We start from the raw sequence: 101,336 nt of genomic DNA on the forward strand, positions 1-101,336 counted from the left end.
TTTGGATACCTTTTTACAGCTGGCCAATATTTTAACTATTTTACTGTGCGGGATTGCCATTGCGTTAACCAGTCAGCGCTATGTACAGCAAAATCAAGATCAAGGATGAGTATTGTTTGGCCGCTCATCGGTGAGTATTGCGATTGCAGTATCCATGGGCATCTTTTCAATCGCTTCAAAAGGAATGCCCACAGTTAAAAGAGCGCGGATTAACCGCGCTCCCTTATTTACTCTGCGGCTGCTTCCTTTGCTTTCAGCTCAGCCAGCTTAGTTCAAGCGATGACTGAAAACAAAGAGTTCTTTATCGATCATCAGCCTGAGCTGATTCTTAGAACCCGCATTCAGCGCCTTGTAACAATCAATGGTGTTTTGAAGCGCTCAGCTGTGCGCATTGATATTGAAGACAATGGGCCCGGTGTTCCAGAAGAAATCATAGAATCCGTCTTCTATCCTTTAGTAACCGGCCGCGCAAAAGGCACTGGCTTAGGGCTCAGCATTGCACAAAACATTATGCATCAACATAACGGAATGATTGAATGTCAGTCAGTTCCTGGAAAAACAGTATTTAGCTTATATTTACCTTGGGAGTCCGACCATGTCGCGAAATAAAATATGGGTAATTGATGATGACCGCGCCATGCGTTGGGTGCTGGAAAAAACATTTAAAGAAGAAGGTTTTGACGTCACCAGTTTTGAAGAAGCCCAATCTGCGCTTGATCAGCTCAGCATCGATGCGCCGGATGTCATTTTAACCGACATCCGCATGCCCGGTATTGACGGCCTAACCTTCTTAGGCAAAGTCAAAGGCAACTATCCGGATTTACCGGTCATTATTATGACAGCGCATTCTGATCTTGAATCTGCCGTGTCGAGCTACCAAACCGGTGCGTTTGAATACCTGCCTAAACCGTTTGACATTGACGAAGCTTTAGCTTTAGTTAATCGCGCTATTTTGCATATCGCAAAACTGCAGCAGCAGGAATCTGCAAAAACCGCACCGCCAATTCAATCTACAGAAATTATTGGTGAATCTCCGGCTATGCAGGAAGTTTTCCGTGCGATTGGCCGCCTTTCTCAATCACATATTACCGTGCTGATTAATGGTGAATCAGGCACAGGAAAAGAGCTGGTTGCGCATGCATTGCACCGCCATTCCCCGCGCAGCAGCAAGCCTTTTATTGCACTCAATATGGCCGCCATTCCCAAAGACTTGATCGAAACTGAATTATTCGGTCACGAAAAAGGCGCATTCACCGGAGCCAACTCTCAGCGCCAAGGCCGCTTTGAACAGGCCAATGGCGGCACACTGTTTTTAGATGAAATTGGCGACATGCCCTTTGAAACCCAAACACGCTTGCTGCGCGTCTTGGCAGATGGTGAATTTTACCGTGTGGGCGGCCATATTCCAGTAAAAGTGGATGTGCGTATTGTAGCTGCAACGCATCAAGATTTAGAAAAGCTAGTGCATGAAGGCCGCTTCCGTGAAGACTTATATCACCGTTTGAATGTTATCCGCATTCATATTCCGAAACTGGCGCACCGCAGCGAAGATATTCCAATGCTGGCGCAGCACTTCCTGGCGCGCGCAGGCAAAGAACTAGGGGTCAGCCCTAAAATTCTGCGCCTAGAAACACAGGAATACATGAAAAAACTGCCTTGGCAAGGCAATGTGCGCCAACTGGAAAATACCTGCCGCTGGCTGACCGTCATGATTACCGGCCGCGAAGTATATCCTGAAGACTTACCTTCTGAATTAAAGCAGATTCCAATCCATCAAAGCGGTGAAGACGCGCAAGCCCCGCTGACTATTGACCGTGTTTCAATCCACCACTGGGATGAGATGCTGGGTCAATGGGCAATTCAGAAGCTGAAAAACGGTGAAATGAAAATTCTGGACATTGCTACGCCAATGTTTGAACGCACCCTCATCAACGCTGCGCTTCAGCAAACCCGTGGCCGCAAGCGCCATGCAGCCGAACTTTTAGGATGGGGCCGCAATACACTGACCCGCAAGCTCAAAGAACTCGGTATGGACAGCACAGAGGATGATATTGAAGAAGAAGTAGAAAGCAACCTTCAATAGCCTGAACATAAAAAAGCTCCGATATCGGAGCTTTTTTATGTCTTGAGCTAAACTTACAGGAAGATCATCGCCAGACTATTACTTTACAGCGCAAATGCTTATGCCATAAAACCGATATAGCGCGAATAGCCCTCAATACCCAAATCAGACTGATAAATTTTAAATTCCGGATATTGCGCTGCCTTCAACTCTGCAATTACACTGACTTGATCATCATTTGCATGCAAGTCATCTACGGTACGGCGCATGGTTTGCTCAAACTCATCAGTAATGTATTCAAAGCCAATATCCATGGCAATAAACAAGGTATGCTCGCAAGGCTGTACATATTGTTCTTCAGCCCAATTAATAACATGCTGCTGACAATGCGGACACTGAATATTATCTGTTGCCTGAATAGAAAGCTGAATCAGTTGATACGCCATAGATTCTCAATCCCAATTACAAATCTGAATGCACCCGCACAGTTTAACAAAATCTTTAAAATTATCTCAGCAGCCAAAGCCAAATTTCACTAAATATCGAATATATAAAAGGAGGCATTTGCCTCCTTTTATATATTCACCTGCACTTTTACCGCTTGCTCATTATCATGACTTACTTTTACTTGCCTTATATGCAGACAGCGAAGCAACAGCCAAAGCAGATAGAGCAATGCCCGGCGCACTTGTCACCAAAATACCTGCGGTACCAAAACCTAAAGCCAAAATCTTACCTGTCAGCAATGGCCCAGTCATTGCACCCAAGCGGCCCAATGAAATTGCACTGCCTACACCAGTCACTTTACCGGCATTTGAGTAGAAAATCGGGGAAATGCCATACAGGATTGATTGGCCGCCGGTAGAAAAAATGCCGCCCAACACACCTGCCGCAACCAATACTGGAATAGAAGTCGTTGTAAACAACGTAAAGACAGCAATAAATAAACCTGTGTAAATCAACGCCGCCATCTGCCACAATTTCAAACGGTCAAGCAGATAGCCAAAACCAAGCGTACCAATTACCGCGCCCACCTGGAACACCAGCATGATCATGAATGCCTGCTGCTTTTCCAAACCTTGTTCCATCAGCAAGTTCGGCAGCCAGCTGATCAAAATATAATTCACCATCAAGGTAAAGAAAAAGCTGCCCCACAGCGGCAGCGTCTGCTTATATTTCTGTTCAGCGAACAGTATTTGCGCCATAGGCGGAACAGTTTCTGCAGTTTGAACCTTTTCTTTGCGCTTATCTTTTAAAATAATAGCCATGAAAGGAATCAACAGCAAAGGCGTCAAGCCGCCAACCAAAAAAAGCGTATGCCAAGAAATATCTTTAAAGAAGATACCCAATCCAGCCACAAAGATAGCCCCAACCGGCAATCCGCAATACATTAAGCTGTTCAGCTTACCGCGGTTCACCTCGGTCGCTTCATCCCCAACCACTGAAATCATGGTTGGCATTGCAGCCCCTAAGCCCAGCCCTGTAAAAAAGCGGGCCGCATATAAAACCTCAATGCTTGGCGCAATTGCCGTTAACGACATAAACACGCCAAAAATTGCAATTGACAGCATTAAGACTTTTTTCTGTCCCAAATAGTCCGCCACCCGGCCGCCAAAAAAAGCGCCAAACAGCATGCCAAAAACCCCCAGACTAAAGACATAGCCCATCTGAATTTGGTCTAACGAAAATGTCGCTGCGATTCCTTTTGCGGAGATTCCAGGGGCCTGAAGGTCAAAACCCTCAAAAAAAGCCACCCAGAAACACAAAAATACCGTCAAAAATTTTTGCATTTTTTCAGTTTGTACTTGTGCCATGATCCAACTCCATCCTTAGTACACAGGCAGCCATGCGCGGCCTGCCTGTGTATTTTCTGTCGGATCATTCACAATAAATACCACTACAATGGTCGGATTAACCCATTTAAAACACTGTAAAAATATAGAAACTTATAGGTAAAAGGTTGCATATCAATACTTTCTGGCTATTAAAAAAATAATTAATAATTGGTTTACAATAACTTACATAAAGCAAAGCTTTAAACAATCATGCCATCATTATTTTTGATCATTAAAAATTTTACGATAAAAAAGCCCGCATTAAGCGGGCTTTTTACTTTTAACACTTAAGCAGATTTTTTCGCTTGCGCATTCTTACGGATTGTAATCATCACCAGTTGCACCGCTGCTGGCGTTACACCCGGAATACGGCTGGCTTGAGCCAAAGTTTCAGGACGTATATCTTTTAATTTCAGCGTAATTTCTCGCGACAATCCAGACACGACGTCATAATCAAAATCAGCAGGAATACGCGTATCTTCCAAACGCTTCATTTGCGCAACGTCTTCTTGCTGACGGTTGATATAACCTGCATATTTCACTGCAATTTCGATTTGCTCGCCCACAAAAGGTGTTACTTCTGAACCAGTGAGTTCAGCAATTTGCGAGAAATTGATGTTCGGACGTTTCAACAAATCAATTGCATTGGTTTCTTTTGACAGATCATCACCTGTCATTTCAACGAATTTTTTGCCTAGCGGATTGTTCGGCGCTGCCCAAAGGTGCTGTAAACGGCCTTTTTCAGTTTCAACCGCTTCCATTTTCTGGCAGAACGAATCCCAACGCGCATCATCCACAAGGCCCATTTCACGGCCAATTGCTGTTAAGCGCTGATCTGCATTGTCTTCGCGCAGCATCAAACGGTATTCGGCGCGAGATGTAAACATGCGGTACGGTTCTTTGGTACCGAGTGTAATCAAGTCATCCACAAGCACGCCCATATACGCTTCATCACGCTTAGGCGTCCATTGCTCTTGATCCCATGCACGGCGCGCAGCATTCAAGCCAGCAAGCAAGCCTTGCGCACCCGCTTCTTCATACCCCGTTGTGCCGTTAATTTGACCGGCAAAATACAGGTTATTAATTGATTTGGTTTCTAATGAAAACTTCAGCGATTGCGGGTTGAAATAATCATATTCAATTGCATAGCCCGGACGGAGAATGTGCGCATTTTCCATACCGCGGATTGAACGCACCAATTCAAACTGCACATCAAAAGGCAATGATGTTGAAATACCGTTTGGATAAAGCTCATGTGTATCCAAGCCTTCTGGCTCAAGGAATACCTGATGCGAGTCTTTATCGGCAAATTTATGAATTTTATCTTCAATTGATGGGCAATAGCGCGGACCAACACCCTCAATTACACCCGTATACATCGGTGAACGGTCTAACCCGCCACGGATAATGTCGTGCGTACGTTCATTGGTATGCGTGATATAGCAGTTAATTTGCTCAGGGTGCATAGATGCATCACCCATGAACGACATCGTCGGAGAGGGAAAATCACCCGGCTGCGGTGTCATTACGGAAAAATCAACTGAACGCGCATCAATACGCGGCGGTGTACCGGTTTTTAAACGACCTACAGGTAAATTCAACTCACGCAAACGCGCTGCCAGTGAAATTGAAGGAGGATCGCCTGCACGGCCGCCTGATGAATTATTCAAGCCAACGTGGATCACGCCGCCAAGGAATGTACCTGTAGTCAAAACTACAGTTTTCGCATCAAAGCGGATACCCATCTGCGTCACGACGCCTTTAACGGTATCGCCTTCAACAATCAAATCATCTGCCGCCTGCTGGAAGATATCCAAGTTTGCTTGGTTTTCCAGAGTTTCACGGATCGCCGCCTTATAGCGGATACGGTCGGCTTGAGCGCGTGTTGCACGCACTGCCGCACCTTTACGCGAGTTCAAAATACGGAATTGAATACCGCCCTTATCGGCGGCCAGCGCCATAGCGCCGCCTAAAGCATCAATTTCACGTACAAGATGTGATTTGCCAATACCACCGATGGCTGGATTGCAGCTCATCTGGCCCAAAGTCTCAATATTATGAGTTAAAAGCAGAGTCTGTCGCCCCATACGTGCCGCAGCCAGCGCCGCTTCTGTACCTGCGTGACCGCCGCCGATAACAATGACATCGTAAACTTTAGGATAATGCATAGTGGTATTGAGAGAATTAAAAAAATAATGACCAGAGATTATAGCAAAATTTCATTCATAAGTTGACAGAATCAGTCGATTTTCTTGTTATTTGCATGCACAGCAATTCTGGATTGCTCAGCAATTGTTATTTTTATTTGCATAACTCATCAAAATGAAACAATTTTACCTTAAAAATTACCTGATCAATGTTGTTTTATTCTGCCTATTTTTTATCCTATTACTTGATCTTGTAAAAACCATAAGGACAACAATCATGAATAAGAATGTTATTTTATCATCGATTCTCTGCGGTTTGTGTTTGGCGCCATTTGCTGCTTCGGCAAATGATAAAGTCGAAACGGTTTATAATGCTCAAAAATACCAGCAAGTCTGTAAAGGCAAATCCCAAGGCGCGCAAGTTAGTTTTGCTTATCGGGGTATTATCTGGAACGGTACTTGCGAACCTCAGTTCTTTGCTTCAGGAAAAAATACCGCAATTAAAGGCGACGAAGCTGAACTCTACACCGCCTGCTCAAGCGCTTCCGGTGCATCAGCTGTTACCATTAACGGTGCAGAAGTAAAAGGTAAATGCGCCCTAGGCTTCACTCCTCCACGTCCTAAATAACCGTTTATCCTTTACTGACAAACAAACGTTAACTGCTTCAAAAAGCGGGTGAAAATGTTTAATTTCCACCCGCTTTTACTTATTGCTAATTTAGAAAACTTGTTTACACTCAAAATATAACCATAAAGGACAAAAACAAAAAAGGATATTCCATGGATTCGGGGTTATTTGCTTTTTTCCTGCCAGTTACTTTAGCCCTGATGATGATGGGGCTTGGCTTAGAACTTTCCATTAAAGATTTCATGCGCGTGGGGCGCTATCCCAAAGCTATATTCTTAGCGCTTTTTACACAGCAGGTTATTTTAGTCAGCATTGCATTTTTAATCTGCAAAGCAATGAACTTAGCGCCGCTGCTGTCTGTTGGGCTCATGCTGCTGGCGGCATCCCCAGGCGGCCCGACAGCCAACCTATTCAGCTATATATATAAAGGTGATGTTGCGCTGAATATTACATTAACAGCCATCAACTCTGTTATTTGCACCTTTACATTGCCCTTTATTGTCAATTTATCTATTTTGTATTTTTTAGGCGATAACCAAACTATAGGCATGCCGATAGAAAAGTTTGCGCAAGTTTTTCTGATTATCTTCATCCCTGTATGTATAGGCATGATATTGCGCTACGCCGCCCCCGGCATTTCCTATCAGCTCACCCGGCCAATGCGGCTGATATCCATCTTCTTTCTATTTTTCATTTTTCTTTATGCACTTTTCCGGGAAAAATCTAATTTGGTGCTTTATTTTGCCGATGCAGGATGGGCAACCGGCTTATTCTGCTTTACCAGTTTATTCCTAGGTTATTTAATTCCGCATGTAACCGATATTCCTGAACCGCAGGCGCGCGCCTGCACTTTTGAAATAGGCATACACAATACCGCCATTTCCCTCACCATTGCATTGTCTGTACTGTCTAACACCACCATTGCCATTCCTGCAGGCGTGTACACAATTTTCATGTATGTTTTTGTGGTGTTTTTTGGATTCATACTGACACGTAAAAATAATAATTTGATGACAAACTCTAATACAACAAAAGTTTAAATTTCACTTTGAGCATTAAATACATGACTTAACTGCCAAATCATATAAAAAGGAGTGAACAGATGGATTCTGGAATCATCACCATTATGCTGCCCTTAGCCTTAGCCATCATTATGATTGGCTTAGGTTTAGAGCTGACCCCTAAAGATTTCGCCAGAGTAACCAAACACCCGAAAGCTGTGCTGATCGCTTTATTTTGCCAGCTGGTCTTGCTGGTTGGCATTGCATTTTTACTTTGTAAATTATTTACTTTAGAACCGCTGCTGGCCGTTGGGCTGATGCTGCTGGCAGCCTCTCCCGGAGGCAGTACCGCAAATCTATTCAGCTACTTATTTAAAGGTGATCTGGCGCTGAATATCACTTTAACCGCAATCAACTCTGTTATCGCTGCGCTTACATTGCCTTTAATTGTCAATTTCTCCATTATGCATTTTATGCAGGAAGGTCAGCAAATCAGCCTGCATTTTTCAAAAATCCTGCAGGTATTCGGCATTATCATTATTCCTGTGTGCGTTGGCATGCTGATCCGCCATTACGCGCCAGCGCTCACCGAGAAACTGAACAAACCTCTGCGGTTTTTTGCAGTCATTTTGCTGCTCTTAATCATTGCCGGCGCAATCTTCAGTGAACGTCAAAATATTGCAAGCTATCTCGGCCAAGTCGGTGCGGCTACAGCTATTTTCTGTATTTGCAGCCTGACTATCGGTTATTTCATTCCACGGCTACTCGGCATCAACAGCGCTCAAGCTCGAGCTTGCGCCTTTGAAATCGGCATTCACAACAGCACACTGGCCATGACCATTGCGCTCACAGTTATGGCCAGCGCTACAATTGCCATGCCAGCCGCCGTATATTCTATTTTCATGTATATCTTTGCTGCTCTATTCGGAACACTGATCAGCAAATTTGCACTTTTAACGACTAAACCCGCAATAGATCAAGATTTAGAATTTGATAATACAAAGCATTGACTGGCGCAACCAGCCTCTCTTCATGCTGCCAAACAGCTATGCATAATAAAGGATACCAAAGCCTCCTTTATTATGCAGGAATGAAATAAGTTATAGGCGCTTCCCAATGAGTTCCGCTACAATAGCTTTTTTACATAACAAATTTAGGTTTTTACTGTGAAGTGGCTACAAATTCATATTACTGTTGATCAAGCGCAAGTCGATTTCACCGAAACCCTGCTCAGCTCTTTAGGCGCAGTGAGTGTAACGCTTGACGATGCTGAGAATCAGGAACTGCTTGAACCGCTTCCGGGTGAAACTCCACTGTGGAATAAAGTCATTGTCACAGGCATCTATGCGCAAGAAGATGATGAAGAAATTGATGTTGCCGCTTTAGAAACATTTATTACAGCTCAATTGCCAGATGCGCCTATGCGCAGCGAATTCATTGAAGATCAGGAATGGGAACGCACATGGATGGATGCTTACGAGCCAATCCAAATCGGTGAAAAATATTGGATCGTGCCTGAATGGATGCAAGCGCCAGAACCAGATGCTGTAAACATCAAACTCGATCCGGGCTTGGCATTCGGCACAGGCAACCATGCATCCACCTTCCTTTGCTTGCAATGGCTGGGCCAAACAGATGTTAAAGATAAAATTGTGATTGATTATGGCTGCGGCTCAGGCATTTTAGGTGTTGCTGCACTGCTGTTAGGCGCTAAAAAAGTCTATGCAACTGACATCGATCCTCAGGCAGTTCACGCAACAAAGCAAAATGCTGAATTGAATGGCGTACTGGATCAGCTGTATGTCGGCTTGCCGGAAGAGTTCAATGCTGAGTTCAAAGGACAGCAAGCTGACGTTCTGCTTGCAAATATTTTGGCAGGCCCGCTGATGTCACTTGCGCCTGAATTCTCAACTTTAATTAAATCTGAGGGTGAGTTCGCACTTGCAGGTGTAATTAAAGAGCAAGTTGATGATGTTTCTAGTGTTTATTCTGAATTTTTTGATATATTAGATGTTCAGGAACGTGAAGAACACTGGTGCCGAATTTCAGGTAAGCGCCAATAGCATTAACCGATTTACTTAAACACTTATGAGCAATAAACAGACCTTCTGCCCGACTTGCGCTACTACATATAAAGTAACAGTTGCACAGCTGACTATGGCTCAAGGCATGGTGTGCTGCCCAAAGTGTTCGACTTCCTTTAATGCATTAAGCTATTTAGTTGCAGCCAGGGCCGCCATGCCTCATGCTGCAGCTGAATCCGATATTCAAAATAATTCAACGCCTTTTGAATCTCAAGCCATCGATATTTCTGAAATCAACTTTCAAAGCGAACCGCAAAACCAGACAGAACAGCCGCGCAAGCTGCTGGATATTTTTGACGACAAAGTCGAAAATTCCAATATCGACCTAAAAACCTATTTAAATAACTTAAACTATTTCAGTACAGAGCCTATAGGCAACTTCCCTGCACTGAACTGGTCTGAAAAAACTGAGAATGAAACTAAACGCGGCGCTTTATATTACGCCATGTGGACTATCGTCAATATTGCATTAATCAGTACCCTTCTATTTCAATTTTTTTGGTTTAACCCGCAATATTTAAAAAACAGCCCCGTGATGGCTTTCGCGTTTAACACCGCATGTGAAGTAGTCAACTGCTCTAAACTTGAAGAGCACTACAACCTGATTACCACTAAAAAAGTAAAAGTCCGCACTATTTCTAAAAAAGAAGTCGAATTTTCCGGTCAGCTGATAAATTATCATGACCGCAGCCTAGCGCTGCCTATCATTAAAGTAGAGTTAAAAGATAAAGGACAGGTTATTGCCACCTATTCTTTACAGCCGCAAGAATATTTAACAGAAAGTTTAGCTGGAATTCAGCGCATCCCCTCAAACAGCCCTTTCAAATTCAATTTTAAGCTGCCGGCTGACCGCAAAAGCTTCGATAATTACAATTTAGAAATAATTCGGCCATAAGATTGAAAAAAACTATTAAAAAATGCAAAAAAATATAAAAAAAATGCAGTTTTCTTGCTCACTTTTTCTTAGACAATGGTATGATACGCGCCACGAAAGCTTTGCACTGCAAACTCCTCACTGATTTTTCAAAACAAATATGATCCAGCAAAATACGCTTTATCCCATAATGCGTATAGAGCAGATTTTTTTGTTTGATTTTTAGCTGTAACAAATATTAATCTATTGTTACGCTTAAATTTCGATCAATTCCCTGAGTTGTGGCAAGCTAAAGCTAAATTGCAATGCACGTGTTTTAGAGCTTCTGTTTTAAGATCTAAAACAGGGTTCATTGAATTTATAGACCATTTTTTTTATATCACTTTACCCAAGTGATACCTGATTTTTTCGGATTAATTCGCATGAATAGCAAATCTCCTATTTTTACTGCACAATCTGATGTTGCTCTTCGTATTCACGTAGATCGCGCAGTTCGTCATTACTTTGCTCAGCTGCAAGGCGAACAGCCTTCTCAAGTATATGACATGGTGCTGGCAGAAATGGAGAAACCTCTTTTATCTGTAGTTCTAGAATATACTCGCGGCAACCAGACACGCGCTGCCGAGATCCTCGGACTGAACCGCGGAACTTTACGTAAAAAGTTGAAAGCTCACGGTTTAATGAGTGAATAAATGATAAAATGCTTGCGGCTTCCGCGGGCATTTTTTTTAACCTGTAATTTTGCCTTTTTGTTTTAATCTGTTCCTTGAAAACTGTGACGAAGATCATGACTATTAAACGCGCTTTAATCTCTGTTTCCGACAAGACTGGTATTGTTGAATTTGCACAAGACCTTGCTGCTCTTGGGGTAGAAATTTTATCTACTGGCGGTACTTACAAATTATTGAAAGATAATAATGTAGCTGTAGTTGAAGTTTCAGAGCACACTGGTTTCCCAGAGATGATGGACGGCCGTGTAAAAACACTGCACCCGAAAATTCATGGCGGTATCTTAGCTCGTCGCGGTCTAGACGAAGCTGTGATGGCTGAGCATGACATTGACGCGATTGACCTTGTTGTTGTCAACCTTTATCCGTTTGCCGCAACTGTTGCCAAACCGAACTGCTCTCTTGCAGATGCGATTGAAAACATTGACATCGGTGGCCCTACCATGGTCCGCGCGGCTGCGAAAAACCATGCATCAGTGGGTATCGTCGTAAATGCATCTGACTATTCAGCTGTCATTGCTGAACTTAAAGCGGATGGCGCTCTATCTCATGCAACGCGTTTTGACTTAGCAGTGAAAGCATTTGAGCATACTGCACAGTATGACGGCATGATCGCTTCTTACCTTGGCGCACGCGTAGGTAAAGAAGAAGGTACTGCTGACAAGTTTGCACGTACATTCAATACGCAATTAAATAAAGTCCAAGATCTTCGTTACGGTGAAAACCCGCATCAATCCGCTGCATTCTATGTAGAAAGCACAGCTTCTGAAGCATCGGTTTCTACAGCGAAACAGCTTCAAGGCAAAGAATTATCCTATAACAATATCGCAGATACAGATGCAGCCCTTGAATGCGTAAAATCATTCGCCAAGCCTGCTTGTGTAATTGTAAAACACGCGAATCCATGCGGCGTTGCAGTGTCTTTAGACGGCATTAACACAGCTTATGACTTAGCTTATGCAACTGATCCTGAATCTGCATTCGGCGGTATCATTGCATTCAACCGTGAATTAGACGTTGCAACTGCACAAGCAATTGTAGACCGTCAATTCGTTGAAGTGATTATTGCGCCAAGTATTGCTGAAGGTGTGCTTGAAGTGACTGGCGCGAAGAAAAACGTTCGTGTACTGGTATGCGGCGAACTGCCAGCCATTACTGAGCGTAAATCACAGCTTGACTATAAACGCGTGAATGGCGGTCTATTGGTTCAAGACCAAGACTTAGGCATGATCACGAAAGATGATCTTAAAGTTGTGACTAAACGCGCCCCAACTGAAGCAGAAATTGATGACTTAATCTTTGCTTGGAAAGTTGCGAAATACGTTAAATCTAACGCGATTGTTTATGCCAAAGGCCGTCAAACCATTGGTGTAGGCGCAGGTCAAATGAGCCGTGTGAACTCTGCCCGTATTGCAGCCATTAAAGCTGAACACGCAGGCCTAGTTGTTGAAGGTGCTGTAATGGCATCTGACGCATTCTTCCCATTCCGTGACGGTATTGATAATGCAGCGAAAGCCGGCATTAAATGCATTATCCAACCGGGCGGTTCTATGCGTGATGAAGAAACAATTGCAGCAGCGGATGAAGCTGGCATTGCGATGGTCTTGACTGGCATGCGTCACTTCCGTCATTAATAGATGGATTTTAATGTAATGACATTGTCATGCATACTGAATAAATCAGATTTCTAATCTTGCATAAAGTCCTCTCCTGCTTTCAGGCTGAGGACTTTATGTCATTTTCGATTCATGGAGTGTGAACCGATGAATATTTTAGTTTTGGGTAATGGCGGACGTGAACATGCACTTGCGTGGAAAATCGCGCAAGACGACAAAGTTGCTAAAGTGTTTGTTGCACCGGGTAACGCAGGCACAGCAACAGAAGCTAAATGTGAAAACGTAAATCTAAGCATTTTAGATAATGCCGCGATTATTGATTTTGCAAAAAACAATGCTGTTGAACTAGTGATTGTTGGCCCAGAAGCGCCATTGGTAAATGGTGTCGTGGATGCCTGCCGCGCTGCTGGTGTAAAAGTTTGGGGTCCAACCCAATTTGCTGCACAGCTTGAAGGCTCTAAAGCATTCGCAAAACACTTCTTAAAACGCCACAACATTCCAACTGCATTCTATGACGTGTTCACAGAAGTAGATGCGGCAAAAGCATTTGTTGAAAAAAATGGTGCGCCAATCGTGATCAAGGCTGACGGTCTTGCTGCGGGTAAAGGCGTGATTGTCGCAATGACCAATCAAGAAGCATTTGATGCCATTGATGATATGCTTGCCGGCAACAAGTTTGGCGATGCAGGCTCACGTGTAGTCATCGAAGAGTTCCTTGCAGGCGAAGAAGCGTCTTTCATTTGCATGATTGATGGCGACAACATTCTGCCGATGGCAACTTCTCAAGATCACAAACGCATTTTTGAAGGCGATCAAGGCCCGAACACTGGCGGCATGGGGGCTTACTCTCCTGCGCCTGTTGTGACTGCCGAGGTTTTCGAAAAAGCCATGAATGAAGTGATGCGTCCTACCGTTGAAGGCATGAAAAAAGACGGTCATGTGTACACCGGCTTCTTATACGCAGGTTTGATGATTGATGAACAAGGTCAGCCTAAAGTGATCGAGTTCAACTGCCGTTTTGGTGACCCTGAAACTCAACCAATTATGATGCGTTTAAAATCATCATTGGTGGATTTAGTTGAGGCAGGCATTGCAGGCAACTTGCCTGCTGAAGCCGAATGGGATGAGCGTAAGACTGTAGGTATCGTGCTTGCATCAAAAGGCTACCCTGAAACGTCGAGCAATGGTGATGTGATTTCAGGCTTAAACACTGAAATGGCTGATGCGAAAGTCTTCCATGCAGGCACTAAAGCCAATGAAAATGGCGACATTGTGACTGCTGGCGGCCGTGTGCTTTGCGTAACAGCATTGGGCAACACCATTGGCGAAGCGCAGGCAAAAGCATTAGAACTTTGCCAAAAAGTAACCTTTGACGGTGTTCAATACCGTAAAGATATTGGTTACCGCGCTATAGCCCGTGAAAATGCTTAATTCATAACAGCCTTAATAAAAAACCCGCTAAATGCGGGTTTTCTCAACTTTAAATTCCTCATTAGAAATTGTCCTTTAACACAACTTTTTGAATTTTAAATGCAACAGCGGATAAGGCTTTCCCTGATGATCCAACTCAGATCTTGAAAGCACTTCAAAGCCAAGTTTTTGATAGAACCCAACCGCTTGAGTATTCTGCTCATTCACATCGACTTGATCAATTTTCAGCTCATTTAATGCAAATTCGATGAATGCTTTTCCAATCCCCTTTCCCCTAAATTCAGGTTCGATAAACAGCATTTCAATATTGTCATTACTTGTCCCAATAAAACCTAAAATCCGTCCATCCTGAACAAATTTATGAATCAAGACCTGATGAAAGTATTCATTTAAAATCAATGACTTTAAAATGATAATTTCTTGTTCAGCTAAAAAATCATGTGTTGCTCTTACCGAACGCTCCCAAATTTCTATCAAAATTGGAAAGTCCTGACTCGAAGCTTTTAGCAGCATAAAACAGACCCCATAAAACGTCAAAATTGACCGGAACATCTTAACATGAGTCATTAAACACTGACTTCCCCTAAAGTTTTCACGCATGACAAAAACAAGGAAAGCATCTGATTTAATACAAAAAGATTAAAGGTTTGTGAAAAAAATTAAATTAGAGACTGAATTTTCGAGTAAAGGGCATTTGTTATTTAGAGATTTTTCAATAAAACACCTGATCACTAAACTTATCGCTACATCAATTTTGATCCATGCACTTCATTTTATCGACCTAAACTCAGCAAACCGCCCATTAAAAAAACACACCACAATAAATTTTCATTAAAAATAAATGATTTGCATTTTTTCAACTCCCAGCCCGCATCCATATTCAATAAACAGATAAGCAATCCTAAATTATTTATATATTATGAATAAGTATAAAATATCTGCGTTCATTCCAAATAATTAAATAAAAGCTTTTGTTTTCAATATATTTTTATAGAAAACTTAATTTTTAAAAGCCGTTTCATGCTGCTGATGCTTTATAACTCCCAACACTTTGTATAACAAACATTTATTGCTATGATAAAAGAATCTTTGATGAGAAATTTAAACAATTAAAACTCATTTAAATTTCTCATCATTTCTATGCAGCAATACATAAGCAACCCGGTCTCACTGGAATGCAGGCCAGGAACCTTATGTTCAAAGATTTTAGAAATTTGATCTAAACCAAAGAACATGCACATACATTTCGCATTTCCGTCATTAGGACTTATCCATGAAAAAGCTATTTAGCGTTTTACTGAGCGCATCTGTGCTTACTCTCTCAGCTTGCGGTAAACAAGAAGCGCCTAAAACTGAGCAAGCTGCAGCGCCTGCTGGCGAGTTAACAACGGTTACTATGGCCTCTACCGGTTCTGATGCTGATATCTGGCGCTATATTGCGTCTCTTCCTGAGACCAAGGATGCAGGCATCAAGCTTGAAGTAAAAAATTTCACAGACTACGTGTCTATGAATACCGCTGTTGCCAATAAAGAAATTGATGTCAATGCCTTCCAATCTTATGCCTACATGGTGGCATTCAACGACAGCAACAAAGAAAAAATTGCGCCGCTGTCTACAACGTATTTAGAACCTATGGGCATCTACTCAAGCAAAATCAAAAAGCTTGACGGATTCAAAACTGGCGCAACAATCGCAATCCCGAACGACGGCGCCAATGAATCACGCGCATTGCTTCTGCTTCAGTCTGCTGGCTTAGTTAAGTTAAAAGCTGATTTTGACAATGTGAAAGGCACCCCTGCTGACATTACAGAAAATGCGAAAAAAATTGTGATCAAGCCCATTCAAATGGCGACTGCTGTACGGGTTAAAGACGAAGTGGATGCCATTGTTTTAGGCAACACCTTGGCTATGGAAGGCGGTTTGAACGTGCTTAAAGACGCGGTTTATTATGAGCCAGTCGATCAAAGCACCAAAATGAACGTGAACGTTTTAGCTGTGGCTGCTGACCGTCAAAATGACCCTGTACTGAAAAAAGTGGGCGAGCTTTACCACACTGCAGCAGTAGGCAAATATGTCCAAGAGCACTTCGGCGGGACAAAAGTTGATGTGAATAAGCCGGTAAGCTATCTTACAGACGCAAAATAGTAATATACTTTGCACATCTAAACAGGCAAATTTACTTTGCCTGTTTTTCTTTTATCTATAGCTTCTGACGATATGATTCAATTTAAAAATATTTCAAAGCATTTCGAGCTGAAAGGCCAAACTGTTAGGGCGCTGGATCAAATCAATCTAGAGATCCCGGCCAGCTGCATATTTGGCATCATCGGCTACAGCGGTGCGGGAAAAAGCACCCTTATCCGCCTGATCAATCTGCTTGAACGCCCGAGCGAAGGTCAAATCATTATCAATGATAAAGATTTCACGGCGTTGAATGCTGCTGAATTGCGTCAGGAGCGTACAAATATCGGGATGATTTTCCAGCATTTTAATTTGCTGCAAACCAAAACGGTTGCAGAGAACATTGAAATGCCGTTAAAGCTGCTGGGTGTTTCCAAAGCCGAACGTTCAAAGCGTTTAGATGAACTTTTAGAATTTATTGATTTAAAGCATAAAAAAGATGCGTTTCCAGATGAACTGTCTGGCGGTCAAAAGCAGCGTGTCGGCATTGCCCGCGCATTGGCAAACCATCCTAAAATTTTGCTGTGCGATGAAGCAACTTCGGCGCTTGATCCGCAAACCACCAAGTCTGTTTTGACTTTATTAAAGAAAATTAATGAAGAACAAGGGATTACCATTGTCATGGTAACGCATGAAATGGATGTCATTGAATCCGTTTGCGATTATGTGACTGTGATGGAACAAGGCAAAGTGATTGAAACCGGCTCTACACTGGACATTTTCAGTCAGCCGCAGCATTCAACCACCAAAACCTTTATTCAAACGGTACTTCAGCAGCAGCTGCCTGTAAACATTTTGAATAATTTGGAAAATCAAAATCATAACAGCATTTACTGCTTAAAATTCCTAGGCAGTTCCGCTCAGGAAACGGTCATTCAAGCGGTGATTAAAACCTTTGATATCAGCCTGAATATTTTATTTGCCAATATGACTGAAATTAATGGCTCGGTGATTGGGCAAATGTTCATTCAGCTGCTGGGTGATGCAGAAGCAATTCAGCAGGCAGTCGCATTCCTGGAAAATAGCGGTGTAGAAGTGAGTCAGTCAGGAGTTCAAGCATGAGAGAATGGATTGTCCAATGGCTGACTAAAGTCACTGCCCCATTTTGGAAAAGCTCACTGTCTATAGATCAGTTTGTGACCGCGCTGCAGGAAACCTTTCACATGGTGTTTTTTGCCATGCTGTTTGGCTGCATCTGGGGCTTTATTCAGGCCATCATTCTGTTTGTCAGCCGTCCTGCAGGAATTTTACCCAACCGTGTGATTTATCATGGCCTAAACCCCATCGTGAATGCGCTGCGCTCTCTGCCATTTATTATTTTGCTGATTGCAGTTATTCCTTTAACCAAAGTCCTTGTCGGCACTTCAATTGGCACTTGGGCAGCGATTGTACCGCTGACCATTTATGTAGGCCCTTATATTGGCCGTTTGATTGAAACTTCATTGCTGGAAGTCAACGAAGGCATCATTGAATCGGCCCAAGCGATGGGCGCTTCGCCTTGGCAAATCATTTTCAAATTTGTTTTGCCTGAATCACGCAGCTCACTGATTTTAAACTTAACTACAGCCACCATCAGCCTGATTGGCGCAACTGCAATGGCCGGCGCTGTCGGTGCTGGCGGTATTGGTGATTTGGCGATTTCTTACGGCTATCAGCGTTTTGACACCAGCGTAGTGATTTTAACCGTTATTGTGCTGCTGATTTTAGTTCAGCTGGTGCAAAGCTTGGGGGACTGGCTGTCCAAAATTCGTTAACAGCCGTTTCTTTCATACCTGTAAGCACTGTAAAACCCTCAAATCGAGGGTTTTTTATTGTTCAAGTTTTAAGGCTTTTTAAATGGGTCAGTCCATATAAATAAAGTGATTCATCCCGTGTATTTAACAGACATAAACTTAAAGTAAATTGCTTGAATGTTTTTGTCAGGCAAGCCCTTTCGTAAGAACCGCTTTAGACAATACAATATGCCGCCACAGACCCATTCATGGGCATTTATAATTCCAGCAATTCATAGATAACAACAGGTTCATATAATGAAATATTCTTGGGTTTTTATCCCTTTAATTCTAATCTGCAATAGCACCCAAGCATCCATCGCTCCGTACGACTACATCAGCAGCATAAAAGTCAACGGTATTGAACTCGCATCGCCTGTTCCCGCTTCGCAAGCAAATGGCCTGCTGAATAAAAACCCAACTAAATTAAAATATGAATATTCAGAATGTACCGGCAACACTGAATTTTCCATCAAAACAAAAGAAAAATATTTAAAATTTGAAATTTTTTCTGAGGATAATCCTCAAGTCAAAAATGACCAGTTCTATAAAAATAAATATGCATTCTCCCAACTAGGCCAGACCAAAGGAAATATTTGGCTAGAATGGGATCAAGCAGATAAAATCACAGACAACATTCAAATCGGTCAAAAAACCATAACCGCACAATATAGCTTTCAGCAATTTAAAAAAGATTTTCCGAAGAGTGCGAAATTAGCAGAAGACAGTCTTCCCGCTCATGTCATTCTGCTCCCGCCATCAGTTGTTAAATCCGCTTTAAAAACACCAGAAGCATATGATTTACCCTACATTGGAAACTTAGAATTCACATTCAAAAATGGAAAACTGGTGAAATTCTTAATTAACCAAGGTATTGCTTGCTAAACACCGGTCAGTACAGCGCATTTATTGAAGCGGCAGCGAACAGACAAAACTTCGCCAATCCTTTTCAATAAACGCAAGTTTAATCTCAGAGCATGCTAAAATAATCAGCTGTTTTCGCAGGGACTCATCTATGCACTTTGTACATCTTGGTATTTATACAGAATTTTCGATCACTGAATCTATTGTACGCATACCTGATCTTGTAAAAGCTGCAGCTGCAGATGACATGCCTGCTTTAGCAATTACCGACTTATCCAACCTGCATGCTGCGGTTAAATTCTATAAAAAGTGCTTAGATAAAGGCATTAAGCCGATCTTTGGCTCAACCATTCGCCTGAATGACGCAGAGCATCGCGTGACCTTGCTGGCAATGACCAAAAAAGGCTGGCGCAGCTTAACCGAGATTGTTTCTGAAGGCTATATCAGCGGCCAGCAGCTGGACATTCCATGCGTCAAGAAAGAATGGATTTTAAATCAGCATGAAGATTTAATTGTTCTGCTCGGCCAGCACAGCGATGTCGGTAAAATGCTACTGACCTCGAACCCGCAAAAAGCTGAACCACTGCTGCAGGAATGGGTCGAAAAATTCGGCAATCGCGTTTATATCGCACTGACCCGAACCAACCGCCCCGGCGAAGATGAGTTCATTCAAGAAGCCGTTAAACTGGCTAAAAAATATAATATTGGCGTGGTCGCGCACAATGACGTGCACTTTGTCACCGCTGAAGACTATGAAGCGCATGAAGCCCGTGTCTGCATTGCGGACGGTTATGTCCTAGGTGACAGCCGCCGTCCAAAAAATTACAGCACAGAACAGTACTTCAAATCTGCAGAAGAAATGACCGAACTCTTTTCGGACATTCCTAGCGCCATTGAAAATACTTATTATATCGCGCAGCGCTGCAACGTATCATTGCGCCTCGGTTTTAACGATTTACCCGATTACCCAATTCCTGATGGTCACACCATTGACACCTACTTTGAACATTTGTGTCAAGTGGGCCTGGAAGAACGCCTCGATTTTCTATATCCAATCAGTCAACGCGGCGACGATTGGCCAGATGTCCGTAAGCCTTATGACGAACGCCTTGATTTCGAAATTAAAATTATTTTGCAAATGGGCTTCCCAGGCTACTTCCTCATCGTTATGGACTTCATTCAGTGGTCTAAAGGCAACGGCGTTCCCGTTGGTCCCGGCCGCGGTTCAGGTGCAGGCTCGCTGGTTGCGTACAGTTTAAAAATTACCGATTTGGATCCGCTGCGTTACGATCTGCTCTTCGAACGTTTCTTGAACCCAGAACGGGTCTCCATGCCCGATTTTGACGTCGATTTCTGTATTGCCGGCCGTGACCGTGTTATTGACTATGTGGCGCGCACCTATGGCCGTGAAGCTGTATCGCAAATTGCAACTTTTGGTACGATGGCCGCAAAAGGCGCCATCCGTGACGTTGCGCGGGTTTTGGGCAAATCGTACGGTCTAGCTGACCGTATTTCTAAAATGATTCCGACGAAACCTTTGGGCCTCACGCTGGAAGAGTCACTGGAAGCGGAGCCGCAGCTCAAAGACATTGTGACCAACCCGTCCAATCCGGATAATGATGATGCTGCCGAAATTTGGGAAATGGCGCTGAAGCTGGAAGGCATTACCCGAAATACCGGTAAGCATGCCGGCGGCGTAGTCATTGCACCGACAAAACTGACCGATTATTCTGCAGTCATGTGCGAAGCTGACGGTACCAGCCGTGTAGCTCAATTTGACAAAGATGACGTAGAATCAGCCGGCTTAGTTAAATTCGACTTCTTGGGCCTGCGTAACTTAACCGTTATTGAAGATGCAATTAAGCATATTAATGCGCGCCCAGACATTACAGAAGCTGTCGATATTTCCTACATTCCATTGGATGACCCTAAGGCCTACGCGGTCTTCGCCACTGCAAATACCACTGCGGTATTCCAGTTTGAATCCGTCGGCATGAAAAAAATGCTGAAGGACGCGCGTCCAAGCAAATTTGAAGAAATTATCGCCTTCGTGTCCTTGTACCGTCCAGGCCCAATGGATCTGATTCCTGACTTCATTTTCCGTATGCATGGCGGTGAGTTTGAATACCTGCATCCTTTGCTTGAAAAAGTTTTAGAACCGACTTACGGCATTATGGTGTATCAGGAACAGGTTATGCAGGCCGCTCAGTTCTGTGCCGGCTATACTTTGGGCGGCGCCGATTTGCTGCGCCGCGCGATGGGTAAAAAGAAAGTTGAAGAGATGGTGAAACACCGTCAGATCTTCATTGAAGGCGCCGCGAAAAAAGATATTGATACTGATACTGCGAACCATATCTTCGATTATATGGAAAAATTCGCAGGTTATGGCTTCAACAAATCACATGCGGCGGCGTATGCCTTAGTCGCCTATCAAACTGCTTGGCTGAAAGCGCATTTCCCTGCAGAGTTCATGTCTGCCGTAATGACATCGGAAATGCAAAACACCGATAACGTCGTCTTCATTATTGATGACTGCCGCAGCAACGGTTTAGAAGTGCTGCCGCCATCTGTCAATATGTCTTTGTATAACTTCCACGCCAGCGACCCAAAAACCATTGTATATGGCTTAGGCGCAATTAAAGGCGTCGGTGAAGCAGCAATGCAGTCAGTAATTGACTCCCGCATTCAGGAAGGCCCTTACCGCGATTTATTTGACTTCTGCCACCGTATCGATTTAAAGAAAATCAATAAGCGTACATTGGAAGCCTTAATCCGCGCAGGCGCATTAGACTGTTTAGGTATAGAACGCTCGAGCTTAATGGCCCAGCTGCCAGAGGCTGTACAGGCAGCAGACCAAGCGCGCCACAACCGTGAAACAGGCATCATGGATTTGTTTGGCGAAGTTGAAGAAGTTCAGCGCAAACCCGCAAAACCAGTTAAGCCTTGGTCAGATGAAGTCCGCCTGAAAGGTGAAAAAGATACGCTAGGCTTGTATTTAACAGGCCATCCAATTGACGTTTACCGCCCCGAACTAAAATCATTCGTTTCACAGCGTATTAATGAATTGACACCGACGCGGCGCGGTGTGACAACAGTTTTTGCAGGTTTAGTGGTGGATGTCGCCAACTTCCCGAACCGTATGATGATCACTTTGGATGATGGTACTGCCCGTATTGAAGTCTCTGCAAATCATGAGCGGTTTCAGCGTTTTAAAGAAATTATTCAGCCTGAAAAAGTTGTCGTGATTGAAGGCGAGATTTATGAACGGGAAGGTTTTGACCGCCCCATGGGACGGTTAAGCAAAGCGTTCAATCTGAATGAAATCCGGCAGAAAAGAGCCAACAGCATTCAAATCACGCTGGATGCTGAGCACATCAGCAAAACATTAACACAAGATATTCAGCATATTATTGCGCCGTATTGCAATGTGGACATGTGCAGCCACATCCCGCTTCAGCTTAAGCTGGACTTCGCTTATGCATCAGTTGAACTGCATTGCGGCGCCAATTGGAACATTGCCCCGCTGGATGAAGCACTCAGTAAGCTGCGCGAATACTTTGGCAAAGAAGCGCTCTATATTGAATATCATGTCAAGTCTAAAGCAGCTAAGGCCGTCAGCTATGAACAGGCTCAGCCAGCCAATATCGCTCCGCCGCCGCCAGATATGAGCATGGATGATGCAATGGATTTATATCAAGCAGAAGCTGTAAATCAATATTCATGATGTATAGCGCTTGAGCCAGCTGTTAACTTTTAAATATTTAAATTTGGAACAAGAATGAGTCAAATTGACAATGCCGCTGTTTCAGCGCATCTCTCCCATGTCCGTATTGTCATGGTCAATACCACGTTACCCGCGAATATCGGCAGCGCGCTTCGCGCCATGAAAACCATGGGCCTGTCCAAGCTGGTTCTGGTGGCGCCAAAAACCTATCCGCACCCTGACATTGACGCACTGGCAGCAGGTGCGTCCGATTTAATCGAACAAATTGAAATCGTTGAAACATTAGAAGAAGCCATTAAAGACTGCCATATTGTTTTTGGCACCAGTGCCCGCAGCCGCACTATTCCATGGCCTTTGCTGGACGCGCGTCCAGCTGCAGAAATGTCGCTGAAAGCGGTGTCTGAAAATCAGCAGGAAATTGCCGTTGTCTTTGGCCGTGAAGACCGGGGCCTTACCAATGAAGAATTGGCAATGGCCAATTATCATGTGACTATTCCTGTCAACAGCGAATACGGCGTATTGAATGTCGCTCAAGCCATTCAAGTCATTTGCTATGAAATGCGTATGGCAGCGATGGCGTATATTGAACAAGGCGTTAATCCTGAAGCGCAAATGCACGTGACAGACGATATTGACATGCAATGGGATGAGCCGCTAGTCACGCACGAGCAAATGGAACAGTTTTACCCGCATTTAGAAAAAATGCTGGCTGAAATTGAATTTATGGACCCTAAAAATCCAAGATTATTACCTTTACGCTTGCGTCGCCTTTTTGGACGTATACAATTAGATCGTATGGAATATCATTTACTTCGCGGTATATTTACCCGAGTACAGGCATTAAATAACGGTACATGGAAAAAATCTAAGGATAAAGAGGATCAATCTAATGCTTAAACAGCTCAAAGAAGATATCCAAGCTGTATTCGCGCGCGATCCTGCGGCTCGGAACACGCTTGAAGTTTTAACCACTTATCCGGGCATTCATGCCCTGCTCATGCACCGTGTTGCGCATGAACTGTGGACTAAAGACTGTAAAGGCTCTGCACGCCTTTTATCTTCTTTTAGCCGTTTTGCCACGGGCATTGAGATTCATCCGGGCGCGAAAATCGGACGCCGCTTTTTTATCGACCATGGCATGGGCGTAGTCATTGGTGAAACAGCTGAAATTGGCGATGACGTGACCTTGTATCACGGTGTAACTCTAGGCGGAACAACCTGGAATAAAGGCAAACGCCACCCAACGCTTGAAGATGGCGTCGTTGTAGGCGCTGGCGCCAAAATTCTTGGGCCTTTCACGGTCGGGAAGAATGCCAAAGTCGGTTCGAATGCCGTGGTGACCAAAGAAGTGCCGCCTGAAACGACTGCCGTTGGCAATCCTGCGCGCTTTATTACTAAAAACAAACCGAAAGATAACGAAGAAAGTAGCCGCCGCGATTATGCCGAAAGCATTGGTTTTCAGGCTTATGCCGCAACGCAGGAGCAGTCTGATCCTATCTTGGACGGCATGCGTGTTTTGCTGGACCGTATTCAGCTGAACGAAAAGCGCATGAATACCTTGTGCCAGCGCTTGTCGCTGCTTGATCCGACATTTAAAAAGCAGCAATTAAATGAACAGCCATTCAGTGATGAAGAACTGCAAATTATTGAAGATGCCAAACGTGAATGCGAAGCGCAAAGCAGTCAATCCAAAGCATAACACTAACCGTGAATAACGCTTAAGTGCTCAGTAACTGACTTGCATGTTTGCTTGAGTTTTTTTAGACTGCAAACATGCCTTTTTTAAGTTTTAAAATAAATCAAATGGAAGATCACTATGACGCTTAAGCCCTTGGCCGTTGCCTTAGTTGCTTTAACTCTTGCCGCTTGCGGAAGCGCCCCGACTAAAAATAAAAATCCTGAAGGCGCAATGATTTTTGCTGAGCCTGAACTGACACCGCCGTTCTATGCATTAAACCCATTTAATTATGATGCGCCGCCTCCATTTGAAATTGACCTGCAAAAAGCAGCGTCTCAGCCTGTAACAAAAATGGAAGTCAATTTAGCCAGCGACCCGTCTAAAAAAATGACTTTAGATGTTAACCGCCTGATCATTCCAACGGTGAACAGCAAAGTCCGTTCTATGAAATATGCAGCGCTTGCTGGCGACAATGAAATTGATATCACTGAAATTGATGACTTTTTGCAATTAGTCGAAGGCAAAGCGCGTCACTATCCGCCACGCTTTGTACAGCGTCAAGAACGTAAAGGTTTCGAAGCAAAACTTAAAGAAGTTACACAGCAGCTGGACACGCTAGCATCTAAAGACAATGCTTCTTTTGATGTTTTAATCCGTGCTTTCAAAGCCAGCGTTATGGCGCGTAATCTGGACTTAGGTTCAGTCTACACCACGAAATCTTTAACTTATGCGCAGCGCATTCTAAAAATCAACCAAGATGATGCTGAAGCAAACTTCTGGTTCGGTTTTGGCTTGTCTGAAGGCGGCGGTCAGCGTGAAGCGATCCCTTATCTGGACAAAGCGATGAAAGCGGGCGTGCAAGAAGCTTATCTATCTGCCGCCAACAACTACATTGCGATGGAACAAAAGAAAAGCGCGATCAATGTACTGAAAAACTACAAAGTCAAATATCCGCAAGAAGGTGAAATTGCTGACCGCTTAATTCAAGAAATTGAAAAGCAAGGCCGCTGGAATGTATGGCAAGTTTTAAACCCGCCTAAAGCGTCTTAATGCTTGAATAAAAAAAAGGCCATTTTATTGGCCTTTTTTTTATTTAGGCGAATTGAAAAAGCTGAGGATTGCCGTATGATTTAATCATTGAAAATTCGAATCATTGTGAACACAGTATGCAGCATAAAATCAATAAATTACTGCTTACGGGATTACTGAGCACACTGATGCTTAGCGGTTGCCAAGTAGTCAGCGTAAAAAATCAGGCTTTAAACGTCACCATTGCCAACGAGCGCGACAGTATTCTGTCACGCAACAAACTCAGTGAAGCCAGCTTGAATGTGCTTTCAATGACTGGACGCGAAGCAAAAATCTGCACTGAATCGCCAGAAAGCTGTGTGAATGAAATTAAGCAAATTCCCCAGATTTTAGATGAACAGCTGCTGTCGACCGCCAGTGAACTCTATCTCGCAAAAGCCATAGAACTCGAAAACTCAGCGGAATGCAAAATCAGCCCGTTAACCAAGCATACATCTCAGGAAAATCAGCAAATACAGCAGGTTTCTTATGATAAATGTTTAGACCAGCAGCTGAATATGCTTGATAAAAGTATCCGCTACAGCTACGCCTACATGTTTAAAACCAAACGCGGGCCGCAAGACCGTATTTTTGACAACAGACAGGTACAGATTCGAGATTTCTACAATCAGAGCATTGCGAAACTCGTCAATACTTACGCATTGCGCTATAAGCCGACTGAAGTCACCAGCCAAATTAAAATTGGGCAAAGCACGTATAACATTGACTTTGACAATTACCCTGAGCTCAAAAAACGTAAAATCGAACAGCTGATGTCTACGTACAATCTGAACTTTTCAGGTTTACGTTCAATCACCCGAAGAGACGGTTTCGGTTCTGAATTTTTAGTTGTTCTGCCCGATGATGCCCCAAAAACGACAGGCAAAGCCAAATACATTATTGACCCGAACAGCTATAAATACACAAATGGCATGAACCCGAACATTCATCAGGCGCGCTATTTAGCGGCAACACTGACGGCAGAGCCTGCTTCTGCAGCTTCAGTTGATGAAATTTTAAAAAATTCAAATTTTCAAATTAAAGCGTATGATCCTTATAAATATGAAGATCTGACCATTGGCGCTAAGCAATATCCGCTGGCAGCAAACTTTTCTGCCCCTTACGGCCTTTGGCTTGCGCAAAACAATTTAGGGAAATCTGCATTTTTGTCCTTGATAGACCGTGATGAGCAGCTGACCATGCCTCACCTGTTTATGCTGGAGCCATACAACCCAAATAAAAAAATCATTGTTCTGGTGCACGGTCTGGCCAGCAGCCCCGAAGCTTGGATACGCCTGACCAATGATATGATGGGCGACCCTGTACTGCGGGAACACTACCAGGTCTGGCAGGTATTCTATTCAACCAATATGCCGATTGTTGAGAGCCGCTTTCAAATTTATTCCATTTTAACGCAGGCTTTTGCACAAGTCGGCAGTCAGGCGCCTGCCAAGAAAGACGCCGTCTTAATTGGCCATAGCATGGGCGGCATTATCGCCCGTTTGCTGGTAAGCGATGCTGATGTTACACAAGATGCGCTTAAAATGATGAACTCGCGCCAAATTAACCAATATAAAAATATCAATGTGGTCAAAGACCGCTTGGTCATGAAAGACATTCCTAATTTCAGCCGCGCCATTTTCCTGTCGTCCCCCCACCGCGGGACAGAGTTTGCTGACCGCTGGTTCACCAAAGCCGCTCGTAAAATAATTAAGCTGCCTGGCGCATTCCTTTCTGCCATGGCCGATGTATTAACTCAAGAAGAAGACCTTAGAGACCTGTTCAAAGAGATTGATCATGGCCTGATTCAAAATGGACCCAGCGATTTAAGCTATAAATCAAAATTTATCGCCTTAACTGAAAACATCATGCCCAAACCAGGCATGAAATATCATTCTATTATTGGCAATGCGACAAAAAGCGATGATCTGAATCTCATTACAGATGATGTCGTTCCTTATAAAAGCGCGCATTTAGATGGCGCTCTTTCTGAAAAAATCCTAAAGGGTGGACATTCTATTCAAGAAACCCCTGAAGCCGTGCTGGAACTGCGCCGAATTCTGCGCCTACATTTGACTGAACTGGGCTTATATAAGCCATAAGCACTGCAGCTCAGCTGCTTGAGCAGTAACTATTATTAAAATTAAAAAAACCAGCCGCTAGGCTGGTTTTTTTAATTGCCAGCCGATGCATAAAAAATAGATAAGTATTCAACTCATCAATCAAATCCACATTGAAATGGCCAATCTACTTATGATCCTGAACATATATACGGTTTGCTAAACCTGCCATTTCGGCCTAATTATTTTAAGTATTTTTCAATTCATTTTTTGCATAATTAATCACAAATCCTTCAGGAATTTATTTTTTTAAATACTTGTTAAACCTTAAATTCTTAGGAATACTCAAGGCATAGCGCGTAAAACCATAAAAGCGCCACCCTTTAATTAAAATTTGGTCGCTGCGTATGAAACTGCAAGGTTCCAAGCATTTAAAACGTGAAGCAATTCAGACCTTAATTCATAAGGGGCTAAACTATGTCTATTTTTCTAAATCCCTTGAACCTGCTTATAAACAGGAATACCAAAATGAAGCCGCAATGGAGTACCGATTCAGGGCGCCTATTGTACTTCTGCTGTATGCATTTTTAAGTTTCGGGATTTATCAAACTATTCCAACGCAAGAAAAAGTTTATGAATGGATTGTTGCCTATGGATGGGTCGGGGTCGTCATCATTTCGACTTGGCTGCTGTCTTTCTTCAAAAAGTTCAATCAATATTTCGACGTATATACCTGCATCGGCTCTACCCTTTCTACAGCCATTTCTTTTTTGATTGTTACCGTTTTTGCCAATGCGAACGATGTGCTCAGTCATGCAGCGCTGATGTATGCGGTCATTATTATTTACAGTTTTGTAGGCATGCGTTTCTATCCCGCAATGATTGCTGTTTGGTCTGGCGGCTTAATTGCGACGGCTATTACACTGTTCATGGGGTACCAGATTGACTGGGCGATCCTCAACCGAACTTATACTTTCAGCAGTATTTTAGGCATGGCGCTGTGTTATGCCATTGACCGTCAGCATCGGGAAAATTATCTGCAAAACTGCATTATTGAGCTGAATAAACAAGAAATGGATCAGCAAGCCGAACAGCTGGCAGTGTTGTCTCAAATAGATTCATTAACGGGCCTTGCCAACCGCAGGCATTTATCAGCAGTACTTGAACAGCAATGGCAAACGGCTGTGCGCTACCAGCTGCCGCTGAGCATCTTAATGGTCGATTTAGACTACTTTAAAGATTACAACGATCATTTAGGGCATCTTGCTGGGGACCAATGCCTGCAGGAAATTGCAATAGAGTTGAAAAATACCGCGGCGCGCAGCAGTGATTTAGCGGCGCGCTACGGCGGTGAAGAATTCTTGCTTATGTTTCCGGTACAGGATGAAAGACAGATTGAAGCCATTGCGGCCAAATTGCTGGAACGGATTGCCGCATTAGCCATTCCGCATCCTGCCAGCCCAATCTCCCCCTATGTCACTGTCAGTATTGGCGCCGCCACGATTTCACCTCACGAACGGGATCATCTTTCTGATTTTATTCAGCGCGCAGACCAAGCCTTGTATCTGGCAAAATCAAATGGGCGCAATCAGTATTTCATTGCTAAAAAAGCGGCTTAATGATGATTCCCAGCCGTTTACAGCTGAAGTTCTTACTGTATTAAGCTATTAACACCAACGGTATGAAAAAATAACTGCGTCTTTTCCCGCACGGTCATTCTCACCTATATTGTCAGCCAATTGTTCTTTTTACATTCATCCAGCTTTTGAGGCATTTTTGCCTGCGGTATTTTTGCTAGAATCTCATGTCATTACTCCAAACGGCAGCCTGCACATCTAGACTTTTATAATGCAATTTCAGCTTATAAAATACAGGACTTGATTTTAGCCCTGAGCTTGCAGGCTGCCGAGTCAGCCAGACTGTAAACACACGATCAATATGAATGAATCTATTTAATTTAAAAGGTATTTTTATCAAATGACTGCAGAAAAATCGAACATTGATCTAAGTTCACTTACACCAATGATGCAGCAATACATGTCGGTAAAAATGCAGCACCCGCATTCGCTGATGTTTTACCGCATGGGTGACTTTTACGAATTATTTTTTGAAGATGCGCATAAGGCAGCAAAACTGCTGGGCATTACATTGACACATCGCGGCAAAGCATACGGTGAACCGATCCCAATGGCGGGCGTTCCCTACCATGCTGCAGAAGGTTACTTGGCCCGTTTGGTCAAAAAAGGCGAAACCGTTGTCATCTGTGAGCAAATTGGTGAAGTGACAGGTAAAGCGCCTGTAGAACGCGGTGTAGTGCGGATTATTACCCCGGGAACATTGACGGATGATGCTCTTTTAACGGCTCATCAATCTTCAAATTTGGTGGCGCTGTGCATGCAGCAGAATTCAATTGGCATAGCCCTGCTGGATCTGAGCGCTGGCCTTTTTAAAGTTCAGCAGCAAGAGTTTAAAATTGAACAGCTGGCGATTGAACTGTCCCGTTTAATGCCCAGCGAAATCATTATTGATGAAGATATTATTGACCCGAATATCATTGAACACATCAAACAGCAATTAGACTGTCCAATCACCAAACGACCAAATGTAGACTTCAACCAAAATAACGCCCAGAAAACGCTCTGTGATCAATTTTCAGTCTCAACATTATCAGGCTTTGGCATTGACCATTTACCTTTGGCCAAAGCAGCCGCGGCAGCATTGATTCACTATGGTAAAGAAACACAAAAAACAGCTTTGCCGCATATCCGCACCATCCAGCTGGAACAAAGTTCTGACTTTATCGCATTAGACCCTGTTACGCGCCGCAATTTAGAACTGGTTGACCCGCTGTTTGATCACGGCACTTCACTGTTTCAGCTGGTGAATGACTGCCAAACAGCAATGGGCGGCCGACTGCTCCGCAGAACCTTAATGCAGCCATTGCGTGACACCGCTGTTCTGGATGGCCGGCTTGATGCAGCTCAGGCTTTGCTCAAAGGCTATCATGAGGCGCCCGTACGTTTAGTGCTGAAAGAAATCAGCGATATTGAACGTGTACTCAGCCGTGTTGCATTGGGCAGCGCCCGCCCGCGCGATCTGGTGCAGCTGCGCCAAGCCTGCGCGCAGATTCCATATTTACGCCATGCCTTACAGCCGATTATTGAAATGCAGCAATCCAAGCTGCTGGCAGACTTAAACCATGAACTCGGTGATTTTCATGGACTGCATGAACGCCTGATGAATGCGATTGTTGAACACCCGCCAGTGCTGCTGCGCGACGGCAATGTCATTGCAGAAGGTTTTGATGCCGAACTGGATGAACTTCGTAAAATTCGGGATCATGCAGGCCAATTCCTGATTGATTTAGAAATTCAGGAACGTGAAGCGACCGGCATCAATACGCTTAAAATCGGCTATAACCGGGTTAGCGGCTATTATATAGAACTCACCCGCGGTCAAGCAGATCAAGCGCCTGAACGCTATATTCGGCGCCAAACCCTGAAAAATGCAGAGCGCTATATCACACCTGAATTAAAATCATTTGAAGATAAAGTCCTGTCCAGTGAGTCCCGCGCTTTAGCGCGTGAAAAAATGCTGTTTGAACTGCTGCTGGAAGAATTGCGGCAAGATATAGGCAACCTGCAAATGATGAGCAGCGCCATTGCTCATATTGATATGATGGCTAACTTTGCCCATCAAGCCCGTTTGAATCATTGGGCCCGCCCTGAATTCAGCCCAGAAACAGGTGTGAAGATTAAAGCAGGCCGGCATCCAGTTGTCGAGTCGCTGAGTAAGACGGCCTTCACGCCAAACGATACACTGCTGGACTTTAACCGCCGGATGGCGATTATCACTGGCCCCAATATGGGCGGTAAATCGACCTTCATGCGCCAAACGGCATTGATTGCCCTGCTGGCTTACTGCGGCAGTTTTGTACCGGCAGAGTCAGCAGTACTGGGCCCAATCGACCGTATCTTTACCCGTATTGGATCGGCAGATGACTTATCGACAGGCAAATCGACTTTTATGGTCGAAATGACAGAAACATCTCAAATCTTGCATCATGCCACCAGCCAGTCACTGGTGCTGATGGATGAAGTCGGGCGCGGTACCAGCACCTATGACGGCTTGTCTTTAGCATGGGCGTGCGTGCTCGACCTCAGCAAGCGTATAAAGTGCTTATGCTTATTCGCCACGCATTATTTTGAGCTGACCGAACTGGGCAAAGAATCGGGCATTGACAACTATCATGTGACTGCAAAAGAGCTGAACGGCAATTTAATTCTTTTGCATAAAGTGCAGCATGGCCCAGCCAGCCAAAGCCATGGCCTGCAAGTTGCAAAATTGGCAGGCATTCCCGCCAATGTCATTAAAGAAGCGCAAAACCGCCTGCGCATTTTAGAAAAACAGCAGCAGCTGCATTTGAATCATGCGGTGCAAAATGATTTATTTGCAGAAAGTACTGTGCCCGAAGTCGTAGAGCGCATCATCGAGATTGAAAAAACATCGCCTGCTTTAGATTTGCTGAAAGAAATGGATATCGACAGTTTAAGCCCGCGTGAAGCGCTACAGCAGCTGTATATGCTGAAAGATAATCTTTAATGATTTAAGCTCCCGTTCAGGCATAAATTCAGCTATTCCGCATGCGTTAAACTAACGTAAAAAAGGCTCTCAATTGAGAGTCTTTTTCATTTATAAGTATTTTTGATGAATATTGATGTTTTTTATCAAATTTAACAGCCCTATCTATATCAAATATCAATAAAAGGAATTGTTAGTTGCCTCGGTTTTTGCCTAAAATACAGCATTAGTTATTAGAACCATATTTTTAGGTAGCTGTCGCCATGACCTTTGTTGTCACTGAAAACTGTATTAAATGTAAATATCAAGACTGCGTTGAAGTTTGCCCAGTAGATTGTTTCTATGAAGGTCCGAACTTTCTTGTTATTAACCCTGATGAATGCATCGACTGCGCGCTTTGCGAACCGGAATGCCCTGCAAATGCAATCTTCTCTGAAGATGAGCTGCCAGAAGGTCAGGAAGTTTTCATTGAGCTGAATACTGAACTTTCACAAAAATGGCCTAACATTACGCAGATTGGCGACCAGCCTGCTGACCGTGAAGAATGGAACGGTAAAACAGATAAACTGCAATATTTAGAAAAATAATTCTTTAAATTGCGAAATAAAAAAAGATCAGTACATGCTGATCTTTTTTTATACCGAAAGCACACATTTCATTGCAATATTTTCAAAATTTCTCATTCATTTTGGATTAAAATATAGCGATTGTGTAAATAATTGATTTTTATAATGAAGCATTTAATAAAGGCATTGCTTGCAGTAACAGCAATACCTCTAGTCTTTTTGGCAGGCTGCAGCACTTCGCCCCAAAAAGGTCAAACAATAACAACGCCAGATGGCAAACGTATTTTTATCCCGCAGGAACGCATCAGTTTTGACCGCCAAGTTCCGCCCAAAGTTGTGCCCTATGCATATAACTCTTGGGTTGCTGCTGCGGACAATTTACGCCGTGTCCGTGAATATGAAGTATTTTTAGAAAAAAATGATGTCGGCAATATTATTCCAAGCTTTGAACTGATGCGTACAGCCCGTGACTGGCAGAAATGCGGCCGTTCACAATATATGGTGCCAAACCGTGAACTTTGGGCCAATCAGATTCCAACCTTGCGTGTATTTAAATACTTAGTTGCCGCAAAAGTTCTTACAGATTTTGAAGTGACGTCGGTCTACCGCGATTTACCGCTGAATCAATGCGCGGGCGGCGCCAGCTCTTCCCGCCACCTATATAACTCAGCCATCGATTTCCGTATTGGGCCAGAATACCCGCAACCGGAAGACTATGCTTATATTGAAAATACCAAATTCAGGCTTTGCCAATTCTGGACACAGCATGGGCCGAGCTTAAATATGGGGCTAGGCTTATACGCATCAGGTCAAATCCATATTGATACTCAAGGTTTCCGTACATGGGGGCCGGATTTATCCCGAAATTCTTCAATGTGTAATTACTAAGTCATGACATTAACATCTAAGGGCCTCTTTTGAGGCCCTTTTTACAGATAAATCCTGCAAATATGATGCAAAAAATTGCGCTTCATGATGAAAGGTTTAAAATGCATGCATCAAAACTGAGGCGCGAATACTATGCAGCAAATGTGGACAGAAATTGATGCTTATATTGATTCACATTTAATTCCTGAAGATCCAATCTTAATTCAAACACTGAAACATACCGAAGAACGCGGCTATCCAGACCATCTGGCTGTCGCGCCGAATCAAGGTATGCTGCTGCAGATGCTGATTCAAATGAACAGCTGCAAACGTGTGCTTGAACTGGGGACTTTTGCAGCATACAGCACAATGTGGCTGGCACGCGCATTGCCGGAAGATGGCTATATTTTAACGATAGAGGGCCGTGACGTTCACGCTGCTTTAGCTCAGGAAAATATCGACAATGCCAAATTACCGCAAACAATTGATCTGAAATGCGGCCGCGCGGCAGATGTATTGCGTGCATTGCCTGATGATACTGAAGCTTTTGACTTTATATTCATTGATGCAGATAAACAAAGCTATCCAGAATATTTGGAGCTGAGCTTAAATTTATCTCATTCGGGCAGTATTATTGTGTTAGATAATGTGGTCCGTGCAGGCGATATTATCAAGGCTGAAAATCATAAACCAAGCATTGAAGGTATCCGTGATATGTTCAAGGCGATGCAAAACCACCCGCGCATTCTATCCTGCACAGCTTTGCAGACGGTCGGCAGCAAAGGCCATGACGGTTTTGCTATTGCGATTGTCAAATAAGCGCAATAGAGCAAAAAATATTCATATGAATATTTTTAAATAAAAACAAAAGCTTATAAATACTTACCACAGAGTTATCCACAATTTATGAGGATAACTCTGTAATATAATATTTCGTATTCTTTTGCCTATTTATACACCCTGCAACGCTTACTTAACCACCAGCAAAGGCACAACAGAATTCCTGAATATGGTTGTTGCAATGCTGCCTAAGAAAAATTGATGAATCTTACTGTGGCTGAACGCACCCAGCACAATCAATTGAATGCCCTGCTCTTGCTGATAGAGAAGAATATTTTCAGCAACATCCCCATAGCGGTATTCAGTTACGACATCCAAGCCCTGATCTTTTAGATACTGCATAGGTTCATTGAGTATCTCAGGGTGATCCCCCACATACAGCAAATGGCATTGCAATAGCTTTAACAGGTCGCTTTGCCCAACCCGTTTCATCAGGCTGACACAAGTCGGCGAATATTCATAAGCGAAGATAAAACGTGTAGGCGGCTTGAATGTTGCGCCGACGGTCATGACTGTGCATTTTGCACCGCGGATAAAGTTTTCAACATTGCTGCCGATTGGCTTATTGCGTTCAGCAGAACGCTCGCCTACCCGGCCAATGACCACAATATCGTCCGACTGCAGCACATTAAAGCTTTGCTCTAGAAAGTCACCTTTTTCCTGAATATGCGACGCGGTAATACCGTATTTTTCTTGAATCATTTCACTGATATGCTTGAGCAGATTATTACTGTAATCCAAAGCAAGATCGCTTTGCTTTTGCTCTAATTCGGCTAATTCTTTCAGCAGCATTGCATTGCTTTCAAAACCGATCACGCCGCTGATTTCACCCAAATGATAACTGGCTGGGTAATAGTCCAATACTTGAAGCAATACCAGTTCTCGCTGTGTTTCTTTTGCAATCCACACAGCAGCTTCTGCCAATGCATTAATGCACGGTGACGAGTCAATACACGCAATTACACGTTTCATAATTAGCCTCTCTTTCTTGAATAGCTGGGCTATAAGTTGTTTCTTATTTTTAACTTAGCACAACTTTTATCATCTTGGCAGGCTTTTATGTAAGTTCGTTTACATGCTTTATTTTTATATGCTGTTATTTTTTATTTACAATCTGTGCTTTTACAGCAAAGCTTGATTAATCCCGATAGCGTATCAATTTGGCTGGATTTCCGCCTACCACTGCCCGCTTATCAATATTCTTAGTCACCATACTGTTCATTCCAATTACAGCATGTTCATCAATAAAAATACCGTCTTTCACCCCAGCATGCGCACCCAGCCATACATCCCGTCCAATTTCAATGCCGCGGGAACGCACTGGCTGCTGGTAAATCGGCTGATCTAAATCCATACCGTGATCAAATGCATACAAATGGCAATAGGCAGCAATCCGCACCTGATCATGCAGCTTAATGCCTGCACGCCCGCCATCTAAAATACAATGATGGTTAATGGCCACTTCATTGCCGATCTCCAGTGGCCCATGAAGCGTGCAATCAGCAGCAATGAAGGTGTTGTCTCCTATGCTGATTTTTCGCCCTGGTTCTGCAAATATATGTGCCAATGGAGAAATAAAGCAATTTTTACCGATTTCAACGGTTTCCATCGCCATCAAATACTCTTGATATTCTCGCTGCCATTCTTCTGCCCAACCCCGGTTTTTGGGCTTTAAGCTCCAGTATAGCCATGGCATGTAATTCAAGCGGTGCTTATGCTGTTCGCGGTATTTCAGCAATGGATCCAATTCAGTCATTTTCTGGCTCTTCGATTATTTTCAGCTGTTCTCTGCCTCGTGTCACATCTTGGAGTTTAAGCGCCAAAGGCTGTATTTGATGCACTTGCAGCAATGCCATGACCGTCACGCCTTCTGCTGTGTATTCTTCTGAATATTCAATCTGATGCAGATTAAGCTCATACTGAAAAATAGCCCATTCATTAAATTGGCATTTAAAACTGATTTTCTTTTTCTCAATTAATTCAATCTTTTCAGCCAGCAGCAAGCACTGACCGGCCGCTCCGCCATAAGCCCGCGCAAGCCCTCCAGTGCCCAGCTTAATGCCGCCATACCAGCGGTTGACCAGCACCAGCACATTGGTCAAGTCATTTCCTTCAATGGTGGCTAGAATAGGCCGCCCCGCTGTTCCTGAGGGTTCACCGTCATCATTAAAACGGACATTGTGGCCAATTTTCCATGCCCAGCACTGATGCGTTGTGCTCAAATCCTTGCTGTGTTCCAAAAAGTCTTTCACCGCCTGTTCATTCTCTACAGGAACCGCAATTGCTTGAAAACGGCTTTTCTTGATGTCTTCTTCAAAACTGACAGAACTGGCAATGGTAAACGGCATTTGGCTTCAAAATGTCAAAAATCGATATAATTATAACGTTTTATTGCTTTAAAGTTTTAAAATCGCAAAGAAAAGCCTCCGATATTTGGAGGCTAAACTTTAAGAGTGAATCACCTGAGCGATCACATATAAGCAATTGCACTTTATTCTTAAATGGCTTCTGGCTGTTTTTCCGCCAGTATGAATATCAACTGCCACAGCCATGTTTTAAGCGGCGATAAAATATAGATCTGAATAAAAACACACAGAGACTGAACCGTATAGCGAAAACTCATTTACCCAATTCTATTAGGTCAATTTGTGCAACAGAGCACTTCCGCTTTAGCGCAAGCAGCGCCTTTAAATTAAAGCCCCTCACAGCCATTATATATCTTGCATTATGAGAGGGCTGTTCCGCCTAGACAGTGAAGTCATCGCCTAAGTAAACTTTGCGTACTGTTTCATTTTCTAAAATTTCTTGCGGAGAACCTTCTGCAATTACAGATCCTTCACTAACAATATATGCATGTTCACAAATCGCCAAAGTTTCCCGAACATTATGATCTGTGATCAACACTCCAATTCCACGGTCTTTTAAGTTCCGGATAATGTCTTTAATATCACCCACAGAAATAGGATCCACCCCGGCAAAAGGCTCATCCAGCAGCATAAATTTTGGATCTGCGGCCAATGCTCGCGCAATTTCAGCACGGCGGCGTTCACCGCCAGACACGCTCATTCCCAGTGAATCTTTAATATGGGTAATTTTAAAATCCGCCAATAATTCTGATAAACGCTGCTGGCGCTGCTGTTTATTCAGGTCTTTTCGAGTTTCCAAAATAGACATGATATTTTCAGAAATTGTCAGCTTCCTAAAAATCGAAGCTTCTTGCGGCAAATAACCAATGCCTTTGCGCGCACGCTCATGCATGGCCAAATCGGACATATCCAAATCATCAAGGTGAATTTCACCTTTATCCATACGCACAAGGCCAACCACCATATAAAAGCTGGTGGTTTTTCCTGCCCCGTTTGGACCGAGCAAACCTACAATTTGCCCGCTTTGCATGCTGAATGAAACATCTTTGACCACCCAGCGCTTGCTGTAATTTTTGGCCAAATGCTTAATGCATAAAGTTTGAGGCTGATTCGATGAATTCTCCATTAATCACGCGCTCCAGGGAATGACTTCGAGCTTGATGGCGGAATGACAATTTGTACGCGGCCTGATGATGAACCCGTACTATTTGGTGTGCCTTCTGCAACAATATCACCCTTGTTCATGCTGTATTTTAAGGTGTTACCCTTAATACTGGCGCCATCTTGCTCCAGCACAGCACTGCCTGACATTGTAATAATGCCTGTTTCAGCATTATAGACAATCTTTTGCGCCTGACCTTTAGCTAGCCCTTTAGCTGGATCAACTTTCTGCTGGAATCGTGCAGGCCCGCCTGTTGCTGTGATCGTGCTGATTTCTTTGCGGCTGTTTAAATTCGCCACAATTGAATTCGCCTGCAGCTTCATGGTGCCTTGTTCAATAATGACATTGCCCGTATATGTTGTAATGCCAGTTTTCTCATTAAATGTTGCACGGTCAGCCACCAAAGAAATAGGCTGATTGCGATCTGACGGCAATGCAAAAGCGCCTGCAGAACACAATGCAAGCGAACCCATCAGCACTGCCTGTTTGAGCAAAGCTTTAGACAATAGTGGTTTATGATTAAGGTTCATACTTTCCTCGAATATTAAAAAATTCGTACTGACCGTCATTTAAGTTGGCTTTCAGACCGTTACTGACAAAATCGGCCTGCGGAGATTCCACAGTCACCTGCTTATCAGTTTCAATTTCACGTGTTTTAGGAAAAGCGGTCAATTCTTCTGTACGAAAGACCATTTGTCCTGATTGCATTAATTTTGTCGCTTCGACCTGATGTCTAAGCACAACTTTCTCATTGTCATTATATCCATTGGCGACTTTGGCATAAAAAGTAGCATCGACTCGCCCATCTTTATACATTGAGGCTCTAAGGTTATCCAACTGAGAGGTTTTCTGCTGTAAATCCTGTTCCAGCCGATCGACCTGTGCACGAATATACAGCTTACCCTTTTCATCAGTCTGAGTCAGATTGATATTCTTTGCAGAATAATTCATGCTGCGTGCAGAATCAGCTTGGAGCTTATTGCCTTTTCCACTGTAATAGTAATAACCGCCGCTTACAGCCGCAATTGCGATTGCAGTAACGTATAAAACTTTTGTATCCATAAGCGGTTTTTTAATCCAAATTCAATGAATTATTAGGTTATTAATGCGGTGCGCTGGCAAATTTTTCAAGCATCTCTTGGTAAACGCCTTTTGCCATCAACAGCATATCGCAAATTTCACGTACGGCACCGCGCCCGCCATAAGCTTGCGTGACTAAGTCAGAACGGCGGCGTACTTCTACATGGCCATTCGGCACGGTAATTTTCATGCCCGCTATGGCAAATGCGGATAAATCAGGCCAGTCATCACCCATGTACAGGCAATCTTCTGGATCTATATTCAACTGCGCACAAGCTTCACGAAGTGCCGTACCTTTGTCTTCACGGCCTTGATAAACCAAGTCCACACCCAAATCCGACATACGCTTTTCAACAATATTACTCTTGCGTCCAGTAATAATGATGACTTTAATACCCGCTTTTTGTACGAGTTTCATACCTAATCCGTCACGGATATCGAAAGACTTAATTTCATCTCCCGAATTGGTCAACGTGACAAAACCGTCACTCAGGATTCCGTCCACATCCAGCACTAAAGCTTGAATATGGCGGGCCTGTTCTAATAATACGTAAGATGCCATTTCTTAATTTACCCCAGCCTGAATTAAGTCATGCATGCTGATGACACCAATTACTCTATTGGCTTCGTCAACAACAACAAACTGATTGATCTTTTTAGCATTCATTTGTTCGAGCGCTTCGACAGCACGCGCTTCTTTAGAAATAGTGGATGGATGCTGAATCATGACTTCTGATACGGGTAAATTGACATCAAAACCCTGCTGCTTATCAATCAAACGGCGTAAATCGCCATCAGTAAAGATACCGAGCAGCTTATCGTCGGCATCGACAATGGTGGTTAAGCCCAGACGCTTGTTCGAAATTTCATACAGCACTTTATTCATAGGCGTGTCTGGAGAAACTTTTGGCAATGCTTCTGCGGTATGCATCAAATGCTTAACATGCAGCAACAAGCGCTTGCCTAAAGCTCCGGCAGGATGAGAACGCGCAAAATCATCTGAAGTAAAACCGCGCGCTTCCAGCAATGCCACAGCCAGAGCATCACCCAAAGCTAAAGTCGCTGTGGTGCTTGATGTCGGCGCTAAACCCAATGGGCAAGCTTCCTGAATATCGCCTAAAGTTAAAGCCACATCAGCATTTTGCGGCATTGGCCCTTTATCATGCCCCGACATGGTGATCAGCGGCACACCGACATGCTTGATGAGCGGCATCAGCATCATGATTTCATCACTTTTGCCTGAATATGAAATCGCAATCAGCACATCGCCTTTCACCAGCATGCCCAAGTCGCCATGACCCGCTTCACCAGGATGCATGAAAAATGACGGCGTGCCTGTAGATGCAAAAGTAGCAGCCATTTTTCGGCCAATATGACCTGACTTTCCCATACCTGTGACCACTACACGGCCTTTGCATTGCAAGATAATTTCGCAAGCCTTGGTAAAACGTTCATCTATTTCGGCAGCCAGCACTTCTAAAGCATTGCGTTCAATGCTGAGTGTTTCTAAGGCGACCTTCTGAAAATCAATTTGATTGGGCATGTTTGGTGGATTCAAAGCCGTTTTACCTTTATTAAAGCTGCATACGCAGCACTTCAATCACGAAGAATAATTTTGCTTATTTTAGCATATCTCTAGAAATGCAACGTTTATAAATGTTCAATTTATAATACCTTACAGCCGTTTTTAACAATTTGAAGCAAAAAAAAACCTTAGCCCGAAGACTAAGGTTTTTTTCAAATTCTGGAGCGGGAAAGGAGACTCGAACTCCCGACCCCAACCTTGGCAAGGTTATGCTCTACCAACTGAGCTATTCCCGCAATATGGGAATGCATTATAAAGAGTTTCACAAAACTGTCAACTCTCCACGCATTCAATTGATTAATTAATCAGCACGGCGCCAAATTGTGCCTTGACGCGTATCTTCCAGCACCACACCTTGATCCAGCAAAGCCTGGCGGATTTCATCGGCTTTGGCAAATTCTTTAGCTTTTTTGGCATCTTTACGCTGCTGAATCAAATCTTCAATTTGCTCTTCAGTTAAGCCTAAAGCTTCTTGGCCGATATCAGATTTCAAGAAGTCTTCTACATTGTACTGAACCAAGCCTAAAATATTGGTCAAATGACGAAGTGTAGAATAATACACTGCCGCTTGGTCCGCCTGCTCTTCTTTCACCGCGCGGTTCAGTTCTTTATTCACTTCAAACAGCACAGCAATGGCTTCTGCAGTATTAAAGTCATCACGCATGGCCGCATTAAAACGCTCAACCAATGCATCATCTAAAGTTTCAACCGTTCTTTCGCCATACGCCCGCTGATAGGCCTTAAATGAATGATAGAAACGTGAAAGCACGTTTTTAGATTCTTTGAGCGCGACATCAGAGAAGTTTACTGGGCTGCGGTAGTGTGAAGATACAATAAAGAAGCGAATCACTTCAGGATGGAATTTTTCCATCACGTCACGAATGGTAAAGAAATTGCCTAATGATTTAGACATCTTCTCGCCATCAACATTAATGAAGCCGACATGCATCCAGTAATTCACATACTGTTCGCCTGTTGATGCTTCAGATTGCGCAATTTCGTTTTCATGATGCGGAAAAGTTAAGTCTGAGCCGCCGCCATGAATATCAAAATGGTTACCAAGGCAGCAGGTCGACATTGCTGAACATTCGATATGCCAGCCCGGACGGCCATTGCCCCATGGAGAAGCCCAAGACGGTTCGTTCTCTTTGGCATGTTTCCACAGCACAAAATCAAATGGATGTTTCTTTTCCACTTCAACATCAACACGTTCAGATGCCCCTGCCTGCATATCTCCTAATTTACGGCCAGATAAACGGCCGTACTTGACAAATTTTTCAACTTGGAAATATACATCGCCATTTGATGACGGATAGGCCGTACCTTTGCTGACCAAATTACCGATCATATTCTGCATTTGGTCGATGTAATCTGTTGCGCGCGGCGCTTCATCCGGATGCAGGCAGCCCAGATTTTCTGCGTCTTCATTCATCGCATGAATGAAGCGGTCCGTCAGTGCTGCAATGCTTTCGCCATTTTCATTGGCGCGCTTAATAATTTTATCGTCAATATCGGTAATATTGCGCACATACTTCACATTCCATCCCTGACTGCGCAGAAAACGGATAATGTAGTCAAATGCAACCATCACTCGAGCGTGGCCTATATGACAGTAGTCATATACCGTCATACCGCACACATACATGTCGATATGGCCTTCTTTACGCGGTACAAATTCTACTTTTTTACGCTGCTCTGAGTTATATAGAACAAAAGGTTGCATAGGTCTTTAAATTGTTTCTACTAAAAGATGGTTCATCTTAACCTAAGCATTATTTTTCATAAAGTTTTTCACAAAACATTTTATGAGAAATCTTTTTCTTTTAGCGTCTAGCCTTTTTTAATGCTGAAGGGCTTTTAATCTTTCCCCTAGATTTATACCAGTCTTTGCACCATGCCGACAAAACATCCAACCAGCCTTTTTAGACGCAGCTATCTATTCAGTTTTCATTAAACCCAGCAAATATATTTACATAAAGCTACGTTGTACGCGTAGGCTCTTTATTGTTTCTTTAACCAGTTCATTCAACCTTCAGCGCAATATTAAAATTCCGCCCACTTCAATCACTCCCTTATTTTATGCATGGAAATCAGCTAATTAAATCGCTTAAGCGACTGCATATATTTTCTCAATAAAATTTATATTTTTTTGATCATCGGCTGATTTTCCACAAATTTTCTCCACACTTTTAGACTAATCTTACGCAAAATTACATTTCAGCATGTTTAAAAATGAAAAGCATATCCTCTACATTCAAACTGAGCGCTTTAACGCTTGCTGTACTTACGCTTTCTGTATCCGCATGGGCCGAAAGCAGCACAAATGCAGCTGATGCCGCCATTCCTGCCGCGGCAACTCAAACCCTGCCCACCATGACATTTCAAGTAGAGCAAGCACCTATAACAGAAAAAGATCCGGATATCAGTGCCGTCGCAAAAACGGTGATTACCCGTGATGAAATGGAAAAGTTTGGGGATCAGAGTGTAAATGATGCATTGCGCCGCGCTGCAGGCTTTCAAATGCCATCGCCCGGACAAGGCCCGCGCGGCGGCAATGGCAGCATGCGTTTTCGCGGCGGCGGCGCGTCGGTTTTCTTAATCAATGGTGAACCTGTCCAAGGCGGCCCGCGCGGCGGCATGTCTGTTGTCGACAGCATCACACCGGATATGATTGAGCGCATTGAAATTGTGAAGCAGCCCAGTGTCGCGCAAGCCTCTGTGGCATCGTCTGCTGTGATTAATATCATTTTAAAAGAACCGCTGGATGGCACCCGTATCAGCGGCACGGTTCGCGGGGGCTATGGCATAGCCAAATCCAGCCAAAAAGAGGAAGAACGCAAGAACATTTCTTTGCAAATGGACGGCAGAACCGATCCATGGATGTACAGCCTATCCGCCAACCAAATGTGGAATGATTCAAATTCAATTACCAAGACAGAGAACGCATCCGGTCAAATTTCGTCGCAAAAGCGCATTACCAACAGAACATCGCAAATGCTGAGCCCGCGTGCAGAATATGCGATTGATAACCAGCAAAAATTAGTTGCAGAACTGTTCTACCGCAATAATGAAAGCGAAGGCAGCATGCGGGATCAAATTCAAGAAGATAAAAACGACAGCATCCGCCTGAATACCCTCTATGAACGTAAAGATAAAGGCAATTCAGATAAGATCCGCTTGGGTATTGAACAGCAGAATGAAACTGAACTGACCCGCTCTAGCCAGCGCCAAAGCTATACCGATGAACAAATTAACGAATACAGCCTAGCTTACGATGGTGTCCGGAAATTTGGTGAAACCAAGCAAATTAAATTCGGCACAGATCTGCGTTCAAATGAATTGGAAAGCAATATTTCTGAAACATTAGATGAACAGAACTATGCCTTGTATCTTGAAGGCAGCTGGCGGTTCACTCCGCGTCAAACTTTGACTTTAGGCGCCCGTCAGCAATGGATTAACCGCTCAGGCTTAATGGATTACAGCGATCAGCACTTAAGCCCAGTCTTAGCGCACCGTTTTGACTTTACCGACCGCTGGTCATTGCAAACCAATATCAGTCAGGCCTTCCGAAGCCCCAAAGCCGACCAGCTGCTGCCTGCCGTTTCAGTTTCTACGGATACCGATGCGGGCTCATTAAATAATCCTGACCGCGGCGGCAATCCATATCTGGTTCCTGAAAAAATCAATGCCTATGAAACAACCTTAGGCTATAACACCGCTGCTGGCGGTGTAAATATTACGGCGTATTACCGTGAAATTAATGACTACATTGAAAAATCCATCCGCAGTGAAGACGCAGAGGGCCAAGTCTGTACGGTAGCCAATGACCCAAGCTGCCGATTTGTAGAGCGCCCATTCAATCAGGACAATGCAACGACATACGGCATTGAAGTTGCAGGACGCTATGCATTGAAGCAAACAGAGGCAGGCCATTCATTTATGCTGAATGCGCAACTGTCTACAGTGCGGGCGAAAATTGAAGAAGATAATGGCACAGATCGTTTAGCCAGTGATGTAGCGCCTTATACTGCAAGCGCTGGCCTGTCATATAATTTTCAACCTTGGCGTCTGTCCAGCAGCTTAAATGTCAGCTATACGCCAGAATATACCCGTGAGCTGAACAGCCAGCAGTACAATGGTGAATTGTATAACCGCACCAGCAACGAGCGCGTAAATGTTGATTTAAGCATTACAAAACGCTTTGACAACAACTGGGCTGCATCGATTAATGCGCGCAATCTCTTCAGTACAGATTATGAAGAACGTTTAACCCAAATCAGTGACGGCAGTTTATATCAGGCACGCACTAATGAATCGATTCCCAGCTTTTTATTCAGTGTAGAGAAAAAGTTCTAACATAAACCTAATAAACAAAGCAAAAAGAGCCGATGCACAGCCATTGGCTCTTTTATTTGAGGGCTTTTTTTAATAGAACCTTGTCCATTGAAATATAGATTTTTTATTAACAGTTTTATTAGCAGTTATTAAGGTTTTTTCAAATCATTCAGCAAACTGGCAACGCGCAAAGTATTTTCCTTCTTCCCTTTTTTTTCCATGACATTTTGCTCGATCCACCACAAATATTCAAAGATCTCTGTTTCACTTAAATTCTGCGTAATCATTTTAAATATATTCGGTAAATAATCTTCATATTCATCACGCATGGCAGGAATGTGCCGAATCTGCAGCGGATCCCACTCTTTGAGTAAAATTTTATGTATCGCATGCAGCAGCGTTGCATCACGCGTATGTTCTACATCCATAAAACTTATACCCCTATATTATTTTTAATATAAAAAACATAATCATAAAGACAATAAAAAATTTAATGCCTCAATCTATGTATGTTAAAAACTCTTCATTATGCCTGCGCCGTATAAGATTAATATCTGTTTTTCATTAGTTTTTTATAGGCAGTATTAATATATATCAATTTTCATCGTAGAGATTCAGCATTTTTTTATCCGTTCAGTAAAATCCCTGATTAAATACAATTCAACCCATGTTTTACAAAAAATATGTCAACTCAATCACTTTTTAAACCCTTGGTTTCAACGCTGCAGTCACATTTTCATGATTTATTACTCATTGATTGAATCCAGTCTTTATATTTAAGCTTTTTCAGGATAAATTTCTTAGCATCTTCATCTTGAATGATTTGCTATGAGTACTGCATTTCCAGACACCATTTATGCTGTTCAACATCTCGCCTTTGAAGATCTTGGCGCTTTAGAAGACGTATTCTACCAATTGGGTTTTCGTGTCCGCTACTTTGAAGCGGGTATTGATGATTTAACCAAGGCATTTGAACATACAGGACTGACCATTATTTTAGGCGGGCCAATTGGTGTTTACGAAACTGAAGATTACCCATTCCTGCAAAAAGAAATAGACTTACTTAAAGTACGCTTGGAAAAGAATTTACCGACCGTCGGCATCTGTTTAGGCGCCCAGCTGATTGCGCATGCACTCGGTGCAAAAGTATATGCAGGCCATGCAAAAGAAATTGGCTGGAGTGCATTGACACTGAACCCACTGGACAATAATCCTTTAGCCGCCTTAGCTGAGACCCCTGTATTGCATTGGCACGGCGATACTTTTGACTTGCCGGCGCAAACTGTATTGCTTGCCAGCTCAGCACTGTATCCAAATCAAGCCTTCTGTAAAGGTGACAATATTTTGGCGTTGCAGTTCCATATTGAAGTCGCCGCTGACAGTTTAGAAAAATGGCTCATTGGCCACACATGCGAATTGCGTAAAGCCAAGATTGATATTCCCGCCTTGCGCCATGACAATACGCAATTTTCATCTGATCTTGAAGCAAAAGCATCTGCTGTCTTTACGCAATGGATACGCAAGTTTCTCAGCCCATAATTTTTATTTAGCTATGATCGCTTAACCGACAACATTGCGATTCAGAAATCTTCCCAAATAAAATGGGGGGAGTTTTCTGAATCATTTGATAAATATCAGCAGTACTTTTTGCTCAAATTTGCTTTATTTCTCATGAAAAAAGTCATATAACGTCCCTATCCTTTAAGATAGTCTGTGCAAATGACGCCTTTAATCAGTATTGCCATTATTCATTTTTTTGCCTTGGTCAGCCCAGGCCCCGATTTCTTCTTCGTCACTCAAAGCGCCATCCGCCAAACCCGCACGCATGCGCTTTGCGCTGCACTAGGCGTCTCGCTCAGTATTTTGGTCTGGTCAATTTGCGCGATCAGCGGCCTGCATTTCCTGTTCCAAAAAATTGCTTGGCTGCAACAGGTGCTGATGATTTTAGGCGGTTTATATCTGCTGTATTTGGGCTATCAGCTATTAAAGTCCGCCCTCAGCAAGAATACGGCCCCAGCATCAGATAGCCATTCAGAAATCCAGCCGCAAAAATCTCACTCAATGCTCTTATTGCAAGGCTTTTTAACCAATATGGCCAATCCTAAAGCGTTGGTGTATTTCAGCAGTGTTTTTTCAATTGCCATCAGCACAGATGTCAGCATCTTTGAACAAAGTTCATTATTGGCGCTGGTCTTTATAGAAAGCCTTCTGTGGTTCTCAGTCGTTGCTTTAGTCTTCTCTGCACCGGCCATTAATCATTATTATCAAAAATTCAGTAAAAAAATTGACGGGATTACTGGCGGTATTTTTATCAGTTTCGGCTGCCTGCTGATTTTAAACCGCGATTAATAACAACTGTAATGCGCAAATAAAAAAGCACCTTTTCAGGTGCTTTTTCAGTTCTAATGGGGGAAATCAGAACTTATTTTACAGCGGGCTGTGCTGCAGGAACTGATGCTTCAGTAGTGATATTTACAGTGATTTTATCACCTACATTTGGCACATAACCGCCGACACCGAATGCAGAACGGTCAAATGAAGTTGTAGCATTGAAACCAATAGACTCCGCTTTTGTCATTGGATGCACGCCTTGTTTATTCAGTACCGCATCCAGAACAACCGGCTTAGTTACATCTTTCACAGTTAAATTGCCTGTGATTTTGTATTTAGTTTTGCTGATGGCCTGCACTTTAGTACTTTTGAAAGTGATATTCGGATACTTGGCTGCATCAAAAAAATCTGCAGTTTTTAAATGTTCATCCAGCGCTTTAACATTTGTATTCAAGCTTGATAATGGAATAGTCACATTCACTGAAGAATTTGACGGTTTTGCATTATCCACAGAAATCACACCTTGGATGTCGCTAAAGTTAGCAGATGGTGTAGAAAAACCAAAATGACTCCAGCTGAATACAGTTCCTGTATGAGTTGGATCAATTTGATAGGCAACAGGTTTAGCCATAGCAAAAGTTGCTGCTGATGCAACAGTTAAACCTACTGTTAATGCTTTAAAGTTCATGTTTTTATCTCACTTCTGAATACTGTTAAGTCTATAGAATTCTGCACAAAAAACATTGTTAAAGATAAAACGTTTTGTTGCATCTTTAGAACGACCTGCTAAAACACGATCTCCCGGCAAATTAATTCGGTGCGCTTTAAAAAATGCACATGCATATAGGCAGGCAATTTATTCAAACCCAATCTTCAAAATACCGCTGCATTACATGCGGTACTGTATAAATCCTGTCTTTTTCGCTACCTGATCATACAGCTTTTGTGCATTTTCATTGTTCTGCTGAGTCAGCCAATAGACCCGATCGCATTGCCTGCGCTGCACAGCATAATCATATACATGCTGAATCAATTGCCGGGCAACACCCTGTCCGCGGTATTCCTCATGCGTGTATAAATCCTGCAAATAGGCATACGGCTTAACAGTCCAGCAGCTGTCATGCTCTATAACATGCACTATGCCGACTGGCTGATGATCCATAATTGCCGCAAAACCATAAATATGCGGCGCATCCGCACGGGTCAGCTTGTCCCAAGTATTTTGACTCACCATTTCTGGAATATCGGCTTGATAAAATTTTTGATATGCGCGCCATAATTCATACCACTGTTCGTGTTTTATTTCCGCTAATTTCTGAATAATAATTTCTTGCCTCATATGCACCGCTTACTCCTGATTCATGCTTCTTTTTTATCCAATAAAATCATCTGTGTAAATGTTTAACTGATTTTATTGTTTTCATGAATTTTCTTAATTTCAGGATACTGTGTATTAATCTGGCGGCATATTTTCCGCTTTGATTTGATTATGATCTTTTAGACATAGAATGATCATTGAAGGAACCGTCATGCAAACTCCACAGCAAGCCATAGAAACAGCATTGAACAGCAAAGCACCTAAAGATGTCGTGCTGGCCTTTTTAATGAATACCTCTAAAGAATTGGTCACCTACGCCGCAGAAAAACTGGTAGCAGCCGATGCTGATTATGTTTCCTTAAATTTCAGCAACCCGGAACTGAAACAAATCGAACCTTGGGCAGGCACATCTAAAGGCAGAGAAGTCTATATTTACACCTTCTCCAATGTAGGCACATACTGGAATATTGATGATTTCCAAATTACAGATTTAATTTCTGAAAATGAGACGGTTGCGGTTTTTGGACAGTTTACCTATACCTCAGTCGTTGCACAGCAGACCTTTACGTCTCCTTTTTCAATTAAAGCCATGGTGAAAAATGGCTTAATCACCTACTTCCAGTTCATGGAAGATACCTATGCCTCTGCTGCGTCATTTCGGGTTGCAGGCGAATGGATCATTCAGCAAGATGCAGACAGCACAAAAAACTTTAGCGTGTCTGAAAACTCTTAACCCATTTTTAAATTTTAAAGCCCTCTGCGTGGGGCTTTTTAACAAAAAGCATCACTTTCAATTCAATGACTGCATCGCTAATTGCACTCAGTATTTGTATATTCAGCAAACAGCCTATTATTCCAGACCATTATGATTCATAGCGCACTCGCCCATAGCACCCTTACACCTTACCGTGTCACACTCACAGACCCTCAAGGCCACACGTGGCATGTCGATGAACCTGCTGCAAAAGGCGGTCAAGATTCGGCGCCAAATCCAATGCAGCTGCTGCTTTCTGCGCTCGGAGCTTGCACCACCGTCACGTTACAAATGTATGCCGACAACAAAGGCATTCAGCTTGAACATGTTGAAGTCAGTTTAATGCTGAACCCAGAAGCGGAGCCCGAACCAGGCCAAAATAATATTGTGCGTAAAATTATCTTAAAAGGTGATTTTACGGAAGAGCAGCGCAAACGGCTGCTTAAAGTCGCTGAAAACTGCCCTGTACACAAATTATTAACATCTAATATTCAAATTCAGACCGAACTCTTCATTTAACTTTTTACATGAAGCATATAAAACTAAAGCCCCAATAGGGGCTTTTTTTTAATCTTCAGTATTTAAAGCTTTTCAACCAAAATACGGTCAATCTGCTTCATGCCTGAATGCTTTTCATGATTTTTGCGGCGAATTTTAATCACTTTTTCTTCCTGCAGATCCTGAAGCATTAACTCTACCGCCATCATGGACTCAAGAGCCAATTCAGTACCGATCCATTTCTGCTCACCAGCATCCATCAGGACAATTTCATCATTGATCTGATCATATAAGCTCATATTTTCCTCGCTTTGGGCAAATCATCTGCCCATTTTTGAATACTGTATGAATGATTTAATTTTAAACCTACAGATTAAATCATTCGTTGATATATGGTTATTAAAACCCATAAAAAAGACGTCCCAGTACTGGGACGTCTTTTATCGCTATTGAATGCCGTGAGTTAAGCGGTGATTTCTTTCACTGCCGCAACGACTGCTTCAGCTGTAATGCCGAAGTGCTGGTACAAATCTTTCGCAGGGGCAGATTCGCCATAAGTTGTCATGCCGATCACACGGCCGTCAAGACCGACAAATTTCCACCAGTAATCTACATGCGCCGCTTCAACAGCAACACGCGCACGGATCGCTGCAGGAAGAACAGCTTCACGGTAAGCCGCATCCTGTTTCACGAATTCTTCAGCACATGGCATAGACACAACACGAACGCCATCTAACTGAGCGTATGCATCCATTGCCAATGAAACTTCTGAACCAGTCGCAATAATGATTGCTTTCAATTCGCCTTTTTCTTTCGCCAGTACATAACCGCCTTTCTCGACTTCAGCAATTTGAACATCTGTACGGGTTTGGAATGGCAAGTTTTGACGAGAGAAGATTAACGCTGTAGGACCTTCGCTACGTAACAATGCAGATTTCCAAGAAATAGAAGCTTCTACAGTGTCACATGGACGCCATGTATTTAGGTTCGGTGTACCGCGTAATGAAGCAATTTGCTCTACGGGCTGATGCGTAGGGCCATCTTCACCCAGACCGATTGAGTCATGAGTATATACATGAATCACACGCTGTTTCATCAGTGCAGACATACGTACTGCATTACGCGCATATTCCATAAACATCAGGAATGTTGCTACGTAAGGAATGAATCCGCCATGCAGGGCCACACCGTTTGCAATTGCTGTCATGCCGAACTCACGTACGCCGTAGTGTACATAGTTCCCTGCTGGATTGTCTTGAACGCCTTGAGCGCCTTTCCAAAGTGTCAGGTTAGAGCCTGCAAGGTCTGCAGAACCGCCCAAAATTTCTGGAAGCTGCGGTGCAAATGCTTGAATGGCAGCTTGGCTGGCTTTACGGGTTGCAACAGTTTCAGCTTTGGCATTCACTTCTGCAATGTATGCATCGGCTTTAGCCACAAAGTCAGCCGGTAAATCACCTGACATACGGCGTTTCAGTTCAGCTGCTTCTGTTGGATATTTTGCGGCATAGGCTGCAAAAGTCTCATTCCAAGCTGCTTCAGATTTTGCGCCTTTCTCTTTGGCATCCCAAGCTGCATAGACATCAGCTGGAATTTCAAATGGACCGTCTGTCCAGCCCAATGCTTCACGTGTCAATGCAATTTCGTCATTACCCAGCGGCGCACCGTGACAATCTTCTTTACCTTGTTTATTTGGTGAACCCAAGCCAATCACTGTTTTACAAATAATGATGGTCGGCTTCTTCGTTTCCGCTTTAGCTTCTAAAGTTGCGGCGCGCAGCGCTTCGCTGTCATGGCCATCAACTTTAATCACTTGCCAGCCGTAAGCGTGGAAACGCTGCTCTGTGTCGTCAGAGAACCAGCCTTCCACTTCACCGTCAATTGAAATGCCGTTGTCGTCATAGTAAGCGATCAGCTTGCCCAGACCTAAAGTCCCCGCCAATGAACATGCTTCGTGAGAGACACCTTCCATTAAACAGCCGTCACCCAGGAAACAGTAAGTGAAGTGATCAACAACTTGAATGTCATCTTTATTGAATTGCGCAGCTAAAGTTTTTTCAGCTAAGGCAAAACCTACCGCATTGGCAATACCCTGACCCAATGGACCTGTTGTTGTTTCAATACCAGGCGCATAACCCAGCTCTGGGTGACCCGGAGTTTTTGAATGCAATTGACGGAATGATTTTAAATCGTCAATTGAAAGCGCATAACCGGTTAAGTGCAATAACGCATATTGCAGCATAGAGCCATGACCATTAGACAATACAAAACGGTCACGGTTTGCCCATTGCGGGTTGGTCGGGTTGTGATTTAAGAAATCACGCCATACCACATCAGCGATATCTGCCATCCCCATTGGAGCACCTGGATGTCCTGAATTTGCTTTTTGCACAGCATCCATAGCCAATACACGAATTGCGTTTGCAATACGACGTTCGTTAAGCGGGGTTGTCATAAGGTCAGAGTCCAAATAAATGGTTTAAAAGAGTAAGATGAATAAGAATTCAAAGATGCACGTATTGTCTTAAAAAAAGCGGAATGGGTAAAGCCTAATGGGCAATATTTCGCTAAATATTCATATACCCCTGTAATTTTGGGTACTTATTGTTCATTTTCAAGTCTATATGCGCTGAAGCTCTGTTTTATTCCAATCCAATCAGAGGATAAAAATATGCAGTGCTGCAAAGAAGTGATTTATACATCGCTGATTCTATTGAATCTTCTGCATTAAAAATGTACAGCCTCAGCGATACAAAAAACTTTTTTATCTGCCAATCAAATTAAGTGAATTTTATTCAGGTTAGCAATAAAAGCATGAATAAGAATAAAAATATAAATCCAACACAGCTTAAACCGCATAGTTAAGTTATTGGAATTTTGATAATTGACTCAGAAAAATCAGATTTGAACTTTTTCAACCCTAAAAATTTCTAAGTGCCGCATGCTTCTTCGTTATTCAGCGCTCGGCATGGCTTTTATTGGTTTCTGTTTCCGCTTAAACCGGTGCCTCACAGCACAAGAAATAAACCAGACTCAATTCCATATCAATTTTTTAGATGCTCATATCAAATAAAAAGTCATGGAAATGAATTAATTTCAGCCATTTTGGTCGCATGGAGCTAGTCCTCAAGGCAAACTCGATGTAACATATTGCGTCTTTAAAATTAACTGTGATAGGACTTATGCGCGAGTACGCTGTATTTACCTCGGAATCTGTAAGCGAAGGCCATCCGGATAAAATGGCTGACCAAATCAGCGATGCTATTTTGGATGCAATCTTAAAAGAAGACCCGTATGCGCGGGTTGCTTGTGAAACGCTTGTAAAAACGGGTGCGGTAGTACTTGCCGGTGAAATCACAACAACTGCCAACGTAGACTTCGAAGCGATTGTCCGCAATACCGTAAACGGTATTGGCTACCACCATTCTGACTTAGGTTTTGATGGTTCAACTTGTGCTGTGATCAACATGATCGGCAAGCAGTCTCCTGAAATTGCTCAGGGTGTAGACCGTCAAAAACCTGAAGATCAAGGTGCGGGCGACCAAGGTTTAATGTTCGGCTATGCAAGCCGCGAAACTGATGTACTTATGCCTGCGCCTATTTCTTATGCGCACCGCTTAATGGAAAAGCAAGCTGAGCTTCGCAAACAAGGCAAATTGGCTTGGCTGCGTCCAGATGCAAAAAGCCAAGTCACTTTTGCTTATGAAAATGGCAAACCGGTCCGTCTAGACGCGGTTGTCCTTTCAACTCAGCACGATCCGAAAATCACGCAAGCACAGTTAAAAGAAGCTGTTATTGAAGAAATCGTGAAAAAAGTGATTCCTGCTGAGATGTTCCATGCCGGCACAAAATTCCACATCAACCCGACAGGCATGTTCGTTATCGGCGGCCCTGTAGGCGACTGCGGCTTAACTGGCCGTAAAATTATTGTCGATACTTACGGCGGTATGGCGCGTCACGGCGGCGGCGCTTTCTCTGGTAAAGATCCGTCAAAAGTTGACCGTTCAGCGGCTTATGCTGGCCGTTATGTTGCGAAAAACATTGTGGCTGCCGGTTTAGCGGACAAATGTGAAATTCAAGTGTCTTACGCAATTGGTGTTGCAGAGCCGACTTCTATTTCAATCAATACCTTCAATACAGCTAAAGTATCTGAAGATTTGATTATTGCCTTGGTTCGTGAACATTTTGACCTGCGCCCATACGGCATTACCCGTATGCTGGATCTCATTCAGCCAATGTACCAGCAAACTGCTGCATATGGTCACTTTGGCCGCGAAGGTTCAGATCACGCATTCACATGGGAAAAAACCGACAAAGTTGAAGCGCTAAAAGCATCAGCCGGTCTTTAATCTATATCGTTCATATAGATTAACCCATAAAAAAGCCTGCATTTTTGCAGGCTTTTTTATATCTTCAATTTACTACCCCTCAATCTTACTGACTAAAATATATAGTCAGCTTATAAATTTCTTACAGTAATAGCTCAAGTATTAAATTACGCCTTTTCCATTAGAATACACATATCTCGAAATAGCCAAGGCGAAATTCAGCTTTTAATTTCCAGAAAAAATATAAAGCAAAATGCAGATTGAAAATGGCGGTGAGTTTGGTATCGATTTTACAAACAGAGGTAATGAAGATGATATTGAACCGTGGCGGCTTTTCCCCTTCCCAGACAGTAGCGATATGAAAAGAATTAAACGCACAATGGGCCATCTTGTCCAAGAGAACGCCTCCATTCGTGAAATCGAAGATTTCCCTGAAAACAGCATTGCCATTACCAATAACAGCAGCGCTGACTATCTACTGCTGTGCACAGCAGATGATGTCAATTTAGCAGAAGAAATTTATTTATAGCGCCATAATGATAGCGAGTCTCCATCCACCATTTAGCCTCATCAATTGAAGATTTAGTGCAGGATGAATATTGATTGACCGTTAAAAACAGAAGCTCAGCAAAACGTTGACTAAGATTACACTTAATCAACAATTTTTGATCAATTCATGCTTATTTTTTCAGCTAATATAATTTCAGCCCATGCTACGGGCATAACAAAAAGAGGAATATCACAATGAATAAATTACTTGTTGCTTTAGGTTTAGCCGCAGCTGTTGCACTTGTAGGCTGCAGTAAAGAAAAACCGCCTGAAACTGGCGCTACTACGGGTGAACACATTGAAAATGCTGCTGATCAAGCAGGCCATGATATTCAAAATGCTGCCGATCACGCCGCATCTGAAACTGCCGCTGCTGCTGACCATGCTGCTGCCAAAATTGATGCGGCTGCTGATGAAGCTGTAGCGAAAACTGAAGCTGCTGCGCATGACGCGAAAGAAGCGACTAAAAATGCAACTGCCGATGCGGCAGCAACCATTGAGAAAAGTGCTGGCGATGTAAAAGAAAAAGCGCAGCAATAATCTCAAATAAAAAAAAGCTCCTCTCATGGAGCTTTTTTTATGCCTAAAGGTTTAATCCCGGTCTTGAATTTTAATCTGAAAATGGTCATGGTATGGCTCATAACGAGAGATAAAAAACCATTGAGAACAACATGTCTTATTCACATCATGCAGAAAAACATTATATTCAGCGTACAGGCTGGCTGCGCGCCGCAGTGCTAGGCGCAAATGACGGCATTATCTCAGTGACCAGCCTTATTATTGGTATGGCTGCCAGCGGCGCATCCTCTCATACACTGCTTATTACCTGCGTTGCGGGCCTGATCTCTGGCGCGACCTCTATGGCTGCCGGCGAATATATTTCAGTTAAATCCCAAGTCGATATCGAAAAAGCAGATTTGCATATGGAAGCCCGTGAACTTGAAAAAAATCCGCATCTTGAATTAAAAGAATTAACCCAGATTTATATTCACCGCGGCTTGGCTCCGGAGCTTGCCCATGAAGTTGCGCTTCAATTAACAGAAAAAGATGCCTTGGAAGCGCATGCCCGAGATGAAATTGGCATACATGAAAATACTTCGGCCAATCCTTTGCAGGCAGCTGGCTCTTCTGCACTGGCCTTTTCAATTGGCGCGCTTTTTCCCATGCTGTCTATCTTGCTCAGCCCAGACCAATATATTTCTTACACAGTAATGGCTGTTGGTGTGCTGTCACTGGCGGGCTTAGGTGCTCTGTCCAGCTATTTTGCAGGAACGTCTATGCTGCACGGCAGTCTGCGCGTCACTGCTTGGGGCATCATTGCAATGGTATTTGCGGCATGGGTCGGCTCACTTTTTGATGTAACACCCATCTAGATATATAAGTTTTACCAATATAAATCATAAGACATACACATTATGTATTTTCGCATAATGTCTTTTTAACCTATTTAAATTGCGTAGAATAACCCTACTTATTTAGTTTGAATTATCTCCTCTCTTATGTCAGTTCTTGCTGCACCTGCAAATCGGTCAAATGTATCGATTTGGGTGTCTTTTTTGCTTTTAATTTTAGGTACTGTTGGCGCATTCCAAGTGGTTGGCCTTAATCAAGCCCTGCTGTTCTTGATTGGCGGCGCATTAGGCATGACGCTGTATCACGCCTCTTTTGGCTTTACATCAAGCTGGCGTGTATTTATTAAAGAGCGCCGCGGACGCGGTCTGCGCGCTCAAATGATTATGCTGGCTTTAGCGGTATTGCTGTTCTTCCCGGCCTTAGGTGCTGGCGAACTTTTTGGCAATCCCGTTAAAGGCAATGTCAGCCCTGTTTCCATGTCTGTCATGATCGGCGCATTTATTTTCGGTATAGGCATGCAGCTGGGCGGCGGATGCGCTTCAGGCACACTCTATACTGTCGGTTCCGGCAGCATGCGGATGATTGTTACGCTGTTTTTCTTCTGTACTGGATCATTAATTGCAACCACACACTTAGACTGGTGGTTTGCCCTGCCGCATTTAGCGCCGATTTCTGTAGTGCACAGTCTGGGCGTTATTCCGGCACTCGTGCTGAACTTTGTGCTGTTCGCTGCAATTGCCGCAGCAACAGTCTATTTTGAGAAAAAACGCCACGGCAGTTTAGAGTCGGAACCGCAAAGCCAGAATCAAGGCTTTGAACGCTTTCTGCGCGGCCCTTGGCCTTTAGTGTGGGGCGGTATTATTTTGACCCTGCTGAACTTTGCGACATTGGCCTTAGCCGGCCGTCCGTGGGGCGTCACTTCTGCCCTTGCTGTTTGGGCTGCCAAATCTGCCAGTTTCATCGGGTTTGATGTTGCCTCTTGGAGCTACTGGCAGCAGCCAGCCAATGCCAAAGCCTTGACTGAATCTTTATGGTTTGATGTTACATCTATGATGAACTTCGGCATTATGCTTGGCGCATTATTGGCTGCCAGCCTTGCTGGAAAATTTGCACCAAACTTTAATATTCCTAAACGCTCATTAGCAGCTGCAGTCATTGGCGGTTTAATGCTGGGTTATGGCGCACGTTTGGCTTACGGCTGCAACATTGGCGCATACTTTAGCGGTATTGCATCAGGCAGTTTACACGGCTGGCTATGGCTGATCTTTGCCTTTATCGGAAATGGTATTGGTGTCAAACTTCGCCCAATCTTCTTCCCAGGTGAACGCCCTCAGCCTGAAAAACTGACTGGCTGCTGATCAGCTGAAGCGGCACCCCGCTTCATGACTTTTAACCACTGCATTGAAGATAAAAAGCCTGTCAGAAGACGGGCTTTTTTTTAATAACTGTTTTGTGATTTAAATAGTTTTGAACGCCCGCTTTTATTTAAGGGGCCAAAACTATAGTCCGTGAATAGGCTACCAGCAAAGAAGAACAACGCTTCAACAATTCAGTAGCAGCGAATAGGCTTCAAACACAACTTTAGTTCAGAACACTGTACAGCTAAGGCGTTAATGCCGCACGCAAGTTACAGCCGAACCCCATCAGCTGCTGCGCTTGCTTATAGCTGGTATGCTGTTCCAGTATAAAACGATAGAAAGCATCTGCATTTTCAAACTGCTCACTTAGTCCTGTTTTAGGCGCATTCGCCATCGCAATACCATCCAGCAGATTCAAATTAAAATGTCCTAAACGGTACAATTCATTGAAATAGCCATTCATGACAGTGCAGTAATTTTCTTTCACCGGTTTTAATGCTGTTGCGCTGACCGCCTGAACATTTAAAGTCGTCAAGTCATCAGCATTCAAAGCTGATGAATCAGAAAAGGCATATGCATTTTGCCGTTTCATCTGCTGATAGCTGTTCGCCAGTTCAGCATTTAAAGCCGCTATTCTCTGCTGCAATTCGGCCGCATCTTGAACGGTATAAGCGGCAGCACTCACATCCATTGCCTTAGAGCCATCCGTTTCGCTTGTTTCACCATTGGAACACGCCGCCAACAACACACTGGATAATACTGCTGCTGTCACATAACACTTCATTTCAGACTCGAATCAAATTTCAATCTCGCGCGCCATTATGCCTGAAATAGCATGCTTGCAAAGTTTAACTCGCTTTTTTCAAAATGATATCCCATTCATATAACAGCTGCCCATATAGAACCATGCTGGAAATACAGTGGCTGACCTTATGCAATAAGCTGAATTATTTACTAAAAAAATAATGAATATCATTTGCTAAATGCGTGGCGCTTGGGCAAAGTTAAATGATACAAGGAGAGGCATGAATGAACTTATTAAACCGCTTGGGAATCAGACATCCAATTTTTTTAGCGCCAATGGCTGGTGTTTCAACTCCTGCTTTAGCAGCGGAAGTTTCAAACCAAGGCGGCTTAGGTTCATTAGGCTTAGGGGCAAATACACCGGCAGCTGCCTGTGAGCAGATTTTAAAAACGCAAGAATTGACAGACCGCCCATTTCAGGTCAATTTTTTCTGCCATCACAGCCAAGCGCTTGACAATACTGTGACCCAGCAATGGATCGAGTATCTGAGACCTCAATTTGAGCAATACGGCGCGCAGCCTCCTGCCAGCTTGAACTGTATTTACCCAAGCTTTTTAGATAATGATGATTTTTTAAAGGTCGTGCTGGAAACACAGCCCAAAGCAGTCAGCTTCCATTTTGGCATTCCGCATGCACATCAAATTGAAGCGTTGAAAGCTGCTGGTATTATCACCATGGTTTCTGCGACAAATTTGGCTGAAGCACACGCCATAGAAGCGGCAGGCATTGATATTATTATTGCCCAAGGGATAGAAGCTGGCGGGCACCGCGGCATTTTCAATGAAAGCTTTGACAGCAGTGTCAAAACAGATGATCTGGTTCAATTGTTTAAAAAGCATTGCCAGCTGCCGATTGTGGCTGCCGGCGGCATCATGTCCGGACAGCAAGCCAAAGTCTTGCTGAATCACGGCGCAGATGCCGTACAGCTGGGCACAGCATTTGTCCAATGCAAAACATCCAATGCCAATGATGCCTACCGCACAGCGTTGCTGAATCAGCCCATTACCCAAATCACGGCCAGCATCTCCGGCCGTCCAGCACGCGGTTTAATCAATCATTGGCATACCTCCATTGATACGCCTAATCGGCCCGCAGTTCCCGCCTACCCTTATACCTATGATTTGGGCAAGCAATTGCATGCTGCAGCATCAAAACAGGGAGATCATGGCTTTGGCGCATTTTGGGCAGGCAGCAACGCCGCGCAAATCCGTGAATTGGAAGCGGCCGACCTTATTAATCAGCTGGTTTTGGAAATGAATTTTGCTTAAAAATGAATAGCCAGAATCTAAAGTAAATAAATTGAATACTGAGCTGAAAATAGCAGATTATTTTCAGCTTTTTTTAATGCAGCCAACCCGATTGCCATCTAGACTTTTAAAACTGCATTTTTAAGATGTGCAATTTTAAACGCCTTCTGATTAACAGATAAACTGATTTAAAACTTTTAAATTCAATTCATCATATCTTCAAAAAAAGCCGATGATCAGAGCATTCAAAATACCGCCTTACAGCCTGTCTAAATGGATCAATTCTTAAAGAGAACATTGATCAGCAGCATTTAAAACATCACAGTTGAAATTTTAAGGCGATAGCATCTATTAAGCGCCACATTCAGATTAAGTTTCTAATAAATTGACTTGCTCTGTCTGCACATCACTCATAATTTCACCATGCGCCAACAAATGATCAAAATAGTCTTCAACAACTTGGTACTGAGCAGCCGTAGATTCAACCTTGTACATATTTTGACGGAATTCATTGCTGGAGCGCAGTCCCTTGGTGTACCAAGCAATGTGTTTACGCGAAATACGGCAGCCTGAATACTCACCATAAAACTCATACAGCTCACTTAAATGCCCAAGCAAAACTGTTTTGACTTCTTCAATATTGGGCGCGGCCATGTGCTCGCCCGTTGCTAAATAATGTGCGATTTCACGAAAAATCCACGGACGGCCTTGAGCCGCGCGGCCAATCATCACGGCATCTGCCCCGGTATAGTCCAATACATATTTGGCTTTTTCCGGACTGTCGATATCGCCGTTCGCAATGACTGGAATATTCAGCATGCTTTTTACGTCTTTAATCAGCGAATAGCGCGCCGTATTTAAATACATATCTTCACGGGTACGACCATGCAGCGCTAAAGCGGCAATGCCGGCTTCTTCTGCACGCTCAGCCACCCGCATAATGTTTTCATAGCCATTTAAATAGCCCAAACGCGTTTTTAACGTGACTGGCACATCAACTGCAGCCACAACTGCATCTAAAATACGCGCAACCAAATCTTCATCTTTTAATAATGCAGAACCAGCCAGCTTATTGCAGACTTTTTTGGCTGGGCAGCCCATGTTGATATCGACAATCTGCGCGCCATTGGCAACTTGATATCGCGCAGCTTCCGCAAGTGCGCTGGGGTCTGAACCTGCAATTTGTGCAGAAATTGGCGCAATTTCTCCATCAAAGTTTGCACGGTATAGACTCTTTTTACTCATACGCAGCGTTTTGTCCGATGTCATCATTTCACTGACGGCATGCCCTGCACCAAAGTATTTGCACAGTGTTCTAAATGGGCGGTCTGTTACGCCGGCCATCGGAGCAACCCACAGCTTCTGCCCGATAGGCTTATCAAATAATTCTTTGATTACAATATGCTGAGTCATGTAAAAATATCCACGCGCTATGGGTTTATCATATAAATTTTGAATGTGCTCATGATGTATTATTCGCCTTCTCAAAGAGAATAATAGCCAAATCGCAAGCACAGCCGTTTTACTGCTTCAAGCCTAAGAGTTAATGTAATCAAAAGCAAAAACAGCACCATTAAAATGCGGCTGTATTTAATGGGTCAATGAATGGGAAGCAAGTCTAAAACTTTCCGCCGCAAAACTCTAGCCAATCAGGTGATTTAAACATATGCGTTGCCAAGTAAAATGAAATATCGCCTTGTGAAAAGATAAAGCCCTCATGAGTTGAGGGCTTTTATCAATGACGTATTTTAGCACTTCCGGCAGCAACGCCTCAGTTCAGCCATTTTCATTCATATTGTTTTTTAAATCATATGAAATGAAACTGATTTTAAGCGTCTATTCGAATAATTCTGCCCTGTTCATCATGATGCACGGTACTGATTTTTTGCTGACGGCCCTGCTCCACCTCCTGTGCAGGAATATTAAAATGACGGACATAATCTGTCATGGACTTCACGTGCGGCGAGTTCACCCTTTTTGCAGGCATATAGTTCGACCACAGCAGCAGCGCGGCAACACAGGCAAATAAAGCCGTTATGCCATGTTCCAAACCCAAGCCGAAAGAACCGAACAAATGCTGCAGCAGATGATGCTTTTGCAAACTCATCAATCCCGCAACGATCAGGACAGGACGCCACAGCAGCAGCCAAACAGCCCACATCATCGCAGTACTGGTGCTGGAGGCATAACGCTTATGCCATGGCAGCTGACGGCGCAAATCAATAATTAAACTATTGCTTTTCATTCATTTTATTCTCTAGTGTAGGGTTAACCCGCATCCCTCTGTCTGGACTGACCCAGCGCGCGCGCTGCCCTGTTCCTAACCTTAAAACTTTAGGAAAAGCGACAATGCTGGCGCTGATCGTAATAAGCCAAAAAACAAAGGGATACCAAATCATCCAAAAATAATTTTTTGCTAATGCCGGCTCGTACCGGCTGTCCATCCATTTACTGATGCCGAATTGAAGCAGGCAGGTCGCGCCCAGCAGCATGCCGGTGCCATAAGGCAAGAAAGGTGAACTGACATCGCCAATGTAAGGAATGGGAACAATAAAATGCACCAGCCAAAAGACCGCGAGCATCAGCATTAAGTACGACCACACCAGAGTCAGAATCAGTTCCATCATGAGCGGCCATAAAAAATTCAGCTGCGGCTTCAGCAGAACATCAACATTTTTCAGCAGCACTTGCGCGCCGCCCATGGCCCAGCGCAGGCGCTGCTTCCATAAACCATTGAAAGTTTCAGGCATTAAAATCCAAACCAATGCATTCGGTTCAAAATGAATATTCCAGCCTGCACGCTGCAGCTTCCAAGTGATATCAATATCTTCTGTCAGCATATCCGGTGACCAGTATCCGACGGAATGCACGGCGCTTTTACGAAAAGCCGTAATCACGCCAGACACTGTAAACAGTCTGCCAAAGCTTTGCTGCGCACGTTTGATCATGCCGACAATGGATGAAAACTCCCCCACTTGTATCCGGCCAATTAAGGTAGACCGGGTACGGATGCGGGGATTCCCTGTGACAGCAGCCACAGTTTCATCTTTCAGGAAATGACGCATCATCCAAGAAGCCGCATGCGGATCGAGCAGCGCATCGCCATCAATGCCAATTAAATATTCTGCCTCAGTCAATAAACTGCCTGCCTGCAAGGCCATCGCTTTGCCCTGATTTTGCGCAAAATGCACCACCCGAAGTTTGTCATACTGGCCAGCCAGACGGTCCAGCACCTCAGCCGTATGGTCTGAGCTGCCATCATTAATGGCGATCACTTCAAAATTCGGATACTGCAAAGCCAGCGCATGGCTGAGTGTTTCTTCCGCATTGTCACCTTCATTAAAGCAAGGCACCAAAACGGCAACTTTAGGATATTCCTTTAAGGCTGGCGGCTGCTGATACGGCGGATCTTTGCGCTCTTTCCAATAGAAAATCAATGCGCCGATCATCCATAGATACGACATAAACAATGGATAATAAAAAACAAAGTGCAAAGCAGAATGCCAAAAATGCATAAAAGCTGACATATTCAATTCCTCTAAGGAATAAGTTTGCTTGATTTCAAATCAAAGGCTTTGCGCATAACGCTAGCGTCCGGATGATCTTTAATGGGGTCATCCGGATAATATGCGACGTGCATTGCACCTTGTTCATATAAAGACTGTATGGTTTTCGCCATCTCATCGGACGGCACTTTTTGATTGGTTCTCCAATCTACCGATTGAAGCTCAAATACAGTTTTTTTAATGCCATTTGGATATTTTTTTACCCGATTCACAATATCCTGATAAAACTGATCGCTATTCGGCGCCTGTTCCATATACGGCATGGCCATAATGGCAGTGAAATCATACCGGTTCAGCGACTGCTCTAAAGATTGTGAATACCAATTTTCCGCATAAGGCTTAAGCGCCACCTGCGCGTAAAGATTGCGCGCAGTCAATAAAAATGGCTGATACTGACGGACATTTTTGGCCAGCTGCATTGCAAAATCATCAAGGTACTGTGTTTTAAATGCGGTCCATTTCTGCAGATCTGCATCATTATTGCGAATGGCGGCCAGATCATTTGGCAGGCCAACCGCTGCATAAGCCTTCATTGCATCAGGGCTGGCATCTTCATAATCGGACAATGTCGTATCGTCATGGAACAATATTCCATTGAACGGAACAGATTTTGCCAAATCCGTATAAATGCCGGCAATGGCCTTACGGGCATCCGCAGAAAAGGGACTGAGGCGGTGATAGCCCATATTTAAATGCGCACTGTCACCGTTTTGCTGAGTCACCACAACATCTTCAGCGGCTGGATTGCTCTTAGGCAGCTCCCATGCCAATAACGGCATCCAAGCATACACACGGCTGACATGCGTCCGCGTTTGGATTTGCCATGCAACACGGTTAAATAAATCTGCGCGCATTGGCAGGTAATGGTTCGGGAAATACACCATATCCGCAGAACCATTAGCATCTGGATCTGAAAAAGCCTGCAGATAGACAGTATTCACTTTCATGGCTTGTATGCGGTCAAGCAGATTGCCGAGGTTGCGTTCCTGCTGCGCGGGATTCGGATCATAAATATAATCTAAATCGATATGCATGATTTTCTGCGGGCGATTGTTATCACCTAATTTTTTTTGCCGATTTTCAATTTCCAGCGCCAAATCATTGGTGGTCATATTGCCTTCCACCAAAATCCGGTTCAGCTGCCCCAATGAACTTTTGATAGAATCGGCACCATCATCCAAGCTAATTGCGATCGGCATGCCCAAGTGCTTAGCAATAGACACCGCCTGCATGTTGTAACGGCCGTACGGCCAAACCATGACTCGCGGTGACTGAATGCCGTGCGCTTTCAACAGCTGATTATTTTTTCTTAAATCCTCAGTAATGCGTCTTTGATAATGCAAGTCATCTTCATAAGACGCAGTTTTCGGATCGTATAAGCGTGTTACGGCTGCAGGTTCAACATTCCCCTGCGGATTTCCTAAAATACCGCGGTGCAGGTTATAGCTGTGGCTGGCGACTTCTACAAAACCGCTGTTTTGCATTTCTTTAAGCTGATCCCAAGACAGCATGGCGTTGCGCGGAATCATCTCATCAGAAAAGTTGATTTTTTGATTCGCGTCAGGCTCCAGCCAAGAACCGACCACAGCCAAAACAACAGGAATTTTATTGGCTTTAATGAATGGATAAGCATTTTGATAAAATGATTCATAGCCATCATCTACTGTGAGCAGCACAGGCTTGGACGGCAAGCGCGCTTTGCCTTGATGCGCTTTCAGCAGCAGATCGGCATCAATGAAATGATAGCCGTTTTGCTTTAGCCAATTGATATGCTTTTCAAATTGAGCTGAGCTGACCGCATACTCAGGAATCAGCGCATTTTTGCTATTTGTAATTTCATGATAGCCAATCACTGTCAAAGTTTGATCATCGGACGCTTCTTTACTCCACGCCAATGGCGTACAAAAGAAAGATGCTGAAAGTGATGCCGCAAGAATATTTAGAAGAAAACGAGTTTTCATGTAGAGCTGCTCAAAATTAAAAACAGAAACTGAAGCTCAAACTTGCCATCATCCTGATGTATCGGTTTTCCTTGACCTAAAATTCAAGCTCAGTTTCCGTTTATACGTTTTAGACCATCAACATGAAATGAATCTTAAAATGTCCAAATATTAGAGCAGTTTAGCTAATTTTCTTATTTTAAAATGTCCAAATATTAGAGCAGTTTAGCTAATTTTCTTATTTTAAAATGTAAAAAGCTTTTGCCGCAGGCTTGGCCATTTTTTTCAGAGGCATCCAATGCTGAATAGCTGACAGCAAAGATGCTGAATACAATGAAACCTCTGCTGCTGACCTAAACTAAAAATTACTGATCAGACTAAAGCAGCTCATCCAGCCGCTGTAATTTTTTTAAAACAGATCATAGACAAGCGCCAAAAACTTACTGTATTTTCAAATGGGCTTCACAGATTCATTCTTCATTTTTTCAGCAGCCATAGTATACTGCACCTGCCTGACCGGCTCACTTTTTCGGAACTTGCTTTCTACGCTATGAACAAAACTTTTGCCTACTCTGCTTGTGTTAAGACAATGTCTGTTTTGGCCCTCTCCGTCAGCTTAGCTGCTTGCGGCAACGGGTCTTGGTGGTCTAAAGATGACGAGCCGACCCTGAATGCAGAACAAATCCGTAAAGCGATTCCGCCACGGGTGCAGGACCGAACATCGTGGGCGCAGGATATCTACGATATTACCGAACAGCTGGGCATCCCGCAGACCAAGCAGAATATCTGCTCGATTGTCGCGGTGGTCGATCAGGAATCCAACTTTGTTGCTGACCCGCAAGTGCCGGGGCTTGGCGAAAAAGCGGTAAAAGAAGTTCAAACCCGCTTGGATGAAAAGTTTAAAGAAAAATTAGGCGATGGAATTGGCGGTACAATTGCAGGCTATTTTGAAGAAGTGTTAAAGACCCAGCCCAGCCCTGACAACAATTATTTAAGCCAAATGCGCAAAGTGAAAACTGAACGCGAGCTGGATGAGCTGTACCGTGAAATTTTTGCCTATATGTCCAAACATTATCATGTCAGCGCCTTAACCGGCGCAGCCAAATTGGTCGGGCAGGATATCGGCGAGAAAATGAACCCCATTACTACGCTCGGCTCAATGCAGGTGCATATTGGCTACGCCAAAGAACATAAGCGCCAAGGCGGCAATATCGCCGAATTGCGTTCAGATATGTATACACAATACGGCGGCATGTATTACGGCATTCACCGCCTAATGATGTATCCTGCGGATTACGACAAGCCGATTTACCGTTTTGCCGACTACAATTCCGGGCGTTATTCAAGCCGCAATGCGGCCTTTCAAAGCATGCTGAATGATTTAACAGATGCCGAATTAAGCTTAGATGGTGATTTGCTGCTGTATGATAAAGACGGCTCGCCGCGTTCGGCCAAAAGTGAATCTGAGCGTGAACTGCTTAAAGTCTTCTCAGCCAATAGCGTGATCTTAACGCCGCGTCAAATACGTTCAGATTTAAAAAAGGAAAAAGATCAGGATTTTGAAGATACTGCTACCTATCGTGCTGTAACCAAGCTGTATAAAGAAAAAACCGGCAAAGAGCCTTTTTATGCAATGATGCCTGAAGTTGTTATTTCAGGGCCAAAACTGAGCAGAGATTACAATACCAATTGGTTCGCGAGCAGAGTAAACGGACGCTATCAGACATGCATGAACAGAATAAAGCATTTAAAAATTTAGCGCTTTTCGATTTTGACGGAACCTTGTGCACCAAAGACAGCTTCACAGGGTTTATCTTCTATTCATTGCGCAAACGCCATATTGTGCGTCAAGGGCTGAAAATTTTGCCTTGGATTCAAGGCTATTATTTAAACCTTTATCCTGCACACGCTATGCGTCCGAAATTATATCGCGCAATGTTCAGCGATTCGAATGCCCATGATGTGCAACGTACGGCCGAAGAATATGCAGAAAAATTACTGGACTCACTGAACCCCGCTCTATTAAAGCAGCTGCGGGAGCACCAAAATTTAGGACATGATGTCGCACTGGTTTCGGCATCTGTCGATCTGTACTTAAAGCCGATCTGCCAGCTATTAGGCATTGACTTAATCTGCTCCGAAGTCGAAATTAAAGATCAGAAAATTACCGGACAGTACCAGACCGCAGACTGCAGCGGCGAACAAAAAAAACTGCGCATTTTAGAAAAGTTCAATCTGCAGGATTATGACAATATCTATGCCTATGGCAACAGCTTTGAAGATCATGAAATGCTTGAGCTTGCAAACTACCGCTTTATGGTTGGAAATGATGCAGTTTTACCTAAACTGAGCCGCCCTGCCAAAAAGCATTATGCAGATACCCTTTAATTCAGCCGTTTAAGGCTACCCGCCACGATAATAAAAAAGCCATGCATTGCATGGCTTTTTTATGGTGTCAGCTATTGAGAGAAATACTGCTTATTTCTTAAATGGGAAGGCATATTTCACAATACGCTTTATCACGCTGCCGTACTGCTTAACCAAGCTCGCATTGTTGTAGTTTAAGCCGTATTTTTCACAGACTGCCTGCACCTTCGGGGCCATTTTACGGTAACGGCGTGCCGGCACATCCGGATATAAATGATGCTCGATTTGATGGCTTAAATGGCCTGTCAAAATATGGAACGCTTCTGAACCCGTTAAGTTTGAAGAACCGCGGATTTGACGCATGTACCAATGACCGCGGCTTTCATTCTGCAGCACTGATTTTGGGAACACTTCAACATCTTTAGTAAAGTGTCCGCAAAAAATAATACTGAAAGTCCAAATATTACGGATACCGTTTGCCACCAAATTACCAGTCAATACCGGTAAAGCGGCCGGGCCTGCAATTAAAGGAAAAAATACATAGTCCTTAAACAATTGCTTGGTGATTTTTTTCTGCATTGGCTTCCATTCTTCTTTCGCCTCAGCTTTGGTCTTGCGTCCGTAAAGCAGTTTGCCAATCTCTAAATTCTGAATGGCAACGCCCCATTGGAACAGCAAGCAAAATGGAATGCTGTACAGCGGCTGCAGTAAATAGCCTGCTTTCCAGCGCTGTTCAGGAAATAAACGCACCATGCCGTAGCCGATATCATCATCCATCCCTTTAATATTGGTGTAGGTATGATGTTTATAGTTGTGGGTCTGGCGCCAGTTGTCTGAAGTGCCGACAATGTCCCACTCGTAGCTTGGGCCATGGAATTTAGGATCATTCATCCAGTCATATTGACCATGCATGACATTATGGCCCAATTCCATATTTTCCATGATTTTAGAAAAGCCCAGAAGGCCTGTACCCAGCACCCATGCTGGCGGAAACCAACCTGCAAACAGCAGCGCACGGCCTGCCAATGACGAATAGCGGATGGTTGAATAAACACGGCGGATATATTTGGCATCTTTTTCACCAATATCATCCAGCACTTCTTGTTTAATCGCATCCAGCTCACGCGCAAGACTGTCTAAGTCAGCCGAGCTCAGTTCACGATTTTTCGGGTTTTTAAAATATTCAATTTTAACAGGCATGTTCATATTAATTATCCTACCTTATAAATCAATCACGAGATCAGACTGGGCTGAGTTCACACAAATTTTCAATGCATTGCCGGGCTCTGAGTTTTGTGCGCCGTTAAGTAAATTTTTAGTTGCGCCTTCAGCCTTATTGCATACGCATTTATTGCAGATGCCCATCCGGCAGCCATGTGTCGGCTTAATGTTCTGCTGTTCCAAGCTCACTAAAATAGACTGGCCTTTTGGAATACTGATCACTTTATTGGATTGCGTCAGTGTCACATTTACAAAACCAATATCATCAGTTTGTGCAAGGCTCATGCTGAATGCTTCGCTTTTAAACACTTGCGCAGTTTGCGCAAACAGCTCTTCGGCTTTAGCAGAAAAGCCCGAAGGCCCGCAAGCAAAGACGGTACTTTCAGTTAAATTTTTAATTTCAGCGGCATGAGTTTCGTTCAAACGCGCATCATGTTCTGCTTCTTGCGTATAGAAAATATGAAAGCTGAAATTTGAGTTTAATTCTGCCCATTTTTCGAAATCGGCTTTAAACGCCGCATCTTCATGGCGCTTTACCCAATACATCAATTGAATAGGCTGCGCCTTGAGCTGATTGTTTTTGCTCAGGGACTTCAGCAAGCTGAACATCGGTGTAATACCGCTGCCTGCCGCCAGCAAGACCAAAGGTTTATCCGCTGGAACAGTCATGTCGCCGAATGGAATGCCGAATTCAAGAATATCGCCTTCTTTTGCCTGCTCTGCCAGCCATGTGCTGACCTTGCCTGCTTCGACTTTTTTCACGCTCAGCAGTACATGCTGGCGGTCTAACTGGGTCAAGCTATAGGTGCGTTCATAACGCACACCATTTACGGTAATAAATACCGGATGATGCTGCCCTGCCTGACCAAGCTTAAAATGACGGTTCACCTGCAAAGTCAAACTGACCATGTCTTCTGCGGCAAATTCTTTATGCACGACTTTAGCCAAAGCTTGATTGCTAGACCAAAGCGGATTGAATTTCTGCAGCCAAAAATTGACAGCATTGAAGTCGATAACGCTTTCTGTAAAGAAATTCAAAGGCTGTTTAGTTTTCTGAAGTGCATGCATTGTCATAGACATCTCATTGCGGTTTTATAATTATTATACACATGTATATATATTTGTATATATATTCGTTCATTTTATCTAAACCCTACAAAAACTGTAAGCTTTTGCAATAATATGGTAAGGTTTCTAATCCCTTGAAAAATATGACACCGTCGGCATTGAAAGCGAAAATAGGTACTATGCTCCAAGAACAAGCAATCCCTGAAACAACTGCAGTGCGTACAGTTGGACGCAAAGCGACCATTACAAAAGAAGAACTGTTTCAAGCAGCATTGCATTTAATCGGCCCGCAAAAAAGCATTGCATCTTTAAGCTTGCGGGAAGTTGCCCGTGAAGCCGGCATTGCACCGAACAGCTTTTACCGCCATTTCAAAGACATTGACGAGCTGGCTATTGAATTGATTGACCGTTCAGGTTTAGTACTGCGTCAAATTCTGCATGAAGCGCGGCTGAAAGCATCTAAGCAGAACAGCATTATCCGCAGTTCCGTTGAAGTTTTTATAGAACAGCTCAATGTTGATAAAGGCAATTTAAGCTTGCTATTGCGTGAAGGATACACAGGTTCAACATCTTATAAACAGGCTGTAGAGCGTCAGCTGAATTTTTTCCAGCAAGAGCTGAAAGAAGATTTAATTGTTTTAGAGCGCTTGAACAACAGTAAATTATCGCATCCTGAAATTGTCGCTAAAGGCATTACCCAGCTGGTCTTCAATATGGGCGCAAAAGTTATTGATATGCCTATTGATGAGCGCAAGGAAGCTGCAGAACAAACCATGATCATGATTCGAATGATTCTGGAAGGCGCACGGCATTTAGATGAAGCGAGAATCCGTTAATCGCTTTTATCTGCATATTTTATGAAGTTTAATGAATTAAACCCATTTGTTTAGCGGTGTGAATTGCCTTCGTACGGGAATTCACCGCTAATTTTTGATAAATATTTTTAATATGCACATCTACAGTAAATTTAGAAATATTCAGTTCTGCACTAATTTCACGGCTGCTCATCCCGCTGGCGACATACTCCAGTATTTCTGACTCTCTCTGAGACAAGCCGGCATGAATCTGCCCATGTTCTATGGGTGAATCTGTCAATGAACTTTTAAATCGGCTTAAAATCTTGTTTGCGATTTTGGGATCAATAATTGCGCCGCCTTTCAGCATTGTTCTGATGGCAAACATCAATTCAAAATCATCTTTTTCTTTTAATACATAGCCTGTTGCGCCAATATTTAAGGCTTTATAAATAGTCTCTAAAGCATTCCATGCCGAAAGAACCATAATAGGGGCCGTACTCCCTCTTTTTTCTTTAATATTTTGAATGAAATCTATGCCGCTGCCATCGGGCAAGTTTAAATCTACCAGCATAAATTTTATGGCGTTTTTACTGCAAATATTCAAAGCGAATTCTATGGTTTGAGAGTAAAAGATATCATGATCTTCATAACCAAAGGCTTGCAGTATTTTAGATATCCTCTTCTGCTGAGCAGGATCATCTTCTAAAACCAGCATTGGTTTAAGCAATGGTGTACTAAAATCAAACATTTTTTACCATCCATTCTATTTACATGGATTGTTTTCCTTTAGCCTTAGAATTGCTATCCCTATAATTTGGGATTTTTTGATTAACCATCAATATTTTTAATCACTTAGAATACTAAAAGCAATAAGGCCTTTAGTATTCTTTCAAGCAGTTTACTTGATTGGCAACGTATCGAAGAAACCTTCCAATACAGCAGCGCCTTCTAGTGGTTTAAAAACTAAAGCCCATTTTGTTGCCTTTACCGCATTTGGGTATATTGGCTTAACCTCCAATTCAAAGCAGTAATGCGTTCCAGCAACAACCTGCTCATAGTAAGCAGTTAAGGTGTATTCACAACCTATGAGCTTTGAAAAAATCTCATCAAATGTTTTCCATACTGGACTGCCCAATAGTGGAGTTTTTCTTACACTCCAAGCACCAACTGCATGATTCATAATAATTTCCTTGTTATCTTCATATTTTATAAAAGTTAAATACTGCCTGATGGACTACTTAACTCTTTTTTTATAGCTATTTTAATTTTTCATGGGCATACCTAAAAATAAGTATTTTACATGCAAGCTAAAAATTGATGAGATATACCTAAATTTAGGTATAGCTAAAGCTGCTTTGCAGCCGCATAGTTCCACTTTTTATGATCTAAATAAAAGCGGCCTGCCCATGTCCAAAATTAAAAATTTAGCTTTTTTAAGCGCAATAATTAGTTTCACATTTACACTGAATAGCCACGCTGCAGACAACTGCACCGTTACGGCGCCAGCTACAAATGTCAATTTAAATTATGCTCAAGCCGGACGTGTATCTGCAGATTTTAAAAACTGTAAAATTCGAGTGCGCCCTGCTTTTCAATGGTCTAATCCCCAAGGCACACAATCAGTCTTCCGTTTAGATGGCAAACCCGATGTTTATATTCCGGTCAGCCTCTTTTCCAGAATCGGAGCAAATTGGGATGCATCCAACCCTATGACAGGCGTATCACAACCCGCTGTATATGCTTACACAGATTACAACAGCTTATTCAGCAGCTTATTCAGCAGCTCAAACCAACCTAAAAATTTAACCACATATGCGGAATTCTCTTCCTCACACTATAGCAATTTAGCTCAATATCCCGTCGGTACTTACAGGGCCAGCCTCACGTTCTCCGCGGTTGAATGGTAGCGCTGCGTCATTCAATATTAAGGTTTTGGATTCTTAGGTTTTATTCATCAGGCTGATGATCAAACAATGCGCCGAATGAATTCAAAATACCTAAATTTAGTTATTCCCTAAGAATCATTCAAATCTAAACTCAATCATATATTTAACATTTTATAAATATATTTTTATTCAGCTATAACACAGCCCGTTTTTTAAGCCTTGGGAAATTAAAAACATGAAATTACTATTTAAACTAACCAGCGCCTTGCTGCTTGGAACAAGCGCTTTTGCAGCGCATGCAGCAACACAAAGTGTCACTGTGCAGTATACATTGACTGTTCCAACCGCATGTACGCTCTCCAAAGCCGGCACGACAGTTGCAAAGTCGCTGCCAGTTGATGGCACGCCTGTAAACGAAACTTTCAGCGTCATGTGCAATGCGGATTATACAATTTCAGCTAACACCAAGAACGCTTCCGGCGGTGTAAACTCATCATCTCTCCACTATACATCCCCTCAGGGATCCATATTTATTCAGTATCCAATTAACTTATCCAGCCCTTTACGCAATGTGCCTGTCAATAATGCAGCGGGCACGAAAGTTACAGCCGGGCTGACAGCCACGCCTGAAATCTACACCTTAACAGCAAGCACTCCAGTTTTGCCGCTATCCTCATTGCGTGCAGCCGATTACACCGACGAAGTTACGATTGAAATATCCTATTAATTGATTTTATTAAGAAACATAAATTCATTTTATGTTTCTTAGCTTATGTATTTTTAAGCTATGCAGCCTCAAAATATTTTAGCTGGCAAGCCTTAACTGAACCGAACTGATTTTTGAATAAATCGTCTGAAATTATGAATAAATTAAATCTGCACTGCGGGATATTTAATCTATCTTGCTAAAAAATCACCTGCCTCCATCAACCTTCTGCATTTACCTGCTGGCTCTTTTATACACCTGAAAAGGCCAGCGGCTGTTTTGAAATGCTTTGAGTTTAAATTATTTTGGGGAAAAATAATTAATGCCTGCCATCTTGAACAAATTATCCTGCCTGCTTGTTGCTTCAATAGGGGTTTTCAGTGTCCCAGCACATGCAGAACTGTCTATTTATCCCATCAAACATTTTATCACTGGTGAGAATGGACAGCGCTCAAGCACCATGAACATTATTTCGTCCAATGAAGAACTGGCGAAAAGCTATGAAGTCAATGTTTTCCGTTGGTCACAGGATGAACAAGGGCAGGATGTTCTAACTCCTGATTCAAGTTTAGCCGTCAATCCGCTTTCTTTTGTTATTGAACCCAATACTAAACGCATTATTCGCATGGGGTTTAAGCAGCCTATTGCATCCATGCAGCTGCAAAAAGAAGAAGCTTGGCGAATCATCTTTAGCCCCCTGCCTGATGCCGAAACAGCTAAGGGATTAAAATACGCTTACAGCTTTAATGTTCCATTATTTGCAGGCAAAGACTTTAAGCCAGAAATGGCTTTTCAGTTGGCTAAAGACAATAAAAATCAACCTATACTGATTGCAAAAAATTTAGGTACTGCCCACTTCCAAATTACAGGCTTTACACTGCAAGATGCTGCTGAAAGAGAGCTATTCATCAGCAAAGAACTCAAATATATTTTAGCGCATAAGCAGGCCACGTTTAATTTAAATATACCTGCGGTTAAATCCCAGACGGGATTAAAACTGATTGTTCAAACACCCGGCGCTCAAACCTTGAAATTTGATGTGGCGGAGTAATAGCAATGGTGATTAGACAATTATGCGATGTACGCAAGTCCCCTTCTATTCTTGTTCTGCTGCTGTGCTGCATTCAGGTAAAATACACTCATGCACAGGATTTTCCGGTTGAACCAGCTGTTAAACTGCCTGCCGGCACACAAAACTCAGCCCGCCCAAATTCTGAAAATTTAATCTTGGGTCTTTGGATTAATGGCGTAGATACACAGCAAGATGTATTTATTTTAAAAGAAAATAACCAGCTCTATATAGAATGCAGCCTATTAAAACAAGGTTTTGTCGATGTCTCTAAATTTACATATTTAAAGAAAGACAACTTGCAATATTGTTTAATTGACCGGTCTGACATCAGCAGTCAAATGGATGAACAGCGCCAATTATTTAAGCTGAACATTCCCGCGCAATATATGCTGTCGCAAAAGCTATCTTCACAACAGGACTACCTGCCGGATTTACCCAATTTAGGTGGTTTCATCAATTATAATGTGTATTTTCAGAATGGTGACTACAACAAGCAGGCCAATGCTTCAACCGACCTGAATATTTTCTGGAAAAACATACTGTTGAACAGCGGCCATATTTTCCGTAAAAACTACAATGAAGATCAAAGCAATTTTCAGTCCAGCAGCCGCCTGAATACCTCTTTAAGCTTTGAATTCCCAAAAAACATGACCAGTTTAAAATTGGGCGATAATATCAGCACCGCTACTGGACTCAATCAGTCTTTTTACTTTGGCGGTTTCAGCTTTGGCACCAACTTTAGCAGCCGTCCTAATTACACCTATTGGAACACGCCATCCATATCTGGCAGCGCACTGACTCAATCCAGCGTCGATTTAATCATTAATGGCACACAAGCCTATAACGCTAAAGTAAACCCTGGCCAATTCAATATTGACAGCAATATTGGCTTTAATGGTTTAGGAGATGCTGAAATTGTAGTCAAAGATATTTTAGGCAACACAAGCGTCCAAAACATACCGATTTTTGTCAATCAGCGTCTGCTGCGCCCAGGTTTGACCGACTATAATATTTCTGCCGGTAAACTGCGCTACAACTATGCCTATGACGACAATGACTACCGTGACTGGTTCGGAAGCGCCTATATCCGCAGAGGGATAACATCCTCCACCACCTTAGGCGCAACAGCAGACTACAGCAAGAAACTGGAAAGCGCTGGCCTATTATGGAGTCAATATTTGTATAAGCTGGGCTTGCTGGAAGTCAATTCTGCCTACAGCCATGCAGATAATTTGGGTTTAGAAGGCTATACCGTCAATACGGAGTTTAAGCGTGATAAGCAAAGTTATAGTATTGGGTTACGCTCTCAATATTACAGTTCGGATTTCCGTATGCTGGGTTTAGATGACTACACCACCAATTATCTACCAAAAAATGAAAATCAAATTTATCTATCCAAATATCAAATTCCCTATCTAAACAATCTTTCACTCAGCTATGTAGAACGTAAGTACCGCGATGATATAAATCAGGAAGACCAGCGGATTTTTAATTTAAGAAGCAGCCGATCATTGGCAAAAGGACTGTTTGGCAGTTTGGGCATATCTTATGATGCCGAAAGTCGTGACCATGCCAGTATTGATTTAATGCTGAGCTATAACTTTGATGACAACAAACATTCTGTCACGCTCTCACAGCATGATGATGACGAAACCAGCCTCCAGTTCAATAAATACAGTTACGAAAATACCGGTTTTGACTATACGGTCGGTGCAAGCCGCTCACATGATGTATATTCAGGGAATCTATCCACACGCTTTAAAACCAATGCAGGTGATTTGAATTTACAATACCTGCAAACAGATGATCAAAAATATTACAATGCAAGCTATATGGGATCTCTGGTTTGGTTAGGCAACCGTTTTGACCTAAGCAAGTATATTTCGAATAGTTTTGGTCTAGTGCGCTTAGAAAACACGTCCAATGTAGATATTTACAGCAATGGTTCTTATATTGGCAAGACCAATAAACATGGTGAAATCTTCAGCTATAACTTAAGCGGCTATACGAAGAACAGTATTGCTTTTGATGAGAGCCAAATTGGTATAGATACCGACATTGAAAGTACGAATCGCTCAATTATGCCTATGAATCAGCGCGGTTATATTATTGATTTTCCAATATCTAAAAACCAAAGCAAAGATGTAACCTTCAAATTTATTGATGACAATCAGAATGTGTTAGCTACAGGAAGCATTGTCAATTTGATTGGCATGAATAACGGTAAATATCCAATTACCAGCAGCAATCTTGTGACATTTTATGGATTGATGCCTATGGATTACAGCTTTGAAGTGCAAACGGCAGATAAGATCTGTAAAAGTTCATTTACCTTGGGTCTCGATACAAACGTCGATGAGCCGATTACCCTCATCTGCCAATAACTCTCAAAAAGTAAAAAAAGGAGATTCTTAAGAATCTCCTTTTTTTACCGCCTGTATATTTATTATTTGCTGCACAAATTGGGCTGTTGCCTCTGGCTGTTCCAGCGGAAACATGTGCCCGCCCTCCACTACACTAAAATCAATGCCATAGGTTTTTTTCACCCCTTGCGGTAAGCCTTGCTTATAAAAAGCGCTTTGTTCTGCGGTAATCAAATGCACAGGTATATTAGGCGCCTTACGCGGTGTACGCCACCACCAAGCCGGGACAGTCCTGAAAATATGCGCTTCTAGATCTTTAGGAATACTGAGCGTCACTCCTCCTCGGCTATGATCATCCCGAATGCCATGGTTAAAATAATCATCAAAACACTGTTCATCAAAATTATTAAACAAGCGGTTTTTCCGTAAAGCCGCATAAGCCTCATCAAAGCTGCGCCAATGATCATTTCGCTTTAGAGTAATGGCTGCCGGAGTAATTTTATCTACTGCTTTCAGCCTCAGCTTTTGCATGCCTTCAAAAATCGCTGATTTGCTGCCGATCACAAATGGCGGATCCATAATAATCAATTGCGAAAACAATTCAGGACGCTTGTAAGCCGCCATTAAGGTAACCAGCGAACCAAATGAATGCCCGAGTCCAATCACTTGCTGCTTGGGAAACTGCTGTTCTATGTCATGAATGACTTGATCAACCAAATGCGCCCAAGTATAGGTCACGGGGTACTGTGAATTCATGCCGATAAGCGGTATGGCTTTTATTTTATACTTTGCATCAAATGCCTGAAAGAACTTGGCATAGCTGCCAGCAGGAATACCGTTGGCGTGTGTAAAATGTATAGGCTGAAACATAAAATTTAAAGGACAGGAATTGTTTTCTTTAGACTAACGCGTTATGCATTTTTTAGTAATTGCATTTCTGCATATTCCTCTGAATGTTCAGTCATTCTGCATTCAAATACACGCGCAAATACAAAGGCCGTCTGTCATAGCCCGCATTGTATTTATACTATGCATTCGCTGCTACTTCGCAGAAAGCACCAAGTTTTGATTCGGCATAAATGTGGCGCCGCATGTGGTTTTATCCCCTGCAATAACGACTGCACGGCCTTTCACTGCTGTACTTAAATCCGATGCAATAGCAGAAACAGTCGCTTTGCATTTCGGGCAAAAATGTTTCATACCGTTTAAATGCACAGCAATCCCATTAATCGTAAAAGTATTTTCGCATTCAGAAACCACGCCGCCATGCGATGTTTGAGAACCTAAAGTCACCAGCGCTTTTGCCATTTTTTAATTATCCATTGTTTTAATTTTGCGCATATTCTAGCCGAAATTGTTTGATGCCTCCAGTCTGTTATTTAAGACTAAAACAGAGGCTGATTGTTCAGCAGTTAGCAGCGGTATTTCAGCAATCGTTCAGTTTTATACTGTATTGGTTATATTTAGCTATATAATGATTTTAAAAATATATGATCCATTTTACGAGGCCTCCATGAATTCCGAAGAACGTTCTGAGTTATTTATTCAGCAAATTCAAAACGTATTGCTGCATGATTGGGACCCTTTAAACATCCGTAAAAATTCATCCATGCAAGACGAATATGATGCCTATATTGTCGATGTCCTAGATATACTTGAAGATGAAAATGCAACAGCTGCTGAAATAGCACATTGCCTGCAAGAAATTGAACATGAATTTCTGGGGCTAAAAAAACCGACGGACCGCGCTGAAAAAGCCGCTGCTAAAATTTGGCAGCATTTTGAAAATTTTATCGCTTAACTAATATCTTCCTTCCGCGCTGGAAAAGCAACCTGAATTATTTCTTGCCCAGCCCATAAAAAAAAGCGCCCATAGGCGCTTTTTTAAAAGGTATTAGACACGTTGGAAGCCTAAGTTAAGGCTTCACCACCACCAGCACTTGAATAGCTTCAGGTGTTACAGACAACCCATCCAGCAGGCTCAAGCCTTCTTTCTGGAATTTTTGCAGACGGGAGATTTCATCTTCACGGATGCTTGGATTGAATTGTTTCAAGTAAGTCAAACGGTCAATTTCATATTGCCATTTACTGCCGTACACTTCTTTAGCCTGCTGCTTGAAGTTCGGTAAAGCGGCTTTAGCGATATCCAGCGCTTGATTGTAACGCTCTTCAATCACATCACGGCGCGCTTTTACCACTTGGCGGCAGCTGTTGCTGTCCAGATGATGCAAATACGGCTTCAAAATTTCCGGCGCAATTTTTTGCGATAAATCCTGGCCTTTTTCGCTCAATAGAACGCGAATCAATTGCTGCGGCAAACTTGACGGTAAATTCAATGCTTTAGGCGCAATGACATCCACTTTAAACCAGACTTCAATCAACACTGAACCTTGCGGTAAAGCCGCAGATTTCAGCACTGCCACATTGGTGCTGCCGAAACCTTGCGTGTTAATCATTTCCATCACGCTTTCGGTAAATGGATGCTCTAAAGTCAGATACTGCGCATCTTCACGCAATTGCGCCTGATCGCGGTAGAAAGTCGCGGTCATGCCGTCTTCATCTAAAGTCAGGCCTTGTACCTGCATTTGATCTGTCGGCTTAATGATGACTGTACCGTTGCTTTGCTCATCAAAATCGATGTTTGTTGCCGCCATAAAGCGCTTCATAAACATCGGCAGCGTGGTATTGTCGTCATAATCTTCCAGCGCTGTCACAATTTCCTGCGCTACAATTGGACGGCAAGAATTGTATTCCAGCAAGCGGTCACGGCCAGCCTGCAGCTCAGCTTCCAGCGCTTCACGCTGTACAGACACTTCTTCCAGCAAATCTTCAAACTGCTGTCCTAAGTCGGACAATAAACAATCTTTCAATTTAACAATAAAGTTTTCTTGTAAAGTCTGCGCAGTCGGTGAAATATTACTAAAAATATTCAAGCCTTCGTTGTACCAGCGGAACATGCGTTCCTGCGCTGTACCTGCCAAATAAGGCACATGAATTTGAATACGGTTTTCTTGGCCGATACGGTCTAAACGCCCGATCCGCTGTTCCAGCACATCTGGGTTTGCCGGCAAATCAAATAAAATCAAGTCAGAGGCAAATTGGAAATTCCGGCCTTCTGAACCGATTTCTGAACACAGTAAAATCTGCGCGCCATAAGATTCTTCTGCAAAATAAGCTGCCGCTTGGTCACGTTCCAGCAGGCTCATGCCCTCATGGAACATTGCCGTGCGAATGCCGGCATGCAGGCGCAGCACGTTTTCCAAAGCTTCAACCACTGGCCCGCTGCGGGCAATCAGCAATACTTTCTTATGCTTCAAATCTGTACGCAGTTTTTCCAGCAGCCACATAACGCGCGGATCATGTTCCATCCAAGCGCCATCCAGCTGTGTTTCTTCAGGCCACATCTGCTCACGCAGCTTACCGTCTTTAGACCAGCTTTCCGGTGCAGGCAATGCTGCTGGCTGGCAGTCACGGCCGGGGAAGCCTTGAATCGCTTCACGCGTGTTGCGGAATAAAATACGGCCTGTGCCGTGACGGTCTAAAATTTCATGAATCGCACGGAAACGCTGCTCAGGCGTATCATCTATACGCTGGCCCAGCAATGTCTCTACGGCATCTAAATGCGCTGCTTCCAGCGGCATATCAGACATCAGCACTTCCGCAATTTTAGCGGTTTGCTGATACTGCTCTTCTTCATCCAAGAAGCGGTCCAATGAATTAAAGCGTGATGGATCCAGCAGGCGCATGCGGGCAAAATGGCTTTCTACACCCAGCTGTTCCGGTGTTGCAGTTAAAAGCAATACACCAGCTGTTTGCTGTGCCAATTCTTCTACAAGATCGTAACGGTCGTTTCCGCCTTCTTCTTCATTCCACATCAAATGATGCGCTTCATCCACCACCAGCAAATCAAAACCGGCTTCTAACGCCTGCTCGCGCAAGTCATCATGATCAATCATCAAGTCGATGCTGGCGATAATACACTGTTCGGTTAAAAACGGATTCTGTTCTGGATCATGTTCTTTGATGGATGCTGTGCGGGTCAAATCAAACAATGAAAATTCAAGATTGAAGCGGCGGCGCATTTCAATCATCCACTGATATTGCAGTGAATCAGGCACTAAAATCAGGATGCGTTCAGAACGGCCTGTTTTCAGCTGCTGGTGAATGATCAGGCCTGCTTCAATGGTTTTGCCCAAACCCACTTCATCCGCCAATAATACGCGCGGCGCAAAACGCTTGCCGACTTCATGCGCAATATACAGCTGATGCGGAATCAGGCCCACACGTGAGCCGACCAAACCGCGCAATGGGCTAGACTTCATATTGGCCTGCATCAGCAGTGACTCAATACGCAGGTCATACCATTCTTTATAGTCAATTTGGCTGGCCAACAAGCGGTCTAATGGCTTTGACAGCTGAATATTAGCCCCGATACGGGTTTCATTTAAGGCTTTGCGCTCTTCAGTGCCGCCGGCCGATGTGCGGATGACGTTATAGCGCAGCACCCCATGACGGTCTTCAACAGATTCAACAGTCCACGCAGTGCCTTCCTGATCCTGAAGTTCATCGCCTGTATTAAAAACAATGCGGGATAAAGGCGCATTGTGGCGCGCATAGACACGGGTTTCATCACTTTTGGGGAATAAAATGCTGACCGATCGCTCATCTACATCAATTAGAACTCCTAAGCCTAGTTCTGTTTCTGTGTCCGACAACCATCGTTGACCAATAGCAAACTGCTGCAATTTTTCCACCTTCATCTTAAATAAGGACTGCAAATTTGAGACCCAAATAGTGTTTGATATTTGAGCAAAAATCCACACCGAATAGCAATATATTTTGACATAAAGCCCACTAAAAAGTGAGCCTCATTTTGAATGTTTAAACAGTATTTTCTAAAATGGCGCCGGGCAATGAAATTCAATCATTTTATCTGTTGCCGGGTGCTGAAAACTTAAGCGTTCTGCATGCAGGCAAAGACGCGGTGTAAGCGCCTGATGCTGTTCATCTGCATATAATGTATCCCCCACAATTGGATGACCTAAATATTGCATGTGCACACGCAATTGGTGTGAACGGCCAGTAATGGGGGTCAATTTAACGCGCGTGACTGCTGCCCCGCCGATTTGAAAATTTTCCAGAACTTCCCAATGGGTCAGCGCCGGCTTATTGTGCGCTGGATCTGCAATATGCAATGGCGGGCGGCTTGGGTCATAAACCACAGGAACATCAACAGTGCCTTCGCCTTCTAATGTTCCAGCGACAATCGCTTGGTAGGTTTTAGATGTTTGGCGCTCTTGAAATTGACGGGAGATGCGGTTTTGACCAATGCGGGTTAATGCGAAAACCAAAATGCCTGAGGTATCACGGTCTAAACGGTGAATCAGTAGCGTTTTCGGTTCTTCTTGAAGCAGTCGATTGATCAGGCAGTCCTGAAGGTCTGCAGTTTTTCCTGGAACAGTGAGCAAACCAGCCGGCTTATGTATCACCATAAAATCTTCATCACGATGAATCAGATGTTCTGTCAGAAAATTATTCAATGTTCAATCCAGGCCAATCGCGAAAACAAGGGCGCAATGATAAAAAGCTTAGCCAAGAAATACAATGAGAAATAGCCGAATTGACAATGATTTTTACGATTTTAGATAAATATTTTTCCAATTGGGCTGAAATTAATTTTTAGGCACGAGAATTTGCATCAGATGGCTTAACGCCGGCTGCTGTAAAAAATCTTCATAAGTGATATTCGCGCCATTGGCCCGCCATAAACCGACCAAACTCACCATAGCAACTGAGTCTAATCCATAGCTGTGCAGGTCCGCTTTCGGGTCAATGTCCAAAGCATCCATGTTTAACTGTTCTGCCACTGCCAGCAAAATACCTTTAGGTGACAGCACATATGCCGTGGGCGCACTTAAATTCCACAGCCGCATGAGGCTATAGGTATTCATATGATGCACCGATTGCGCAGTCAAGTTATCGACCCACTGAATATGCTGTTCGGCATTGGGCAGTAAAATTGCATCATCAATAATGCAAATGTGCGCAGTGACACTCATTAAATGCGCCAATACCTGTTTCAGCAGCGGCGTAACCTGCCCAGCAATCATGAGTTGCGGATAAATTGAAAGCAGCTCGCCTAGCCTTTGCATGCCCTGCATCGCATTGTCGCCAGACAAATCTACAATTTGAAGATCCAGCGCTTTGGCTTTGTTGGCGATACTGGTTATATTCTGCATGAGTTTTGAGTCTGACATTGCGGCATCTGCACGCAATTCATGCAGCCCCGTCAGCAGCAGGACTGACTGCGCTGAAACAACTGACCACTTTGCAGCGGATGGCGCAAAGTGAATTTTTTTAGGCATTGGGTACAGCATATTACCTCGGCGCACATCACTGGCACTTGAAATTTGCAGCTTATGCTAACGCAGAATTCCTGTGTTTGAGCGTTTTAAATAGCGAAACAAATATGTGTGAATGACAATTGTATACTTTTAAGCCTCAGCTAAACCCATATCAAATGAATGGGCTGCAAGCGATACCATTTGGCAGAATCGACGCTATGTTAAATAAATGGCGGCTTGAGTGATTCTTATATAAAAAGTTATTAAAAAATAAATTACTACACAGGTAATATTTATTATATGGGATGATATTTATCATCTTTTTTTAATGAATTTTAACTTAATGATTGTTAATCAAAAAATTATTTTCCAAACACTGTTTATTAGCCTTGCTATGGGTTTTGGCATGCATTTACATGCAAGTGAACTCAGCCAAAATGAGAAAAACATTGAAACAGTTGTTACTCAATCATTTAAGCCGCTTATGGACCAGTATGGTGTAGCAGGCATGGCTATAGGCGTCATTTACAACGGTAAAACGTATGAAAATTATTATGGTATCCAATCTAAATTGGACCATAAAAGCGTAAATAATCAGACTCTTTTTGAGTTAGGCTCTGTAAGTAAAGTTTTCACTGCTATTTCAGGAACATATGCGAATAACCAAGGAAAAATATCTTTCGATGATCATCCTAGTAAATATTTGCCATCTTTAAAGCATTCGGATATTGATAAAGCAAATTTATTAGAGTTATTAACTTTTACAAGCGGCAATCTGCCATTACAATTTCCAGATAATGTTAAAACTGAAAAGCAAATATTGGAATATTTCAAAAATTGGAAAGCAAAGAATCCTTCGGGCACGTATCGTGAATATTCAAACCCAAGTATAGGGCTTTTTGGCTATCTAACGGCAAAATCAATGAATGTTCCTTTTTCTTCATTATTAGAGGAGACTATTTTTCCTCAACTTAATTTGAAACATACATACGTCAATGTTCCAGAAGCACAAAAAATAAACTATGCTTTTGGTTATGATGAAAATAATATGCCAGTTCGAGTTAATCCTGGCCCGTTATCTGATGAAGCCTATGGAGTTAAATCAACCCTCCCCGATATGCTGGACTTCGTTAATGCAAATCTTAATGCAGATAAAAATAGCCCTGCTATGAAAAAAGCGATTTTAGATACACACAAAGGATATTTTAAAGTTGCTGATAGTGGTATGACACAAGCACTTGGATGGGAGATGTTTTCTTATCCGACTACTTCTGAAATTCTGCAGGCCAGCAATTCACAGCAAATTTTATTGGGGTCAAATCCTGTCGTAAAAGAATTATCACAGCCAGAATCTAAAGTTTTTCATAAAACCGGATCTACTAATGGTTTCGGGACATACGTTTTATTTATTCCAGAAAAAGGGTTTGGATTGGTGATGTTAATGAATAAAAAGATACCAAATGTCGATCGAATTAAAGCAGCATATCATGTTTATGAGTCATTAAAAGATCATTAAATTTTTTAAATCAACACAATACACGCAATGTAAACTTGAAAAATTAAGTCTATGATTTTAAGTTTCATCTATTTTAAAAAATTAGAGCCTAGATCCAGATCTAGGCTTTTTCATTTCGCATAACAGCCATTATACTAAATGGAGTGCAATATTGGATACCATACTGAAATAAACAAAATGGTACCCAATATCCGATTAAAGATAATGAGATGCTGTTCTGTTGAAAGCATTCTTTTTGTAATTTTTCCTAAATAAGCCCAAACAAATAAACAAGGTACAGAAATCAGCATAAAGATGAATGAAAATAGTATGAGCGAATGATAGTAATTGGCTATCTGCGTTGTATAGATAGTAATGACAGCAATAGCCATAAGCCAACTCTTAGGATTAATGAACTGTAAAAAGAAGCCGGTAAAAAATCCATTTTTCTTATTTTTATTCTGGAGTCCTGTTTCTAGATCAGGGCAATAATTAAAAATTTGCCATGCAATATAGCTCATCCACATACCTCCAGCTAAACTTAAAATCAACTTAATATTAGGATATGCGTTTAATGTTGTGCCTACGCCAAGTCCTGTAATTAAAATTAATAAAGAAGTACCAATACTTCCACCAAAGATTAAACCAATGGTTTTTTTGATATCGAATTGATGACTAGTACTAAGAATAAGGAAGTTAGTTGGGCCTGGAGTAATTGATGCAACAAAAGAAAAAGCACAGAAAGATAAAATTATTTCCAAAACAAAATCCAAAAGTTAAATAAAACATTTGGTTATTTTGAAAAATACTATCAAGACAAATCTAGAACATTTGTGCACGCTTTCTGATATTGATTCAAGGTTATGCCATAACAACGTCTAAACCATCGACCTAGGTGGCTTTGATCAGAAAAACAAAGGTATGAAGCAACAGTTGCTGCTGATAATCCTTTTTTTAATAACTCTTTCGCTTTGTTTAGTCGTAGTTGAATCAGATATTGATGTGGAGAACAGTTGAAATTTTTTTTAAATACGCGATTAATATAGAAACGATCAGTTTGAACCAATGTTGATAATGTCTGTAGGTCTAAATCCTGAAATAGACTTTCATGTAGAATTTCTTTTAGCTCAGATGCAATATTAGGTAATGTATGGATAGACTCTTCACGTTTATATAAGATTTTTTTATTCACTAAGCTTTCTAATAAAAGATCTAGATAAGTATCTTTCATCAATTGCGATTCATTGTTATTCAATATGTTGTAGGTTGAAAGTATCAAATGTGATAGTTGAGAATCAGAACGAAGAGTTGATTCGATGGATAATTCAAAGGATTCTTTAAATAAACCATCATAGCTTTTTTTTAACCATGCTGGATCTAAATGCATCATTTTATAAGTGAAGCCAAGCGGATCAGGTGCATTACCATCATGAATTTCTTCAGGTTCAAGCATGAAAACTTGGCCTTGATAACTATCAATGACTTTTCTTCTGCAATTGAATTGCTGATGTCCTAATTCTGTTACTCCGATCAGATAACTTGAGTGTAAATGCGGGGCGTATGCAAAGCCTTTAAAATGGGCATGAACTAATTCTATGCCTGTAGATTTATCTTGTGCGATGTTGACCCAATTACTCATATTTACTCAAATTGTATTAAGATATTTTACCTTATCAAAAATTACCTAATTAAGAAAATCTATTTAAAATTACAGCGTACTGGAGCATTTTTTATTGATTATTCATGTTCCATACCTGCTATTTATTCAATGTTCCTTAACTTTATAAACTTCAGCTTAGGAATGCCCAGCACATACCTAAGCCCTAAATTTTTAGTTTACTTGCCCTAAAAACATCTCTATTGCCTGCTGCGCAATTTCCGCATCTTGAAAAGACTTCACACCTGACACCCCCATTGCACCAACCAGCTGCCCTTCATACATAATTGGCTCACCGCCTTCCAGCATGCCATGAAAGGTCTGCATGGTCAGAAAACCCATTTGCCCGCCCCGAATAATATCCTCAAATAACTTTGAAGGGCGGCGGCTCACTGCCGAGCATTTGGCTTTTTCCAAACATAAATTCGCGGTCATCGGTGAAGCGCCATCCATACGCTTCATTGCCAGCAGATTTCCTGTTTCATCCACTACAGCAATGCTGACATTGAAACTGTTTTCAACGGCATAGGCATGCGCCTGATTCAGCAAAAACTCAGCATCGGCAAGTGTCAGATAGTGTTTGGTCTTCATTGGCTTCATCCCTGTGCATTCATGTCAAATTCATATAAAAAAGCCCGCAATAAACTGCGGGCTTTTAGTGTACATAATTTAAAGGCTTATGCGTTTTTCATTTCCGCAAAAACTTCTTTTGCAGCTTGAATTGTAAATGCAATATCTTCATCGCTATGCGCGCTAGAGAAGAAGCCCGCTTCAAACGCAGACGGCGCCAAATTCACACCGCGTTTCAGCATACCGTGGAAGAAACTACGGAAGGCATCGACATCGCATTTTAAAATGGCATCAAAACTGGTAATTTCAGTTTGGTCCGTAAAGTAAAGACCAAACATGCCGCCCACTTGCTGAGTAAACAATGGAATACCGGCTTCATCCGCTGCTGCTTGCAGACCCGACAACAGGGTTGCCAATTTTGCAGTTAATGCTTCATAAAAACCTGGCTGGCGCAGATGCTTGAACATTTCAATGCCGGCACGCATTGCAAGCGGGTTGCCTGACAACGTACCAGCTTGATACACCTTGCCCAATGGCGCGATGCATTCCATCACTTCACGTTTACCGCCAAATGCGCCTACCGGTAAACCCGCACCAATAATTTTACCTAAAGTGGTCAAATCAGGTGATACGCCATAATGCGCCTGCGCACCGCCAAGGCCAACCCGGAAACCAGTCATCACTTCATCAATAATAAACACTGAACCATGTTCATCACATGCATCACGAATAGCTTGCAGGAAACCGTCAATCGGTTTCACCAAATTCATGTTGCCTGCTACAGGCTCTACAATCACGCCTGCAATTTCAGAACCGAATTTTGCAAAGCATTCTTTTAGCATTGCAATATCATTATACGGCAGCGTTAAAGTATGCTTGGCAAAATCAGCAGGTACCCCAGCAGAAGTTGCTTCCCCCTCACCTTTGGTCAATAAACCAGAACCGGCTTTGACTAAAAGCGAGTCTGAATGGCCGTGGTAGCAGCCTTCAAATTTTACAATTTTGTCACGGCCAGTATAGCCGCGCGCTAAACGGATAGCCGTCATGGTCGCTTCAGTGCCTGAGTTGGTCATACGCACCAGCTCAATAGACGGCATAATTTCACAGATAATGTCTGCTAAAGTTGTTTCATGCACGGTTGGCGCGCCAAAACTTAAACCGTCCACCGCCGCTTCTTGAACAGCCTTGATAATGTCCGGCTGCGCATGGCCTAAAATCATTGGGCCCCATGAACCGACATAATCGACATAGCGTTTGCCGTCTACATCAAACAAATAAGCGCCTTGAGCTTTTTCAATAAAGACCGGTGTACCGCCGACACCATTGAACGCACGTACAGGTGAGTTCACACCGCCAGGAATATGCTTGCTGGCTTGTTTAAACAGTTGTTCTTGCTTTGGAGATAAGCTCATAAAATGTCTCAACTAAAAATAAAACAGCATTCAATAAAATTATGCTTTGGATGCAAATAAATCAGACCATTCTTCAATTCGTGCATTCACTCCAGACATAGAGCGCCCCAATATATCACTAATAACCGCGCAAAGGTCTGCACCAGCGTCGATCACAACGCCTGAGTTCTCAACAGTTAAGCCGCCAATTGCGCAAATCGGCACGTTAAATTTTGCCTTGGCCTGCTTTAAAGTTTCCAAGCCAATATCACCCGCTTCAGGTTTGGTCTCTGTGGCATAAATTGCGCCAAATGCAACATAGGTTGCACCCTCAGCAATTGCCTTTTCAGCCAGTTCAATTGAGTTGTTGCAGCTGCAGCCAATCAGTACATTTTTAGGCAACCGCGCGACCGCTTCTGCAATTGAGCCGTCTTCTTGCCCTAAATGCACACCTACGCCATATTGCACGGCAGCTTCAAGATCGTCATTAATGACAAAAGGCACTTTATACTGCGCGCACATCGATTTCATGTACTCAATTTCATAAGTCTGATCTTCTTTGGCAACTTTCTTGCGGCGGTACTGCAATACTGCAACCCCATAGGTTGCCATTGCACCTTCAAGTTTCGCCAAAAGCAATTCAATAGGGTCATCATTGGTAATCAGATATAAGCCGCGCATATCACATTCACATCGTTTAAATTGCCCTATTATAGGCAGAAGTTGAATAATATTAAGTATTTCTCATATGAATTATTGTCTAAATCCGGTTGATAAAATTGCAAGCCCCGCTAAACACGGAAAAAAGTCACGCAATGCTGGCTTTAACAGTAAAAATACCCAATTCTAGGGATAGCCTTACATTTCTTAAACCGTAAAATATGAAACATAACAATAAGAAAATTGACTTCATAATAAAAAACAATTTCGCACAAGATTAGGCCTTTTGATGATTTAAATAAAACGTTTGGGGAACGTAAATCATCAAAAGGCCTACCCTATTTTTACCAATTAAAAGCATTTAAAAAAATGACGCAATAAAAAAAGCCTAGAGAAAGGTCGCTCTAGGCTTGGAAAACGTTGATCTTGCAAATACCGGTTATATGCTTCTAAAAAGCTACTCACAGCATTATTAGAACAATTACTTAAAAAATGCAATAATTAAACGGCAACATCTACAAAACTAGTAATGAATAAAATAAATGGCTTCAAACAGTTTTTCCGATGCTGATTTTATGGTGTGCATGCATCTACAGCAATTGCATCCAAAAACAGTAATTAACCTGCAGGATTGCACATGTGAAGTCATCCAGATTTATCCTGCATCAGTGCATTGCAGATTATAAAATCTGCATCAGCTCTTAATTTTATCTTTATTGCGATCGGTCAGGCTCAGATTGCCGCACAGCACATCCGAGAACATTCGCCAATCTGAAATAAAGCTGTATAGCGGCTGTTTAAAACTGGCAGGCTTATTTTTTTCAAATACAAAATGCCCGACCCATGCACAGGCATAACCGGATACTAAGCCGTAGGCAAAATATTTTGCTTTGCGTTGCCGTATAGCCTTTGTAAAAAAGTAAAGTCCTATGGAGCTGCCAGCCACATGCAGGCGGCGGCTCATAATATTGCGGTGTTCGGTTAAATAAAACCGGTAAAAGTCTGAATAATTGCGGATTGGCATTTCAAATTGCTGATCTGAAGACTGCTCCATGGAAACAGGAACTTGAGCATTCATAAGACATCATCCTGATGATTTTTACTCACCATAGCGCAATTTTCAATCGATGAAAAGATCGTAAAACTTTAGCGCCTAGATTTGCATACAGCAGCCGCGGCTCACAAAGTTTCGGGTTTATTCTCCAGTGTTTTGCTAATCTCTATCCAATTAAGCACTTTAATCCTGCGTCAAGCCTTACATGCATTTTGTTTTTGGTTAAAATCGAAACTTAAAAATTACATGTACTTTCATTGCTGCCCCCTTTTATCTCTAGATTCTAGGTTTAGGCACGTATTAGATATCGGTAATACACCTTATAAATTAGGACATAAACATGGTTGAAGTTGAATTGAAATTTCAAATTCCTGAAGCTCGGCGTACTGCGCTGCTGAAGGCAATTGACCCGAAAAAATCACAGCAGATTCAACTGAAAGCCAAATACTTTGACACGCCAGACCGGCTCATGGCGCAAAAGCACACCGCCCTGCGCCAGCGCTTGGAAGGCACACGCTGGATTCAAACACTTAAAGCAGCCGGCAAAAGCCATATTGAACGTTTTGAACATAACTTAGATTTAGGGGAAGACTCAGCAGATGCTTCGGGCGAAGCTGCGCAAGCGCCTGCACTGAATCTGGAAATTTATGCACAGCACCCAGAAGCGCAGGCTGTACTGGAAAATGCTTTAGGCGGCCAGCAGGATCAGCTGAAACTTCAATTTGAAACCGATATTTCACGTACCTTGCGGGTCATTCAGTATCAAGATGCAGAAATCGAAGTCAGCTTAGATATAGGCTGTATCCGCACTGCCGATGCCGAACAGGAAGTGCACGAAGTCGAATTTGAGCTGAAAAGCGGCTCTATTCAGTCTTTGCTGGAATTTAGTTTTGAGTGGGTTAAAAAATATCAGCTATGGCTGGATGTCCGCAGCAAAGCGGAACTTGGCAATTTATTGGCGATGCAGCAGCAAGCCAGTCCGGCAGCCAAAGGCAAAGAGTTCCAGCTCAGCAAGAAAGAGCCTGCCAATAAAAACTTACGCCATCTGGTTGGTCAGCAGCTGCAGCACTTGCTGCCGAATATTGCGGCCATGTCAGCGCAAACTGCGGCACAGGAACATATTGATGAAGCGCAGCTGGCATTACAGCATTTACAGCTGACGATTTCATTATTTAAAGACTGGAATAGCAATATCTCAGATAAATGGGGCTATCAGCTGGATGCATTTGGGCAGCAATTTGCGCAGCTGCAGCATTTTGAGCACATGCAGAATACTCTAGGCGCATTTTTGCAGAACCGCACCACCTCTGAAAACTTAGCGAAAGATATTCTATATGCGAAAGAGAAACTGCAAAATTTAGTCAAATCAACACTGAATGTGCATCACTATTTAGAATTGCTGATGTTCAGCCTTAACACTCAAGATCAGCCACAGCCGCATGATTTAAAATGGTTTGCGCAAAATACTCTGCAGAATCAGTATAAAGCGCTGCAAGATGCTTTAAATGACTCAGATATTGCTGATTTTGAAAGTTTAGATATTTTAGCGTCCAGAATTCAGGAACTGAAATTCAGCTTTCCTATTTTAACGTCCATTTATGATGTCAAAAATCTGCAGAAATACAGCAAAGCTTTAAATGATGCGCAATTGGCCGCCAAAGAATATCAAATCCTGGCTTCCTCTGCGGCGTATATTCAGCAAACTGAACTCGAAGCCAGTGACTGGTTTGTTTTAGGCTGGCTGACAGCCAAGCAAGAAGTCTATGCGCAGAAATTGCTGGAAGCGACAGAACAGTTCATGGTGAGCCGTAAATTCATTAAATAAAGCCACAGCACAAAGACAGATTGTAAAAGCAGTCTGTCTTTTTACTTTGTGTTTATTTTTTAAACAATTTATTTTATAGTCAATCTTCTATTCATCCAATTTGCTCCTACTATATAAACGATAAACGCTTTTTTTCCTTCACGTTGTTAGAGCATGGTGCGCGTATGTCAGAGATTGAACTGAAATTTCAGATTCCGCCTTCAAAATTGAAAGCGCTCCGTCTTGCTTTCTTGCGCCAGCAGCCAGAAGACCTTCATTTGCATGCTAAATATTTTGATACTGCACATTTAGATTTACAGCAGCACCAAATTTCGCTGCGTCAGCGCAAAGAAAATAAAATCTGGATTCAGACACTTAAAGCTCCTAAGAACAGTATCGAGCGCATAGAAATCGAAACTGAATTAGGTGAGCCGGAACCTTCCGCCATAGATTTACGTCCTTATACGCAGCATAAAAAAATACAGCAATTGCTGAAACCCGTTCTGCAGTCACATGATCCCTTAAGTCTTCAATTTGAAACCCATATTCTGCGTCAGCGCTTTCTGCATCTGCAAAATAGCAGCCAAGTGGAATTGTCTCTCGATCTTGGCAAAATCATCGCTGCTGAGCAAAACCTTGAGGTTCATGAGATAGAATTTGAGCTCAAAGAAGGCAATATCCACGATTTAATTCAAGCCATTCAGCCTTGGTTAAAAAAGTATCAAATTTGGCTGGATAGCCAAAGCAAGGCTGTAAAAGGCCAATTGCTGCAGCAGATTAAATCTGCCCCAGCGGTTCAATATCAATCTGTTTTAAAATTAAAGCCGCATGCGGACTCTATTAGCGCGCTGCAGCAAATGATCTCCAACTGTCTTGAGCATTTATTGCCGAATTCCAGTGCAATAGCGCTGGAACAGTATGATGCTGGGCATGTTCATCAGGCCCGTGTCGCTATACGGCGCTTGCGCAGCGCGTTTAAAAGCTTTCAATCACCGCAGATCGCGCATGCAGAAATCTGGCAAGAACAGCTGGCTGAACTTTTCAGGCAATTGGGCAATACCCGAGACCGCGATGCCTTAGCTGAAAGTTTAATTCCGCAGTTGAAGCAGGCTGGCTCTCCTTTAACTGAATTGCCTGCACAGAGCAGCGCTGAACAGATTCAGATTAGCGCCGTATTCCGTGCACCGTCAACGACCCGCCTGCTGCTGGAGTTAATTGAGTTCGCAAATTCAGAACAGGCTCAAGGTAAAAGCCTGAAAAAGCACATTCATCAGCAGCTAAATAAAATGCATCGGCAGATTTGCCAAGCAGAAAGCGCCTTTGTTCAAATGCAGGCAAGTGAAAAACATCAGGTACGCAAACGCGTGAAACGGATGCGTTACAGTGTAGAGTTCGTCTCCTCCCTGTACCCCCAATCCGAAATCAAGCAATATCTGAAAGCGCTAAAACCGCTGCAGGAAAATTTAGGCCGGTTTAATGACCTTTGTGTAGCGCATGCCCTATTTGAGCAAAGTATAGCGTTACAGCCCAAGGCTTGGTTTGTGCTGGGCTGGATAGCTTCTGAACAAAAGCATATCGAACTAACCATCAAAAAAAATTTGCAAAGATTTAAACAAGTGCAGCGTTTTTGGCAGCCAGCTTAATTGGCTCATTTAAAAGCGCATACGTAACTGAATCTGCTTATAAATGAGAGCACAACGCCAATGATTTAAAGCCTCTCTGCCACCGTAAGTGCAGAAGCTCATTTAGAATTTAACAATACACCTGAGCATCATAGTGAAGCCCCCACAAGGTAAGGTAACTAACGGTATTTACCAAAGACTTTCCACGTTTTATTGTCAGCAATCGGATCGCTGTAACTGTCATTACGCTGCTTGCGCGGTTTATCGCGCGCATCCACCAACTCAAAATCATTTTCTACACTCAGCACAATTCCATTCACATAAAACCGTGTGCGGGTATATTCACTCTGCCCATACTGAAATACATAAGTCCGCAAATCGATAAATTCACGGTGCGCAACCAAAGCGGCCGTATCATCAGAGTCCAGCCAGCGGTGCATTGCTGAAATTTCATGCGCTTCAAACTGTCCGCATTTTTCGACCAGACTGGCAATCCCTCGGAAAGTTTTCGACTCTTTCGCACGTGTTTTGTTGATCCGAATACGGTCCACATGAAAATAAAACAGCGGTAAATTCAAATGGCTTGGCAAATGAACAGCATCCAGCGCCTCATCTTCCATGAACGGCTGAAATAAATCCTGCGCACGCGCTATTAGCCCTTCCCACTGCTGATAGTATTCACCCACTTCTTGTTTGCTGCCATAATAAATCGGCAGGCCTTCGACATTGGCTAAAGCTGCCGGCGGCCAAATATTTTGACGCAATAAAGCGATGTCATTTTTTAAGCTTTGTACTGCAATTGCATCTTGCATGAAGAACTTCCGTTTTGCTTAGGCTATTTTTAGATTAAGTCAATGGTTTTGTTTCTGCAAGGCTTTGCCTATAATTAGTCTTTAAGATTTTACATGTCAGGAAAAATTCATGGTTCAAAAGATTGAAGCCACCGATGTCACCGAAGACGAAGCATTAAATGCCGCATTCTTTGAACGTGCAGATGAATTTATCAAACAAGCGAATGAATTTTGCCGTGTTGAACAAGGCAGCCAAGTCAAGCCAGCAGAAATCCGCGGTCAAGTCAGCTCAGCAATGCTGTTCGCCACTGCCCGCTTCAATACGTGGGTTGCAGCCAATGGTTTTAAAGACGGCAATGAAATGCGCGATGCCAAAGATCAGGTGATGTCTTACGTATTGCAGCAATTTCAAATGATGCTTGAAGATAATTATGATGAATATTGCGAACAGTTCGAGAACTATTTGCGTTTCCGCCATAATGAAGAATTCCATGCCAATAAGCATGATCACGATCATAAGCACTGAATTCTGCGAAATGATTCAATAAAGCGCTATACACCTGTTTATCATTAAAAGCCCCTCGGGGCTTTTAATGTTTGTGCATTGCCGGGGATTTATGCCGCTCACTTTAAGGCCGCACTACAACATATCCCGCTGTTTAATTTGCCCTTTGTCATATTCTTTCAGGCCTGCATCATTTTCATGCTAAAAGTTTAATTCTTAACCGTTCACAGCCAAATTAGGGAAAGCCATGCAGCAGCTCGATTTTGACATTGTTGATGCGCATATTCACCAATGGGACCCCTACAGCACACCGCATGCCGCTGCAGCGGCTGTCAAACTGCTGGGAAAACACCCCAAGCTGCTGGATAGATTGCTGCGTATGGTCAAACCGAAGGATTTGATTGAAACGCTGGGCTTAACCCATCACATTACTTCCCCCTATTTGCCGCGAAACTATAAAGTGGATATCGGCCACTACAATATACAGCAAGCGGTGCATGTCGAAGCCGGCTGGCATGACCGCAAAGGCAGCGGTGTTGTCGATGAAACTAAGTTTGTTTCACAGCTGCCCTTTACTCAGGAAGGGTTAAATCTTGCTGCCATTATTGGAACAGCAGACCCGCGCAGCGGCAATTTTAAGAAAATTCTAAAACTGCACCAAAGCGCCTCTCCAAAATTCCGCGGCATCCGCAAAATGGCATCATTTCACGAAGATCATCAAATTCATGCATGGACAGATGAGCCGCATTTATATACCAATAAAAAATTTATGAAAGGCTTCGAGACACTGGCGGCAATGGATCTCAGTTTTGATGCATGGGTATATTCAATTCAGCTGCCGGACTTAATTCAATTGGCCAAAGCATTTCCAGAAACATCAATTGTATTAGACCATTTCGGCACACCTGCTGGCTTATTTGGTTCAGTCGGCTCACATACCGGCATCACCCAAACAGCCCGGGAAAATATTTTATTGCGCTGGCAAGACAGCATGGCAGAACTCGCCAGCTGTCCCAATGTCTATACCAAAATGTCCGGTTTATTCATGCCTGTGCTTGGGCACGGCTTTCATAAAGAGAAACGCTTAGCCGCCAAAGAAGAAGTATTTGATTTGGTTTACCCCCTCATCCGCCATGCGCTCAGCTGTTTTGGCAAATACCGCGTGATGTTCGCCTCCAACTTCCCGATGGACAGCGTCAGCACATCCTTAATTCATATAATTGATGCATTCAGTGATGCAGTGGCTGCCTATGACCCCAGTGCTGTGCCGCTTGTCTTTGAGCAGAATGCCAAACAGTTTTACCGGCTGTAATTGCATTCTCTGCGGCAGACCTGCTTAATGATATGTACACTTAAAATAAAAGTTCCCCGAAACTTAAGTTTCGGGGAACTTGATCTTTAAAGATAAAAAAGCGAATTAAAGCGCTATTTAAGAAATCCGTTATTTTTTCACTGCAGTTTGCGCTTGGCCGTATTGATCAGCCATCACTTCGACCAGCTGATCTAAACGGATATATTTTCTGATGGCGGTATCAACATCCGCTTTGCTCAGTTTTGCAATATCCTGATCGCGTTTTTCCCGATCCAGCAAATTGCGGCCTTTTTCCAGCTGCGGAATCAGCATACTGTGAATACGGCGCTCATCCTCCAAAGCAGTGACGCGCTTTTTCAGCATAGATGCTTTTGCTGCTTCCAGCTCCTGCTCCGTCACCCCTTTGTCCAATAAAGCCTGCAGCACTTGATGCACGATCTGCGAAACTTGCGCTGATTTGCCCGCTGTATAATTCGCGCTGATCATTAAGGCGCCGGAATCTGTCCAGCTGTCAAAATCCATATTTGCGCCAAAGCCGTAAACCAGCGCATTTTTTTCACGCAGCTCCTGCGCCAGCCGCGAAGACAATTGCGAATCGCCTAAAATATGCCGGAAAACCTGCAGTGCAGGCATATCTTCATGATCACTGCCGACAGGAACCGTGAGTAAAGCCTGATAGCTGCCGAACTCACGCTGTTCTGACAGCGCATGAACTTTCTGCGCGCTATAGGCGGTATAGTCGTCAGTTAGGCGCTCATATGGCTCTGCTGTTGTCCATTGGCCAAACTCTGATTTTAATAATTTTTGAATCCGTTTAGCGTCAAAATCACCGGTAATGGCAATTTGACCATGATTGGTTTTGAAGAATTGCTGATACAGCTGCTGCACCTGTTCGCGTGTAGCGGCCTGATACTGCTTTTTCACCAGTTCCGGTTCAAAATGATAGCGTAAATCACCCGGCTGGTATGTTTCGATTAAACGCGCGATGGTTAATGCAGCCACTGTATCAGGTTCTGTATAGGGGCGGTCTAAACTGGACAAGCTTTGTGATTTAACCAAATCGAACTGTGTCTGCTCAAAAGCCGGCGTCTTCATCGCCTCTAAGAAATATTTAAAGAATTCTTCAAATTTATCTTTTTTGGCAGAGATTTGAATATCGAAACCATTGCCGTTGGCGCTGACATTGGCAGAACCGCCTGATTCAATAATTTTATCTGCAATCTGCTGCAGGCTCTTGCCTTGAGATGCGCGGAACAGTAAATAGGCGTTCAAATCTAAAGTCACATCTTTATTCATCAGTGACTCGGCTGTGCCAAAATCCAAAGCAATTGACGCATAGGTTTTGTCATCACGCGTCGATGTCGGATACAGCGCATACTGAATGCCATTTTTAAGCTTGCCGCGCTGGATTTGCTTTTCTTTCTGCTCTAGGTATGTTTTAGACTGCTGAACATATTGCTTCACTTCTGCCTGATAAACACTTGCATCCTTCAGCGGCTCTTCTGCAGCAGTTTGCTGATCCAGCGTTTTAGCAGGCTCATCCTTTTTCAGCTGCATGGCCTTTTTCTGATCTTCCGGTGTCGGCAGAATATTGCCCGTAATGCGGTACTCAGGCTTTAGAAAAGCGTTATAGGTTTGATTCACCTCGGCTGGCGTCAATTTTTGAATCGCGTCTAAATCTTTAAAATACCGCGCCCAGTCGCCATTGTTCTCTGCATAGTAATCGCTGATGCGTGAACCTAAAGCAGCCGCATTATTCTTAATGCTGTCGGCCTGATTGCGGGTCATGTTTTTCACCCGGTTCAACTCGGTTTCATTAAAGCCTTTGCCTTGTTCTGCGCCTTGATTCAAAGCATTTTGAACTTTGGCTGCATCATGATTAGGCGCATATACGGCACCGACAAAAACTAAATTAAAGTCTCTATCCAGCCATGTCGAGGCCGAAACACCGGTCGCCAAACCAGTTTCTACGATACTTTGATATAAATGCCCGCTGGGCTGCAGCGTATAAAGCGCGGGTGACACTGACAGCGCAGGCGCAATTGCGTGATCTGCACCATTGAAATAAATATTGAATTTAGCCAAGTCACTGCCTTTTTGCACGGTGAACTGACGCTGCTGTATCTTGCTGCCATCCAGTTTAGGCACCACCGCCTGCGCAGGCACAGCGCGGGATGCAATTGGGCTGAATTGTGCATCAAGCTGCTTGAGCACAGCGGCTTTATCAAACTTGCCTGAAAGCACCATGACTGCATTATTCGGCGCATACCACGCGCGGTAAAATTTATTCAGCTCCGGCATGTTGATGGACTGCAGCTCTTTCAGATCGCCAATGGGCAACCGGCCCAAATGCTGATTGCCATATGCGCTTTTAAAGACTTGATCAATCAAAACAGCAAAAGGCTGATCCAGCCGGACTTCACGCTCACGCTTTACAATTGAAATTTCGGATGGGACGTATTTTTCCTGCAGCACCAGCTTGTCCATACGTTCTGCTTCAAGATGAATCACTTCATTTAAAGCCGCCTGTTCCGGGCGCACAATATTGGTGTATTTCGTCGAATAATAATCTGTACTGGCATTGGTCGATAAAGTGTATTGATCCAGCCGGCGCTGAAATTCATCACCTTTCACATTTTGAGTGCCTTTGAATGCCAAGTGTTCCAGCAGATGCGCCAAACCGCCCTTGCCCTGCGGGTCATTCAAAGAACCGGTCATATAAACCGTATTCATAAAAATTTTATTTTCCTTATCATTTTGCGCAAGAATGATGCGGAAGCCGTTATCTAATTTATATTCTTCGATATTCTGTTCAGTTTTGACCAAGACAGGCTGTGCAAAAAGCGCGGAACTGCAGCCAAGAAAAAACAGTGAGAGAGTAAGCTGTTTAAAACGCATGAATAGTGTCTTTCCAATTTGAAACATTGAATTTGTTATGGGCTTATTTTAGAGAATGATTCTCATTATATACAGCAATATTTTAAACATCTGCCCGTGATTTCACTGGCAGATTTCAAACGCATGGCTAAAGATCATACCTTTTAGCCGTTTCTGCTTATATAAAAATTTCAGCCTGCATGTACAGCTGAGCATAGCCTGATATTTCAATCCGTTCATTGTCTAAAATTTTGCAATACAGTTCACCGCCGCGGGCTGAGGCCTGATATGCAGTCAACTCAGCCTTCGCAAGCTTATCTGCCCATAAAGGTACAATGCCGGTATGAATCGAACCTGTTACAGGGTCTTCATTGATGCCATTGGCAGGCGCAAAATAGCGGGATACACAGTCATATTGCTGACCCAATGCTGTAATTGCAACGTCTGTACATACTGCATCATTTTGAGCGTTTTGCGCTGAGGCTGTAATTGCCGTACGGATCTGTCCCAGCTGTTTCAGCAGCTCAAAATTGGGCTGTTCATCCAGCACATCCTGTACCGTTTCATATTCCACAATATAGGCTTGGGCATTCAAATACACTTGCTTAAAGGGCTTCGTCAGCGCTTGCTTTAAAATTTCAGGATAGTCCGCTACCGCTATTGCGCGGCGGATTGGAAAATTCATTTGGATTTTGCCATCTGCCGCCTGCTTCACTGTAAAAATACCTAATTTTTTAACGTGAAACTGGATCGTTTGCGCATCGGTAAAATCTTTGAAAATGACAAAGCTGCTGGCCAAAGTCGCATGACCGCAAAAATCCACTTCCGTAGTTGGAGTAAACCAGCGGATTTCATAATTTGAAGCGTCGGAAATTTTTACAAATGCGGTTTCAGAGAGATTATTTTCCGAGGCAATCTGCTGCATCGCTGCATCTTCCAGCCAATAGTCCAATACAATCACAGCGGCAGGATTGCCTTTAAACAACTGTTGAGTGAACGCATCGACCTGATACATTTTCATTGATATTTTCCCAAAATTCATGATTGACAGCAGTATTCGTTCTATAGATGCGCAAAAGCCAATACATGCAGTATTGGCTTTTGCCATTTAACCGTACTGTCCGATTGTGTCTTTAAACGTGTGTTAAATCTACATCTTCTTGATTAAAAATTGTTTTATCTGTTTGCCCCATGAGCTGACTGGTCACCGTGCCGGCAGTCATCGAACCATTCACATTTAAGGCTGTCCGCCCCATATCAATCAGCGGCTCAATAGAAATCAGCAAGGCCACTAAGGTGACCGGCAAACCCATGATCGGCAGCACAATTAACGCGGCAAATGTTGCGCCGCCGCCTACCCCAGCAACCCCGATAGAACTGAGCGTGACGACAGAAATTAACGTCAGAATCCAAACAGGGTCCATCGGATTGATTCCCACTGTTGGCGCAACCATAACGGCCAGCATAGCCGGATACAACCCGGCACAGCCGTTTTGGCCAATGGTGGTTCCAAACGAAGCAGAAAAACTGGCAATAGACTGCGGCACGCCAATCCGGCGGGTTTGCGCTTCAATATTTAAAGGAATGCTGGCTGCGCTTGACCGGCTGGTAAAAGCGAAAGCCAGAACAGGCATGACCTTTTTAAAGAATTTCAGCGGATTGACTCCCGTCATGGCTAAAACAACCGCATGTACTGCAAACATAATGGCCAAGCCGACATAAGAAGCCACTAAAAAACCGCCAAGATTTAAAATATCCGCAGCATTAGAACTCGCAACGACTTTCGTGATTAATGCAAAGACCCCGTACGGTGTCAGCAGCATGACAATCCGCACCAGCTTCATGACCCAGCCCTGCAACGTTTCTATGGCGGTTAATACACGGTGCCCTTTTTCAGGTTCGTCATTAATTAACTTGATACCGGCCAGCCCCAGCATGACCGCAAAAATCACCACACTGATGATGGATGTCGGATTCGCGCCAGTCAATTCAGCAAAAGGGTTGCTTGGAATAAATGACAGCACGAGATCGGGCACGCTTAAGTCTGCGACTTTTGAAATATACTCCGTATTCAGCTGATTTAAACGCGCGGTCTCTTGAGTTCCCTGCACCAAACCGGCTGCGCTTAAGCCGAATAGATTGGTGACCATGACCCCAACAAAAGCGGCAATAAAAGTCGTAATCAGCAGGGTTCCAATACTGAAAATACTGATTTTCCCCAGTGAACTAGCATCATGCAGTTTTAATGACTGCACCCAAAATAGAAATGAATACCAGCGGCATCACCACCATTTGCAGCAACTTGACATAACCGTTGCCCACAATATTGAACCACTGTATAGAGTCTTTTAAAATATCGGGTGAACTGCTGTAAACCGCATGCAGCCCCAAACCAAAAATMWCATAGCCYTRRMSCKSCARMARSYCAGCAGATCTCGCTGATCCTTACTGCGTTTAACGCGCTGCGTGGTTTGAATCTGACGCGCAATGCTTTGCCCATCTAAAATCAAGCAGACCTGACCATCACCTCATTAAMCGAATATGCAAACGCCCTGCAGCTGCATCCAGCGGATGTGCTGCGTTGGCAAGCCAGC

The 101,336-nt window shown here is 43.1% G+C and carries 88 protein-coding genes, 1 tRNA gene and 4 pseudogenes; 49 read left to right on the plus strand and 44 right to left on the minus strand.

Annotated elements, in window-relative coordinates:
- The 3 genes and pseudogenes from AZH43_RS19175 to glnG form a co-directional block, all read left to right on the plus strand.
- Nucleotides 1-100 (plus strand): annotated as a pseudogene (locus tag AZH43_RS19175) (hypothetical protein); the annotation flags it as partial.
- 173 nt (nt 101-273) lie between these two features.
- Nucleotides 274-609: pseudogene (locus AZH43_RS15430) on the plus strand (ATP-binding protein); the annotation flags it as partial.
- Complete coding sequence (gene glnG / locus AZH43_RS15435; protein ID WP_067671483.1) at nt 596-2,083, plus strand: nitrogen regulation protein NR(I); 1,488 nt, start codon at nt 596-598, stop codon at nt 2,081-2,083. The pseudogene AZH43_RS15430 and the gene glnG, both read left to right, overlap by 14 nt.
- 98 nt (nt 2,084-2,181) lie before the next feature.
- Here glnG and AZH43_RS15440 read toward each other — a convergent pair whose 3' ends face one another.
- The 3 genes from AZH43_RS15440 to mnmG all read right to left on the minus strand — a co-directional run bounded on the left by AZH43_RS15440 (nt 2,182) and on the right by mnmG (nt 6,065).
- Nucleotides 2,182-2,508 carry a hypothetical protein gene (locus AZH43_RS15440; protein WP_067671486.1) on the minus strand — a complete coding sequence of 109 codons (327 nt, stop codon included), beginning with the start codon at nt 2,506-2,508 and terminating at the stop codon, nt 2,182-2,184.
- A gap of 165 nt (nt 2,509-2,673) precedes the next feature.
- A complete protein-coding gene (gene mhpT, locus AZH43_RS15445; protein ID WP_067671489.1) occupies nt 2,674-3,876 on the minus strand; it encodes a 3-(3-hydroxy-phenyl)propionate transporter MhpT in 1,203 nt (400 codons plus the stop codon).
- Nucleotides 3,877-4,184: 308 nt separating this feature from the next.
- Nucleotides 4,185-6,065, minus strand: coding sequence for a tRNA uridine-5-carboxymethylaminomethyl(34) synthesis enzyme MnmG (gene mnmG / locus AZH43_RS15450; RefSeq protein ID WP_067671492.1), 1,881 nt, complete (start codon nt 6,063-6,065; stop codon nt 4,185-4,187).
- Nucleotides 6,066-6,321: 256 nt separating this feature from the next.
- Between mnmG and AZH43_RS15455 the strand changes: the two genes are divergently transcribed.
- The 8 genes from AZH43_RS15455 to purD all read left to right on the plus strand — a co-directional run bounded on the left by AZH43_RS15455 (nt 6,322) and on the right by purD (nt 14,406).
- Nucleotides 6,322-6,672 carry a hypothetical protein gene (locus tag AZH43_RS15455; RefSeq protein WP_067671494.1) on the plus strand — a complete coding sequence of 117 codons (351 nt, stop codon included), beginning with the start codon at nt 6,322-6,324 and terminating at the stop codon, nt 6,670-6,672.
- Nucleotides 6,673-6,824: 152 nt separating this feature from the next.
- Nucleotides 6,825-7,712 (plus strand): bile acid:sodium symporter family protein, encoded by an 888-nt coding sequence (locus AZH43_RS15460; protein ID WP_067671497.1) that lies wholly within the window; start codon nt 6,825-6,827, stop codon nt 7,710-7,712.
- A 62-nt stretch (nt 7,713-7,774) separates the two neighbouring features.
- Complete coding sequence (locus AZH43_RS15465) at nt 7,775-8,683, plus strand: bile acid:sodium symporter family protein (RefSeq protein WP_067671500.1); 909 nt, start codon at nt 7,775-7,777, stop codon at nt 8,681-8,683.
- Between the two features lie 156 nt (nt 8,684-8,839).
- Nucleotides 8,840-9,736, plus strand: coding sequence for a 50S ribosomal protein L11 methyltransferase (prmA, locus tag AZH43_RS15470; RefSeq protein WP_067671503.1), 897 nt, complete (start codon nt 8,840-8,842; stop codon nt 9,734-9,736).
- 25 nt (nt 9,737-9,761) lie between these two features.
- Nucleotides 9,762-10,652, plus strand: coding sequence for a DUF3426 domain-containing protein (locus AZH43_RS15475; RefSeq protein ID WP_067671506.1), 891 nt, complete (start codon nt 9,762-9,764; stop codon nt 10,650-10,652).
- 401 nt (nt 10,653-11,053) lie between these two features.
- Complete coding sequence (gene fis / locus AZH43_RS15480; RefSeq protein ID WP_001086304.1) at nt 11,054-11,323, plus strand: DNA-binding transcriptional regulator Fis; 270 nt, start codon at nt 11,054-11,056, stop codon at nt 11,321-11,323.
- 95 nt (nt 11,324-11,418) lie between these two features.
- A complete protein-coding gene (gene purH, locus AZH43_RS15485; RefSeq protein ID WP_067671509.1) occupies nt 11,419-12,993 on the plus strand; it encodes a bifunctional phosphoribosylaminoimidazolecarboxamide formyltransferase/IMP cyclohydrolase in 1,575 nt (524 codons plus the stop codon).
- Between the two features lie 129 nt (nt 12,994-13,122).
- Nucleotides 13,123-14,406 carry a phosphoribosylamine--glycine ligase gene (gene purD / locus AZH43_RS15490; RefSeq protein ID WP_067671512.1) on the plus strand — a complete coding sequence of 428 codons (1,284 nt, stop codon included), beginning with the start codon at nt 13,123-13,125 and terminating at the stop codon, nt 14,404-14,406.
- A 75-nt stretch (nt 14,407-14,481) separates the two neighbouring features.
- Here the strand turns inward: purD and AZH43_RS15495 are convergent, their stop codons facing one another.
- Nucleotides 14,482-14,919 carry an acetyltransferase gene (locus tag AZH43_RS15495; RefSeq protein ID WP_067671515.1) on the minus strand — a complete coding sequence of 146 codons (438 nt, stop codon included), beginning with the start codon at nt 14,917-14,919 and terminating at the stop codon, nt 14,482-14,484.
- Nucleotides 14,920-15,679: 760 nt separating this feature from the next.
- Between AZH43_RS15495 and AZH43_RS15500 the strand changes: the two genes are divergently transcribed.
- The 14 genes from AZH43_RS15500 to AZH43_RS15565 all read left to right on the plus strand — a co-directional run bounded on the left by AZH43_RS15500 (nt 15,680) and on the right by AZH43_RS15565 (nt 34,587).
- Nucleotides 15,680-16,552, plus strand: a complete 873-nt coding sequence (locus tag AZH43_RS15500) for a MetQ/NlpA family ABC transporter substrate-binding protein (RefSeq protein ID WP_067671519.1) — start codon at nt 15,680-15,682, stop codon at nt 16,550-16,552.
- A 72-nt stretch (nt 16,553-16,624) separates the two neighbouring features.
- Nucleotides 16,625-17,650, plus strand: coding sequence for a methionine ABC transporter ATP-binding protein (locus AZH43_RS15505; RefSeq protein WP_067671522.1), 1,026 nt, complete (start codon nt 16,625-16,627; stop codon nt 17,648-17,650).
- On the plus strand, nt 17,647-18,342 hold the full coding sequence (locus AZH43_RS15510; RefSeq protein ID WP_067671526.1) for a methionine ABC transporter permease: 696 nt from the start codon (nt 17,647-17,649) through the stop codon (nt 18,340-18,342). Before AZH43_RS15505 ends, AZH43_RS15510 begins: the two co-directional genes overlap by 4 nt.
- 276 nt (nt 18,343-18,618) lie before the next feature.
- Nucleotides 18,619-19,245, plus strand: coding sequence for a hypothetical protein (locus tag AZH43_RS15515; RefSeq protein WP_067671529.1), 627 nt, complete (start codon nt 18,619-18,621; stop codon nt 19,243-19,245).
- A 130-nt stretch (nt 19,246-19,375) separates the two neighbouring features.
- A complete protein-coding gene (gene dnaE / locus AZH43_RS15520) occupies nt 19,376-22,948 on the plus strand; it encodes a DNA polymerase III subunit alpha (protein WP_067671532.1) in 3,573 nt (1,190 codons plus the stop codon).
- Nucleotides 22,949-23,002: 54 nt separating this feature from the next.
- Nucleotides 23,003-23,845, plus strand: a complete 843-nt coding sequence (locus AZH43_RS15525) for an RNA methyltransferase (protein WP_067671535.1) — start codon at nt 23,003-23,005, stop codon at nt 23,843-23,845.
- Nucleotides 23,838-24,647 carry a serine O-acetyltransferase gene (gene cysE, locus AZH43_RS15530; protein ID WP_067671538.1) on the plus strand — a complete coding sequence of 270 codons (810 nt, stop codon included), beginning with the start codon at nt 23,838-23,840 and terminating at the stop codon, nt 24,645-24,647. Before AZH43_RS15525 ends, cysE begins: the two co-directional genes overlap by 8 nt.
- A 117-nt stretch (nt 24,648-24,764) precedes the next feature.
- Nucleotides 24,765-25,676, plus strand: coding sequence for an ABUW_2363 family tetratricopeptide repeat lipoprotein (locus AZH43_RS15535; RefSeq protein ID WP_067671541.1), 912 nt, complete (start codon nt 24,765-24,767; stop codon nt 25,674-25,676).
- Between the two features lie 116 nt (nt 25,677-25,792).
- Nucleotides 25,793-27,796 carry an esterase/lipase family protein gene (locus tag AZH43_RS15540; protein ID WP_067671544.1) on the plus strand — a complete coding sequence of 668 codons (2,004 nt, stop codon included), beginning with the start codon at nt 25,793-25,795 and terminating at the stop codon, nt 27,794-27,796.
- Nucleotides 27,797-28,161: 365 nt separating this feature from the next.
- Nucleotides 28,162-29,373, plus strand: a complete 1,212-nt coding sequence (locus AZH43_RS15545) for a GGDEF domain-containing protein (RefSeq protein ID WP_067671547.1) — start codon at nt 28,162-28,164, stop codon at nt 29,371-29,373.
- Nucleotides 29,374-29,731: 358 nt separating this feature from the next.
- Nucleotides 29,732-32,356, plus strand: a complete 2,625-nt coding sequence (gene mutS / locus AZH43_RS15550) for a DNA mismatch repair protein MutS (protein WP_067671550.1) — start codon at nt 29,732-29,734, stop codon at nt 32,354-32,356.
- A gap of 242 nt (nt 32,357-32,598) precedes the next feature.
- Entirely contained in the window at nt 32,599-32,922 is a 324-nt protein-coding gene (fdxA, locus tag AZH43_RS15555) for a ferredoxin FdxA (protein ID WP_053580096.1), read from the plus strand.
- 144 nt (nt 32,923-33,066) lie between these two features.
- Nucleotides 33,067-33,789 carry a D-Ala-D-Ala carboxypeptidase family metallohydrolase gene (locus AZH43_RS15560; RefSeq protein WP_067671551.1) on the plus strand — a complete coding sequence of 241 codons (723 nt, stop codon included), beginning with the start codon at nt 33,067-33,069 and terminating at the stop codon, nt 33,787-33,789.
- Nucleotides 33,790-33,921: 132 nt separating this feature from the next.
- A complete protein-coding gene (locus tag AZH43_RS15565; protein WP_067671554.1) occupies nt 33,922-34,587 on the plus strand; it encodes an O-methyltransferase in 666 nt (221 codons plus the stop codon).
- Nucleotides 34,588-34,737: 150 nt separating this feature from the next.
- Here AZH43_RS15565 and AZH43_RS15570 read toward each other — a convergent pair whose 3' ends face one another.
- The 10 genes from AZH43_RS15570 to cysS all read right to left on the minus strand — a co-directional run bounded on the left by AZH43_RS15570 (nt 34,738) and on the right by cysS (nt 42,524).
- On the minus strand, nt 34,738-35,580 hold the full coding sequence (locus AZH43_RS15570; protein ID WP_067671557.1) for a universal stress protein: 843 nt from the start codon (nt 35,578-35,580) through the stop codon (nt 34,738-34,740).
- A gap of 166 nt (nt 35,581-35,746) precedes the next feature.
- Complete coding sequence (locus AZH43_RS15575; protein ID WP_067671560.1) at nt 35,747-36,364, minus strand: acyltransferase; 618 nt, start codon at nt 36,362-36,364, stop codon at nt 35,747-35,749.
- Nucleotides 36,357-36,956, minus strand: a complete 600-nt coding sequence (locus AZH43_RS15580) for an IMPACT family protein (RefSeq protein ID WP_067671563.1) — start codon at nt 36,954-36,956, stop codon at nt 36,357-36,359. The genes AZH43_RS15575 and AZH43_RS15580 overlap by 8 nt, the downstream gene beginning before the upstream one ends.
- A gap of 397 nt (nt 36,957-37,353) precedes the next feature.
- Nucleotides 37,354-38,100 (minus strand): LPS export ABC transporter ATP-binding protein, encoded by a 747-nt coding sequence (gene lptB / locus AZH43_RS15585; protein WP_067671566.1) that lies wholly within the window; start codon nt 38,098-38,100, stop codon nt 37,354-37,356.
- Nucleotides 38,100-38,666 (minus strand): lipopolysaccharide transport periplasmic protein LptA, encoded by a 567-nt coding sequence (gene lptA / locus AZH43_RS15590; protein ID WP_067671569.1) that lies wholly within the window; start codon nt 38,664-38,666, stop codon nt 38,100-38,102. Before lptA ends, lptB begins: the two co-directional genes overlap by 1 nt.
- Nucleotides 38,656-39,198, minus strand: a complete 543-nt coding sequence (lptC, locus tag AZH43_RS15595) for an LPS export ABC transporter periplasmic protein LptC (protein ID WP_067671573.1) — start codon at nt 39,196-39,198, stop codon at nt 38,656-38,658. The genes lptA and lptC overlap by 11 nt, the downstream gene beginning before the upstream one ends.
- 40 nt (nt 39,199-39,238) lie before the next feature.
- The gene (locus AZH43_RS15600) at nt 39,239-39,778 is read right to left on the minus strand and encodes a KdsC family phosphatase (protein ID WP_067671576.1); all 540 of its coding nucleotides are present in this window, start codon (nt 39,776-39,778) and stop codon (nt 39,239-39,241) included.
- A gap of 3 nt (nt 39,779-39,781) precedes the next feature.
- A complete protein-coding gene (locus tag AZH43_RS15605; RefSeq protein WP_067671579.1) occupies nt 39,782-40,759 on the minus strand; it encodes a KpsF/GutQ family sugar-phosphate isomerase in 978 nt (325 codons plus the stop codon).
- A 202-nt stretch (nt 40,760-40,961) separates the two neighbouring features.
- Nucleotides 40,962-41,037: transfer RNA gene (locus AZH43_RS15610), tRNA-Gly, on the minus strand.
- A 65-nt stretch (nt 41,038-41,102) separates the two neighbouring features.
- Nucleotides 41,103-42,524 carry a cysteine--tRNA ligase gene (gene cysS, locus AZH43_RS15615; RefSeq protein ID WP_067671582.1) on the minus strand — a complete coding sequence of 474 codons (1,422 nt, stop codon included), beginning with the start codon at nt 42,522-42,524 and terminating at the stop codon, nt 41,103-41,105.
- Between the two features lie 509 nt (nt 42,525-43,033).
- Between cysS and AZH43_RS15620 the strand changes: the two genes are divergently transcribed.
- Entirely contained in the window at nt 43,034-45,157 is a 2,124-nt protein-coding gene (locus AZH43_RS15620; protein WP_067671585.1) for a TonB-dependent receptor plug domain-containing protein, read from the plus strand.
- Between the two features lie 128 nt (nt 45,158-45,285).
- Here AZH43_RS15620 and AZH43_RS15625 read toward each other — a convergent pair whose 3' ends face one another.
- Nucleotides 45,286-45,564 (minus strand): hypothetical protein, encoded by a 279-nt coding sequence (locus AZH43_RS15625; RefSeq protein ID WP_067671588.1) that lies wholly within the window; start codon nt 45,562-45,564, stop codon nt 45,286-45,288.
- A 400-nt stretch (nt 45,565-45,964) separates the two neighbouring features.
- On the opposite strand from AZH43_RS15625, the gene AZH43_RS15630 reads away from it, so the two are divergent.
- Nucleotides 45,965-46,675, plus strand: coding sequence for a glutamine amidotransferase (locus AZH43_RS15630; protein WP_067671591.1), 711 nt, complete (start codon nt 45,965-45,967; stop codon nt 46,673-46,675).
- A gap of 180 nt (nt 46,676-46,855) precedes the next feature.
- Nucleotides 46,856-47,485 carry a LysE family transporter gene (locus AZH43_RS15635; protein ID WP_067671594.1) on the plus strand — a complete coding sequence of 210 codons (630 nt, stop codon included), beginning with the start codon at nt 46,856-46,858 and terminating at the stop codon, nt 47,483-47,485.
- Nucleotides 47,486-47,558: 73 nt separating this feature from the next.
- Here the strand turns inward: AZH43_RS15635 and AZH43_RS15640 are convergent, their stop codons facing one another.
- Nucleotides 47,559-48,155: a YceI family protein gene (locus tag AZH43_RS15640; protein WP_067671597.1), complete on the minus strand. Its 597-nt coding sequence runs from the start codon at nt 48,153-48,155 to the stop codon at nt 47,559-47,561.
- A gap of 201 nt (nt 48,156-48,356) precedes the next feature.
- Nucleotides 48,357-48,812, minus strand: coding sequence for a GNAT family N-acetyltransferase (locus AZH43_RS15645; protein WP_067671600.1), 456 nt, complete (start codon nt 48,810-48,812; stop codon nt 48,357-48,359).
- Nucleotides 48,813-48,996: 184 nt separating this feature from the next.
- Here AZH43_RS15645 and AZH43_RS18955 point away from each other — a divergent pair, with 184 nt between their 5' ends.
- Nucleotides 48,997-49,518 carry a nuclear transport factor 2 family protein gene (locus AZH43_RS18955; protein ID WP_171254489.1) on the plus strand — a complete coding sequence of 174 codons (522 nt, stop codon included), beginning with the start codon at nt 48,997-48,999 and terminating at the stop codon, nt 49,516-49,518.
- A gap of 132 nt (nt 49,519-49,650) precedes the next feature.
- Nucleotides 49,651-50,058: an OsmC family protein gene (locus AZH43_RS15655; RefSeq protein ID WP_067671603.1), complete on the plus strand. Its 408-nt coding sequence runs from the start codon at nt 49,651-49,653 to the stop codon at nt 50,056-50,058.
- 62 nt (nt 50,059-50,120) lie between these two features.
- Here AZH43_RS15655 and AZH43_RS15660 read toward each other — a convergent pair whose 3' ends face one another.
- Both AZH43_RS15660 and tkt read right to left on the minus strand, forming a co-directional pair.
- On the minus strand, nt 50,121-50,336 hold the full coding sequence (locus tag AZH43_RS15660) for a hypothetical protein (protein WP_067671606.1): 216 nt from the start codon (nt 50,334-50,336) through the stop codon (nt 50,121-50,123).
- 164 nt (nt 50,337-50,500) lie between these two features.
- Entirely contained in the window at nt 50,501-52,489 is a 1,989-nt protein-coding gene (gene tkt / locus AZH43_RS15665; RefSeq protein ID WP_067671610.1) for a transketolase, read from the minus strand.
- A gap of 727 nt (nt 52,490-53,216) precedes the next feature.
- Between tkt and metK the strand changes: the two genes are divergently transcribed.
- The 5 genes from metK to AZH43_RS15690 all read left to right on the plus strand — a co-directional run bounded on the left by metK (nt 53,217) and on the right by AZH43_RS15690 (nt 57,622).
- Nucleotides 53,217-54,383 carry a methionine adenosyltransferase gene (gene metK, locus AZH43_RS15670; protein ID WP_067671613.1) on the plus strand — a complete coding sequence of 389 codons (1,167 nt, stop codon included), beginning with the start codon at nt 53,217-53,219 and terminating at the stop codon, nt 54,381-54,383.
- Nucleotides 54,384-54,615: 232 nt separating this feature from the next.
- Entirely contained in the window at nt 54,616-54,891 is a 276-nt protein-coding gene (locus tag AZH43_RS15675) for a hypothetical protein (protein ID WP_067671616.1), read from the plus strand.
- A 215-nt stretch (nt 54,892-55,106) separates the two neighbouring features.
- Nucleotides 55,107-55,451, plus strand: coding sequence for a hypothetical protein (locus AZH43_RS15680; RefSeq protein ID WP_067671619.1), 345 nt, complete (start codon nt 55,107-55,109; stop codon nt 55,449-55,451).
- Nucleotides 55,452-55,582: 131 nt separating this feature from the next.
- Entirely contained in the window at nt 55,583-56,284 is a 702-nt protein-coding gene (locus AZH43_RS15685; RefSeq protein ID WP_067671622.1) for a VIT1/CCC1 transporter family protein, read from the plus strand.
- A 126-nt stretch (nt 56,285-56,410) separates the two neighbouring features.
- Entirely contained in the window at nt 56,411-57,622 is a 1,212-nt protein-coding gene (locus tag AZH43_RS15690; RefSeq protein ID WP_067671624.1) for a YeeE/YedE family protein, read from the plus strand.
- Between the two features lie 244 nt (nt 57,623-57,866).
- Here the strand turns inward: AZH43_RS15690 and AZH43_RS15695 are convergent, their stop codons facing one another.
- The gene (locus tag AZH43_RS15695) at nt 57,867-58,394 is read right to left on the minus strand and encodes a hypothetical protein (protein ID WP_227509831.1); all 528 of its coding nucleotides are present in this window, start codon (nt 58,392-58,394) and stop codon (nt 57,867-57,869) included.
- Nucleotides 58,395-58,651: 257 nt separating this feature from the next.
- Between AZH43_RS15695 and AZH43_RS15700 the strand changes: the two genes are divergently transcribed.
- On the plus strand, nt 58,652-59,695 hold the full coding sequence (locus tag AZH43_RS15700) for an NAD(P)H-dependent flavin oxidoreductase (protein ID WP_067671630.1): 1,044 nt from the start codon (nt 58,652-58,654) through the stop codon (nt 59,693-59,695).
- A 348-nt stretch (nt 59,696-60,043) separates the two neighbouring features.
- Here the strand turns inward: AZH43_RS15700 and dusB are convergent, their stop codons facing one another.
- The 4 genes from dusB to pgaB form a co-directional block, all read right to left on the minus strand.
- Nucleotides 60,044-61,087, minus strand: coding sequence for a tRNA dihydrouridine synthase DusB (dusB, locus tag AZH43_RS15705; RefSeq protein ID WP_067671633.1), 1,044 nt, complete (start codon nt 61,085-61,087; stop codon nt 60,044-60,046).
- A gap of 415 nt (nt 61,088-61,502) precedes the next feature.
- A complete protein-coding gene (pgaD, locus tag AZH43_RS15710; protein ID WP_067671636.1) occupies nt 61,503-61,919 on the minus strand; it encodes a poly-beta-1,6-N-acetyl-D-glucosamine biosynthesis protein PgaD in 417 nt (138 codons plus the stop codon).
- On the minus strand, nt 61,906-63,201 hold the full coding sequence (gene pgaC / locus AZH43_RS15715; protein ID WP_067671639.1) for a poly-beta-1,6-N-acetyl-D-glucosamine synthase: 1,296 nt from the start codon (nt 63,199-63,201) through the stop codon (nt 61,906-61,908). The genes pgaD and pgaC overlap by 14 nt, the downstream gene beginning before the upstream one ends.
- Before the next feature lie 11 nt (nt 63,202-63,212).
- Nucleotides 63,213-65,201, minus strand: a complete 1,989-nt coding sequence (pgaB, locus tag AZH43_RS15720; RefSeq protein ID WP_067671642.1) for a poly-beta-1,6-N-acetyl-D-glucosamine N-deacetylase PgaB — start codon at nt 65,199-65,201, stop codon at nt 63,213-63,215.
- A 529-nt stretch (nt 65,202-65,730) separates the two neighbouring features.
- On the opposite strand from pgaB, the gene AZH43_RS15725 reads away from it, so the two are divergent.
- Both AZH43_RS15725 and AZH43_RS15730 read left to right on the plus strand, forming a co-directional pair.
- Nucleotides 65,731-66,939: a DUF1615 domain-containing protein gene (locus AZH43_RS15725; protein WP_067671644.1), complete on the plus strand. Its 1,209-nt coding sequence runs from the start codon at nt 65,731-65,733 to the stop codon at nt 66,937-66,939.
- Complete coding sequence (locus tag AZH43_RS15730; RefSeq protein WP_067671647.1) at nt 66,906-67,568, plus strand: HAD family hydrolase; 663 nt, start codon at nt 66,906-66,908, stop codon at nt 67,566-67,568. The genes AZH43_RS15725 and AZH43_RS15730 overlap by 34 nt, the downstream gene beginning before the upstream one ends.
- Before the next feature lie 90 nt (nt 67,569-67,658).
- Here AZH43_RS15730 and AZH43_RS15735 read toward each other — a convergent pair whose 3' ends face one another.
- Nucleotides 67,659-68,753, minus strand: coding sequence for a fatty acid desaturase family protein (locus AZH43_RS15735; RefSeq protein ID WP_067671650.1), 1,095 nt, complete (start codon nt 68,751-68,753; stop codon nt 67,659-67,661).
- Between the two features lie 15 nt (nt 68,754-68,768).
- On the minus strand, nt 68,769-69,836 hold the full coding sequence (locus AZH43_RS15740) for a ferredoxin reductase (RefSeq protein ID WP_171254492.1): 1,068 nt from the start codon (nt 69,834-69,836) through the stop codon (nt 68,769-68,771).
- Nucleotides 69,837-69,979: 143 nt separating this feature from the next.
- Here AZH43_RS15740 and fabR point away from each other — a divergent pair, with 143 nt between their 5' ends.
- The gene (fabR, locus tag AZH43_RS15745) at nt 69,980-70,672 is read left to right on the plus strand and encodes an HTH-type transcriptional repressor FabR (protein WP_067671656.1); all 693 of its coding nucleotides are present in this window, start codon (nt 69,980-69,982) and stop codon (nt 70,670-70,672) included.
- A gap of 28 nt (nt 70,673-70,700) precedes the next feature.
- On the opposite strand, the gene AZH43_RS15750 is transcribed toward fabR, so the two are convergent.
- Together AZH43_RS15750 and AZH43_RS15755 are read right to left on the minus strand one after the other, a co-directional pair.
- The gene (locus AZH43_RS15750; RefSeq protein WP_067671659.1) at nt 70,701-71,381 is read right to left on the minus strand and encodes a response regulator transcription factor; all 681 of its coding nucleotides are present in this window, start codon (nt 71,379-71,381) and stop codon (nt 70,701-70,703) included.
- 150 nt (nt 71,382-71,531) lie between these two features.
- Nucleotides 71,532-71,813 carry a hypothetical protein gene (locus AZH43_RS15755; RefSeq protein ID WP_067671661.1) on the minus strand — a complete coding sequence of 94 codons (282 nt, stop codon included), beginning with the start codon at nt 71,811-71,813 and terminating at the stop codon, nt 71,532-71,534.
- 226 nt (nt 71,814-72,039) lie between these two features.
- Between AZH43_RS15755 and AZH43_RS15760 the strand changes: the two genes are divergently transcribed.
- From AZH43_RS15760 to AZH43_RS15775, 4 genes are all read left to right on the plus strand, one after another.
- Nucleotides 72,040-72,540: a hypothetical protein gene (locus tag AZH43_RS15760; RefSeq protein ID WP_067671728.1), complete on the plus strand. Its 501-nt coding sequence runs from the start codon at nt 72,040-72,042 to the stop codon at nt 72,538-72,540.
- 214 nt (nt 72,541-72,754) lie between these two features.
- Entirely contained in the window at nt 72,755-73,246 is a 492-nt protein-coding gene (locus tag AZH43_RS15765; RefSeq protein ID WP_067671664.1) for a spore coat protein U domain-containing protein, read from the plus strand.
- 301 nt (nt 73,247-73,547) lie between these two features.
- Nucleotides 73,548-74,276: a fimbrial biogenesis chaperone gene (locus AZH43_RS15770; protein WP_067671667.1), complete on the plus strand. Its 729-nt coding sequence runs from the start codon at nt 73,548-73,550 to the stop codon at nt 74,274-74,276.
- A gap of 5 nt (nt 74,277-74,281) precedes the next feature.
- A complete protein-coding gene (locus tag AZH43_RS15775; protein ID WP_067671670.1) occupies nt 74,282-76,681 on the plus strand; it encodes a fimbria/pilus outer membrane usher protein in 2,400 nt (799 codons plus the stop codon).
- A gap of 27 nt (nt 76,682-76,708) precedes the next feature.
- Here AZH43_RS15775 and AZH43_RS15780 read toward each other — a convergent pair whose 3' ends face one another.
- Nucleotides 76,709-77,530, minus strand: a complete 822-nt coding sequence (locus tag AZH43_RS15780; RefSeq protein ID WP_067671673.1) for an alpha/beta fold hydrolase — start codon at nt 77,528-77,530, stop codon at nt 76,709-76,711.
- 171 nt (nt 77,531-77,701) lie between these two features.
- Entirely contained in the window at nt 77,702-77,968 is a 267-nt protein-coding gene (locus tag AZH43_RS15785; RefSeq protein ID WP_067671676.1) for a PAAR domain-containing protein, read from the minus strand.
- A 46-nt stretch (nt 77,969-78,014) separates the two neighbouring features.
- Between AZH43_RS15785 and AZH43_RS18960 the strand changes: the two genes are divergently transcribed.
- On the plus strand, nt 78,015-78,461 hold the full coding sequence (locus AZH43_RS18960) for a hypothetical protein (RefSeq protein WP_227509832.1): 447 nt from the start codon (nt 78,015-78,017) through the stop codon (nt 78,459-78,461).
- A gap of 115 nt (nt 78,462-78,576) precedes the next feature.
- On the opposite strand, the gene rapA is transcribed toward AZH43_RS18960, so the two are convergent.
- The 3 genes from rapA to AZH43_RS15805 all read right to left on the minus strand — a co-directional run bounded on the left by rapA (nt 78,577) and on the right by AZH43_RS15805 (nt 83,037).
- Nucleotides 78,577-81,414, minus strand: a complete 2,838-nt coding sequence (gene rapA / locus AZH43_RS15795) for an RNA polymerase-associated protein RapA (protein WP_106386950.1) — start codon at nt 81,412-81,414, stop codon at nt 78,577-78,579.
- 141 nt (nt 81,415-81,555) lie between these two features.
- Complete coding sequence (locus AZH43_RS15800) at nt 81,556-82,200, minus strand: RluA family pseudouridine synthase (protein ID WP_067671682.1); 645 nt, start codon at nt 82,198-82,200, stop codon at nt 81,556-81,558.
- Between the two features lie 132 nt (nt 82,201-82,332).
- Nucleotides 82,333-83,037, minus strand: coding sequence for a phosphopantetheine-binding protein (locus AZH43_RS15805; protein ID WP_067671685.1), 705 nt, complete (start codon nt 83,035-83,037; stop codon nt 82,333-82,335).
- Between the two features lie 310 nt (nt 83,038-83,347).
- Between AZH43_RS15805 and blaMCA the strand changes: the two genes are divergently transcribed.
- The gene (gene blaMCA, locus AZH43_RS15810) at nt 83,348-84,520 is read left to right on the plus strand and encodes an MCA family class C beta-lactamase (RefSeq protein WP_081406844.1); all 1,173 of its coding nucleotides are present in this window, start codon (nt 83,348-83,350) and stop codon (nt 84,518-84,520) included.
- A gap of 134 nt (nt 84,521-84,654) precedes the next feature.
- On the opposite strand, the gene AZH43_RS15815 is transcribed toward blaMCA, so the two are convergent.
- The 6 genes from AZH43_RS15815 to AZH43_RS15840 all read right to left on the minus strand — a co-directional run bounded on the left by AZH43_RS15815 (nt 84,655) and on the right by AZH43_RS15840 (nt 89,855).
- Nucleotides 84,655-85,260, minus strand: coding sequence for a LysE family translocator (locus tag AZH43_RS15815; protein WP_067671688.1), 606 nt, complete (start codon nt 85,258-85,260; stop codon nt 84,655-84,657).
- A 50-nt stretch (nt 85,261-85,310) separates the two neighbouring features.
- The gene (locus AZH43_RS15820) at nt 85,311-86,138 is read right to left on the minus strand and encodes an AraC family transcriptional regulator (RefSeq protein ID WP_067671691.1); all 828 of its coding nucleotides are present in this window, start codon (nt 86,136-86,138) and stop codon (nt 85,311-85,313) included.
- A 192-nt stretch (nt 86,139-86,330) separates the two neighbouring features.
- Nucleotides 86,331-86,747: a GlcG/HbpS family heme-binding protein gene (locus tag AZH43_RS15825; RefSeq protein ID WP_067671737.1), complete on the minus strand. Its 417-nt coding sequence runs from the start codon at nt 86,745-86,747 to the stop codon at nt 86,331-86,333.
- An 86-nt stretch (nt 86,748-86,833) separates the two neighbouring features.
- A complete protein-coding gene (gene hemL / locus AZH43_RS15830; protein ID WP_067671694.1) occupies nt 86,834-88,138 on the minus strand; it encodes a glutamate-1-semialdehyde 2,1-aminomutase in 1,305 nt (434 codons plus the stop codon).
- Nucleotides 88,139-88,177: 39 nt separating this feature from the next.
- Nucleotides 88,178-88,798, minus strand: a complete 621-nt coding sequence (gene thiE, locus AZH43_RS15835; RefSeq protein WP_067671697.1) for a thiamine phosphate synthase — start codon at nt 88,796-88,798, stop codon at nt 88,178-88,180.
- 673 nt (nt 88,799-89,471) lie between these two features.
- Nucleotides 89,472-89,855: a DUF962 domain-containing protein gene (locus tag AZH43_RS15840; protein ID WP_067671700.1), complete on the minus strand. Its 384-nt coding sequence runs from the start codon at nt 89,853-89,855 to the stop codon at nt 89,472-89,474.
- 316 nt (nt 89,856-90,171) lie between these two features.
- Here AZH43_RS15840 and AZH43_RS15845 point away from each other — a divergent pair, with 316 nt between their 5' ends.
- Together AZH43_RS15845 and AZH43_RS15850 are read left to right on the plus strand one after the other, a co-directional pair.
- Entirely contained in the window at nt 90,172-91,656 is a 1,485-nt protein-coding gene (locus AZH43_RS15845) for a CYTH domain-containing protein (protein WP_067671703.1), read from the plus strand.
- Between the two features lie 164 nt (nt 91,657-91,820).
- The gene (locus AZH43_RS15850) at nt 91,821-93,278 is read left to right on the plus strand and encodes a CYTH and CHAD domain-containing protein (protein WP_067671706.1); all 1,458 of its coding nucleotides are present in this window, start codon (nt 91,821-91,823) and stop codon (nt 93,276-93,278) included.
- 158 nt (nt 93,279-93,436) lie between these two features.
- Here AZH43_RS15850 and AZH43_RS15855 read toward each other — a convergent pair whose 3' ends face one another.
- Nucleotides 93,437-94,069, minus strand: coding sequence for a hypothetical protein (locus tag AZH43_RS15855; RefSeq protein ID WP_067671709.1), 633 nt, complete (start codon nt 94,067-94,069; stop codon nt 93,437-93,439).
- Nucleotides 94,070-94,178: 109 nt separating this feature from the next.
- Between AZH43_RS15855 and AZH43_RS15860 the strand changes: the two genes are divergently transcribed.
- Together AZH43_RS15860 and AZH43_RS15865 are read left to right on the plus strand one after the other, a co-directional pair.
- A complete protein-coding gene (locus tag AZH43_RS15860; protein ID WP_067671712.1) occupies nt 94,179-94,574 on the plus strand; it encodes a DUF3144 domain-containing protein in 396 nt (131 codons plus the stop codon).
- Between the two features lie 226 nt (nt 94,575-94,800).
- Complete coding sequence (locus tag AZH43_RS15865; RefSeq protein WP_067671715.1) at nt 94,801-95,865, plus strand: amidohydrolase family protein; 1,065 nt, start codon at nt 94,801-94,803, stop codon at nt 95,863-95,865.
- Nucleotides 95,866-95,994: 129 nt separating this feature from the next.
- Here AZH43_RS15865 and AZH43_RS15870 read toward each other — a convergent pair whose 3' ends face one another.
- From AZH43_RS15870 to AZH43_RS19180, 4 genes and pseudogenes are all read right to left on the minus strand, one after another.
- A complete protein-coding gene (locus AZH43_RS15870) occupies nt 95,995-98,763 on the minus strand; it encodes a M16 family metallopeptidase (RefSeq protein ID WP_067671718.1) in 2,769 nt (922 codons plus the stop codon).
- Nucleotides 98,764-98,920: 157 nt separating this feature from the next.
- On the minus strand, nt 98,921-99,763 hold the full coding sequence (locus AZH43_RS15875) for a PhzF family phenazine biosynthesis protein (protein ID WP_067671721.1): 843 nt from the start codon (nt 99,761-99,763) through the stop codon (nt 98,921-98,923).
- Between the two features lie 112 nt (nt 99,764-99,875).
- Nucleotides 99,876-101,142, minus strand: a pseudogene (locus AZH43_RS15880) (L-cystine transporter); the annotation flags it as partial.
- A gap of 32 nt (nt 101,143-101,174) precedes the next feature.
- A pseudogene (locus AZH43_RS19180) lies at nt 101,175-101,270 on the minus strand (hypothetical protein); the annotation flags it as partial.
- Nucleotides 101,271-101,336 lie beyond the last annotated feature (66 nt).

Origin of the sequence: Acinetobacter pragensis, assembly GCF_001605895.1 — a bacterium.
Classification (GTDB): domain Bacteria; phylum Pseudomonadota; class Gammaproteobacteria; order Pseudomonadales; family Moraxellaceae; genus Acinetobacter; species Acinetobacter pragensis.

Coding starts and splice junctions, on each gene's coding strand:
- glnG (WP_067671483.1), top strand. CDS start 596: ATGTCGCGAAATAAAATATGGGTAATTGATGATGACCGCGCCATGCGT.
- AZH43_RS15440 (WP_067671486.1), bottom strand. CDS start 2,508: ATGGCGTATCAACTGATTCAGCTTTCTATTCAGGCAACAGATAATATT.
- mhpT (WP_067671489.1), bottom strand. CDS start 3,876: ATGGCACAAGTACAAACTGAAAAAATGCAAAAATTTTTGACGGTATTT.
- mnmG (WP_067671492.1), bottom strand. CDS start 6,065: ATGCATTATCCTAAAGTTTACGATGTCATTGTTATCGGCGGCGGTCAC.
- AZH43_RS15455 (WP_067671494.1), top strand. CDS start 6,322: ATGAATAAGAATGTTATTTTATCATCGATTCTCTGCGGTTTGTGTTTG.
- AZH43_RS15460 (WP_067671497.1), top strand. CDS start 6,825: ATGGATTCGGGGTTATTTGCTTTTTTCCTGCCAGTTACTTTAGCCCTG.
- AZH43_RS15465 (WP_067671500.1), top strand. CDS start 7,775: ATGGATTCTGGAATCATCACCATTATGCTGCCCTTAGCCTTAGCCATC.
- AZH43_RS15475 (WP_067671506.1), top strand. CDS start 9,762: ATGAGCAATAAACAGACCTTCTGCCCGACTTGCGCTACTACATATAAA.
- fis (WP_001086304.1), top strand. CDS start 11,054: ATGAATAGCAAATCTCCTATTTTTACTGCACAATCTGATGTTGCTCTT.
- purH (WP_067671509.1), top strand. CDS start 11,419: ATGACTATTAAACGCGCTTTAATCTCTGTTTCCGACAAGACTGGTATT.
- purD (WP_067671512.1), top strand. CDS start 13,123: ATGAATATTTTAGTTTTGGGTAATGGCGGACGTGAACATGCACTTGCG.
- AZH43_RS15495 (WP_067671515.1), bottom strand. CDS start 14,919: ATGCTGCTAAAAGCTTCGAGTCAGGACTTTCCAATTTTGATAGAAATT.
- AZH43_RS15500 (WP_067671519.1), top strand. CDS start 15,680: ATGAAAAAGCTATTTAGCGTTTTACTGAGCGCATCTGTGCTTACTCTC.
- AZH43_RS15505 (WP_067671522.1), top strand. CDS start 16,625: ATGATTCAATTTAAAAATATTTCAAAGCATTTCGAGCTGAAAGGCCAA.
- AZH43_RS15510 (WP_067671526.1), top strand. CDS start 17,647: ATGAGAGAATGGATTGTCCAATGGCTGACTAAAGTCACTGCCCCATTT.
- AZH43_RS15515 (WP_067671529.1), top strand. CDS start 18,619: ATGAAATATTCTTGGGTTTTTATCCCTTTAATTCTAATCTGCAATAGC.
- dnaE (WP_067671532.1), top strand. CDS start 19,376: ATGCACTTTGTACATCTTGGTATTTATACAGAATTTTCGATCACTGAA.
- AZH43_RS15525 (WP_067671535.1), top strand. CDS start 23,003: ATGAGTCAAATTGACAATGCCGCTGTTTCAGCGCATCTCTCCCATGTC.
- cysE (WP_067671538.1), top strand. CDS start 23,838: ATGCTTAAACAGCTCAAAGAAGATATCCAAGCTGTATTCGCGCGCGAT.
- AZH43_RS15535 (WP_067671541.1), top strand. CDS start 24,765: ATGACGCTTAAGCCCTTGGCCGTTGCCTTAGTTGCTTTAACTCTTGCC.
- AZH43_RS15540 (WP_067671544.1), top strand. CDS start 25,793: ATGCAGCATAAAATCAATAAATTACTGCTTACGGGATTACTGAGCACA.
- AZH43_RS15545 (WP_067671547.1), top strand. CDS start 28,162: ATGAAACTGCAAGGTTCCAAGCATTTAAAACGTGAAGCAATTCAGACC.
- mutS (WP_067671550.1), top strand. CDS start 29,732: ATGACTGCAGAAAAATCGAACATTGATCTAAGTTCACTTACACCAATG.
- fdxA (WP_053580096.1), top strand. CDS start 32,599: ATGACCTTTGTTGTCACTGAAAACTGTATTAAATGTAAATATCAAGAC.
- AZH43_RS15560 (WP_067671551.1), top strand. CDS start 33,067: ATGAAGCATTTAATAAAGGCATTGCTTGCAGTAACAGCAATACCTCTA.
- AZH43_RS15565 (WP_067671554.1), top strand. CDS start 33,922: ATGCAGCAAATGTGGACAGAAATTGATGCTTATATTGATTCACATTTA.
- AZH43_RS15570 (WP_067671557.1), bottom strand. CDS start 35,580: ATGAAACGTGTAATTGCGTGTATTGACTCGTCACCGTGCATTAATGCA.
- AZH43_RS15575 (WP_067671560.1), bottom strand. CDS start 36,364: ATGACTGAATTGGATCCATTGCTGAAATACCGCGAACAGCATAAGCAC.
- AZH43_RS15580 (WP_067671563.1), bottom strand. CDS start 36,956: ATGCCGTTTACCATTGCCAGTTCTGTCAGTTTTGAAGAAGACATCAAG.
- lptB (WP_067671566.1), bottom strand. CDS start 38,100: ATGGAGAATTCATCGAATCAGCCTCAAACTTTATGCATTAAGCATTTG.
- lptA (WP_067671569.1), bottom strand. CDS start 38,666: ATGAACCTTAATCATAAACCACTATTGTCTAAAGCTTTGCTCAAACAG.
- lptC (WP_067671573.1), bottom strand. CDS start 39,198: ATGGATACAAAAGTTTTATACGTTACTGCAATCGCAATTGCGGCTGTA.
- AZH43_RS15600 (WP_067671576.1), bottom strand. CDS start 39,778: ATGGCATCTTACGTATTATTAGAACAGGCCCGCCATATTCAAGCTTTA.
- AZH43_RS15605 (WP_067671579.1), bottom strand. CDS start 40,759: ATGCCCAATCAAATTGATTTTCAGAAGGTCGCCTTAGAAACACTCAGC.
- cysS (WP_067671582.1), bottom strand. CDS start 42,524: ATGCAACCTTTTGTTCTATATAACTCAGAGCAGCGTAAAAAAGTAGAA.
- AZH43_RS15620 (WP_067671585.1), top strand. CDS start 43,034: ATGAAAAGCATATCCTCTACATTCAAACTGAGCGCTTTAACGCTTGCT.
- AZH43_RS15625 (WP_067671588.1), bottom strand. CDS start 45,564: ATGGATGTAGAACATACGCGTGATGCAACGCTGCTGCATGCGATACAT.
- AZH43_RS15630 (WP_067671591.1), top strand. CDS start 45,965: ATGAGTACTGCATTTCCAGACACCATTTATGCTGTTCAACATCTCGCC.
- AZH43_RS15635 (WP_067671594.1), top strand. CDS start 46,856: ATGACGCCTTTAATCAGTATTGCCATTATTCATTTTTTTGCCTTGGTC.
- AZH43_RS15640 (WP_067671597.1), bottom strand. CDS start 48,155: ATGAACTTTAAAGCATTAACAGTAGGTTTAACTGTTGCATCAGCAGCA.
- AZH43_RS18955 (WP_171254489.1), top strand. CDS start 48,997: ATGCAAACTCCACAGCAAGCCATAGAAACAGCATTGAACAGCAAAGCA.
- AZH43_RS15655 (WP_067671603.1), top strand. CDS start 49,651: ATGATTCATAGCGCACTCGCCCATAGCACCCTTACACCTTACCGTGTC.
- AZH43_RS15660 (WP_067671606.1), bottom strand. CDS start 50,336: ATGAGCTTATATGATCAGATCAATGATGAAATTGTCCTGATGGATGCT.
- tkt (WP_067671610.1), bottom strand. CDS start 52,489: ATGACAACCCCGCTTAACGAACGTCGTATTGCAAACGCAATTCGTGTA.
- metK (WP_067671613.1), top strand. CDS start 53,217: ATGCGCGAGTACGCTGTATTTACCTCGGAATCTGTAAGCGAAGGCCAT.
- AZH43_RS15675 (WP_067671616.1), top strand. CDS start 54,616: ATGCAGATTGAAAATGGCGGTGAGTTTGGTATCGATTTTACAAACAGA.
- AZH43_RS15680 (WP_067671619.1), top strand. CDS start 55,107: ATGAATAAATTACTTGTTGCTTTAGGTTTAGCCGCAGCTGTTGCACTT.
- AZH43_RS15685 (WP_067671622.1), top strand. CDS start 55,583: ATGTCTTATTCACATCATGCAGAAAAACATTATATTCAGCGTACAGGC.
- AZH43_RS15690 (WP_067671624.1), top strand. CDS start 56,411: ATGTCAGTTCTTGCTGCACCTGCAAATCGGTCAAATGTATCGATTTGG.
- AZH43_RS15700 (WP_067671630.1), top strand. CDS start 58,652: ATGAACTTATTAAACCGCTTGGGAATCAGACATCCAATTTTTTTAGCG.
- dusB (WP_067671633.1), bottom strand. CDS start 61,087: ATGACTCAGCATATTGTAATCAAAGAATTATTTGATAAGCCTATCGGG.
- pgaD (WP_067671636.1), bottom strand. CDS start 61,919: ATGAAAAGCAATAGTTTAATTATTGATTTGCGCCGTCAGCTGCCATGG.
- pgaC (WP_067671639.1), bottom strand. CDS start 63,201: ATGTCAGCTTTTATGCATTTTTGGCATTCTGCTTTGCACTTTGTTTTT.
- pgaB (WP_067671642.1), bottom strand. CDS start 65,201: ATGAAAACTCGTTTTCTTCTAAATATTCTTGCGGCATCACTTTCAGCA.
- AZH43_RS15725 (WP_067671644.1), top strand. CDS start 65,731: ATGAACAAAACTTTTGCCTACTCTGCTTGTGTTAAGACAATGTCTGTT.
- AZH43_RS15730 (WP_067671647.1), top strand. CDS start 66,906: ATGCATGAACAGAATAAAGCATTTAAAAATTTAGCGCTTTTCGATTTT.
- AZH43_RS15735 (WP_067671650.1), bottom strand. CDS start 68,753: ATGAACATGCCTGTTAAAATTGAATATTTTAAAAACCCGAAAAATCGT.
- AZH43_RS15740 (WP_171254492.1), bottom strand. CDS start 69,836: ATGCATGCACTTCAGAAAACTAAACAGCCTTTGAATTTCTTTACAGAA.
- fabR (WP_067671656.1), top strand. CDS start 69,980: ATGACACCGTCGGCATTGAAAGCGAAAATAGGTACTATGCTCCAAGAA.
- AZH43_RS15750 (WP_067671659.1), bottom strand. CDS start 71,381: ATGTTTGATTTTAGTACACCATTGCTTAAACCAATGCTGGTTTTAGAA.
- AZH43_RS15755 (WP_067671661.1), bottom strand. CDS start 71,813: ATGAATCATGCAGTTGGTGCTTGGAGTGTAAGAAAAACTCCACTATTG.
- AZH43_RS15760 (WP_067671728.1), top strand. CDS start 72,040: ATGTCCAAAATTAAAAATTTAGCTTTTTTAAGCGCAATAATTAGTTTC.
- AZH43_RS15765 (WP_067671664.1), top strand. CDS start 72,755: ATGAAATTACTATTTAAACTAACCAGCGCCTTGCTGCTTGGAACAAGC.
- AZH43_RS15770 (WP_067671667.1), top strand. CDS start 73,548: ATGCCTGCCATCTTGAACAAATTATCCTGCCTGCTTGTTGCTTCAATA.
- AZH43_RS15775 (WP_067671670.1), top strand. CDS start 74,282: ATGGTGATTAGACAATTATGCGATGTACGCAAGTCCCCTTCTATTCTT.
- AZH43_RS15780 (WP_067671673.1), bottom strand. CDS start 77,530: ATGTTTCAGCCTATACATTTTACACACGCCAACGGTATTCCTGCTGGC.
- AZH43_RS15785 (WP_067671676.1), bottom strand. CDS start 77,968: ATGGCAAAAGCGCTGGTGACTTTAGGTTCTCAAACATCGCATGGCGGC.
- AZH43_RS15805 (WP_067671685.1), bottom strand. CDS start 83,037: ATGCTGTACCCAATGCCTAAAAAAATTCACTTTGCGCCATCCGCTGCA.
- blaMCA (WP_081406844.1), top strand. CDS start 83,348: ATGATTGTTAATCAAAAAATTATTTTCCAAACACTGTTTATTAGCCTT.
- AZH43_RS15820 (WP_067671691.1), bottom strand. CDS start 86,138: ATGAGTAATTGGGTCAACATCGCACAAGATAAATCTACAGGCATAGAA.
- AZH43_RS15825 (WP_067671737.1), bottom strand. CDS start 86,747: ATGAAGACCAAACACTATCTGACACTTGCCGATGCTGAGTTTTTGCTG.
- hemL (WP_067671694.1), bottom strand. CDS start 88,138: ATGAGCTTATCTCCAAAGCAAGAACAACTGTTTAAACAAGCCAGCAAG.
- thiE (WP_067671697.1), bottom strand. CDS start 88,798: ATGCGCGGCTTATATCTGATTACCAATGATGACCCTATTGAATTGCTT.
- AZH43_RS15840 (WP_067671700.1), bottom strand. CDS start 89,855: ATGAATGCTCAAGTTCCTGTTTCCATGGAGCAGTCTTCAGATCAGCAA.
- AZH43_RS15845 (WP_067671703.1), top strand. CDS start 90,172: ATGGTTGAAGTTGAATTGAAATTTCAAATTCCTGAAGCTCGGCGTACT.
- AZH43_RS15850 (WP_067671706.1), top strand. CDS start 91,821: ATGTCAGAGATTGAACTGAAATTTCAGATTCCGCCTTCAAAATTGAAA.
- AZH43_RS15855 (WP_067671709.1), bottom strand. CDS start 94,069: ATGCAAGATGCAATTGCAGTACAAAGCTTAAAAAATGACATCGCTTTA.
- AZH43_RS15860 (WP_067671712.1), top strand. CDS start 94,179: ATGGTTCAAAAGATTGAAGCCACCGATGTCACCGAAGACGAAGCATTA.
- AZH43_RS15865 (WP_067671715.1), top strand. CDS start 94,801: ATGCAGCAGCTCGATTTTGACATTGTTGATGCGCATATTCACCAATGG.
- AZH43_RS15870 (WP_067671718.1), bottom strand. CDS start 98,763: ATGCGTTTTAAACAGCTTACTCTCTCACTGTTTTTTCTTGGCTGCAGT.
- AZH43_RS15875 (WP_067671721.1), bottom strand. CDS start 99,763: ATGAAAATGTATCAGGTCGATGCGTTCACTCAACAGTTGTTTAAAGGC.